This window comes from Methanorbis rubei, assembly GCF_032714495.1.
Classification (GTDB): Archaea; Halobacteriota; Methanomicrobia; order Methanomicrobiales; family Methanocorpusculaceae; genus Methanocorpusculum; species Methanocorpusculum rubei.
The window spans coordinates 1-114,553 of sequence record NZ_JAWDKB010000001.1 but is presented as its reverse complement, the minus strand read 5'-3'; the positions used below and the strand labels follow the sequence as shown (position 1 = coordinate 114,553).

The window sequence follows — 114,553 nt, the reverse complement described above, 5'->3', positions numbered from 1 at the left end:
AAGATCAGCATGTTCTTTTCCGACTCTGCGAGATTACCCAGATACTCAATGACCGGACCGCCGTTTAACATACCGCTTGTTGAGATGATAACGCACGGATCGTCTGAGAAAATAATCTGCTGACGCTTCTCCTGCGAATCAACCTGTTCAAAGCACTCGGCAAGGAACGGGTTGTAGTTGTCACGGAAAATCTGATTTCTGAGATCATTGTTCAGATACTCGGGGTATGCCGTGTGCAGAGCAGTTGCTTCCTTAATCATGCCGTCAAGGTAGATCTTGCACTTCGGCAGCAGGCCGTTTCTGAAACCCTCCTCAAGGGCAAGCATCAGCTCCTGCGAACGTCCGACCGCGAACGCCGGAATCAGAACTTTGCCGCCGCGGGTCACGGTCGTGTTGATGACCTCATACAGCCGCTCCTCAGCTTCCTTTCTGGATGGGGAGAAGTCCTCGGATCCGCCGTAGGTACTTTCCATCATCAGAGCCTCAAGACGCGGGAACTGGGAGACCGCAGGGTTGAACAGCCGGCTCTTACTGTAGAAGAAGTCGCCGGTGAACGCAATGTTGTAAAGACCGTTGCCGACATTGAAGTGAGCGATCGCAGAGCCGAGAATGTGGCCTGCGTTGTGCAGGGTCAGCTTCAGATCAGGTGCGATGTCGGTCACATCACCATAGCCGAGAGCGATCGTGTGCTTGACAAACTCACGGATCTCGTTGGATGAGTACGGCGGAACTTTGTCCTCCTTGTTGTTCACATCAAGGTAGTCCAGCTGCAGCATGGCCGCAGTGTCGCGGGTTGCAGGTGTGGTGTAAACCGGGCCGTCATAGCCGTAGCGGTAGAGCAGCGGAACGTACGCCGAGTGGTCGAGGTGTGCGTGGGTCAGGACAACTGCGTCTAAAGTGGTGAACGGATAGATCTCCGGTACATTCAGGAACGGGGATGAAGCACTGCCGGTTGCGCCCGGCGACTCTCCACAGTCGATCAAAACTTTGCTTTCAGGGGTTGAGAGGAGGAACGCTGCACGGCCTACCTGACGGCAGCATCCAAGGGTCGTAAGGCGTAGCCACTGTTCCTTGTCGCGGCCCGTGTAAATTGAGTCGCGGTGGATGCGGCGGCCGCATCTGCGGAGAAACTCTTTTCGTTCGTCGCGGGTCTCGCGAAGGAACTGACGTACCTGTTTGATGGTGGTGGACGGGATCGGCGGTGTTCGGACGACTTTTGGGGTCCAGCCGGTCTTCATCGTGATGTCGCGGAGTGTTCCGCCGTTCTTGCCGATCACAACGCCTGGCTTTTCTGCTTCGATCAGCACCTCACCGGTGTCGGTGTCGAAGAAAATATCGGTGATGCCTGCGGTGTCAGGGACGACGCTCTTGATCATGTCGTACGCCTGCTCGGTGTCGCCGAGAATGTTGGGTCTGACCACAATACGCTTGCGCAAATCGCGGGCGAGGGTCCGGATTAAGTCCTGTTCCTCGGCAAAACGCTTTGGATCGTCGGTGTAGATCACCATCTCCGGGCCTTCGTACTCGACGTCAGTTACGGTAACGCCGCGTGGTACTTTCCGGTTAATAGTATCTTTCAGTTCTTTGAGTCTATCTTCAACCTGCATAGAAATCGTTTCCAAAAAAAGTGTAAAAATCAGAGTGTGACAGAGGATGCCGGGAGCATCCCTGCTATTTTCGCCTCTGGGACATGTTCAAATTTATCCCGGGTTATAACCACCACATTATATCCTTCACCGGATGCTGCGTCACGCCGCATGGCTGCACGAAGTGCCCGCACCGCGAGGTCAACTGCTTCAGTCTCGGTCATGTTTGGTTTGAAGCGGTCTTCAAGGACACCGTACGCGGTGAGAGAGCCTGAGCCTGTGGAGACAAAGTCTTCCTCAAGGGTTGCGCCGCCTGCTGCGTCCACTGAGTAGACCGAGGGTCCGCCGATGTCAACGCCGCCGACGAGGAGCTGGACATAGTACGGGGAGAACCGGTTCTGGTTCAGATAGTTGGAGAGAATGGTTGCGGCAGCGCCGACACTGATCTCTTTTCCGCGGCGGATCTGGTAGAGGTTGCACTCTACGTTGATGATGCGGACAAGCTGCTGGGCATCGCCGACGCCACCGGCAATGGTCATGCCGATCCGGTCAGTGATGCTGTGTACTTTTTTTGCCTTTTTGCTGGCGATGAGGGAGCCCATGGTGGCACGCCGTTCGGTCGCAAGGACAACACCGCCCTGGAAAACAATACCGACTGTGGTAGTTCCTGTTTTAACGTCCTGATATTCCTGTGACATGGAGACCTCGTGTAGGACACCGGCAGGGAAAACTCCGTGCCAGTAACGCTGAAAGTTCATGAGTAATACCGTCTGCGGTATGCATACGGATAAAAGCGCTATTACTTTAATGAGCGTGGGATGAGATAAAGTTTCTCAAATATGCAGAAATAGAGACAGTCATGGAACGAAAATATTTTTCGGGAGATACTATCATGAAAAAAAAATGAAAAATATTTCCAATAGGAGTTACGCGGTGACGAAAATTTCGAAACGCGAATCGCATGCCTGCAGCCTGCTTACCGCTTCGCACGCCGTTCCGTCGTGTTCACTGCTTCGCAGCTTCGCGAAATAGCTCAAATAAAAAAATTCTATACACCTCTATATGGATAGATATATCCAATAAAAATAATTTTGGAAATTTCTTAAAAATCGCCATTGGCGATTTTTTATTCGCGTTATTCGCGTTTCAAAAAAATTAGTTACTCGCCACTGATATCCTCTTCGTCACCGGAGATCTGCGGAAGAATCAGCTTCAGCTTCAGGATCTGTCGCCCCCTCATCTTTGTCACCACGATTGTAATCTGCTGATCGGCAAACGTCACCGACTCACCGAGTCTGGGGATATGACCGAGCAGGGAAAACACAAGTCCGCCGACCGTCTCATAGCTTCCGGGATCTTCAGGAAGATCGATTGAGAAGTGTTCATTCAGGAGGGTAACACGGGCCTGGGCGTCCACCATGTAGAGACCTCCGTCGATCTCAATAATGTCAGCGACCTCATCGCCGTCCGACTCATCCATAATGTCGCCGACGAGTTCTTCTAAAATATCCTCAAACGTCACCACGCCGGAAAATCCGCCGAACTCATCAAGAATAATTGCCATATGCACTCTTCTGACCTGCAGCTCACGCAGAAGATCATCGATCTTCTTTGATTCAGGCACGCAGTAGACATCAAACATCAGCGTCTTCACCGGCACGCGGTGGTTTCCTGCCGTATAGGCATTGAAGATATCCTTGATGTTCAACGTCCCGACGATGTTGTCGGTATGGCCGTGGTACACCGGAACACGGGAAAAACCGGTGTCGCGGAAGTGGGCGACCGCCTCCTCAAGCGTTGCAGTATCCTCAATCACCGCAACATCCGGCCGGGGTGTCATGATCTCCTTTGCAGTCGTATCATTGAACCTGAGGACTGAGTAGATCATCTCTTTTTCATCCTCCTCGATTGCCCCTTCCATCTCTCCGACATCGATCCACTCGCGGATCTCCTCCTCCGTAACCGCCTGCACATTGGTGCCCCCGTTCTTGCCGAGTCTGCGGGCACGGTCGTACACCCAGAAGAATGGTGATAGGATAAGCGTCAGATAATAAATCGGCGTCGCAACAAAAAGTGCCACGCGCTCCATTCTGCGGGTCGCAAATGTCTTCGGACCGATCTCGCCAAAGATCAGTAAAAGCAGTGTCACAACACCGGTCGCAATCGCAACTCCTGCGTCCCCGAATGCCGTAAACGCAACAGCGGTCGCAATTGCTGACGCTCCGACGTTGGCGGTATTGTTTCCGATGAGAATGGTGATCAGGAAGTGATCAGGATTGTTCTTCAGTTTTTCAAGACGCTTTCCTGCCTTGCCCTCGTCAGACAACGCACGAACTTTTGCACGGCTAATCCCGACAAGCGCAACCTCTGAGGCAGAGAAAAACGCGGAAATTATCAGCAGGATTATAAAAATAACGATATTCGGATATTCTATCATATTGTCCACGCCGCAACTGCGGCAGATCTATTCCTATGGCCTGAACCAGTAGTCATCATTTGCGAATCTCTTTATACGGTATGTCAATCGTTTAGCTTAAAGTAATCGGAGATCAGAAAACCATTCCATCTCCTTCGTAAGAATAGCAATCTTATCCTCATACCCAAGACCCCGCCCGAAGTTCATATCCTCCAGCTCAAAAGTCACCAGACCCGAGTACCCGAACTTCTTCAGTTCAGTGATAAGGGAAACTCCTTCCTCAGTTCCGGCGAGAGTCGTGTGCATGGAAGAAGCCTTACCCGAACTCGCGTGAATGTTCACCATTCGATCCCCACACTCAAAAAGAAATGCAAAGGGATCAGCAGGAGCCGCAGCAGTGGCATGCGCATAGTCCCAGGTAAACGAAAGCCATGAGTACTCATCAAGAATTTTCCTGACAGCAGCAGGAGTCACCATCTGTGCATTCACCGCAGGCGGCATGTTCTCAATCGCAACCGTGACCGAGCTGCCGAACGCAGCGTTCCCGACAGCGTCAAGATAGGCAGTAAGGCGCGCACGATCCAGCGGACCTATTGGACGCTTCGCAGTACGCTTTCCCGGATGAATCGTGACCACGCCGCCGCCAAGAGAGTTCATCATCGCAATGGACCGACAGGTGTACTCAATGGACAATGCCGCGACCCCGGGATTGAACGAACAGGGATTCAAGTCAAAAATCGGAGCATGCATTGCAAGAAGTTTGGGAAAAGAGAACTGCTGCTTCAGATTCGACAACTCGACAGGGTCAGCGCCGCGCATCCAGAACTCAGGAGTTTCCATCCAGAACTCCACATAATCCAGACCTGCTTTCTCTAAACCAGAAAAAATCTCTGCAGGCTGATACTCATGAAAAAACATACTGGACGCGCCAAGACGGATCATTGTAATCGCTACATTTCTTTCGTTCAAATACCAACCTATCTATCATGGCAGGAAAGGGACAGCAGACGCAGCTGACATTTGATACAGCGGAGACCGACTGCCCGACCTCAAACATCATTGCACCGGTGAAGGAAAACTCCACGCTTGATGCAAATGTGCAGGAAGTAAAAGAGCCGAAAGAGCCGGCAGTCCTCAGCGTGTCTGAGCTTGCCGAGCGAATACGCGATGTCATCGACACCCCGCTACTGACAAATGTCTGCGTTCAGGGCGAGATCACCGGATACCGCCCCCATTCCTCAGGCCATCTCTACTTCTCACTCTCCGAACACGGGGATGAATCAGCAACGATGCCCTGCGTGATGTGGAAGTATGCCGCAAAAACTGTAGCATTTCCGGTGAAGGACGGAGCACTGGTTCAGGCAACCGGTTATGTCGACTTTTATCCGCCGTACGGCAAGATGCAGTTTGTCATAAAAAAACTTGAGCCTGCTATCTCCGGAAAGACCGGCCTGTACCTGTTAAAGGAGCAGTGGAAAAAGCAGCTGACCGATGAGGGCACCATCCCCCGGAGTGAAGCCGCACGCAGATGCCCGCCCCTGTTTCCGACAACGATCGGTGTTGTAACCTCACGTACCGGAGCAGTACTGCAGGACATTCGCAATGTAATCGGCAGACGCTATCCTCTGAAGATCCTGCTTGCGCACACAGCAGTTCAGGGCGATGGAGCACATCTCCAGATTGCAGCGGCAATTGCCTCCTTACAGGGAAAGGCGGATGTGATCATTGTAGCACGCGGCGGCGGAAGCTTTGAGGACCTGTTTGAGTTCAACCACCCTGATGTGGTGCGGGCAATCGCAGGGTCAGCAGTCCCGGTCATCAGCGCGATCGGTCACGAGACCGACACAACACTTGCAGACTTTGCTGCAGACCGCCGCGTGCCGACACCGTCGGCGGCGGCGGAAACAGTTGTTCCGGACCGGACGGTACTTCTGCAGCAGCTTGAGGAGATGCGAAGAGCCATCCGCGACAACCTCACGGAACGATTTTCAAACGAGAAGACCACACTCTCAGAACTTCGCGGACGGGTGGACCCGATCCGGCTTGCGCGAAAACTGGATCAGATGCTGCAGCAGACCGCAGACTTTGCCGAGCGGATCACAACTGCCCTGTCCCGAAGAATTTCTTCAGAGCGCGAGACCTGCAAAACCCTCAAAGAAACTATCGCGCGACTGACGCGGACAAAAATTTCCACCGCACGACTGGAACTTCTGGCGCAAAAAGAAGTCATCCAGGGAAGAAATCCCTACAAACCGCTCGAACTCGGGTATGCGCTTGTCTGGAAAGAGGGAAAACTCATTCGGACTGCTGCAAACATTAACGACTGCGATCAGCTCAGCCTCCAGCTTGTGGATGGAGAGGTGACCGCGGTTGTGGAGAAGATCAGATATGACAGAAACACCACAGAACCAAACCTATGAATCCATGATCACCGAGTTAAAGGCGATCGCAAAACAGCTTGATGATCCGGAGACCTCGATCGAGGATGCAGTCCGCCTGCACCAGCGCGGGTTATCACTCATTCAGAACTGCGAGGAGTTTTTACAGAAGGCAGAGCTTTCTATCACGGAAGTTCAGCCCGAAGAGTAACAGTCATCTCCTCTTCATTCTGCAGCTTTTCAACCAGCTCGCGCGGCAGCTGGTACGCAGTATGATCGCTGTAGACTGAGATGGTCCTCGAACAGACAAAGGTGCTGCGCCGCCAGACAAGATCGGTCTCATGCGTGAGAGTGATCCCGGAAAATCCTTCAGAGCGTATGACAGCAGTCACGCCGCCGCAGGACAGGGTTGTCGTAAGAATTGTGCCGGAGTTCCCAAGTGCCCGACGCAGTTCGGGCGAGAGATCAGCTGCGCCTTTATCAGCACCGACCGCAATGATGCAGTCACCGTTTGGCGAGAGATCGGTCTCTTTGGTAATCTCAAACGTACTTTTGTGCAGTGCACGGACATTTTTATGGCCGCGGCAGTGAATGGTCTCAATGATCTCCATTGCTTTTGCTAGAATGTGGTCTGTGTGGACAAATAGATTGCTGATTTTCACCACACCATTTTCTGTATCAGTAGCTTAACTATCTGGGAAAGCAACATAATCAGCACAATGGATAACAATAATGATCTGATAATTCTTGACTGCCCGGTCTGCGGCGAGGAGATGGATTTTGAAATCCTCAAAGAGCCGCCGGAAGCAGTCGTCCGATGCACAGAGTGCGGACACACCATGCGCATCACCTTAAAAGAGCCGAAGATCTATACCATCAAAACAATCATCAGTTACGGCACCGAGTCGCATACCGGAACCATCGAGTTGATGGAAGGAGATATCTGTGCAGTTGGCGACCTGCTGGTTGCAGAGGTGGGTGACGAGTCCTACGGCGTTGAGGTCATGTCAATTGAGCAGAACGATGCACGCAGGGCAAAACTTCCGGCAGAAAAGATCGATGTCCTCTGGACACGTCTGGTGGACAAGGTCATCATCCGTGCATCACTCAACAAAGGCGCCCTCACCATTCCTCTCTATGAACAGGTGCCTGGGGACACAGTCTACACCGTAGACCACATCACCAGCATCGGCGGAAAACAGTTCCGCGTCACCAGAATCAAACTGCGGAAAGGAAACGTGATCGAGCGAAAGGATAAATTCGCTCAGGCACGTGAGATCAAACGCATCTACGGCGAACGATCATAATCCTTTTTTTAAAGTTCACAACCGCATTGCGCAGTAATGCAAACATCAAAGAACATTCAGAGAATCTAAAAAAAAGTATTTTCAGGCAGTTGTTGTGTATGCCTGAATGACCTTCATCTCAATGGTGTCATAACCATACTGAAGAACCATCTCTTCATCGGTCTTGCTGGTCACAAGAGCCGGGCGGATTGCCATGGTCAAGTTGCCGGTTGCGTCTTCCGTCGGGAAGTTCATAATGCCCATGGTACCAACGGTCCAGTTCGCATAATCAATACCCATCTCTTTTGCGGTTTCCTTATCATAGGTCGTCTTGAAGAAGTCGCCGGTCGACTGAACAGTGCGGGACTGACCTGCACCAAGGCCTACAACGCCTGAGGCAATCTGATTGTACTCCTGATTCAGCATCCGGAAGGGATACTCGTACGAAGAGTTGATGAGAATTGCCGTGCCGTTCACGACATCCACCTGCTGGCCTGCAATGACTCCCAGATTCTGGGTTACAGCCGGGAGTTTGTCTACAGAGGATGCGTTGAAGACATCAATGGAGGAGGTCACCATAGGAGTATTATTGATGTACATGGTATATTCGACCTCAACAAGATTGCCTGCTTCAACGACGCCGCCGGTCGGCGTTACGTTGCCGTTTTGATTAAAAATCGTGCTCAGACCTGAGAACGAAACAATACACATTACAACAATCAGGACACAAAAGCAGACAACGCCTACCTGGGTCCAGTTGATGTCTTTTTTCTGAGGCTTATCGCCTGAGTTACTCTTCGTCTGTACTGCCATTTCTCTATAGTATGGGAAGGGATGCCTCATAAAGTAGTTGCTGTGCCCGGCGACTACCAACAAGAGAATATTTATATAAAATTATGACTTACTATTAGTAAATCACAATGAACCACACCCAGTTCGAGTGACCATTGCGAGGTAAATATCATGCAACTCAAACCATACCAGTTCAGTTTCAGCTCCCTTGGAGGAGAAATCGACTCACTCTTTGCCGAGATGGAAGCACGCGCAACAGCCATCATGAACCAGTCGGGAGCAGCAGGCCTTCCTGCCGCAGTAAAAAGCGGAAACCTTTGTGTGTTCGGCAACGACTTCCATGTAGATCTCTGCGAAAATGAGAACGAGGTAATCGTTGTCACCGACCTTCCGGGAATTGAGAAGGAAGATATCACCGTCCGGCTTTTGAACCCGGAAACATTGCTCATCAAAACCGAGCAGCGTGCAGAAATCGAAGAGACCGATGACGCCGGAACCTATCACCTGCGTGAAAGAAAGATGGGCAGCATGCAGAGAACCATCCGCCTGCCGGCAGAAGTGCTCACCGAATGTGCCAAGGCAAGCTTCAAAAACGGCGTAATGGAAATAACCTTACAGAAAAAACCTGCCGAGGAAGGAGTCTCAATCTGCATTGAATAAGGCAAAACCCCCTCACATTCTGCAGGCAGCAATATTTCGATCCCAATAGTATACGAAAATATTCCCCTCTTTTTTTAGTTCGATGCATTGATGATGTTCAGCCGCGAATAACTACTTCAAGCCATGGAAAAGAAGCAGGTCCGGGACTACATGACGCATGACGTCATCAGCGTTGAAGCGGGCGAGACCATCGGTGATGTGATCCGACTGATCCGCACAACGCGTCACGACGGGTTTCCGGTCGTGCGGCGAAACAAAGTGGTCGGCTATATTTCCGCACGCGACATCATCGGCGAACACCCGCTGACAACCGTGGATCAGAAGATGTCGCGCCACCCAATCAAAGCCACATCAGATCTGACGATCACCGAAGTTGCCCGCAGAATTTTCCGGTCAGGCATTCAGAAGCTGCCGGTTGTTGATGAAAGCAATGCCCTGATCGGTATCGTTTCCAATGTGGACGTGATCCGTTCCCAGATCGAGCGGGTAACGCCGGAAAAAGTTTTCAATTTTATGAGCACGCTTCATACGCTCTACGGCGTCAATACCCATCTGAAGCGCGGAACAGTGCCAATAAAAGATATTCAGCCGACCCAATCCTGCGTATATCAGGACGAGCTTGAAGGCAGGATGTATGAGCTGAAGATGCATCTTGCAGAACCGGTGATCGCGGTGAGTTTCCGTGATCGGCTGATTCTGGTGGACGGCCATCATCGCGCGGTCGCGGCGCAGCGCCTGAGCCTTCCTGAACTTGATGCATATGTTGTCAGTATTGATGCAGACATCGAGCTTGGCCTTGAAAAGACTGCCCACTCGATGGGCATTTACTCTCTTGCGGATGTGAAGGTCGACGACAGTCCTGAGCACTCCTTGGTAGGTCCGACGCACCCCGGCCTGATACCGTCTGAGAAGAAACTGGTCTCCGAATACATGACGATCAATGTGTTCAGCGTGCCGGTCTCAGGAACGGTGAAGGATGTGATCCGGTTGATACGGGAGACCACCCATGACGGTTTTCCGGTTGTGGACGAGGCGTCAAAGGTCGTCGGTTTTATTGCAGCCCGTGACATCGTCGGTGCAGCAGCAATAGATTCTGTCGCGTCAAAAATGGAAAAGGTGCTGTTGAAGATCTATCCTGACAGCGGAATGACGGATGTTGCGCGGAAAATGTTCCGGTTCTGCATCCAGAAGCTGCCGGTGATCAATCATCATGACCAGCTTATCGGCATCATCACGAATGCGGATGTAATCCGCTCCCAGATTGAGAAAGTGACGCCCGAAAAGGTCTTTGACTACATCCAGACACTGAAGACGCTCTACGGTGTACAACCGGTGCTTTCATCGGGCATGGTGCCGGTCAGCCGGCTGATGCCGACACAGTCAAAAGTGTATATGGATGAGCTGGACGGACGAAGTTACGAGATTACGAAGGGTCTTGCAGAGCCGCTGATTGTTGTGCGGAGACAGGGAAAGCTGATCCTTATCGACGGACATCACCGTGCGGTTGCGGCGAACAGAATGCGTCTGAAGGAGCTTGATGCGTACATCATCGACATCAAACTCGAAGAGGAGCTCGGCATCGAAAAAACGGCACGGAACATGCATCTGCGGACGTTGTCTGATGTGCAGGTGCTTGATGAGTCGCGCTGCGCATTTCTCGCGTAATTTTTTTTGAAACGCGAATAACGCAAATAGCGCGAATAAAAAAATCGCCAATGGCGATTTTTATGGAGTTATCATAGTAATATATTTTTAGACGATTTCCTCTGTTCAGAAAAAAAAACGTAAATTTTTTTTATTTTGAAAAATCGCCATTGGCGATTTTTTATTCGCGCTATTCGCGTTTCAAAATTAATTTCAAAATTCAAATGATCCGTACTTGCCGCCGCCGCCGGGAATCAGTGTGACGCGCCCCTCACGCATCTTCACAACAGCCTCGGCAACCTCGGGCGACACCGAACAGAGATCAGCGAACGGGACCTCCAGCAGTACAGCGATTTCATTATCAAACGCCTCGATGAATCTGCAGTACATCGCCGCACACTTTTTCGTGTTCGGGGAAGACACATCAAGCACGCGGGCAATCACCTCGCCAAGCGGAATCATCTTCACATACCGCGGCCGAACTGTCGGCTCCGCCAGCGTCGAAAGCTTCTCTGCACGCTCGCGCACGCCAAGTTTAATCCTCCCCTTGTCGTGCGGACACTTCCAGTGAAGGGCCTCGGCTTCAGCAAGGGAAAACTGCGCATAGCAGCGGGTGCATGCTGTGTGGTTGTACTTCCCCTCCTCAGGGAAAAATCCTGCATTCAGCACAACCGCATTATCGCGGATTGCTGTAAGGACCGCCTTGGGCGTGTCGCCCGCGACCTCCATCCGCGTAAACTCGCGGCCGAGTTTCACCGGCGTCGGGCTGTGGGCATCCGAGTTCGTCAGAAAAGGAACATCAGCAAACTCTGCGATTCCTGCACCATATGTTGAGTCTGCCGAAAGACCAAGTTCGCAGAACTCAAAACTTTCCTCGCCGTAACACTCGGACGGCGCAGAGTACGCGGCAAAGAGAGACGTCCACGGCGTGAACGCATGTGCCGGGCCGATGATGCCTCCGACCTCATGCACGGCTGAGGCAACAGCTTCGCCGTTCATATGCAGATGCGGTCTGCCGGATGTTGTAAGATGCGTGCAGGCAGGAGTAAAAAGCTCCTGCAGCTCGGCAAACTGATCAAACGTCTCCGCCAGAATAACATGATGCACGCGGGATGAGTCCTCAACCTCGGTCTGCGGCACCACCGTAATGCCGTAGGCATTCTCCACAAACGGCTTCCACATCCTCCGCCACTCAGGGTGCAGCGCGTCCCCGCTGCCAATCACATGAATTCCTTTGGTCCTGCAGCCTGAAAGAATATTTTCCGGCAGCATATCAGGTGACGTTGCCATCGAAAAACAGGAGTGAAGATGAAGATCAGTATTTTTCTGCATGAAATCACCCAATGTAACTGAGATCGTCCGGCGGGCGGGAGCCGGCGGCAGACGCTGTTGCTGCCGCAACATCAGTCATCATCTGTTCCGCAAGATCCGTCAGCTCCGTGCGGTCAGCATGGAGGTGAACCAGCTTCTCCAGCACATCAAGCACCGCAGTCGAACTGACCGGATCCACCAGATATCCTGAAGTCTCGCCGAGAAGCGCGACTCCATCCATTCCGTGCAGCCGTCCGAGCGTGATTAACAATCCTGCCGCACCGATGATTCCACCGACCGGTTCCTCAGAATTGATCACAGCGCCTGCTGCGATAACTTCCTCCTTGAGTTTTGATGAGCTCAGAGCAGAAAGAACACGCGGATGCTCCACCATTCTCCCAACACCGTAGCCGCCGAGAGTGTAAACTTTCCTGACGTTCAGGAGATCAAACACCCGCAGGTATGCCTCTGCAAGCGTGTAATGGCCATCGGGTGTCGTGCTCTGACAATCGCCTGCAAGAAAGAGCAGAGCCTGATGATCTTCTGTCTCAGGCACAAAAAATATCTCATTCCTCGGCAGCCTCAGAACCGAGTCCTCGGACAGATACATCTGCGGAGGAAACAGCGTTGACGTTATTTCAGCAACTTTTACTGCGGAGAGTGCACGGATGAGATGATCCACCACCAGCTTTCCAACATGCCCCACGCCCGGAAGCCCTGCGACTGCGACGGTACTTGAGTGAACGGACACGTCCTCCACATACCAGCGGACGTTTACCTGCTCCATTCGCGCACCAGTCTCCGGTACTTTCCATACCGGTCCTGCACAGAGTAGCGGGCAGGATGCACACTTACCGTCTCAGTCCCGCATTTGGGACAGACGTTCAAAAGAGTATAGGTGTGATCATTCGGGCATTGCCGGATATGACCAGTCATAATAACTCCGAAATTACTTCTGCTTACGCACCAGTTTCCCGGTACCGTCAGCCCGCTCCAGAACACCGATTGCGGCATCTGCAGCTTTTTCCAGAACTTTTTCTGCGGTCTTGTAATCAGGTGCAACTACCTTTACCCGGTATTTTGGTGCACCCAGGTACAGAATTTCGATCTCGGCTCCGTCAACCTTCGGCTCGGCTGAACGAAGAGCGCGGCGGATCACATTCACACCGTCGGGTTTGCTGGACGTAAGTTCAAGGACAGCAGAAACCGTAACTTTTGGAACTTTTACGTTTTCTGATGCAACCTTCATCAGCGCGGACTTCGCAGAGTCAGGAAGTACGAACTTTTCCATGGTTGCATCGCCGTAGACGACGATGTCCTCAAATGCTGCATACAGGGAGGAGAACTCCTTGTACATCGCATCCTCGATCTCCTTTTCTGCAACTTTACTGTCTGCAGAAGCGAAACCTATCCACTTGTGAGCTTTCTGCTCGTTCTTCCAGTCCTGAATCTTTTCACGGCGCTGGTGTTCATTCACATCTTTGAGGGAAAGATCGATATGGCCGCGGTTTGCGTCCACGTGAAGAACTTTACAGACAACTTTCTGTCCTTCACGAATATAGTCCCGGATGTACTTAATCCATCCACGGGCAATCTCCGCAATCGGGATTAAACCCTGACGTCCTTCATACTCATCCAGGGCAACGAATGCCGCAAAGTCCTTGACCTCTGTAACGCTGCAGACGACAAGTTCTCCTTCTATTGGCCAGTCTCTTTCACTCATTGATTAGATTTCCAAAATTTATTCGTAGGAGGCTACGACATCGGCTTTGATGCTTGCCTTGCCGCCGGTAGGCTCTGCAAGGACACGTCCGCAGACGATGCACTCTACTTTGGAGGATGCTTTGTCGAACACGAGCTGTTCATGCTCGCAGTCCGGACACTTTACCTTCAGAAACTTGCTCCGGGTTTCGCGGATTGCTTTTACCATTTTGTTCTCACTCCGTAAGTTCGAATTTGCCAGCGCGGTATCCTGCTCTCAGGTGTGCCTTGCCGCACTCTTTGCACCGGTAGCGCACGTTGATCTTCTTGGTCGGCTTGTCTCCTCCCGGAACCTTGCCGAACTTACCGCGGTTTCCAACGGAGCTGCGGCGTGCCTTCTGCCGGTCAATCCAGTGGAGGCCGGTTGTCTTACCCTTCTTTACCTTTTCTACCTCGTGCTCAGTATGCTTCCGGCAAAACGGGCAGTAGGTGTTGAATTTTACTGGTCTTTTCATAATTATTGTCCCCTCTAAATCAAGGATACCGAATACCATACTTATTTGCGAAGCCTGATATTTAATGCTATGTTGCGGTTGCAAAGAATTTCTGCCATGGGTTGTGGCAGCGAAACGATATCTCCTGGCGAAAGAGCATAGCACCGTCCGCTGTAATCTTGAAATTCCTCGACTTTTTGTTGTACCATGATAACGCGGTACGATTCGGGAGCAGTTTCTGCATCGGCGTTTCCATTCTGGAACACTTCATCTGCATGCGCGTCCACAAATGAGACCTCGTCCACTAAAAGCGGCTCGTTTGCTGCCGAGACGGCAGGCGCCGGAGTAAAGTGGAATGCGGTTGTGGTATCTAATATCTGTTTGCCGTCAAGAAGAGCCTTTCTGCATGAAGTGGCTGAGTCTGCAACAACTTCATACAGAGATCGCTCACCGGAAACCATGCAGCGGAGCTCTTCGCGGTTGATCTCCTCACCGGTTGCTTTGGCAAGGGCAAGGGAGAAAATTTTCCTGGTCCGCTCCGCATACAGGTCGCGGATGTACTCGCGCAGACTTTCACGTTCCTTTAAGAGAATCTGTACTCCTTCGCCAAAGGGGTCTCCCATGCTGCGGGCTTCGGTGGTGAGGGCAGTGAGCGCTGTATGAACGTCCTCGTAGAGCGAAGCAGGAATATCAGTTAACGAACCGCTGTTGCGCTCGTCGATTAAGTAGCCGTGCAGCTCAGAGATGCTGATCCGATCAGGCATTTACGCACCTCCGATCTCTGCAATGCCGCGGGAGCAGAGAAATACCGCAAGAGCTTCGGGAACGGTGTTGGACCCTGCCTTCAGGTCGTAGCGGGTGCCGAGAATCGGCATGGAAAGAGCAAAGGAGCACTCGACCGAAACCTGCCGCTCACCGAACACGACCGCATCGATCAGAGGATCAAAGGAGTCGAGACGGGAGATCTCAAGCGGAGTTACCCGCATACCGGACCCTCCGTGCAGAGAGCCCGGGTGGCGGATGAGTCGTTTGATGTCGGTTGTGACCGGCTCATCAGCCTGCGCAGCATAGCTGAGAATTCTCTCCTGAAACGGTTTGTTCTCAGCGTCAGCTATTGCGCGGATGACCTTGTTTTCCAGAAGTTTTTCCGGGTCGGTCGCTGTTGTTGTGCGGGTTGCATCAAGATTTTTCACAAATCCTGCGGCGAACTTGTCGGAAATTCCCCGAAGGCCGGTGAGATACTCGGTCTGTTCCAGCTCATCCAGAGATGCAATGCGGTCGAGTTCTGCGGTGAGTGCAGACCGGTAGCGTTTCTGCCAGCCGCGACCATGAATCGCGGGACCGGTGAGCATGCTTTCAGCAGACAGGCCGGTTCCTGAGACATAGTTCACCAGCTCGCGGCGTTCGGCGCTGTCCCAGCTGCGGACGGCAAGGGTTGGGATATGGATATGGTAGCCGCGACCGCCGGAGAAGTTGATTTTCAGGTCACGCTCAAGAAATCCGAGTTCAGAAGTAAGCATGTCGATGAGCTTGAAGAGCTCTTCTTTGACCCGTGCAAGCATGACATCATACGGCCCCCGAACGATGTGATCAGCGTCCAGATCAAAGATGAGATCAGCCCCGAGCCATCCTTTGTCGCTCATCTGGGCGGCGCCCGGATGAGCATAGTAGGCGGTCGAGTAGTAGACATGCGCAGGCGTCATGGTCTTGAGGTAGGTGTGCACCTCATCAGGCGAGCTGAAGGACAGGTGTCTGCGCATGCCGGCAGGTTTTGCGGCGTTTGAGAAGAAAATGAAACCCCATTCGCGCTCGCCGAGCGCTTCAGGAACATACACCGCTCCGGCTCCCTGGACTTCTCCGTTATAGTAGGCAGAGAAACGCTGCCTGAGAAACTCATAGGTCGCCGGTTTCATAGAGTCTTGATCATATATGGACCTGAACGCAGATATCCCTGTTTACGATAGTAGGGCCGAACCCCGACACCGCTCATGACAGCGATACGGGAGTAGCCTGCGTCTTTTGCGGTCTGTTCGGCGCGGGAAAGAAGGTTCTGGCCGTATGACCGGTGCTGACGGTCGTCGCCCTCGCCGTGTTCGCCGAGCGGCACAATGCTTCCGTAGACATGGAGCTCGCGAACGAGTGCCGCGCCGTCAAGTTCAGAGCGGAACACCTGTCCCGGATAGCGGAGCCTGACAAACCCGATCAGGGCATCGCCCGCGGTTGTTGAGAGGAAGTGTTCGGTTCCGCCGCAGCATTCATAGACTTGAGTCTTGTCCTCTTCGACTGCGCGGCTCGGACGTCGTCCGATCTCGCGGCACCGGATACAGTGACACTGTTTTTTGTTCTCCGCGAGACGCTTCTGTGCCATCTGGCGGATGTGGCCGTGGATGGAGCCGGACACGATCAGCTTTGCCGGGATGTCACGCTGGATTCTTTGAAGGCGCACGTACTCAGGCAGCCGCTCTTTTGCATAAGCGAGGAGGTCAACAAGCTCGTCCTCGTCATAGGTCTGGTATACCCCTGCTTTCCAGAGCTCTTCAAGCTCTGCTCCCGGGGTCACGAGTGTCGGATAGATTTTGAGGAAGTCAGGGCAGAACCTTGGGTCGGTGAAGAGGGTGTCAAACATCTGCCGGTCGCGCTCGATCGTACTCATGTAGAGGTTCGGCATGACGTGGAACCCGACCTTGATGCCTGCGTCGCGCAGCAGACGGTTCGCTTCAACACTGTCAGCGACCGTGTGCCCGCGCTTGTTTGCGAGAAGCAGTTCATCATCGGTGTGCTGAAAGCCGAGCTCGACCTTGGTAACGCCGAGGTCAAGCATCCGGTTGATGTGATCCTCGCGGCACCAGTCAGGCCTGGTCTCAAAGGTGGTTGCGATGCAGCGGACGTCTGAACTCTCGTTTTCGACCATCAGCTCTGCAAAATCTGATGCATGGGACGTTTGCCCCGAAAACTCGTTCATGCCTCTCAGGCATTCGGAGACGAACCATTCCTGGTAAGACGGCTCGCGGGCGGTCATGGTTCCGCCCATGACGATGAGCTCGACCTTGTCGGTATGGTGGCCGAGCAGTTTGAACTGTCCGAGGCGGGCGATCACCTGACGGTAGGGATCGTACTCGTTCTGACGGGCGCGAAGTGCGGCAGGCTCTTCGCCGGTGTAGCTCTGCGGAGACTGGAAGATATGGTCAGGTCCGCCCGGGCAGGGAAGGCATTTGCCGTGCGGGCATGCGCACGGCGAGGTCATAACAGCAACCGGCGCAACACCGGAAAGTGTCCGCGTCGGCTTTACCAGAAGAACAGTTCTGACCCGTTCGTACTCATCAGGCTCTGCTGCCGCAAGGACTGCTGAATTCTTCGGCATTACGTCAAGTGAGTACTTGCGGCATACGGCAAGCTTGATGCTCTGAATGTCGGGATTGGGCGAGGAAAAAATGAGGGAAATTATTTCCCGGAAAATATCGTGCTCGTCCATTGCTATATTGGGGACGAGTTTAGTGTTCCGCAACGACACTGGTGCCGGAGTCCTGAGGAAACGAGGTCTGAGGTTTTTTGTGTGCATCCATCTCGGTAACAATCTCGTCGCCGAGCGCAAGAAGGGCTACACGGTGGAGGTTTTTGTTTTTGTGGATGTGGATAGGTGATATCTGCAGAGCGTCGTATTCCGCTGTAGATACGGTATTTCCGGAAACTGATTCGTAATATTTCTTAATCTGAACCATGAGCATATGTAAATGGAGCAACTCTTCTTTCTGCATATTTCAAAACACCTCGTATCAAAAGATTACTTACATTTGTCTGCTCATTTACAGATATAGGTTATTGGTGACGTTTATATCTGAGAAGTTGCGGGACCGGAAAACACACTGTAGCACGGTGAGTTCAACTGCATATAACGGCTTATTTCGACAAATAAACCGTGCGAATGAGAGAGCGCCGTCAGGAACACCTGCGCCCATATGAGGCTTTGGATGAGATTTATATCTGAGAATGATCGGATCTATGGCGGAATGTTTGGTGCGGCAGCAGGAGACGCGGTCGGTCTTACGTTTGAGGGGATGATGCCCGCACCCCGCCGCAACCTGAGTGTTACGGGCGGCGGACAGTTTCATCTGGTGAAAGGTGCGGCGACTGATGATACGCTGATGATGCTTGCGCTCGCGGAGTCCTGGAAAACCGGAAGGTTCGACCGCGACCTGTTTCTTCAAGCGATGATTCTGACGGTTGCTGAGGAGCCGCAGACATTTGGGAGGACGACAAAGATGCTGTGCTCTCTTCTGGAGCAGGGATGCTTTGCAGATGCCACAACGAAAGCGGTGGATATGATCTTCGGGAGCAGGACGGACGGCAGTGTGATGCGGACCCTGCCGGTCGGTCTGCTCTGTCCCCAAGAGAATGCGGCGGCAGAGGCACGGAGGGTGTCTGCATTCACGCACTTTGATCCGGCGGCGGGTGACTGCTGCGCTCTGGTTTCAGTGATGACGTCCGTGCTTCTCGCGGGAGGAAGCAAGGAAGAGGCATATGATGCCGGAGTTCGTGCTGCAGGGCGCGATGTTATGTCCGGGGAGCTCATACCCTCTATCGATGCGGTGGAGGCGACGCGATGTGCGGTGTTCTGTTTTATGGAAGGGAGCTCAATGCGGGATGTAGTCGAGCAGGCGGCTTCTCTTGGCGGCGATGCGGACACTATTGCCGCGATCGCCGGAGGACTTGCGGGCGTTTATTATGGAGTGGAGGATGTTCCAAAAGAGTGGAGGGAGATGATTCTGATCAGCGAGCGGGTGAGTGCGGCGGCGGAGATAATATGTGTTGCACGTTTTGGCTTCTCTTGAGGTAACCACAGAATGCACGGAAATATCACGGAGTTTCACTGAAAAAATAAAATTGCATTGCAAAAATGCACGGAGAACGCCTGCGGCGCCGGAATGCACGGAAAAATTACCGAGACAATTTATTCTCTTTTACTCTCTCAAAATATGAAAATATATTCCGTGCATTCCGGCGCCGCAGGCGTTCTCCGTGCATTTCATTTTTTCCGTGAAGCTCTGTGTACTCTGTGCATTCCGTGGTTACTCCGAGTGAGGTCAATGACAGAAAAATCCCAAACAATGAAACTCATCACCGCGTAACTCTCATCCCAAAAAAAAATTACGTTGGTACGTGCCGCAGCTCAACAAGTTTGAGATTCTTTTTTCCTTTCGGGCACATCTCATTGTAGGAGCCGAGAACCTCCAGCACCACATATCTGCCTTTGTCGGTCATGCCGTCAGGGTGGCAGAATCCATATCCTTTACAGAACCGGTCGTCGCAGACCGGCGTGTAGGTGATGCGGGTGCGCCGTGTTGCCTGACTGGTCGGGATGACCGCGGTTATCTCACACTCGGACACTTCAACAGCGACAGAGCCGCCAAGGTGAACCAGACATTCATGCTTTGTTGGTCTGACCGCAACAACGCGGTACCTGCGGCCTTCCTTGAGCTTTGCATTGTGGCAGACTTTAGCAACTTTACAGCTGCCGCATTCCGCGGCTTTGCCAGCGTAGACAAACTCTGCGCCTTCGTGGGCAAGGATGGACCCAACGATTGTTACAATCTTTTCAGTTTCGTCCATGATTTATTTACACCTCGTAGAGAGCTTTGACTGCCGCTTCCGCAGCCTCGCGGGTGACGCCGGTGTCAAAGATGGTGAACCGCTCAGGCCGAATCTCGCGCGCCCGAAGGACCGCCTGCAGACAGACTTCGTCGCTAATGCCGAGATCACTCGGAGTGGTTGGTGCGCCGATCAGTCGGAGTGAGTGGCGGATCGATTTCCAGTCGCCGCCGTGCAGGTACATGCCGAGGATCGTTCCAATACCACAGGCCTCGCCGTGAAGTGCTGCGCCCGGGGCAAGCCGTTCAAGCATATGCGCGAACTTGTGTTCGCCGCCTGAGGCAGGTCTTGAGCTTCCGGCAATGCTCATCGCAATTCCTGAGGAGAAGAGGGCCTTGACCACGATCCAGACAGCGGTCTCATCATAATGGGCGATGAGGCTCGCATTTTTCACGAGAATTTCTGCGGTGATCTTTGAGAGCGTCAGGGCATACTCGCTGATCGGCTCCCCAGTAAGGCGGTGGGACAGTTCCCAGTCAAGAATTGCGGTGTAGTTTGCGATGATGTCTGCGCATCCTGCGGCAAGGAGCCGGTGCGGTGCGGTTGCAATAACGCCGGTGTCGGCAACGATTGCAAGCGGGGGCTGGGCTGCAACACTGACGTTGCCTGCTTCTGTTACAACCGAGGCGCGGGAGGACGCGATGCCGTCATGGGACGCGGCGGTTGGGACGCTGATAAACTGGATGTCAAGATTGTAGGAGACCACTTTGGCGGTGTCAATCACACGGCCGCCGCCGACGGCAACGATCAGGACAGCGTGTGCTTTTTGCACAACGGTTTCGATGCGCTTGATCTCATCATACGTGATGCGGCCTACAATGCCTGTAACAAGGTCAAAGCCTTGTTCCTGCAGCAGATTCTGCACTTTTGTTCCGACGGTTTTCATGGTGGTGTCTCCTGACAGCAGCATGATCGGACCGTTAATCCCAAGGTCTGCAATAATGCCCGGAATCTGGAGAAGAGCGTCGTGACCAACGATCACGTTGCGCGGCATCTGAATCCATCGGGATTTGTCAAAGGTTTTATCCTTTAGTATCCTATTATTTTCTACGTTCACGGTCAGGGCCCCACATGTTTATTGGAATAAATGCGTTCATACAAAAATATTATATCGATGCAGTCCTGGAGGATCAGCCGTATAATATTTACTTGACGATCACGTGTGCAATCTTGTTGCTCGTCACCCTTTATCTTCTTTACCGCTGGACGCGGGCAAATAACATCAAGGTTGATACGCAGCTGATTGTTGCGACGATGCCGTTTGTGGTTTTCGGCGGCGTGCTTCGTGTTGTTGAGGATACCGGCTGCATCCCTGAGCCATGGTGGGTGCTGTTTGTTACGCCGCCGATATTTTTCGTTGTGCTGCTGTACACGATTTTCGTGCTGATTATCTCCCGGTCTCTTGAGACGCACGGGGTTGTTGAGTCGTATGCAAAGCCGTACTTCTGGATTGGTGTTGCGTCAAATCTTGTGACGTTGGCGTTTCTGTGCTGGTGGGGACTGACGCAGACTGAGCTTGCCCTCTGGGTTGCGGGATGTATTCTTGCGATGGCGGCGGCCGTGTCCCTGATTTTCTGGGCCTTGGTGCGCTACGGGTTGAACTGGGAGTATGTGACGCATCCGCTTTACAAGATTCTGATATTCGGTCAGCTGCTGGACGCGTCTGCGACAAGTTTTGCGCTGGAGCTGCATCCGATGCATTATATTGAGCAGCATGTTCTCGGCGACGGGCTGATTCAGCTGACGGGAACTGCGTTTGTGATGTTTCCGCTGAAGGTTGTTGTGCTGCTTCCTGCGATCTGGATTCTGGAGAAGTTCCGGAACGAGGAAGGGATGGATGAGATCTGGCATCTGGTGCTGCTTGCGATGATTACGGTCGGGTTTGCGCCGGGCGTGCGGGATATTTTAAGGATGGTGCTCTTCATCTGATGATGTCTGATCGGCGCATGTATCTGATCGCACTCGCGGTAGTAGCGGCCCTGTTCTTTGGGACCTGCTGCTACGGATACGTGTCGTCCATCAGTGAGCCGGACGCGGCTGACGATATTGTAGGAACATTTCAGAGCTCAACTACGGAGCTGGATACGGAGGCTCCGGCCCTGTTGTCCTGGCAGATTTTTTTTAATAATGTGAAGGTCTGCCTGATTCTTTTCATCGGAGGGGTGACATTTGGTGCGGTGACGCTGTTTGTGCTGGTCTCAAACGGGTATGTTATCGGCAATATTTCAGGCGTTATGCTTCGCGGATATGATCTGTCGGTGTTTGCGGCGACGATTGTTCCCCATGGTATTTTTGAGATTGCCGCGATGCTGATGGCGTCGGCCCTCGGATTGCAGATGGGCAGGTCACTGTATCTTGATGCGCAGGGCAGGGATAATGCAGGGACTACATGCCTTTGGTACGGCACGCGGTTTTTACTGGTTGTTCTGCCGCTTTTGGTAGTCGCGGCTCTTGTGGAGACGTTTGCAACGCCGGTGATTTCGGGGATGGTGCTTGATTGGTTGTGATGTGTGCTGGACGATCAGGAATTTGTTTGGGATTTTGTGTCCTTGGTTTCTCTAGAAGCAGCCACGGAGTGCACAAAACACTGTGATACCACAAAATGATTTAGTCGATTTTTTTTCTGGAAAAAGTAAGAGGGTAAGTGGTGAGCGTGGATTTGCGGTTTCCTTTTCTCATCATGCCCACTCGCCGCTTACCCACTTACTTTTTTCCAGAAAAAAATCGACTAAATCTTTTTGTGAGAGTACATTTTCAGTGAAGCTCCGTCTAATTCCGTGCATCACGTGATTATTCAAAACAAGACCACACGTCAAAGACCCATATCTCTCATAGAGTACGAAGGGTTTTCAGATATTTGGTGCAAAACCATTCAACAACCCGCAATCTTAAAACCGGAAAGAACAAACCTGTATGAAGATTTTGATGGACCAGACACTTCCCAAATCCGAGTCGAAGAACAGGATATCCAATCTTATTTCGGCGCTTGACTCCTCCGGCATGGGCTGGGACACGGCACTTGTTTTCAGCAGAGTAAGTCAGTATTATCTGACCGGCACCATTCAGGACGGAGTTCTCGTTCTGCGGCGGGATGGGGATGGGCAGTTTTTTGTGCGGCGCAGTTTTGAGCGGGCGAGGTCTGAGTCGCCGGTTGAGGAAATTTATCCGATGAAGAGCTACCGCGAGATGCGGGAGCATCTGCCGCAGGACCTTGGAAAAACATTTGTTGAGACCGAGCAGGTGCCGCTTGCAATGATGGAACGGCTGCGGAAGTACTTTTCCTTTGAAAATATTTTACCTCTGGACGCAGTTCTTCTGAACCTGCGGGCAGTGAAAAGTCAGTATGAACTCACGTTCCTGCGGGAAGCCGGCCGCGAGCATGACAAACTCTTCATGGAAGTTGTTCCTGAGATTGTGTACGAAGGAATGAACGAGGCACAGATGTTTGGCGAGCTCTACCGTGCGATGATGGATATGAACTATCAGGGAATTGTGCGGTTCTCCGGGTTTGGGACTGAGATGCAGATCGGCCAGATTGCTTTTGGCACGCAGACACTTGAGCCGACCAACTTCGACGGACCAGGCGGCATGGGCGGCATGTCTGCTGCGATTCCTTCGGTTGGAAGCCGCAGACGGGTTCTTGGAAAAGGGGATATGGTGTTTGTTGACATTGGCTACGGTATCGGCGGTTACCACACCGACAAGACGCAGGTCTACTCCTTTGGCGGACGGCTGCCTGAACATGCCCTCGAACTGCATGAGGAGTGCATCAGGGTTCAGAGGGACGCTGCCGCACTTCTTGCACCCGGAAACATTCCTTCAGAGATCTATGCAGAAATTGTCGCGAGTCTAAGCCCTGCACTTGCAGAGAACTTCATGGGATACAAAGAGCGCAGTGTTTCCTTCCTCGGCCACGGCATCGGCCTCGTGGTGAACGAGTGGCCGGTGATCGCACGAGGATTTGATGCGCCGCTTGCAGAGAACATGGTCATCGCTCTTGAGCCGAAGGCAGGTGTTGCGGGAGTCGGGACGGTTGGCGTTGAGGACACCTATGTGGTCAGGCCTGGCGGCGGGGAGTGCATCACCGGCGGCGGACGAAGTGTTATTGAGCTGTGAGCGGGTTTCTCACTACTAAAAAAATCATTTCTTTTTTTCTGTAGGTGGTCTCGCTTGGAGTAACCACGGAACACACTGAACACACGGAATTCCGTGTATTCAGTGTGTTCCGTGGTTGCCCCATATAAAACCAAGGACAGAGAATCCCTTTTTCTTATGCGATTTCATACCAACTTGCGCTTTTCAGAAAAAAAAGCCAACTAAATCTTTTTCTGAAAGTACATTGTTTAGTTGAATTCCATGTATTTAGTGTTTTTTCCGCGAAGTTGCGAGCATGCGTTCCGTTTTTTTGTGGGCGACTCGTGTTTCCTGACGAGGTGGCATCCGTGTTCTACTGCATACTGAAAAATGCAAAAACGGTTGGTTATCTTAATACTCTTTCGGCGCATAGATCTACTGCTTCAGGTGTATATACAACATGGCAGATGAAACGGAAGGATTACCGCCGCGGAATGATTTCAGCGCGTGGTATAATGAGGTTATCCGGCGTGCGGAGATCATGGATGTCCGCTATCCGGTCAAAGGACTATATGTGTGGTATCCGTTCGGATTTGCACTCCGCAACCATACCTACACGCTTCTGCGCACCCTCTTAAACCGGGATCATGAAGAAACATTGTTTCCGCTTCTGATCCCCGAGACTGAGTTCATGAAAGAGGCTGAGCACATCAAGGGCTTTGAGGACGAGGTGTACTGGGTTACGCACGGCGGTCTCTCACCGCTTGATGTCAAGCTCGCACTGCGCCCGACTTCAGAGACGGCAATTTACCCGATGTATGCGCTCTGGATCAGATCTCATGCTGACCTCCCGCTGAAACTGTATCAGGTTGTGAACACGTTCCGGTACGAGACAAAACACACCAGACCGTTGATCCGGCTTCGCGAGATCACCTCGTTTATGGAGTCCCACACCGTTCACGCAACCTGGGATGAAGCAAACGAGCAGGTCGAGTATGAACTTGGCCTGTCGCAGGAGTTCTACCGCGACCTCGGTGTCCCGATCATCATCTCAAAGCGGCCAGACTGGGACAAGTTCCCGGGCGCGGACTTTACGATGGCGGTTGATGCGGTGATGCCGGACGGCAGGACGCTTCAGATTGGGACGGTCCATCATCTCGGCGATCACTTCTCGAGAACGTTCGGCATCACGTATGAGGATGTGAACGGCGAGCAGCAGTTCGGTTCACAGACCTGTTATGGTATCTCTGAGCGGTGCATTGCTGCGGTGATCGGTGTTCACGGCGATGACAAGGGTCTGATCCTTCCGGCAACGGTTGCACCAACCCAGGTTGTGATCATTCCGGTGATTGTCGGAAAACGCGGCGATGAGATTCTTGCGGCAGTAAAAGATCTTGAGAAGGAGTTGAAGGCAGCAGGTATTCGCGTGAAGACGGATGCCCGCGACATGCGGCCCGGTGCGAAGTACTATCACTGGGAGCTGCACGGCGTCCCGCTCCGCGTGGAGCTTGGTCCCCGCGATCTCGACAACAAGCAGCTGGTCTGCGTGAACCGCCTCGGCGTGAAGACGGTTGTCCCGCGCGATGGGGCGGCAGAGTCGGTGAAGAAGCTTCTTGATGAGGCGCATGATCAGATTCTTGAGCGTGCGGAGAGTCATCTTGAGAGCCATCTGATGACGGCTGTAACTCCGGAGGAGTGTAATGAGAAGCTGGACGGCAATGTGGTGGTTGTGCACTGGTGCGGCTGCCGCGAGTGTGCGGACAAGCTTGAGGAGCTGACGAACTCGAGCCTTCTTGGAACAGAGGTTCGAAGCCAGTATGTAAAGAATGATGAGGGCACCTGCATTATCTGCGGTAAGCCCGGAACGGCTGCTCTTGTGGGCAGATCCTATTAATCATTTCCGAATACTGCGGGATTTTTCCCGCATTCAATTATTTCAATAGAGAAATTTCTGATATTTATGGATTCTATCGACAAATATGCAATGGAGCGGACTATCGGGTTCAAGGAACGCCGGTATATTGAGGAGCTCAGAATTTTAACGAGGGCGACGGCGTTCGACTGTCTGATCGATGACCGGTTTGAACGGATTATTTATGTGATTAAGCCGGGAGATATGGGTCTTGCGATTGGGAAGAACGGCGATAATATCAAGAAGATGTCGCGTGTTCTCGGGAAACGAATTGAGATGGTGGAGTTTGCGGAGAACCGCGAGCAGTTTGTTGCGAATATGTTCAAGCCTGCGGAGGTTTCTGCGGTGCAGTTTGGTGCGGATGATGAGCCGGTAACGGTGATTGTTCCTGAGAAGGGCGATGTTGGTATTGCAATCGGGAAGAACGGTTCTACGATTGAGAAGGCACGCCAGCTTGTCCAGAGGTTCTATGGGAAAGAGGTTGACGATATTGCGATTCCTGAGGAGGAGGATTTGTGATGGCTGATGCTTTGGTGTTTGATGAGCTTTGGGAGATTATCTGCGAGCGTGCGGATGTTGATCCAGGGAAGAAGTCGTATGTGCGGCATCTGCTGTTTCATGAGAAGGGGATTGATAAGCCGCTTGAGAAAGTAGGTGAGGAGGCCTTTGAGTTTGTGCTTGCGGTGAAGAACGGCCGTGAGGAGGAGATCGTCGGAGAGGCAGCTGATCTGCTGTTTCATGTGATGGTTGCGCTGAAGGCGGCTGATGTGGATTTTAGAAAAGTGGAAGAGGAGCTTGAGGTCCGGCGGGCCGGCATGCATCTCCACGACTGATTTTTTTTGCGTAATGATGTGCGTCGATGGTAGTATGTGAATACAGAGGAAAGCGAGAGCCACACATCTCCATGACTGATTTTTTTTGCGTAATGATGTGCGTCGATGGTAGTATGTGAATACAGAGGAAAGCGAGAGCCACACATCACCCAATCAAAAAAAGATCATCAAAAAAGCCGGACGCAGCGTCCCGCTGCCTCCGGCTTTCCCTCACGTTCACGAACCTTCGTAACGCGTATCGAACTTATCATTCAGCATGTGTTCTGTCACAACCGACCGCTCGGGAACAATAACCTCAGGCCACAGTCGTGTGCCTGAATGAATCGTCACCCCATTCCGCAGAACCGACCGCGGACCCACAACCGTATTATGCTCAATTGAGCAGTTATCACCGATCGTCGTATCAATATCAATAATACTCCCAGAAATCGTCGTATTCGCCCCAACAACCACACCATTGTAAATCGACGAAGAAAAGATCTTCGCATTACTCTTAATCATCACATTCTCACCGATACTCGTGTACGGACCGATAATCACATTCTCCCCGATCATAGCCCCTGACCCGATAAACACCGGACCAACCACACGCGACCCTGCACCAAGCGTAATACCATCACCAAACCGCACCGGGCCCGTAATATGCGCATCCTTCACATTCAGCGTACCGGACACACTCGTCAACGCATTCTCCTGCAGCTTCCACTTCTCTGCCGCACGCAGCATCACAGGATTACCCACATCAGTCCAGTTCCCGCGGGCAAGCCACCCGTTCAGCTGATACCCCCTCTCCATCAGAAGCGGGAACAGATCCTTCGCAAAATCAAACTTCACACCGGACGGAATAAACTCAAAAATCCGCGGATCGCACACATAAATGCCCGTGCTCGCAAGATTGGAAAAAATTTCTCCCGGAGAAGGCTTCTCGCGGAACCTGCGGATACGAAGCGACGCATCAATCTCCGCAATACCAAACTCGCGCGGATCCTCGATACTGATCAGCCCGATCGACGTAATCGCCGACGAATTCATGTGCTCGCGGTAAAACTCAAGAACATTCAGATCCGTCATATGATCCCCGCCCACAACAAGGAACGGCGCATCATTCAGATACTCCTCCGCATTCTTCACCGACCCTGCCGTTCCCAGCTTCACCTTCTCCGGCACATACGTAATCGTCGCACCGTACAGCGACCCATCGCCCAGAGCCTTCTGAATCTCATCACCAAGATAACCGATCGTAATAACAATATCCGTAAAACCAAGATTTGCAAGATGCGTCACTAAGTGAACAATAGACGGACTGTTCGCAATCGGAATACACGGCTTCGGCCGCTCAAAAGTCAACGGGCGAAGACGCGTACCCTCGCCGCCGCACATAATGCAGGCTTTCATATTATCTCTACTATTATGCACTCGTATCTATTGGTTGTATCCCCCACTCATGCGCGGCAGCACCACAAAGCCCATAAAATACAAACGTTAGCATGACACAAGTTAGCACGAGACATTTGTTTTTATATCACCTCAAGATCAACATCAGTAATAGCACAACACACCACAAAAGGTTTTGAAAAGGGAGGTCCCTTAAACCTGTGGTGTCCGTCACCGCAGGGGAAGATTGGGGCTCTTTTTCAGATGTTTTTTGCATTGTTGTGCCAACAAAACGGTGAATTACTATGGATATTGATACTGGTGCGACAGCCTGGGTACTGATTTCAGCCGCATTAGTACTGCTGATGGTGCCCGCAGTAGGCCTGTTCTACGGTGGAATGGTAAGAAAAAAGAACGTCATCGCAACCATGATGCTGTCTCTTACAGCCCTCGCCCTCGGCGTAATCCAATGGATCATCATCGGATACACCCTTGCGTTCGGCAGTGATATTGGCGGCCTCATAGGAAACCTTGAGTTCCTCGGACTCAACAACGTCTCAATCGACGGAGTAACCGGGGAAATTCCGGAGATGCTCTTCATCTGCTTCCAGATGATGTTCGCATGTCTGGCACTTGCAATCCTCTCCTCCGGAGTCGTTGGCAGAATTAAAATGTCGGCATACCTCATCTTCGGTGCAATCTGGCTCACAATCGTCTACGCCCCGCTCGCCCACTGGGCCTGGGGCGGAGGATGGGCAGGCCAGCTTGGAGCCCTTGACTTTGCTGGCGGAACAGTCGTTCACATCAGTTCCGGATTTGCAGCACTCGCACTCGCCGTCGTAATCGGCAGACGCCTCGGCTACGGAAATCAGGTCATGAACCCGCACAACATCCCGCTCACCCTCATCGGCGGAGTATTCCTCATCCTTGGATGGTTCGGATTTAACGCAGGAAGTGCGCTCGCCGCAAACAACATTGCCGCAAGTGCATTCCTCGTAACCGCAGTCGCCTGTGCTGCAGGGGCCCTCACCTGGATGGCGATATCATGGAAGAGCGGAAAGCCAAGTTCCCTTGGATTCATCACCGGAGCTATCGCAGGACTTGTCGGAATCACTCCCGCAGCAGGATTTGTCAACGTCGGCGGCGCTCTTGCAATCGGTATCATCACCGCAATAGTCTGCTATGCAGCCCTTACCTGGAGAATCAAGAAAGGACTTGACGACTCCCTTGACGCATGGGCAGTACATGGAATGGGAGGATTTGCCGGAGCAATCCTCACCGGAGTCTTCGCAATCACCGCAATCGGCGGAGTCGGCGGACTCATCGAAGGAAACATCACGCAGTTCGGCATCCAGATACTCGATGCATGTGTTGCAGTCATCTACGCATTCGGCGTTACCTTCCTCATCGCATGGGTGATCGACAAGATCATCGGCCTGCGGGTCACCGATGACGAAGAGTATGTCGGCTTGGATATCGCCCAGCACGGCGAGGTAGTAAACTAAATCAGAGGAGAACATTTACCATGAAAATGATCGTTGCAATCATCCGCCCGGAGAAGGTGGATGACGTAGTAGATGCCCTTGAAGCACAGAACATACCGGGAGTCACCATCACCGACGTCCGCGGACGCGGTGAACAGAGAGGAATCTGTCTGCAGTACCGTGCAGGAAAGATGCAGATCCACACGCTCCCAAAGACGAAACTCGAGATCGTTATCCCTGACAAAGATGTCGAGACAACCATCAAAACCATCCGCGAATATGCACGCACCGGCAAAAAAGGAGACGGACGAATCTTTGTCCTGCCGGTCGAGGCAGCGGCATGGGTCCGCACTGATGAGCTCATCATCGACTGACCCATTCATATTTTTTAATAGGATTTGCATGGTGTGGTTTTTCGGTATGCGATTTCACTTGGAATAACCACGGAATGCACGGAGTACACAGAGCTTCACGGAAAATATCAAAATGCACGGAGAACGCCTGCGGCGCCGGAATGCACGGAAAAAGATAAGGAAGTCGCCCATCACCTTGGTTCTTCCGTGCATTCCGGCGCCGCAGGCGTTCTCCGTGCATTTTTTACGAAGTTGTTTTCCGTGAAACTCCGTGGGTTCAGTGTGTTCCCGCGAAGCGGTGAGCAGGCCAAAGGCATGCGATACGTGGTTACTTTGAGCAAGACCAATGGCAGGAAAATCCCAAAAAATGAAACTCATCGTCGTATAAGTCATATTTAAAACACAAACTTCCAGCCGTCTGTTTTTAAAATCCTCTCAGCTTCCTGATAGTTCGGCATCAGCCGCTCCACCTCATCCCAGAAACTCTTCTGATGATGCCGGTACCGCTGATGCGCAAGCTCGTGAACAACAATATACTCGGCAACAATCTTTGGGCCGAGAAGCACGCGGGCATTTACAATAATACCATTCTTCGGCGTGCAGCATCCCCACTTCCGTTCCTGAAGCCGTATTCGAAGCTGCGGCGGCTCAACCCCTGCGAGCGGAGCATACTTGCCAATAATCTCCTCAAGCGGCGAAAACCCGATCCGCCGAAACAGCAGCACAATCATATCTTTCGCAACGTCCCGGGACGCATCAGGAGAAAATCCTTCGGGCACCGTCACCACAAAACAGTCGTCCAGAAACTCAGCCTTTGCAACTGCTCCAGCCTTTCGCACAACCGGATACTCAACACCAAAAAACGGCAGCATCTCCCCATCGATATAATTGCGGACGATGCCGACCCGGGACCCGTACTTCTTCACCTGAGTAAATATCCACTCAGCCTTCTCCTCCACAAGCATTCGCACCTTCTCGGGCGGCACCTGCTGGGGCATCCGCACAATAACACAGCCGTCAGGCTTCACCTCAACAGCCCACGACCTCCTCCGGCTGCTGTAGACAACCGTGTAGCTGATCGACTCCCCTTCCCAAACCACCGAACCAAAGCCCGTAACCTCCTCTGAGCGCATATGTGAATAATTATCTCTCCGTCACGCTAACATAAATAGAATATGTTAGTGCGCGCAATTGACCGTGAGGTTCTGGATCTTCTGCTTGAGATGGGCAGATCCAGCGCCCCCAATGAGTTCATCGTTATGACCGGCGCAGAAAAAGGCGTTATCACCACGGTGTATCCGATTGCGGGAACAACGGTCACGAGTGCAAGCGCCACAATCTTCATGGACATGATACCGCTCGGCATGCAGATAGCAGGGACCGCACACAGCCATCCGAACGGCGCACTCTGGCCTTCGGATGCCGACCTGCAGACCTTTGCCGAGACCGGTCAGTGCCACATCATCGTCGGCGACCCCTATGAACCGGACAGCTGGCGCTGTTTCGACCGCGAAGGACGCGAGCGGACACTGGAGGTAATCGGGTGAAGAGGATCGTTGCAACCGGCACATTTGATATTCTGCATCCCGGCCACCTCTTCTATCTCGAAGAGTCAAAAAAGCTCGGCGACGAACTTTGGGTGATCGTTGCAAGAGAACAGAACATTAAGCACAAACCTCTCCCGATTGTTCCGGAAGAGCAGCGCCTGAAGATGATTCAGGGTCTGCGCTGCGTTGACCACGCAGTCCTCGGCGACACGGTCGATATGTACCGCCCAATTGCAGAGATTGATCCTGACATTATCACACTCGGATTCAATCAGAAGTTTTCCGAGGAGAAGCTGATTACAGAGATGCGAAAGCGAAACATTCGCGCTGAGATCATGCGTATCGGAGACTTTTCCGGATGCAAATTCAACTCTTCAACAACGATTATCGACGAGGCTGTGAAACGGAGATGTGAGAAATGACAAAGTATTCTACAGACGAGGAAGTTCAGCGGCTGACCGAGTTCGTGAAAAAGAACGGCGGGGATGCGGTACGCATTCCAGCAGAGAAAGTGATCACCGGCGAGTGGGTCAGGATGAAATGCCTGTTTGGCTGCAACGGGTTCGGCAGACGTTTCTCCTGCCCCCCTTACACGCCGACGCCGTCGGAGACGCGGGCCGCGCTTGACTGCTACACCGATGCCCTGCTTGTCCGCTTCGAGGGGGATGTGGGGGAAACGACTCCTGAGCGGCTGGTCTCCCGTGAGATGACGCGGTATGTGCAAACCCTGATGCATGAGCTTGAAGAGATGGCATTTCATGACGGCTTTTACAAGGCCTTCAGCTACACCGGCCATCAATGCGGCTGGTGCGCAAAGTGCTGTGCAAAGGAGGAGAACGCAGTTATCACGGACTGCAAGAACCGCAGGAAGATGCGGCCCAGTATGGAGGCGGCAGGCATCGATGTGTATGCAACCTGCAAAAATGCCGGATGGGAACTTGAGGTTCTGGAGTGCACGCAGGTGGAAGGCGGGACGGTTCTGAATAAGCCGATGACGACCGTCATGCTGCTGCTTGTGGAGTAATATTTGGAAGAGGGATGTCTCTCTGGCACCTCCCAATATTTTTTTATTATAGATACGTCATTAATTCCCGATCAGAAACTCGATTAAAAATAGATTAAATCATCGGAGAGGGCGAACGTTTCATCCACGGTTTAATGAAATAGCAGTAATATGAGACAAGAGATAATATCACAAATAAAACTGGTATTACCACCACAATTGTGATGACTACGATCGGAACAATCGATGGATATGCATCAATAAAGGCCTGTGGAGTGACTTCCGCAATTTTGGAGAGAATAAACGGCCAAATACAGATGTATGCACAGGTACACCAAAAAAGAAGGCACGTAATAATACCATCACGAATAATTCCCTTTCTACCGGACAAATAATATGATTTGGCAGATGAGCTAAAACCAAAGAGTAAAAGAAATGTAAAAAAGATACACATAGAAAGTATCAACGCTGAAACTATCGCGAAACATACAATATCTCCATCATTAAATCCGGATGGTTTAAAGCCAATAATCTTGCTGGCACCGACAATAGTCATTGCAAAACATAACAAAAATACAACATCAAGACAACCAGTAACCACTGAATAAAATTTCCGTGTATTCAGGATATCTGGAATCATATTTTTCAAATATTCGGATAAATTCTGGAAATCAAACACATCAATATCACCATTATGGTCAAGCTTATCATCATTGATTTGTTTATTTTGTGGAGTTGGATCAAAGATGGGAGAAATTAAATGAAGATGACAGAATATAAGAAAGTACGCCAAACCCACCAGTACATAAATAAGAATGAGAATGTATAGGAAAGTCAACATGAAATTATCGCCAGATGCAGTCAGACTTTCAGAATCAATGATCTTTGATGAATTTTCATAATATGATGTGAACAACAGAGTGAATATTACTCCAAGAAAACCTAATATAATCGCTGTTTTTGTCCTCAGAGTATTAATTTCATTATAAATAGAGTGATACTTCTCAAGATAGACAGTATAGCTGAGCTCAGCATGTTTTTCCTCTGATGACTCCTGAAAAAATTTTCGAGTCCAATATCGTGAATGTGGAAGTCTCAATAGATATATCCTCTAAGTAAATCCTATACTTTTGAAATATTATATCTGTCGCTTACTCATTCAATTGATATTCCTCCGCACGGGCGAAACAAAAATGATCAATCACACATAAAAAAACATCACAAACAACAAAAAAATAAACCCAAAAAGGATGCCTTCACCCGGACTTGAACCGGGGACAACCAGATCTTCAGTCTGGTGCTCTCCCAACTGAGCTATAAAGGCCTGTGTGCCAATAATGTTGTCCTGAAAATTATATAAGAGTTATGATTTCACCATCCCTTTCATCTTATCTCGTCAAACAGCCAACATACTATCCAATGCCCTTCTCTTTCCGCAAAAAGTCTACCAAGGTAAAACCGGCTCTTCAGGAAAAAATTGTCGCGCGAACCACATCAATCGTGCACCTCACCCACAACGATCTCGATGCCGCAGGCTCAGATGCTGTCTGCCGGATGGTTCACGGAAACGATATTCTCACTCTCTTCTCCTCGGTCAACCGGTTCGGCTGGTTCGTCTCACAGGTTGGAGGATGCAACGGAAAAGAAGACACCCTCATAATCTCAGACCTCGGCTACCAGAACGGCATTGAGGATACTATCAGAAAAGCCCATGCAGCAGGCTGGAAAATTCAGTGGTACGACCACCACAAATGGACCGAAGAGGAAATGAACCGTGTCCGGCCCTTCGTCGTATCCCTTGAGGTCGACACGAGCCGCTGTGCAACAGGCGTTGTAGCAGAAGCACTCGCAAAAAATAACTCCACCGCAGCGGAAGTTGCCAGAGTTGTCTGCGACTACGATCTCTGGAAGCATGAATATCCCAGCTCGGCAGTTCTCGGAATGGTGACATCCAAACGCGAAAACCTCGAACTCATCCGCGACAAGTTCGTCGAAGGCGTAATCATCGATGAAGAGGTCGAAAAGATCTTCGAAGGAATCGAACGCGACAAGAATGCCTGCATCAAAAAAAGCATCAGACATGCAAAAATATTCCGCGGAAAACATGTCATTGCCGTGATGCCTGCCTACGGCTACCCCAGTGAAACGGCAGCCGCCGCACGAAAAGAGCTCGGCTGCACCATGGAAGTTCTGGTCTTTGACAATGGAAAGTTCTCTCTCAGAAGCGTTGAGCCATTAAGTCACCTCATCGCAAAAAAGTTCAACGGCGGCGGCCATCCAAACGCATCCGGCGGAAGCTTCACCTACGGCTGGAAGGAGAAATGGATGCTCAAACTTTTCGGACGGGTTTCCTGTGCGAAAGAGTTTGTAGAGACTGCTGAGAGCATTTGAAAAATTTTGAAATTGTGAACAGGAATTTTTCAAAAAAAAAATAATTTTCGTTTTTAGGAATTTTTGTATGTGATTTTGTTTTTGGAGTAAACGCGAAAAACGGGATAGTAGTATAAGGAGGTGGGGGGTTCCTGTGACGTTTCGCTTGGAGTAACCACGGAACACACGGAATTCCACGGAATTCCACGAAAAAAACACCGAATACCGCTTCGCTTACGGAAAACACGGAAAGACTAAGAGTACGGGGTATACGTGTGATACCACGAAAAGATTTAGTCGATTTTTTTCTGGAAAAAAGTAATCGGATAAGTGGTGAGCGTGGTTTCGCTTGAAAAAAAACCGCAAATCCACGCAAATCTCGCTCGCTGATGCTCGCTCAGCAAATCGCATTTGTGGAGCCCGAAGGGCGAGATTTGCGCGGATTTGCGGTTTTCTTTTCTCATCATGCCCACTCGCCACTTACCCACTTACTTTTTCCAGAAAAAAATCGACTAAATCTTTTTGTGAGAGTACATTTTTCCGTGGAATTCCGTGTGTTCAGTGTGTTCCGTGGTTACCCCAAACAAGGCCAAAAACAGAAAAATCCCATCTCCTTATACAATCCGCCATTATCAACCCCCAAAAAACATCACCATACACAAAGCTCTTTTTACCACCAAATCCCTAACTAACAATCAATGAAATCAGCTCTCTCCTCACCTCTCACAATCATCTGCGACACGGACGCCTGCACCTCCTGCGGCCTCTGCGCAACCATATGCACCACAAGAAAAATCACCGGTGAAAAAGGAAAAAATCCTGACATCAACAATGCAGGCCCCTGCATCTCCTGCGGCCACTGCATCGCAGTATGTCCCGCAAACGCACTCTCAACCAGCACCAAGACCTTCACCTCACCGGAAAACATCGAAGCATACCACTCCGGGCTTGACGCAGACATCCTCGCACAGTACCTCAAAAGCCGCCGCTCGATCAGAACATGGAAAGATAAGCCGGTAGCAAAAGAGGATCTCGACCGCCTCCTTGACATCGCCGCATACGCCCCATCTGCTGCGAACATCCATCCGGTCAAATGGGCGGTCACAGCAGATCCGAAAAAAGTACAGGAATTCGCCAAAGCCTCGGTCGCATACCTCAAAACCCTTCCCGCAGATCATCCCGCAGCAGGAATTGCACAAATGCTCATCGCCGGAGCTGATGCCGGAGGCGACCCGATCTGCCGAAATGCTCCCGCACTCTTGATCGCAGCATCTGAATCAGGTCAGGACTTCGGACTCATCGACAGCATCATCGCCCTCTCCTACATCGACATCTTTGCTCCTTCACTAAAAATCGGCACCTGCTGGGTAGGCTACGTCATGCTGATGCTCAACCTCAAGCCAGACCTTGGAAAAATTCTCGGCATACCGGATAACTGGACACCGCAGTACGCCATGCTTGTTGGATATCAGGGTGTTGCATTCTCACAGATTCCGCCAAGAGAAACTCCTGAGATCATCTGGAACTAAAACCAATTTTGCCTATAAATTCGTTTATTGGCAAACACTGCTCGGCATTGTTCATTGCTCCGCCCACGGAAAACACGGACCACACGGATATTTCACAGAAAAATATCACGGAGCAGACGAGAACATCACGGAAATGAATTGTTTTCGGATTCAGTGGTGTTCACGTCTGCTCCGTGATGTTTTTATTTCTGTGTTTTCCGTTTTTCCGTGGGAGGGAGAGGTTAATGGACAACACCACTAAAACCACAAAAAAAATTTTTTTCAAAAAAATCAGAGGAGAAGATTACTCTTCGCCTTCATCAGAGAACTGATTCTGCTGAACCTCATCGACCGGAGCACCAGAGTCAGGAGACTCAACAGTTTCCTCAGCCTCATCATCAGCAGGAACAACCGCAACACTCGTCACTTTGTCCCCGACATCCACACGAATTACACGCACTCCCTGAGTGCTGCGTTTCTGAATAGAAATGTCGCCGGCCTGCGTGCGCATCACAACACCGCCCGCAGTCGTGATAACAATCTCCTCATCATCTCCGATGGCGATCGAAGAGACAACGCCGCCGCGTTCAAGGTTCGTCACAATATTTCTGACACCCTGCGTACCGCGACCCTTGCCGCGGAACTCCTCGAACGGAGTCCTCTTACCAAAGCCGCCTTCGGTGATCGTCAGAAGATGATCCTTCTCCACAAGCGTCAGCGCACGAACCGCGTCAGTGCCGCGAAGCGTAATACCCTTCACACCCTGAGCACCGCGTCCCGTGTTTCGCACCGCATCCTCGCCGAACCGCAGACTCTGACCGAGCCAGGTCGTCAGAACAACATCGCAGGACCCGTCAGTAACCATCACATCCACCAGTTCATCGCCTTCAAGAATCGTGATCGCAATCAGACCACCGGTACGCGGACGCGAGAACAGCTCCTGCGACATCTTGCCGACCTTGCCCATCTTCGTTGCAAAGAAGAGATACTTGTCTGAGTCAAAGCTTCTCAGAGGGATAACTGCTGCGACTTCTTCATCGGTCAGGTTCAGCAGATTCACAATCGCTTTTCCTTTGCTCTGGCGCGACCCTTCGGGAATCTCATGCACCCGCAGCCAGTACGCACGGCCCTTGTTCGTGAAACAGAGCAGATAATCATGCGTGCTTGCAAGGAACACCTTATCGACCGAGTCCTCGTCCTTCGTCGTCATACCGGTCACACCGCGGCCTCCGCGGCGCTGCTGACGGCATGACTCAAGCGGCATCCGCTTGATGTAATCCTGCGAAGTCAGCATCACTAAAACCTGTTTATCCTCGATGAAATCAAGAATATCCATGTCAGTGTTTGCCGAGTAATCGATCTTGCTTCTGCGGTCATCCGCATACTTCTCGCGAATCTCTGCGGTCTCCTCCTTCACGACAGACAGGATGTTTGCATCAGATGCTAAGATCCAGTTCAGCTTATCGATGATAATCTGAAGCTCATTCTTCTCATCAATGATCTTCTGCTGTTCCAGAGCTGCGAGGCGACGGAGCTGCATCTTCAGAATCGCATCAGCCTGCATCTCCGAAAATCCGAATTTGCTGACAAGGGCAACCTGAGCTGCCGCAACTTCGGGCGAGCCGCGAATCGTTGCGATGACCTCATCGATCATATCCAGAGCCTTTAAGAGACCGTCCAGAATATGCTTGCGCTCCTCGGCCTTTCGCAGATCAAACTGCGAACGTCTGCGAACAACCGACATGCGGTGAGAGATGAAGTGCTTGAGCATCTCAGACAGAGAGAGAATCATCGGCTTCTTCTCAACGATCGCGAGGTTTGTGATACCAAACGAGCTCTCAAGCTGAGTGTGTTTGTAGAGCTGGTTCAAAACCACATTGCCCTGCACACCCTGCTTCAGCTCAATGATGACGCGGATACCATCCTTGTCAGACTCATCACGCAGATCGCTGATACCCTCGATCTGCTTGTTCTTCACAAGTTCAGCGATCCTCTCGATCATTACCGCCTTGTTCACCTGATAGGGAATCTCGGTGATCACAATCTGTTCAAAGTTCTTCTTCCGCTCCTCAATTTCTGCAACACCGCGGACAACAACCTTGCCCTGACCGGTGAGGTAAGCGTTTTTCACACCGTCAGTACCCATGATGATACCGCCGGTCGGGAAATCGGGCGCCGGAAGGATCTTCATCATATCCTCAACCGTCATCTCCGGCTGGTCGATGAAAGCCGCAACCAGATCACAGACCTCGCCGAGGTTGTGCGGCATCATGCTTGTCGCCATACCGACCGCAATACCGGTCGTTCCGTTCACCAGAAGATTCGGGATTCTGCTCGGCAGAACATCCGGCTCTTCGGAAGACTCATCAAAGTTCGGGACGAAGTCAACCGTCTCTTTTTCGATGTCTTCGAGAAGCGACTCTGCCGCCTTCGTCAGACGTGCCTCGGTGTAACGGTATGCTGCTGCCGAGTCGCCGTCAATCGAACCGAAGTTACCCTGACCATCAATCAGCGGATATCGGTACGAGAACGGTTGGGCCATCTTGACAAGCGTGTCGTAAATTGCCGAGTCTCCGTGCGGGTGGTAGTTACCCATGGTTGCTGCCACAGCTTTTGCCGACTTCTTGTAGGCCTTGTCGCTCGTGTTGCCCTCGTCATGGAGCATCGCGTACAAAATTCTGCGGTGAACCGGTTTTAAACCGTCACGTGCATCAGGAATCGCACGACCGATGATGACCGACATCGCATAATCGATGAAACAGTTCTTCATCTCGTCTTCGATGTTGATCGGTGCAACGCGGTGGGTTATCTTTTCGACAGACTGCTGCTGGTCTTCAGATGTCAAGGTTCTTCACCTCCCCTGCATGGCGTTTAATGAAATCTTTTCTCGGCATCACATCATCGCCCATGAGTTTCTCAAAAATCTCGTTTGCATAGCTTGCATCCTCAATTCTGATCTGTTTTAAGATACGGTTCTCAGGATTCATTGTCGTATCCCAGAGCTGACCGGCATTCATTTCTCCAAGACCTTTGTAACGCTGGACAGAAATTCCCTTGTCGCCGAACTCGGCGACTGCTGCACGCATGTCCTCTTCAGTATACACGTATCTCTCCTGCTTGCCTTTTGCCACGCGGAACAGCGGGGGTTGGGCAACGTAGACGTAACCGAGTTCAACGAGCGGTTTCATGAACCGGTAGAAGAAGGTCAGCAGCAGAATTCTGATGTGTGCCCCATCCACATCCGCATCAGTCATGATGACGATGTGGTGGTAACGGGCGCGTTCAGGATCAAACATCTCTCCGTATCCTGCACCGATCGCAGAGATGAGCGTCTGAATTTCGGCATTCTTCAATGCCTTGTTCTCGATTGCTTTCTCAACGTTCAGAATTTTACCACGAAGCGGGAGAATTGCCTGGAACTTTCGGTCACGTCCCTGCTTTGCAGAACCGCCGGCAGAATCTCCTTCCACAATATAGATCTCACTCTTTGCTGGGTCGCGTTCGGAACAGTCCGCAAGTTTGCCGGGGAGACCCGACATCTCAAGCGAACTTTTTCTTCGTGCAAGCTCTTTGGCGCGGCGTGCTGCCTCGCGGGCGTTTGCTGCTTCCTGCGCTTTTCGTGCGATTGCTGCAATGACTTTCGGGTTCTCTTCAAAGAACTCGGTCAGTGCCTGATAGACCATTGAGTCTACGAGGCCGCGGACATTGCTGTTGCCGAGCCGCATCTTGGTCTGGCCTTCAAACTGCGGGTTCGCAATCTTCACGCTGATGACTGCGGTCAGACCCTCGCGAACGTCTTCGCCTTTGACGGAGACGTCATCTTTGAGATGTTTGTTCGCATGGGCACTGTTGTTGATCGCACGAGTGAGAGCTGAGCGGAATCCTTCCAGATGGGTTCCGCCTTCGCGGGTGTTGACGCTGTTGACGAACGTGAACAACGTTTCGCTGTAGGTCTGGTTGTACTGCAGGGCAATCTCGACCTCGATCTTGTTCTCGTTGTCGGACTTGTCCACATAGATGACCTCGTTGTGCAGCAGCTCTTTGCCCTCGTTTAAGTGGGCAACGAACTCGCTGAGACCGCCTTCGTAGCGGAAGAGATCAGAGTCTCCGGTGCGGTTGTCCACAACTTTGATCTCAAGACCTTTGTTGAGGTAGGCAAGCTCGCGGAATCGGTGGGCAAGGATGTCGTAGTCGAACAGGACGGTGTCAAATATTTTCACGTCGGGCTGGAAGGTGATGCGGGTTCCGGTAACTTCGTCCTGATCTGCTGAGACCGGATTGCCGAGACGGATGCACCGCTCGCGGAACTCACCTGCGGTTTCGGGACGGCTCTCCAGTTTCTGGACAAGGCCGCCGCGGGAAAATATCATCGAGTAGACATTTCCGCTTCGGTAGACTTCAACGGTCAGCTTTGTTGAGAGAGCGTTGACGACAGAGACACCAACACCGTGCAGACCGCCAGATACCTGATAGGTATTTTTGTCGAACTTTCCGCCGGCATGCAGAACGGTCATGACCACTTCAAGAGCGCTCTTGTTCTGCTTTGGCATGATGTCAACCGGAATACCGCGGCCGTCATCCTCAATCGTGCAGGATCCGTCAGCATTCAGCGTGATTGCGATATGTTTACAGGATCCGGCCAGTGCCTCGTCAATGGAGTTGTCGACAACTTCGTAGACAAGATGGTGCAGACCACGGGTATCGGTGCTGCCGATATACATGGCTGGGCGCTCACGAACCGGGGCCAGGCCCTCAAGAACGGTGATGTGAGACGCGTCATAATTATTGGTCATGGAATAGAGATCTCCTTAGACATCGCGGATGGTGCGATGTAACAATGAAACTTGTGAGGATTTTTCCCAATCTGCGTTTGATTTTTAGACTGACTGGAAAAAATGATAATTCCTTATTATATTAGTGTCGATCCCATATTAAGCCAGTGACCGTGTCGTTGGAGTAATAAAATGAATTTCGTTTACCGGATTTTTGTCGGGGGCGGGCATAAAGAAATCGTGATGAAATATTTTCATTATTTTATTTGGAAAAAGGATGTTGCTGAATGATGAGCGTGGTCTCGTTTGAGGTAACCACGGAACACACTGAACACACGGAATTCCACGGAAAAAACACAGAATACCGCTTCGCTTACGGAAAACACGGAACGCATGCCTTCGGCCTGCTTACCGCTTCGCGGGAAAGCCTAAGGAGGTTGGAATCTCAAAGCGGTGACCCATACATATACCTGTACTCTTAGTCTTTCCGTGTTTTCCGTAAGCGAAGCGGTATTCTGTGTTTTTTCCGTGGAATTCCGTGTGTTCAGTGTGTTCCGTGGTTACCCCAAGCGAGACCATATCCACCACTACCCCGATTACTTTTTTCAGAAAAAAACACGAAAACATTTCATCATAATTTTTCTAAAAACTTTTTCAAAAAAAATCGACGAAAAATTTTGTGACATAATATTTTTTTCACGCTACCCGTACTGCCTCGCAAGTTTGTGTACAAAAAAATATTCCACACAGCATCACAACCATGCGAATGAAAACATTCACACAAAAATATTTTCAAAAAAAAAATTCAAAAAAAAATTATTTTTTCGATCGACGTTTTTTCTTCGACATCGACGGAAGATCCAGCATATACTTGCCCTCATCAACCCCGATGATAATATCCTGCGACTCGGCCAGCCGTTCAAGGTTCAGCTCGTACTTTCCTTTGCTAACGATGCGGACACTTTCCACTCTCTCTAAAATATCAGTGGGCCGGGACGCAGGTCCCTGACTTTTTACCTCAAGGACCTCCTGCTTGGTCTCCTGCGCAATGTCGGTGATACTCTTCTCTTCCAGCACATCCGCATTGCGCACGCGGTCACTCACGTAGAGGAACTTCTTTCCGCCGCAACTGGGACATCCGCGGAGAATCTCCACCGAACCATCGCGGAACTCGCGACCGCACTGGGTACATTTATGTGGCATGGCTGTTTACGAACCGTTTTGTAGTGGTGTTTACTGTGCAGCAGATGCCCAGGCGATAAGGCGGTCCTTCTCGCGGGTAAGCATCTTCAACTGATCAACCGGACCGATAACCATCAGCCTGCCGGCAGGTGCCTTTCCTCCGCCGAACAGCTTGGAGAACAGGCCGCCTTCCGAGCCGGAAGTGGACGGATACGTCTCGATCTCAATACCGGAAAAACCTCCGGGAGAGATCTCCATCATCGTTGACTCAAGGAGCTTGCCCTGCTCTTCCGGGGTGAGGCCCTTCTCCAGAACAACAATGTAGCCCTGGCGGACATCATCCAGAATAAGCCGGATCTTCTCCATCGAAGTCATCCTGCTGAGACGGTCGCTTGACAGCATATCAATCTGAACGCCCTGAATCATTTTCTTCACCTCACCTGAATACCTCGGAGATCTTTCCATACAGATCATCCATATTGTTTCCTTCAAGACCTGAGATCATCACCACAGGATGCTGCGGGAATGCACTCTTGATCCGCTGCGGAGCTGCGTCTGGCAGATCGATCTTGTTTGCAACGATAATAACCGGCAGTTTGCGGGACTCGATAATACCGATCATCATAATGTTGACATGCATGAACGGATCCTGTGTACTGTCAAGCACATAGATGACGCCGTCGATGTCCTCGCGAAGCCAGTGCATTGCTTCCGCAACACCTTCCGTCGCCTCGCGTGCACGGGCAACAGCCTCATCCTGATCCATACCGTACTCAAGGAACTCATGATAATCGATCTTGGTTGTAACTCCCGGAGTATCGACAATATCAATCAGAAGTTTGCTTCCGCCGCTGTTGATCTCAACGCCCTCTTTTCTTCGGGCGCGGCGGGTCTCATGCGGAACCTCACTCACTGGACCGATTGCCTCGCCTGTAACATCACGGACGATACGGTTTGCAAGGGTGGTCTTTCCGGCGTTTGGTGGACCATAAATACCAACACGCGAGCGTTTTTTGCCGAACAGCTTTGAGAAAAAGCCTTTTATACGCATCATAACTGCCATGAAAACACCTAAATTGGAATATGTTATATTTCAGTTGTAAAGGAATATAAACATTCATGTTACGAAACGAAAAACAAAAGAGCGTCTGACGAACCCGAATCTCAATACTTTCTACTTATACCGGTCACATCTATAAAATACATTCCCCCGTGAGTATATAAACATCCTGAGAAATTTCAAAAATCGCCAGAATCAAAACGAAATTGTCACAATAAATAGAGATATATTCGCGCGTCATTTCTAAAAATAGCTCAAAAGATAATGAATTTATACTCTGACAGAGTATTACTCACTAATCACCAGAAATGACTCAGGAGGTGAAAAAAGTCTGATGAGAACAAATACTGAAATTCCGGAAAACCGGAGAGGAATACGACTTATTGATATCATGCAGCCGAACCCGACAACAATATCTGTGGGTTCAACAACCGACAAAGCAGCAGCACTCATGTGCTGCGACGACGTCGGCAGCTGCATTGTAACCCAAAGCGGAATACCCAAGGGAATCGTAACCGAGCAGGACTTCAACTGTAAAGTCATGGCCAAAAACCTGCTGCCCGGTTCCGTTCGCGTGGAAGACGTCATGAGTTCTCCCCTGATAACCGTCAGCGAGGAGATGACGGTGTCTGAAGCCGCGAAAAAAATGATTGCACATAAAGTGAGAAGACTGCCGGTCACGAACGCCAAAGGAACTGTCACCGGCATGGTAACCGTCCGCGACCTTCTTGGCGTCACGAACGAGATCAACGAGATCATGTCTGAACTTCTCGTAATCAACCGTCCGGACGACAGATTCGGGACTTGTGCCGTATGCGGTGCAATGGCCGCAGACCTCGTGCCAATCGACGGCAACTTAGTCTGCCAAAACTGCCGTGAGCAGGAACGTATCTAACTCATCGATCACTTTACATGCACGATACCTATGTCAAATATCACAAAATCATCAAAGGGACAGCGACAAATACCCGGAACAGAAGGAAAGTCAAAGATCTCGGAAAAGAAGAGTAACCTTCTCGCTATCGCAACAACGAACGTAATATCCGTACCTCCCACCATGAGCATCATCGAAGGCGTCGAGATGATGAGCAAACACAGCTTCCGCAGACTGCCGATCACTGATCCGGGAAACAAAAAACTTCTCGGCATCGTCACCATCACCGACGTCATCAACATGATGGGAGGCGGTAGCAGGTACAACCTTGTCACCAAACGTCACAAAGGTTCCCTGCTCTCAGCACTCAACGATGAAATCCGTGCGATCGCATCCGAAAAAGTGGACTGCTTAACGCCGGCAACCTCGATACAGGATGCTATTTGTCTGCTGGTTGAGAGCGGACACGGAAGTTTCCCGATCACCAACCCTGACAACACGATTGCAGGAATTGTCACCGAGTACGATATCATGAGAATGCTTGCGAACACGGTCTCTGACCTGACGGTTGATGAGATCATGACCAAGCGGCCGAAGGTTGTCGCACCGAACGTTCCCATCAGCCATGTCACCAAGCAGATGGTTGATCATGACTACCGCCGTCTTCCGGTGGTAAAGGATGATCTCCTCATCGGTATGATCACGGCAACCGATATCATGGGATACATCGGCGGAGGCAAAGTCTTCTCCAACATGAACACGGGTTCAGTCGACGAAGTTCTGAACCTGCCGGTGCGGGAACTTATGGCAGCGACAAACATCCGCACGATGACCCCGGGCAAAAGAATCGACGAGGTCGCCCGCGAGATGCTTGAGTTCGGTATTGGCGCATTCCCGGTGATCGACAACGGCAAACTCACCGGTATTGTGACCGAGTTCGATCTGGTAAAAGCTCTCGCAGAAGATATGTGAACCCACCATGCACCGGACGGCTCCTAAAAAAACGGATGATCCGACCGGTGCCAATACGAAACAAACGCATTCAGGACTTCCTCATACAGGAATCACAGGGCTGTATGAACCTGTAGAAAAATCGTAGAATACCACAAAAAACAAAAAAAAGGAGGCAGCAAAATGAAACCGAAGTTAACCGTAAAGGATGTAATGTCTAAACCAGTGTCAATTGCAAAGTCAGCGTTAATCCCTGAAGCACTTGACAAAATGCTTGCTGAAGGAATCGATCCGATTGTAGTCACCAACGACCGTGTGGTTGTTGGAACCGCGTCTCGCCGTACCATCGCAGAGAAGATGGGAAGCAAAAAAACCGGAAACATTCCTGCATCACAGATCCGTGTTGCAAGCGTAACCCGCGAAGACTTCACCTCGGTTTACCAGGATCAGGATGTGGATCTGTTGATCCCGCTGCTCCAGAGATACAAAATTGTTGTAGTCTGGGATGAGGAACACCGGTTGATCGGACAGGTAACCACCGGTGATCTTCTGAAAATAGTAAAGCCCGAGGGAACAATTGAGACCATGATAGAGCTTGCACCACGCATTGCATTGGACGACCGCGTGGTCCAGCTTCACCGCCGCATGGTTGGGGACGGTGCAACGAGATTTGTGGTGATGGACGGACACAAACCGGTCGGTATTGTGACCGAGACCGACATTGCAAAAATTCTTGTGAAACTCAAGAGCGAGATTGACAAACATTTCGAAAACGCGCTTCGAAACGTCACCGCATCAGACATCATGTCAAGCCCCATTATCACGATGCCGGCAAAAACGCCGGTAACGAAAGTGGTTGAGACGATGTTGTCCAAAAACATCAGTACAATTCCGATTGCAGACGGCGAGAAGATAGTTGGATTTGCAACACGCAAGTCACTGATTGACGCAATCTGAATATATTCTCAATCTATTTTTTTCTGAAAAAAAGTAAGTGGATAAGTGGCGAATGTGGTTTTACTTGGAAAAATCCACCACTCTTTCGTTCAACATTTTTCAGAAGAAAACAGCTAAATCTTTTTGTGAGATTCATGAACAAAATACAAAGTCGTCAGATTCGTCATTGGTATAAACCCTGCCGACATAAAATTATAGAACTATGCTGAATAATCCCACGAACCCCATGCATCCGGCAGCATCGGTGGACGAACTGTTGGATCGAATGAGCCGCACAGGTTTTCAGGGAGGAAAACTTGGCGAAAGTTACCAGATATGGAAGGAGATGGTTGAAACCCCTGATGTCACCATCATCCTTGGACTCTCCGGCGCCATGATTCCTGCCGGAATGCAGGAATGCCTCATCCAGCTGGTGGAACACCGGTTTGTGGACGCAATCGTTTCAACAGGTGCAAACATCTTTCATGACGTCTGCGAACACCTCGGTGTCAGGCACTACAAGGGATCGCATCTGGTAAATGATGCCGAGCTGTATCAACAAGGAATTGACAGGATATACGATGTCTTTGCAGTGGAAAAAGAATTTCAGAATGTGGAGCAGTACATAGGAAATTTTGCAAAGACCCTTGGGGATGCAAGATTGAGCAGCAGAGCGTTTCTCAATCTCCTCGGAGAAAAAATCATCTCTGACCGTCCGGAGGGAAGAAGCTTACTTGCAGCCTGCACAAAAAATCATGTGCCGGTACATGTCCCTGCCCTTGCAGACTCGGCAATTGGCATCGGACTCGTGAACGCGCACCGCAGTGGGGCAGAGCTCATCATCGACCAGATAGCAGACGCAAGTGAACTCGCCGCATTTGTTGAGGATGCAAAGCAGACGGGTGTCATCTACCTTGGCGGCGGAACACCGAAGAACTTTATTCAGCAGACAGAAGTTATCCCTCCAAGAAACAGCAAGAACTACATCGGCGGGCACACGTATGCGATTCAGTACACCACCGATGCACCGCACTGGGGAGGACTCTCAGGCTGTACCTTTGAAGAGGCGGTGAGCTGGGGAAAAGAGAAACCTGAGTCAAAGAAGCTCCAGTGCTTCTGCGACATCACCATTGCCCTTCCGATCATCGTGTCTGCACTGCTGGCATCAGGGGCAGTGAGAAAATGAACCGCGAGAGTAGCAAGGCAGTGAGTATAGGAATTTATCACTCATTGCCCCAGAGATCAGTCTTCGGACTGTAAAGGATGGGAGAGATGGGAGCCTGCTGATGTCGAGCTGTCTTGCAAAAATAAGGAAGTAAACAGGCGACGATGCTGAAAATTCGGTACATTTCGCAATCGAAACCACCGTGGAGTATGTGACATAGTCGAATGATAGTATTGCAAAAGAAATACTTTCTCGGCACAAATATATATGGTGAGAACATATAATTGAGATGCTAGACTGGGAAAATTTACGAAATAACAGCTGCACGATACTTTTGCGATGAACAGTGCTAAATGACTGTTTTAAGTAAAAACCCAGATCATTGATGATGAGAGTGTGATCAAAATGAGTGGTGGGAAAAATAATCCAGACACATGCATCCTTTGCGGTGCACCAATCAAAGTTGTTCATCCGGCACAAACAATGCATTGTGCTATTTGCGGAAGAAAATACACTGACGTTGTGCTCTGCAAAGAAGGACATTACATCTGCGAGCACTGTAGAAAAGACCCAGGCAAAGAGATGATCCGATCCATCTGCGTACGGAGTACATCAAAAAATCCTATTGAAATTGCCACTGAGATCATGAGCAGCCCGGTAATTGCGTTCCGGCAGCAGGAGCATCACAGTATTGTTGCCGCCTCACTCCTCACTGCATACAAAAACAACGGAGGAAACGTTGACGACTTCAAGGCATCCCTCATGGAAATCATAAAGCGAGGGACACACATCCCCTATAAGATCCAGTTGGAGACCGGAACCAGCGGTGGAGCGATGAGTGCAGGAATTTTCCATTCGGTCCTCACCGGCATGAACATCCATAACAAGGAAGGATGGGCCGAAGGAGCAATGATAGTAGCGGAATGTATGACAAAGATCAGTGAGATCGAAGGACCATGTTGCTGCAAACGCTGTACGTTTACTGCTATCAGTGTTACCGCACAGAACTCTGAAAAATACTACAATGTCCCTATGGACATACCCGAGAAGATCCGTTGCAAATATACAAAAAGAAACCGTGATTGTGTCAAGGCAAACTGCCCGTACTTCCCGGCATAATTTTACCAGTTTTTTCCGTCAATCCTTTTTCTGCTTGCAGACGGTGTGAGCTTTCGTTTCATGACTTCGCCCGGATGCACCATTGCGTAGGATGAATCGCCATTCAAAACAACCGCATGAGAATCCTGTCCTTCAAGACAGCGAAGACCGCCCTCGGCGGGAGGAGACGCAAGTACCATGAGAAACTCTACGGGATCTCCGTAGAGTTCGGACAGCAACTGTTTTTTTGCAGCGATTTCGCTGCGGAACCCGCGAACACTCGACGGATTTACGATCACCTCGCCAAACACCCGGACACCATCAGCAGTCTTGATCAAAAGATCCATCTCTGCTGCAACGCGGCCATCAACCTTAAACCGGATTCCTCCGTCGCGGGAGTACCACAGTCCGTCAGGCGCATACTTGTCGTACGGGACAAAGCAGGCATCCGAAAACTTCGAGACAACCGAAACAACCGCGTCAGAGTTTTCCACAGCGCTAAGCAGCAGTTCATACACCAGAGCCTCGAAGTATTTTCCGACAACCGAACGATGAAGAGGACTTGTCTCGTCATAGAGCACCGCACGTTCGGGTTTGGTGAGATGATGCACTGCATAACGCACGTGAACGGGAAGAATCTCTGCGGATGAAAGCAGTGTGGAAACCTCGGCAGCAGACATAAAAAAAAGTTAACGGTGGGTGAAGTAGGCGGTGACTTTGCCGTTCTTCACCGAGTCAATCTTTGCGAAACCCACACGCTCGAACTGAACGATTTTCCCTTCGTACGAAAGAAGAGCAGCTTCACAGAATCCTTCACTGGTTCCTTCCGGCGTCAGGAAGGAACATGGAACGCCCGTTCCGGCAGGCAGCCACTGAACGATCGGTGCCTTCGCCGCTCTTGCTTCAGTTAGCGAGTCGCCTGCATACTCTGCGGTTGTCTCGCCGGTCATTCTGATGTTGAAGAGGTCCTTCAGTCGAAGCATGCGGCCTGCTTCAATCTCTGACTTTGGCAGGAGAACTTTTCCAGTGAAGGAGAGGAGACGTTCCCCGCGTTCCGGCATGTTTGGATAGATCGGTGCATGGGCATCCATTGCCGGAGCGTTTGCGACAGTTACTTCGACTGCGTCAGGGACAAAGAAGTACCGGTCGGCTGGCGCATCGATGACAGCTTTGTTCTGGGCGAACAAATTTTCCCATGAGAAGGAGATGTCCGTATCACCAATACCGATGTCAACGACTGCGGCACGGACGGCTTCCGGCTGAATGCCGCGGCGGGCAAGTGCACGAAGCGTTCCGAGATGAATGTCGTCCCATCCGGTGTAGAGGCCTTCGTTGATTCCTTTGCGCATCCCTGATGTTGAGAGCTCAAGTCCTGCGATGGACATTCTGCCGTAATGGTAGAAGTAGGGCATCTTCCAACCAAAATACTGGTAGATGTACTCCTGGCGGCGGGTGTTGGCGATGTGATCTTTTCCGCGGATGACATGCGTCATGCCAAGCAGGTGATCATCGATTGCGACCGAGAAGTTCATCAGCGGGTAGACAAAGATCTCAGGACGGCGGGGATGTGGAGTTGAGGTGAGAACACGCATTGCGGCAAAGTCGCGGACCGCCGGGTCAGGGTGGGCGATGTCGGTCTTGACCCGCATGGTTATTTCGCCTTCCTGATACTTGCCTGCAAGCATGTCGTCAAAGCGTGCGAGGTTTTCCTCGACGGTCATGCTGCGGCAGGGACACGGCTGTTTTTTGAGCTTGAGTTCGCGGAACTCATCGTTGTTGCAGTTGCACATGTAGGCACCGCCGAGTTTGATGAGCTCTCTTGCATAGTCATAGTAGGTCTGGAACCGGTCGGACTGGTAGACGATGTCGGTGATTCCAATGCCGAGCCATTTGAGATCCTCGGTGACCATGTCGTAGGCTGCCGGGTCCACGCGTTTGGGGTCGGTGTCTTCGACGCGGTAGTAGTATTTTCCGCCGTATTTTCTGACATAATAGTCGTTCAAGACAGATGCACGGGCGTGACCGAGGTGCAGGGGGCCGGACGGGTTTGGCGCAAACCGCATGACAACGCCGCCTTCGGCCTCGGGCAGCTCGGGAAGTTCATGAACCCGTTCCTTTTTCTCATGCATCTTCTCAATCATCTCAGGCGATAAGGCGGTGAGTTTTGCCTCACGTTCCTCAACAGACATTGCCTCAACTTCTGCAAGGATTGCAGGAACCATGGCATTGATCTCTTTGGCCTGACTGCGGAGTTCAGGGTGGGCACCCATAACAGAGCCGAGAATTGCACCGGCTTTTGGAACCGATTTGTGTTTTACTGCGTTCTGCAGAGCGAAAAGAAAGATATCATCACGAATATTTGTATCGGACATTTGCGGGAATTATATTGGCGGGCGGGGTGTTTATACTTGTTTCCCATTTAACCATCAGGGCTCGAGAAAATATCATTATCTCAGGCAGACTATTACTGTGTAACCATCAGAAAGATGACACAATCCTACGTGAGTATCAAAAAAGACGTACTGGCACTGCTTGAGCGTGAGCTGGCGTACATGCAGGAACATTTCGGCGTACGAACGATCGGTCTGTTCGGATCAGTAAGCAGAGGAGAGGATACGCCGGAAAGTGATGTGGATATTGTCGTCGGATTCCGCGAGGGAGAGTATACGCTCGCGAACTTAGTGCATCTTGCTGATTATCTTGAAGATAAAATAAAACGATCCGTTGACGTGGTTTTGGACGATGCAATCAGCAGATACCTCAGACCGTTTATTGAGGAAGAGGTGATTATGATTGCGCCGGCATGACAGTGTCTACATTCGCCATATTCATGATGAGATAGAATTTCTTGAAGAGAATTTTCAAAATCTTACCTATGCGGAACTGACAAGCGACAAACGCGCTCAGCATATGATAACAAAAGCGCTGGAGATCATCGGTGAAGCTTCCAAGAATCTCTCGGATGCAACAAAAAACGAGCACAATACAATCGAATGGCGGCTGATTGCAGGAATGCGGGACCGGCTTACCCACAGTTACGATGATGTGAGTTGGAAGACGGTCTGGGATGTTTTGCAGAATGATATTCCTGCTCTGAAAATTGGTATTGATCAAATCTTAGCAGAGAAGGGATGGTAAGAGTTACTCTCCTTCCCACTCACGATAAAACTCAGCGAGAAACTCTTCCATATACTTATGTCGCTGCTCTGCGATTGCACGGCCCTCAGGAGTGTTCATCCGGTCCCGCAGGAGCAGAAGTTTTTCGTAAAAATGATTGATGGTGTGACGGCTGCCGCTCCGGTACTCAGCAGCAGTTCCAACTGCTACAACTTCTTCATCAGAGTTGTAGATTTCACGGTCCTTTGCCCCTCCGTACGCAAATGCCCGCGCAATGCCGATAGCCCCAATAGCATCCAGCCGGTCGGCATCCTGCACAATCTGTCCTTCCAATGACAGAGGGGTTTGATCAAAACCGCCTTTGAAACCAAGATGCAGAATATCAAAGATGATGCCGTCCCAGATCTCATTCGAAAGCGCCGCACGAACACCAAGCTGATCGATGAGAGCGTTAAGAGCATCAGCGACGTTACCCTCATAGAACTTTTCATCAAAAACATCATGCAGCAGAGCGGTCAGCTCCACTTTGATCGGATCTCCTCCGGCTGATTGATTGATCTTTGCCGCAAGGGAGGCGACACGAACCACATGCCACCAGTCATGACCGGTCGACTCGCCAAGCGAGCACGAGCGGACATGATCGCGAACAACGGTGAGAATCTCAGCCTGATCCATAACTCTACAAAATATTGCCGTCAGTCAATATGAACCAGAGGGATTAAAAAAAATCCAACAATCAAACAACACAACAAAAACAGAACAACAATTACTTGTCCCCAGTCAACCACTACAACCGAGCGAAGCGAGTGGACCGCGCCGGTAAAACCGTGTGAGTGTCCGAACGCCTATGGCGTTCGGACACTCACATTACGGTTTTAGCGGGTCGGTTAGTACCCTCTCGTAATAAAGAAGTCCACCATCTCAAAGATCAGATCCCGCTCTTCAGATGCCGGAACAACTGCTGCAAGACCGGTCTTGGAGTCAGCGATCATCTTCTCAGAAATACCGCGAACCTTGCCAAGCACACCCGACTTCTCAAGAAGGGCAATTGCCTCGGCAATCTCTTCCTTTGTAAGATGATCCTTGTGGTACTTTGACAAATCAACACCCATCTCGCGTGCAGTAATTGCCAGAAGCGTCTGCTTGTTCTCGCGAAGATCTGATGCCTGATCCTTACCAGAAACCTCAGGCGGCGTCATCAGATCAATGATATCGTCCTGAATCTGGAACGCAATTCCCGTGTTCTGACCAAGCGTATAGAATGCTGCAATCTGCTTGGCGTCTCCTCCAGCAAGAGCCGCGCCGATACCGGCAGCTGCCGCATACAAAACACCCGTCTTCTTTCGGACCATCTCAAGATACTCGGATGCCTTGACATCACTCCGGGTCTCAAAGGAAACATCCTCCTCCTGACCCTCGCAGATCTCATAGCATGCATGAGACAGCATCTGAACAGCCTTCACCTTCGACTCAGCGCTTGCATTCTTCACCGAACACAGATACTCAAACGCCCTTGCATACAAAACATCGCCTGCAAGAATTGCCGTTGCCTCGTTCCACACCACATGAACCGTCGGCCGTCCGCGGCGCAGCGAATCGCCGTCCATAATATCATCATGAACCAGCGTGAACGTGTGAGTCCACTCAAGAGCAAGAGCAGCAGAGAAAATATCTGCCGACGCACCCTTGCGGACAGCGTCTGCTGCAAGAAGAACCATCGCAGGTCTCAGACGCTTGCCGCCGCCGAGCAGCAGATGGGCTGACGCCTTCTGCAGTGTCGTGTCGGTCGCTTTGCTGTACTCGTCCGCCTCCTGATCAACTTTCTCGGCAACAGACTTCAGATACTCAGATAAATCCATAATACACACTCTCAAATTTTTTGGTTATTTCGGAAGAACCAGACGGTCCCCGTTCTGCATAATGTGAACATCACGGTTCAGCGTGTAACCGAACTCGCGGCTGAGCGTCACATACCCGCCCTTCATCTCAAACGGACCATGGGACGGAACAATGTGCTCAGGGTTCAGCATAGAAAGCAGATCATAATGCTCCTGATAGTACGCGTGTCCCGTAACATGCAGACCATCAAAGATGCGGGCACCCTGCCGCAGCAGCAGACGATCAACCTCGGCACGCTGTGCATAGTTCACCGGATTTGGAATAATGTTTGCGGAAAACATTACCTTGTCACCCTTCTCGACCTTGAATGGTGTCTCGCCCATCGCCATGCGGGAAAGCATCGAGCCCGGCTCACCCTGGTGACCGGTCACCACAAGAAGGAACTTCTCCTTTCCTTCCTTTGCAACGCGGCGCAGCATACGGTCGGTGGTCTTGCGGTTGCCGTAGATGCTCGTTCCTTGCGGGAACGCAACCATCTTCATGACCTCTGCAGTACCGTTGTACCTCTCCATCGATCTTCCGAGGAGGATCGGGGTCCGGTCAATCTCGCGTGCACACTCGGTGATGGATTTGATTCTCGCAATCTGTGATGCAAACGTCGAGACAATGATCGCGTTCTTGTCATCCTCGCAGCGGGTGATGGCATCGCGAACGCGAAGCCGTGCCACCTGTTCACTTGGAGAGTAGCCGCGGTCGTCAAGATTCAACGACTCAACGATCAAGAGCTTCACGCCTTCCTTACCGATCGCACGCAGACGTGCAAGATCCGGAGCCTCGCCGATCACCGGCGTCATATCCAGTTTGAAATCGTTGGCATACACCACACAACCCGCCGGCGTGTGAAGCACCGCAATTGCCGAGTCGATGATACTGTGCTGAATGCGAACGAACTCAAGCGTCAGATGCTGCGAGATGGTGTACTTGCCTCCGGCTTTCAGCGCAAAGGTCTTGTTCGTCACCGAGAACTTGCGTTCTCCCTCGATCTGCTGCTTGATAAGCTCTGTCGTGTACGGCGTTGCGATGATCGGGCAGTTGTAGCGGTGGGCAAGCTTCTGAACCGCACCGATGTGGTCAAGGTGGCCGTGCGTACAAACGATCGCCTTCACCGTTCCCTCGACAGAGTTCATCACGGTATCGTCAGGGATTGCACCAATCTGGATCAGATCCAGCGAGTGCATGTTCTCCATTTCTACATTGTTGTTTCCTGATATCGGGTCAAGATACAGACCCATATCAAAGATAACGATCTCTTTGCCGACGCGGACAGCGGTCATATTCCTTCCGACCTCGTTGTATCCGCCAACAGCAATGACTTCTATGTCAACCATTCATATTCTCCAAATTAAATTGTGGACCATTGCGACATCGGCATTATTCCAGGGTCATCTCCCGCAGCGTTCCGGTAATATAGGTCCGTGCGGACTGAAGCGCGGAAACATCTGCAGAGCCGGTCAGAAACATTGCCGCACGAAGCTGGTAATGAATCGAGTCAATGCTCGCATACGTCTCCTCTTCGCCGGACAGTGCCGGAGAGAGCAGGGGAAGAGCCATGCCCCCGAGGGTTGCCCCGAGAGCTATTCCTTTTGCGATGTCAAGACCTGAGCGCAGCCCGCCGGTTGCGATCACAGGTCCTTTTCTGGTCCCGGCTACCTCAAAAACACTCAATGCTGTTGGAATTCCCCACGTAAGGAGGGAATCCCCAAGTTCCCGGAGTGCTTTATCACCGGCAGCCCCGCGCTCATCAGCGCGGATTCCTTCTATCTTCGCCCACGAGGTTCCGCCGACACCTCCGGTGTCAATGGCGGCAACGCCTGCATCCCAGAGCTGGGACGCGACCTCGCGGGAGATTCCGTTTCCGGTCTCTTTGACGATGATTGGAAACTTCACATCTTTGCAGCACTGCCGGATTGCCTCAAGGCATCCGACTGCGGAACGGTCGCCTTCCGGCTGGATTACCTCCTGCAAAAAGTTCAGATGAATGCAGAGAGCGTCAGCCTCAATCATCTCAACAGCGCGCTCCGCCCACTCGGCACCATGCTCTGCGAGCTGGACGGCACCGAGATTTCCGCAGACAAAGGCATGCGGAGCGGTCTCGCGGACAATCGCAAACGAGTCGGCAAGCTCAGGTTTTTCAAGAGCCGCACGCTGGGAGCCGACACCAATACCGAGCCGGTACTTTTCTGCGGCAGCTGCAAGAACACGGTTTACCTCAGCAGTATCAGGATGACCGCCGGTCATCGCCGCAATAAACAGCGGAGAGCCGAGACGTTTTCCGAGAAACTCAACCGAGAGATCGATTGCATCCATATCGCATTCGGGCAGGGCACAGTGTACCAGATGCACGTCGTCAAAGAGCGTGGTTCCTGTTTCGATGTTCTCCTGACTGCAGATACGCAGATGATCCATCTTGCGTGATGAGGTAAGTTTCGCCTTTGTCATGATTTCGTTACCGAACAGTTGTTCCGCCGTGCTCGTGGTCTTCAAGGAAGTCCATCACACGGGATATGTGAAAGAGGTGCGATGAGATGCCGGCATCTGCCAGAAGCAGAAGCTCTTCGACTTTTCCTCGCATTCCTCCGGTCACATCAGTATTCGAGGAGTCGCCGAGATCAATGGATCCGACATTTTCGCGGGTAATGACAGGAACTACCGAGCCTTCAGAGAGAACTCCAGGGACATCGGTTGCAACGCCGACGCGGGTTGCGCCAAGAGCCTTGGCCATGGCAGGCACAATCTGATCACCTGAGACGATCACCGCTCCGCGAATAGTATCCATCACCACATCACCGTGCAGTACCGGAACGACACCGAGACGAAGCATTGCTTTGATCTGTTCCTCGCCTGAGTAGAGCAGACGGCCGTTCTGCGCAAGGCTGCTGCAGAACGGATGCATGCATACCGCGTCAACTCCTTCCTCACGAAGGACTGCGACAAACTCCTCGTTGAGTCTGCGGACCGCAAAGTGCGTGACCGCAATGCCTTCGGCATTTTCGTTGGTGACGCCGTCCTGAATGTGGTAGGCTTTGGCTTCCGGATGACCGCAGGAGCCAGCGCCGTGAACGATCACAAGCGGCACCGACTTTGCGACCGGAGCAATCTGTGCAGCAAGCTCGCGGATCCGTACGGTGTCAATGACGCCTGTCTCGGATTTTTTGGTGACTACGCTGCCGCCGAGTTTGAGTACGGTAATTTCACTCATCTTTTTCCTTCCGTGCACCGTCGGTGTCAATGGTGGTGGTGATGGCGCGGGCATCGCATCCTTCGATTGCGCCCGCGACACGGTTGCGGGAGCTCTTCGAACAGATTGCATACATGGACCCGCCGCCTCCGGCACCGGTTGTCTTCGCGCCGTACGCTCCTGCGGAACGTGCAGCGAGAACAAGTTTTGAAAGCATCGGATGGCCGACGCCAAGAGCGTCGAGCAGCGCATGGTTCATGTTCATCAGGTTGCCGAACTCTTTTTGGTTGTCGAGGTTGTGCATCGCATGCATGGTGATGGCAGCAATCGAGTCAAGAATCGGCTCTGCAATGTCAGGTGAGTTCTTGCGAAGCTCGGCAACTTTTCCCACCATCTCAGATGTGCTGTGGGAGACAAGGGTGTTGCCGATCACCAGCGAGAAGTTCTGCGGAGGCAGAAGACGCCGTTTTTCACTGCCGCGGACAAGAACCATGCCGCCGAAGGTGGAGACATAGGTGTCGGTCGCGCTGGCGCGTCCGTTTTGTGCTGACATCTCCACCTGATGAGCGAGATCGGCGATCTCGGTCTTGGTCTTTTTGAGCTCGAACTCGTCGTTGATGGCACACAGAGTTGCAACCGTTACGGCTGCTGATGAACCGAGTCCGGACGAACTCGGCAGCTGGGATCTGACATAGACACTTCCTTTGACATCCATCAACCGGAAGCATTCGGCGATGTAGGGGGAGTTTGGTTTCTGATGGTATCTTGACTCGCGAACCGTAACGATTACGCGAGGTTTGATTGCCATCGCAATGCCCGGCTTTCCGTAGACAACGGCATGTTCACCGAAGAGGAAAACTTTCCCCGGAGCACTCCATGTTGCCATTTCAGACGACCTCCATAGCTGCATACCCGACGACCTCGCGGTCGTCGCCGGTCGCGTCACCCGAGGTCTGATACATGATCAGTTTTGCTTCGTGTGCGCCGAGATGTTTTCCAACCAGCAGCATCACAGCGATGCATCCGTATCCGCACATCGAGGGCCTCACCGTCATGAGAGTTTCGTAGAACAAATCCACGTCAAGTTTTGCTGCTGCGGCAAGAACCGTGAGGTCATCATGTTCGGCAACTTTGGCAGGAACATAATGCGAGCCGTCACCGGAAGCAATGATGACGACACTGCCGCTCGCGGCATGACTCGCATCAATCGCTTTGGTGATTGCGGCAGCAACAGTGCGGGCCGAGGCCAAGGACTGATCACCAAGCAGGATCGGCGCAACTTTTGCCTGCGGGAACCGGTAGCGGATAAAGGGCATCTGCGTCTCAAGAGAGTTCTCCTGAACACGCATCAGATCGTTTTTAGTTGGAATGCCTGCATCAGCAAAAGCAGCAACAAGTTCTATATCGGCCGCAACCGGACCGAGCGGCGTCTCCCAGGAACAGTCGCCGGAAACGGTCATACATCCTGCATGGCTCGGGCCGACAATCACAAATGTTCCGGAAAACGTCTCGGGAATTTTCGCATAAGCGCATGCAGCAGTTTTTCCCGAGTAAATGTAGCCTGCATGCGGAACCAACACACCGTACGGAGAGGTTACAGACGTAACCGTAGAAGAAAAAAACGCATCAAGCAGAGATGTCAGCTCCTCTGCGTCAGCAGGGTAAAACATACCCGCAAGTGTTACAGGCCGCGCGGTCGCCGTACCGGCTGAGGAGCAGCATGCAGAAGTTCCCTCTATTTTCATAGATATCAAACGGATTTTACGCCGTAACCAAATTTTTCGTCCGCAGGTCCCGCGAAAGATACTATTGAGATATTGCGGGCTGGCGTGTGAAGGTGATTATGTGTTGGTTTGGCGGGGCTTTAATGATTGCGTCAGGGTGTGTTTATGAGCCGCCCACGAGACGCATGCCTGCGGCCTGCGTCTCGTGAGCTGCCAAGAATTAAAGACAGAAAATCCAACAAACAAAAGTTCACAAAAAAGAAAAAAAAATTGTATCCGAGAAGTTTAGAACTCAGACTCAAAGTCTTCAAAGGTCAGGGAGGACACAATGCCCTTCTGCTTCAAGACCTCGCGGGTAAGCAGGAAGTAGACCATGGAAAGTGCCTTGCGACCCTTGTTGTTCGTCGGAATGACGAGGTCAACATTGTTGGTCTGGTTGTTGATATCACAAAGTGCAATGACTGGGATACCGGACTGGACAGCTTCAGTGATAGCCTGTGCATCTCCGATCGGGTCGGTAACAATAACGACTTCCGGCTCAACGTACTTCGGAAGGACCGGGTTGGTGAGCGTACCCGGGATGAACCGTCCGACATGGGAAATTGCACCAATCGTGCTGGAGAACTTCTGTGCCGGGTGCTGACCGTACTGACGGGACGTTACCACGAAGATCTTCGGGGACTCGTAACGTGCAAGGAACTTTGCCACCTGCTTGATACGTTCATCGGTCTTTCTGATATCAATGATATACAGACCGTCAGAGCGGACGCGGTAGATGAACTCCTTCATGTCATCGTCTTTCTGCTGGGTACCGATGTGGACACCGGCTGCCAGATACTCTTCTACGGATACTAACGGTTCGTTTAATTCAATTCCAAGTTCATTGTCGGTCATTTTAGAAATGCTCCTCAATTCTTATAAGTTCATTTAATTTAGCAATACGCTCGCCGCCAACAATACCGCACTTCAGGAAGCAGCAGCCAAAAGCCGTGCCAAGATGTGCGATGGTAGTGTCGGTTGTTTCACCTGAACGGTGGCTCATCACCGTCTCATACCCGTAATCACAGGCAAGACGGATCGTCTCAAAGGTATCAGTCAGGGTTCCGATCTGGTTTGGTTTGATTAAGACGCAGTTACCTGCCTCAAGAGCAATGCCCTCTTCCAGACGCTCAACATTGGTGACGAAAAGATCGTCGCCGCAGATTAACGTGTCACGGCCTGTAACCTCTTCGGTCAACATGGCAAAGCCTGCAAAGTCCTCTTCCTGAATCGGATCCTCAACATATACCAGATTATACTGGTCCACCAGTTCGGCGATGTATGCGATCTGCTCCTCAGTAGTGCGTTTTGCATTCTTATACACATACCGCTCAAGATCAGCGTTCCACATCTCGGAAGCCGCGACGTCAAGACCCATGCGGACCTCGATTCCCGTCTCATCCTGAACCTTGTTTACTGCTTCGGCAACAATTTCGAATGCTTCGGCATCACTGATGTGAGGAGCCCATGCACCTTCATCACCTTTGCCGCAGCCTTTTCCGCGCGCGACAAGAATGCTCTTCACCGTCTTGTGCACAAGTGCATTGGTGAAGACTGCTTCGCTTGCGTTTCCGGCACCGGTCGGCACAATCAGGAACTCCTGAATGTCGGTCGCACCCACAGCGTGAGCGCCGCCGCCGATAACATTACCGAGCGGAAGCGGCGTCTGGTCCACGAAGGCTCCTCCAAGGAACTGGAAGAGCTCCATGTTCATTGCAGATGCCGCAGCTTTGGCGTTTGCAAGAGAAAGTGCAACCGCGATGTTTGCACCGATACCGGAAAGGTCATCGGTTGCATCCACGATGTGCAGTATCTCATCAAAACCGCGCTGATCCTGAGAATCAAGATCGATCAGCTCAGGAATCAGGCGTGTCTGCGCGTCAGCGATCGCTTCGCGGCAGGGCCGCACCTTCGCCTCATAGATACCGGTTGATGCACCGCTTGGAGCGCATGCACGACCGTATCCGCCGCTTGCAGTCAGAATCTCCGCTTCAATGGTTTCATTGCCGCGGCTGTCAAGAATTCTCCGAAGAGTAACTCCATCAATTGTGGTCATATTACAGAACCTCTACCTTCTCACCAATGCGGCGCTTTACTGTGATAGGGACCATATTACTGTCGTACTCAACCAGAGCGATCTCAAGCGGATCGATCTTTGTGGTTCTGACGAGGATAGGGGCACCCATCGAGATCTGTAAAGCACGAGCACCGATGATTCTGGCCCGTTCATAACGAGTGTATATCATTGGCAATCACATCCATAAAACATAAAATGGAAAAATGGGGTCGCTGAGATTCGAACTCAGGTCACTACGTCCCGAACGTAATAGGATGGTCCAGGCTACCCTACGACCCCGCATCATTCATGCATCACGTGTAGGGATACAGCTCATCAACCGTCTCTTTATGCGAGAGAAGCATGCGTCTGCAGCAGTACCGCTCAAGTCCGAGAGAGTCGAGAATCTCTTTCGGGTCCTCACCGGCAGCTTTGCGCTGTTGATATTCTTCCCATACCGTGGAAATTACTTTACCACAGGTGAAACATCGAACTGGTATCATTAGTTATCCTTCTAAGGTTATTAATTTGTTGTTTTGCAAAGGAAGGGGAGATCCCTCCCTTTTGCAGAACAAATGTTCTGAGAGCGAATTTAACGGTACGACTTCTGGAACCGTGCACGTGCACCGCGTCCATGCGGCTTCTTGGCTTCCTTCTGACGGGAATCGTTGACAAGAAGCGTACGGTCGTAGCTGAGGTAAACCTCTTTAATGCGCGGGTCGTTGGTCCAGTTCAGGATGCCGCGGCCGAGTGCAGTACGAACTGCCTCTGCCTGGCCCATGACACCGCCGCCGGAGACTTCAATCTCAACATCGGCGCCGTCAATTGCACCCGGTGCAAGAGCGATTGCCTCGGCAATCTTCATGCGGATGATCTGACTGCCGTAAACCTCGAGCGGAACCGAGTTGATACGGACTCTGCCCTTGCCCTCTCTGAGAGTTGCGCGGGCAATTGCCGTCTTTCTTTTACCACTGGTGTTAATGATCTTCATCTTTTTCCACCTCTTAGTACTTTGCTCCAAGGTTGGTGCTGATTGCACCAACGGTAACGTAGCGTGCGCTGCTTAACCGGTTGCGGTGTGCTGCATCAAGAACCTCTGCCTCAGCATCCTTCAGCTCGTAAGGAACACCGACATAGGCCTTGACACGGCGGAACGCTGCTGCTCCGGGCCGGGTTTTGTATGGAATCATACCGCGGACCGTGCGTTTAACGATCTGGTCCGGGCGTCTCGGGTAGAACGGACCGCCTTCAACAGAACCGCGGACGCGTTTTACATAGTACTCTTCCATAACCATCGCGCGGGAACCGGATACGATTACTTTCTCGGCGTTAATGATAGCAATCTCCTCACCGGCAAGAATGCGCTGAGCGATAAGGCTGCACATTCTTCCGAGAAGAAGATTCTCTCCATCGATAACAGTTACCATTTTTCAGTTCACCTCAGGATGCGGACCCGGCTGCCTTTCGGGTTTGCTGCGACAAGCTCTTCGATTGTCATGCAGCTGCCTTTGGCTTCCATGATTTTTTCACGCGCAGCGTCGGAGAAGTTGAGTGCTGCAACCTTGACGGGTGCGGCGATCGTACCTGCTGCCAGGACTTTGCCCGGAACAATGATGATCTCATTCTCGCTTGCGTAGCGGCTAATCTTTCCGATGTTAACCTCAGCGTAGTTCTTGCTGGACGTGTTAAGGCGTCCGGCAATCTCGCGCCAGATATTGGCCTCGTTTTCCCGGGATGCCCGCTTGAGCATACCAATTAAGGATTCGAGGCGGGGGTTTGTCTTATTCATTTACAGTCCCTCCGTGGATATGTCCTGTAATGCATCAGTCAGGTCTGTGGATCGTGACTTGATATGCAGCAGTGCTCTTTCGATGATCTCTTTGACCGGCAGAGAACCGTCGCTCTCGACAACGAAGACGAACTTCGTGCTGTCGGCACCAATGGTGATTGCAGGGTTTTCGCCGATTCCGCTGTTCATGCACGCAGTCTGACACAGACGGCACATGGAACAGTCTTTTTCTTTGCTTTCGCCGTTTACTACGCGGACACGCACTTTGTTCTCGGATATTTCAAGAACATCGCGGGGACATTCGTCGACGCATTTTTTGCATCCGTCACAGGTGTCGTGGATGGTGATCATCGGGAACTCTTTGTAACCGCATGCAAGCGTTGGCTGCCATTTGGCATGCTCGCTGCCTGTGTTGAGTTCTGCGACCGCTTCCAAGACAACCTTCTGGTTTTCCCAGAGCTTTACGATTGGCACGTTATTGTGTACCGGAACGGTACGCGGGTCCATCGAGATCAGATCACCGGAGGTGAGCATTCCCGGACCTTCTTTGCTCATAGTAAAGGTGATGGTGCATTGTGGACAGCCAACACCTTCGCAGGAACATTCGCTGCGGCGGACAAACTGGGACAGGTCCGTTTTAATCGGAACCATACCGAGTCTGTGGGCAAGGATCTCATCAAAGAGAACACTGGTGTTGTCATAGATACGAACGTCTTCGATGGCAAGGGTTGGTACCTCACCAATCATTGAGCGTCTGAGAGCGTTTGCAAATGCCGGAGTCGCTCCGCTGATAGTAAACCGTGCGACAGAGTCATCAAGCCTGCTGAATACAAGATCCATTCAGACTCTCCTGCCTCTTCTCCCACCCGCTGCGCGGATGCTGTCGTGCGGTACCGGGGTCACGTCTTCGATTCTGCCAATGCGCATACCTGCACGGGAAAGTGCACGGATTGCTGCCTGGGCTCCTGGTCCCGGAGAGCGCTGCTTTCCGTTTCCTGGTGCACGAACACGAATGTGAAGTCCGGTGATTCCTTTTTCTTTTGCTGCCTGGGCAATGTTGATCGCCATCTGCATTGCTGCATAGGGAGAAGACTCATTGCGGGCCTGCTTGACAACCATGCCACCGCTGCTCTTGCAGATGGTCTCTGCGCCGGACAGGTCGGTGACGGTGATGATCGTGTTGTTAAAGGAGGCAAAGATATGTGCAATGCCCCACTTTTCGGTTGCTTCTGCCATAGTTACGCCCTCACATTCATAATACGCTGGCGTTCACCGTTTGCGGAATCTGCAAGGCCTGAGGTTGCATAGTATGCAACACCTGCCTCTTCGGAAACGGAAACCATGTAGCCGGGTACGGAGACACGCTGGCCGTTGATGGCGATGTGTCCGTGGGTAATCAGCTGGCGTGCCTGTTTCGGGCTGCGTGCAAGACCCTTGCGGTAGACGATGGTCTGCAGGCGGCGCTCAAGGATGTTCTCAACTTTTAAGGTAAGAATGTCATCCATTGCGGCGTTTGCACCGACCATGCCGTAGCGCTGAAGGGTGTTGATCAGCTCGTCGCGGCGTGCAACGGTTTTCGGGGTCTCGCCGGCGGCGGACATCATAGCGAGCACTTCACGAGCTCCTCCGCGGTGTTTGCGAAGGACTTCGGTTGCTCTCCAGATCTCACGCTTGTTACGAAGACCGTAGGTGATAGCAAGTACTCGCTCGCTCTCGATACGCGACTTTTCGAAGCGGCGTTTCGGGGAGGAGTACTGTTTGGTGTTCTTTCCTGGGTATCCCATTTTATCTCACCTGAGTTTAGTTCCGCCTCTTGGAAACACCGACAATCTTTCCGAACCTTCCGGTGGACTTGGTGCCCTGACCACGTACCTTCAGGCCGTTCTCATGACGAATGCCGCGATAGCAGCGCATCTTCTTCATGAGGTTGATGTCGTCTTCTTTTGCGAGCGCAAGGTCGCTGCCGTAGAGGTGCTTCGGTTCTCCGGAGTACACATCTACCGGGCGGTTGACCATCCATGCCGGAACTGAGGTCGGATACGCAAGTACCTGTTCCTCAATGCGCTTGACATCTTCGTCTGCAAGAAGACCCATTGTTGCATGGGTGTCGACTCCTGCACGGCGGGAGATGACGAGTGCGGCGTGGAGGCCGATGCCCTTAATTCCGGTCAGCGCAAGCTGGACCGGCTGGGTACCGTCCAGATCATTGTTAATGATCCGCACAAAATATTTCAGTTCTGACTCTTCAACCATGATAGTCGCCTCTCAGTGGAGAGATAAGTCTCATACGTTATGAGCGCTTCGTACTCCTGAACGTCGGGGAATGTTTCACCCCGCAATAAGCGCAGACGGAGGGATTTGAACCCTCGAGTCCCAGGGGGACACAGGTTTAGCAAACCTGCGCCATACCAGGCTTGGCTACGTCTACAGAGAACTCCGCATCTTACACCTGCAGAGACTGCAGGCAGCACAAAAAACCGCGAACGGTTCATTGTACTTTCGACACTCGCGATGCTGTACTACACAGATTTCTGTGCAACACTTCCGGGACATGCCCGATACACCGCTCCACTAAATTGAGTGCTCTAATACATAGGGAGTGGGATGATATAATACTTGTGTCAGGGGCTTTGCACCTTTGTGCATGAGCCGCCCACGAGAAAACGGAACACACCGAACTTCACGGAAAAACATCACGGAGCAGACGTGAACATCACGGAATTCTAATACAATTCATTTGGTATGAATGCGAAGTATCAAAAAATATTTCCGTGCTGTTTTTTTCTGTGTGTTCCGTTTTTCCCGCGAAGCGGTAAGCAGGCCGAAGGCATGCGTTCCGCGAGTGGCTCTGAGATACATAATGCCCCAAAACAAAAAAATTAGGAGGCAGGAACTGCTGTCACCGTATTCTGATAAAATCCGGTCATCACATCAGCCATCTCGTACGGCTCTTCCGAAAAGATTCCATGGGTGCATCCCTTGAACTGGATGAGAGATGCTCCCGGAATTTTCTCCGCAACAACAAAACATCCTTCAACAGGCGTGACATCATCTTCAGTTCCGACAATTATCAGAACATCTAACGTAACATTTCCCAGCTGATCGGTTACCGGCACAGACTCTTTGATCGCAACAGATTCATAATAGATTCCCTGCTCAGTTGCAGGGTCGGCAATTGAACTCTCCACCACACTCATTAAGGATTTGCAGTACGGCTCATGGGGAGACGGCGTAACGGATGCGAGGACAAGCCGAATGATTGCATCAGGGTGCATGACCGCGAACTCAAGACCGATCGTGCTGCCCATCGAGTGGCCGAACACATACATTCTCTCATACCCAAAGGTTTTGACCAGAGCAGCGGCATCATCAGTAAGCTGATTCATTGTGTACGGAGTTGACGGATCATTGGATGAGTAGCCCATTGCGCGGTGGTCATAGACATAGACATGATAGTTCTGAGCAAGCTCAGAGATAAAACAAGGGTCCCACTCATCCATCGTCATCCGGTATCCCACTATCATTAATAGAGGATCAGTATTTTCTGTACCAAATTCCCGGTATCCTATGGTGACATTGTTTACCTCGACATACTGAACCGGAGCACTGAGATACCATTCCGTGAGGTTGACCGTGGAGACCTCAGTCACTGTGGTCTCTGAAACGACACAGCCTGCGCCAAAAACACACAAAACGAGAAGAGACAGCAAAAAAGCAACAGACAATATTTTTCGCATGATACAAATACTATCATCCAGTTGCCAGATAAAGATATGGTTTTTCAGGCGCTGTATCATCAATTATGAGCAGCCCACGGAAAAACGGAACATACAGAACCCGAAAACAATGCATTTCCATGATGTTCACGTCTGCTCTGTGATGTTTTTATTTCTGTGTTTTCCGTTTTTCCGTGGGCGGAGCTACGATCAATGCCGAAGATTGGTTTCTAATAAACGAATTTATGGGCAAAGCCGTTTTTCCGTGGGCGCCCCATTAATAAAGATACAAGAGGGACCGGGACATCACCTATATAGTCTCGTCCGCCAAATAGATATTCCACATGAAGCTGAAGATCATCGAGCTCGAGAAGAACAAGGTACGACTGAGTCTCGAAGGAGAAGGACACACATTTATGAATACACTGACCGAAGAGATTCTCGCAGATCCCGAAGTCGATGTAGCAAAATATGTGATCGAGTACCAGTTCTCTGACCCGGAACTGTTCGTCACCTTAAAAGCAGGATCCAAAAAAGATCCGGTAGCAGTTATCCGCGATGCATGCGTCCGCATCTCATCAAGATGCGATGACCTGCTTGGATACCTGAAGAACTGAAGATCATCTTTCTGCCCCAAACCACAGGTTTATGGGCAAAAACCATACTAATACTTTTTTATCTATGCTTGATGAGATACGGTATGCCCCGTCCAAAGACACGAAAGTCGCGTATCGTATTGTGGGGTCCGGATCTCCGCTGGTGATCGTAAGCGGGCTCGGCGATTCGATGGATGCCTGGAAGGAGTCGATCGTGCAGACGCTCGCAAAAGAGTACTGTGTGATCCTGCCGGACAACCGAGGCATGGGCCTCACGAAGATCGGGTCGATTGCTCCGCAGAAGATGACGATATCCCAGTATGCAGAGGATGTGTTTGCAGTGATTCAAAAGGAGGGGCTTACCGGCATCTGTCTTCTCGGCCACTCGATGGGAGGAATGATCGCGCAGGAGTTTGCGCTATCTTATCCTGACACGGTAAAAAAACTGATGCTGTTTGCAACCGATTACGGGCCGGAGTCTTCCTACCGTGCCCGCCTGATGAACCGGTGTGTTCTGCCCCTACAGGCACTTTCAGTGATTGCGCCCTGGCATACGAAAGGGTTCCGGGCAGGCGCGTGCGCTATTGCGTCATGGAAGGGAACGGCGGAACGGCTGAGTACAATACAGTGCAAAACTCTGCTGTTGTTTGGGGACACTGACTTTCTGATGCATATCGAGGTGGGGCATGAGATGCATACGATGATCAGCACGTCAGCGCTGAAAGTCGTTGCCGGAGGAACGCATAGGATGCATGATCTCTACCCGAGAGAGTTTGCAAAGACGGTTCAGGCATTCTTTGGCGAAGCTGCTGAGCAGAAAAAAGAGTAAATTTTTAGAGAATTTTCTGGGTGAATGCAACAGAGCCGGAGATTCTGGTGATTCTGACCTTGACGTTTTGGCCGGCTTTGGTTCCGGAGACGTACAGAATATATTTTCCGATGTGTGCAACGCCGTCGCCTTTTTTGCTGATGGATTCGATGTGAACCTCAAGCTCTTTGCCTTCTTCGATTGCCGGGCCCTGGACTTCGGTCTTGACTTTGCGTTTTCTGATCGGACGTTTAGAGCCGCATGCCTCGCAGAGAAGCATCTGGACACGGTCGTCTTTGACGAGTTTGGTGTCCGGACGGCCGCATTCGGAACAGATGACATAGTCGTTGACATAGGTTTCAACGATTGCAACGAACTGAGATTCTTCGAATTTGCCGTTGAAGACCGCACGGCTGCCGTCGATCTTGCCGGCAGTTCCGAGTTCACCAAGGATGAACTTCATGAAGTGTTCTTTCTCTCTGTTCAGCGAGTCGGCAATATCAGCAAAATTATCCAGAACGGTGGTCTTGCCCTCAATATAGATCTTGGTTTTGGGCATGACGAAACGCTCGCCCGTGTCTGTCGGCTCAGACATTCCCGAGTACGCCGATTTTAACATATCCTCGTATGACTCGACCATGCAGTATACGTTGGTGCTGAATGCATAAAGTTCTGGTGTCATGAAAAATGATTTTCATTTATGAAGGGGTTGCGTGTGGCTTCGTTTGTGGTAACCACGGAATGCACGGAACAACACAGAGCTTCACGGAAAAAAATGCACGGAGAACACCTGCGGCGCCGGAATGCACAGAAGAACTAAGGAGGCGGGAGGATTTCTCGTGGTTACTCCAAATAAAAACGAGGGCAAAAGAATATCTCTTTCTTATGTTTTCCCGCGAAGAAATGAACAGACCATAAGCATGTGTTCCGTGCATTCCGGCGCCGCAGGCATTCTCCGTGCATTTTTTTCCGTGAAGCTCCGTGCAACTCTGTGCATTTCGTGGTTATTCCAAGTAAGACCGCAGGCGAAGAATCCCAAACACAACCAAGCATCCTGATACAGGTATTTTTCCCCATCCAAAACAAATACTCTGATCATTATGCTGGCAGCAAAAGATGAGGCCTATATCCACTCAGTTCTCGGACGAGAACTCACCCCGCTGGAGTCGGTGGCATTTGAAAACCTCTGGAGCGAGCACTGCAGCTACCGCTCCACGAAAAAATTCCTGCGAACCCTTCCAACCACAGGCGATGCAGTCATTGTCGGGCCCGGTGACGACGCGGCTATCGTGCAGTTCAGCGACGACACCTTCCTCGCACTTGCCATGGAATCCCACAACCATCCAAGCTACATCAACCCCTACTCAGGAGCCGCGACCGGCGTCGGCGGAATTGTGCGTGACGTATTCTCCATGGGAGCACAGCCGATCGCAATCCTCGCACCCTGGTACTTCGGCAGAATCGAAGAAGAAAAAACAAAATGGCTGATGAGGAACGCAACCGCAGGGGCTGCCGACTACGCAAACACCATCAACGTGCCTGCACTTTCCGGCTACCAGATGTTTGACGAGAGCTTCATGGGCAATCCCCTCATCAACGTGGTGTGCCTCGGAAAAATGAAAGCAGGCAAGTTCATGTTCGGCAAAGCATTCAAGATCGGATCAAAACTTCTGCTCTTTGGTGCGGCAACCGGACGCGACGGACTTGGAGGCGCAGCATTCGCATCAGGCGACATCGCAAAGGATGCCGGAGACGAAGGAGTGAAAAACACCTGCGTTGACGGAAACCCCGCAGTCGAAGCAGACCTGATCAAGACAACGCTCGAACTTTTCGAACGCGGACTGATCCTTGCCTGCCGCGATCTCGGAGCCGCAGGACTTGGCGGCGCATCATCAGAGATGTGCGTAAATGTCGGCGCAAGAATTTTCGCCGACGCGGTCCCTCTTCGCGACACCAACATGAACGAAGTGGAAATCATGCTTGCCGAGTCACAGGAGAGGATGATTGCAGAAGTCAAGCCGGAGAAAGTTGCGGACGCCGAAGCGGTCTGCAAAAAATACGGCCTCGCCTATGCAATTGTGGGTGAGACGACCGGTAACGACCAGTACGTGGTTGAGTTCAACGGAAAAGTTGTCTGCGAACTGCCGATCAAACTGCTGACCGAAGGCGTCGTGGAAAATGATTTTTCCGAAAAACCCTACGAGGCAGAAAAGCCGTTCGCAAAACCTGCGGGAACGATTTCAGAGCTCGTCAGAAAAGTACTTTCCCACCCCGACCTCGCGGACAACAGCATGCATGCTGCCCAGTTTAACTCGCAGGCCCAAGGGAGGACCTACTGTGTCACTCCGTTTTACTCGGTGCTCGAGCTTGACGGCATGGGACTCTCGGCGGCATGCGGATGCAATGCCCGCCACACCTATCTCAATCCGCATGCAGGAGCGGCAAATGCAGTGCTTGAACTTGCCTCGCACATTGTGTCGGTTGGCGGAACACCGCTCTGCGCTCTGGACAATCTGAACTTCGGCTCTCCGGAAAAGCCGGAAGTGATGTGGCAGATCTCAGAGTCAACGAAGGGTCTCGGCGACATGTGCCGCGCTCTGGCAATTCCTATTGTTGGAGGAAATGTGTCGCTCTACAATGAGTCGGATGCGTACGGTACCAGCATCAAGCCGGCTCCGGCAGTTGCGATGTTCGGCAAAGGAGATCTGATCGGCTGGGAGTGGCCGGACAATGGCGACATGATTGCAGTTGTCGGTGCAACAAAGGAGGAACTTGGCGGATCGGTGCTGGACGCAGTGACCGGTTGCGGCGGTGCGGCACCGGCAGTAGGCGATGTGAAGGCGCTGCCGGCCATTCGTGAACTGGTGGAGAAGGCGCAAGTGAGCGGATGTATGGCGATTACCCGCGGCGGGTTGTTGTATGCGCTGGCAAATCTTGCGGCGCAGGCCGAGGTGCAGCTGAAAGGCGATGCCGTGACGAAGCTGTTCTCGGAGACCTACGGACGGTTCTTAGTGACGTTTTCGGATGAGCATTTCCTGAAAGAGAGTGGTGTTTCGTATGAGATCATCGGAAAAATTACCGAGAGCGGAAAACTGACGATTCGGACCGACACAGAAGTTGTCGTGCTGACCCAGCAGGATCTTTTCACTGCAGGAAGCACGATCACGAAGGCCTGCCGTGCACGGTGAAGAGAAAAAATATTTTTTTAAGGGAGGTTTGTTACCGCATGATGCGGTTACAAAATTATTCCAGTAAAATCATCGGATGTTGAAATTATTCGCAGGTCTCCGTAATCTATATTTTTTGTTACCGCTGTTACCGCTAAAACAGTACTGTTACTATGAGTAGTATTTTACTTACAAACACAATGTCAATACATCGATAACAAAAAATGAAAGTCTGTTTTATTCGCAGAGAATAGAGAATAACTCCTGAATACGAGTCAGTTTTGTTACCGCATAGTGCGGTAACAGATCATGGTTCCGCCAAAATAAAAAAAGAAGTTTTACTCAACTTCCAGTCTCAGACCACCGAAGATGCCGGCAGCGAGATTGTAGATGAAGGCGATGATTGCGCCGACAATGAATCCGACAATCATGCCAATGATGGCAACGATTACAACCGTGAGGACGGTGATGAGAATTCCTTCACCAAATGATGTGAGCATTGATAATCCCGGAATTGCAGTCATGTTGAAGATGGCAATGAGTGCCGAGATGATGCCGACAATAATGGAGATGACCAGATAGATTGCCGCACTCAGTTTGGCGGCAGACCAGACATCGATGTGCTTTACCTCTTTTGTTTCCATAATACAGAAAAATGATTTCTGCTACTACATATATCTACGGTTTGGCTGGGTGATGATCCGAAACGCGCATCGCATGCCCTGAGTTCATTCATCTCTTTGCGAGAATGCATGAAAGAAATAAGATGATGGAAGTTATCTGTCCTTGGTCTCGCTTGGGGTAACCCCCTATAAAAATCTCAAAAATGAAAATTATTCTTTTGCGTGAAAATCAGAGATTATGACCAAAGTATATGACTTGCCGGATGAGTCTATAAAAAAATAGAAAAAATCAAAATTACTGTGGGAAGTTCATCCCGCCGCCATTCTGATTCCTGCCTTCACCAAATCCTTCGCCAAACCCTCCGGCTCCTCCGCCGCCGCCCATCGATCCCATATCATTCATATTGAGACCGGACGCATCGATCAGTGCAGAAGGATTTTCGGTCTGCCCGGCATCAGTGGAGGGAATGCTCTCGTCCAGCTGACCTGCGATACTTTCAGCGCGGAGCTCGCCAAACAGCTTCAGGGCCTCAATTGCTTTCTGATACTCTGCGTAACTGTAGAACGCAGTAGGGTCTGCTTCTACAGAAGGGCTGATGAGATCATTGAGCGAATCAATTTTTGCCGCAAAGTAGCCGCTCGCAAAGTAACCGTCCAGAATCTCTTGGAGATACTGGTGATACCGCTCCTTGTACTCAGGCACTTCGAGAAGCTTTCCAATCAGCGGCCGGTCCTCTAGAGACACGCCGGTAACCGGCGTGTCGATCGGGAAATTCACTGAACTCGTCGCACTTCCTGACTGGAATGCACCGAATGCCAGATTGAAGTCCCACGGCAGAATCGAGATCTGTCCTTTGCCATCCTCGTAGAGATAGTAGTTGTGCTTCAGGTTGCTCACATAACTGTCGAGATTTACCAGGGCAGTGTTTGCCGCAAAGTAGCGGAGAACCTCATCCACATCAACATAGGTTTCCAGATCAGTTCCCTCATTCAGATGTTTCAGGGCGGTTACCACCCGCTGCTTGTCGGCAGTCTTGGTCTTTTTGAGAACCGTATTGTTGAAGATATGCGCATAGCTCTCAATACTGTCGTCGGTATAGATCAGATCCGCACCTCCGCCGTTGCCGCCGAACCCTCCCATATTTCCCGGAACCATATTTCTGTTTCGTTCCGAGAACTCGAAGGTGGTGGTGCCATTCTGCTGCCTTGAAGAAGGAGTCATTGCAGCAGGATCAACGTTTCCCATCTCCATACCTGCCGGAGCGTCTCCCATTCCGCCGAAACTCTCCATGCCCTCAGGACGTTCGCCGCCCCCACCAAATCCTCCACCTCCGACATTATCCATGCTCTCGGGTTTGTAGAGATTGCCATAGTTTACGCCAAAGACGCGGGAGGCGAAGTCGTCTTCGACTGACTCGATCATCACATACAGACCAAACGGCTCGCCGTTAATCGAAATGTTCGCATAGGTCACCAAGGGAGTCGGCACACCCATATACGCCATCAGATCATAGGAGAGATACTCCTTCATGTAGGTCGCATCCTGAATCACATTGTTTATCACGAACTCAGAAAGTCCGGCAAAACTCTGATCATTCACATACTCGTCAGCCTTCAGCTTGAAGCTGTACCGGTCCGAGTCGCTGGACGCAACCTGCGAAAGACTGGTCAACCCTTTGGTTCGTATGCCGACGGATGGATACGTGACTCCATTGATCACAATATCGCAGCGGTGATACTCCTCAGCGAGAGGGTTTGTTAGGATGTCATTCCACTGGTCATCGCTGATCACAATATTGATCTCAGTGATGGTATCCTCGTCAAACATGGATGCATAGGTGACGGTTCGTTCCTTCTCGGTGATGCCGAGAAGGTCAGGAGCAAACATCAGTACCCCAACAAGTACCGCAGCTGCGACCACGCAGAGTATGGTGATGAGGTTGATGTACTTTGCATCGATCATGATTTTACGTGAGATACTCTCCGTTATAGGTGACAAGAACGGCGCTTGATACTCCGGGAAGCGTTGCGATGCGGTTGATGAACTCGCTGGTCTCACCCGCGAGTCTGACCTCGACGGTCAGCTCGACCGAGCCGGTCCGGACCGTTTTGGACCTGAGGACGAGTTTTTTCACGCTGAGCGAGAGGATGTCCATGATCTTCTTCTCGGTTGCATCTCCGTCGCAGTCGACGACCAGAATAAACGGCTGGTCGCGGGATTTTTTGCGGGAGAAGACGAGCAAAAAGACACCAATAGCAATTGAGCCGAAGAAGGCAAGCGGGATGAGTCCTGCGCCGAGAACAATTCCGGCAGAGATTGCCCAGAACAGATAGGTGATGTCCATGGGATCTTTGACTGCGGATCTGAACCGCACGATGGAAAGTGCACCAACCATTCCGAGGGAAAGGATGATGTTGGAGCCGATCGCGATGATGATCATGGTGGTGATGAGGGCCATGGCAATCAGGGATATGCCAAAGCCTGATGAGTACATCACGCCGCTGTAGGTCTGTTTGTAGACGAAGAAGATGAAGAGACCGAGAACGAAGGCAAGGCCCATGGCTATGATCATGTCCGTGAGCGAGAATGAGGTCACGGTGGTCAAGAGGTTTGAGGAGAGGATGTCGTTAAAGGTCAGCTGTTCTGTCATTTTTCATCGCCTCCGGTTGGTATGTATGGTTTCATGATAGTATCCTAGTTTATCCAAACATTCTAGCAACAGCGTATTTGGAGAAGGCTGTTGCCTTTCTGTTTTCGACCTGAATCATGTTTCTGATGATGTCAGGGAGGTAGTTGTCGTACTTTACTTCGAGAATGATGACTGAGACGCCGTAGGTTGAGACGGTCGGCATTTTCGGATCAAAGAGATCGGTTGTTCTGATGCCTGTGGTGATGTTTGAGTCAAGGGTGACTCTGACATTGCCGGGCCCGTAGGTGAACGGTTCGCGGGTGTAGTCGACGAGAGTTTTCGGACGAAGCTGTTCGTACCGCATTTTTGCATAAAGTTCGGTGAGAAGAGCGTGACCGGCATTTTTCATCCAGTCGGTGTCGCCGACAAGCAGTTTTTCGCACTGGTCGCGGGTGACGGGAGCTGATATTTTGCAGGTGAGTGCGTTTACTTTGGTCTTTTTTTCGAGGCGGACGAATGAGTCGTCATCGTTGTAGAGCCTGATGCGAAATTTTTCGCGGTTGTTGATGCCGTAGAGTTTTTCGTAGAGGGCTTTGTCGCCAGGGGTGTCAAAGTAGAGGCTGCGAATTTTGTAGCTTCCGTTTTCGTCTGCATGTTCGTCAGTGTCTGCGATGGTTGACATACGCTGACGAATGGTCAGGTAGTCTGCGTGGTTGATATAATATTTAAGTTCATGTCGGAATTTTTGTTCTTTCACGTTGTTTATCACTCCTGAGATACGACCCCCAAACACAAGCGGGAGATTCGTTATGATAGAGGTGTGTTGTAAAGATATATTAACATAATGGAGATTGTTGCAAACATTATGACTTATTACCTCGACAATATATATAGTGATGCGGTGATGTGGATTTGCTTTTGGATTTTCTATAAGGGCTCTCGCGCAGAGTAACTACATGCCGCGAAATTTCTGCAAATGGAGGTCATTTTTTCTTCGGAAAATTTCTGTTCACGATGTCAAATATTTTTCGAATTTTCTGATCAAGGCATACCATGGAAATACCTTCATTAAGAAGGACACACTATATGTTTATCGAGAGAATATGATGCGTAGCAGGAGGGAGGGCGGAGTTTCACCCGTGATCGGTACAATTCTCCTTGTCGCAATCACGGTTGTGTTGGTCGCGATTGCCGGGGCGATGGTTTTGGGATTTGGTGATGCGGTCAGCGGAGGAAAGATTATTGGAGTGGTGCCGCATACTACCGGAGATGATGCGAAGCCGCTACAGCTGACATTCTGGGGAGAAGATCTTGTGAAGATGAAGGGGGTGCAGGTGGCTGTTGCGACTGCTGAGGGGGTACGGATTGGTAGTCCTGTGGATAACAAGACAGTATTTTCTGACGGAGTGCCGGTACTGATTGAGTTTGATGAGAGTTTTGCGGAAGGCGAGTATCCCATGGCGATCACGGCGACGTTCGATGATAAGACGGAGCAGGTAATCTATACCGGAAAGATACGGATTGGGGCGATTGGGAAATACCTACCTGAAGCAAAGAATAGGGCAACTCCGGTAATTGTGATTGATAATTACAAGACTATTAAAGATACTAAAATAGCCGAACTCAGGGCGATTGTTTTGGAAACAGAAAAAAACGAACCATATAAGATCATAGAATATCGTTGGGATTTCGGCGATGGAAACTCAAGTAGAAACTCAGTTAACAATACCATCCACCAGTATGCAAAAAAAGCGGGTAACTATACAGTTACATTGGAAATCGTCTACGATGATATGACCAAAAACACAGCAAATACAACGATAATTTTCGAAGACGGCGATTCAATAGAGACGTATCTGAGTGATTTCAAATTTACCCATCCGACAGGATATCACTCGACCAAATTATTCCATTCAAGTATTGTTGAAATGGACCACAGACTCATACAAAATGACACCGTGACATTGTCAATATATTTAAAAACGGATCAGCAAATGATAGATAGTAAGAATGGGGATAAGATAGGGAATGTCCTCAGTTGGGATATTATAATAGAAAAATCTGACTCAGCTGGTGGTAACAATAGATATACGAATACGACCGTTAAACCAAAGGGTGAAAACAACTACCAATATAAGTGGAGCGAGATATTTAATGTAGGAAGTAACACGTGGGACCCTAAAAAAGTAGAACCAGGAAATTCGTATACGATCACGCTGACATTGAATTTAAAAGATGAACCACAACTCACCCGCGAAGTTAAGGTAATTGTGTACTAGTCTCTGAGATATCCACTGCATTTTACAATGCAGGCAACATATTTCTAAAAATTACAAAAAAATATTTTTCAGCATTTCCCGCCGAACAGTTCCCATGACTTTTCCAGTGCATCAAGTGCCGGCAGTTTTTTGCCGGTCAGAAACTCGATGCATGCCCCTCCGCCGGTAGACAGATGCGAGTACTGCGGTTCAAGGCCGAGCTGCTCAATAACCGCCGCCGTATGGCCGCCGCCGCAGACCGAGAAGTCTGACTGTGCCGCTGCGTGGAGAAGCTCATACGTACCGGTAGCAAAATCCCGCTCCTCAAACATTCCCGCAGGACCATTAAACACAATCGTTCCTGAGTTGCGGAGAAGCTCGGAAAAAATACCGATAGACTCACTGCCCATATCAAGAATCGGGCAGTCAGCCGGAGTTGCCGCAACCGGATACTCACGGCGTCCGCCGTTTTCTTTCACCGCAACAAACTCAGGCAGAACTATCTTGTCGCTATACGTGTCAAGAATCTTTTTTGCCTTCGCGACCTCATCCTCATATCCGAGAATCTTGATCAGATTAGCTGACGGCACACCGATATCGATACCCTTTGCAAGATAAAACACATTCGCGACAACCCCGATAATTGCAACCTTGTCGGCAGTACCGTTTGCAAGCACGTAACCTGCAACAGCAATCGAGTCATCCACTTTTGTTCCGCCGAGAACAAATGTTACCGGTTTCGGAGCCGAGGTAAAAACGCGGGACAGATTTTTGACTTCCTTCTCCATCAGAAGACCTGCAACCGTCTTCATCGCAAACGGCAGGCCGGTAATCGTAGGCTGCGAGCGATGTGCAGTACCGAACGCATCGTTCACAAAAATATCCGCCATCGAAGAAAGTTTTCTGACGATGTGCGTGTACCGCGAGTCCTCAGGCTTCATCGTCAGATTTTCCTCTGCGCTGAATCTCACATTCTCCAGAAGAATCACATCGCCAGGATGTGATTTGCGGACCGTCTCCTTCGCGCATCTGCCGAAAATATCATCAACATATGTCACAGGCATGTCGAGAAGTCGCTCAAGCCGCTCGGCATGTGCTTCAAGCGTCGTGAAGTCCTTCTTGCCGGGTCTGCTCTGATGCGCAAGCACCACAACTTTGGACTCTTCCAGAGCCTGAATGGTTGGGACATGCTCACGGAACCGTTTGTCATCAAGAATCGTATTCGATGAAGGATCGATCGGCGAGTTCAGATCCACGCGAACCATAACGGTTTTTCCGCGGGTTTCCACATCAGCAAGCGTACCAAATTTCATGAAAAAATCACTCCTCCCTCTCCTGAGATAATCATAGAACCGTAATCACTCGTAGTTACAACGTTTCGCTATGAGCGTATTAAATCCATCGAAGACTCTCTCATAGATTTATTTACCGTACAGTAGTTTGGAGAAAATACTGAAGAGGTAAAAATTATGGGTGGGAAATATGTTTTACGGGATGTATCATTCAGCCCGTTTCAGCAGGATAACCCATTCTGATGATAATAGTAACGCTATCTATTTGACCGGTATTCTTGTTTTTCCCACTAATCGTCATATAACACCAATCACCTGGCATAACGCCCGCGGGAATTGACATAACTTGAGTTTTTCGTGCATTTCCAAATGAATAATTATTGCCTCCCCCTATCTGTTCACCGGTTTGATTGAAAAATGCCACGTGTATATTTCTATCACCATCATAGTTCGCACCATACGAATTTGTCTCGAGATTTATAGTGAATGAACCCCCAGATATCGATCCGGTATATTGATAGTAGTCAGGATACTGTTTGAACATATCATTCTTACCATCAATTATATTCGTATTTCCAATCGTGAGGAGGAGAAGCATTTCATTCAGCGCAGTTAGACCTTTGGGATCCTCCGGTTTCTCTGGTGGTTCGACCGGCACGATTATTTCTATCCACTCGTCCGGCACCATATCCCCGATCGGCAGCACCGCCGCGTTCACTCCCATGTACAATAATGCCGGATGGTTTCTGCTGTCAGGCCCCACAATCGACAAGACATCCAGCTTTCCACCTATGATCCGGATTTTATCTCCTGTTTCCCACACATTCAGCTCAAATTGATTGTCAGGTACTGCACTATCGCTCCCGCTTTTTATCAGCTGGACAACCATACTCTGTCTTGCCGATGTATCATAAAATATCAGATTCTTCAGAGGCAGCGAATCCCCTCCCGCATGGTACAGGCTCACTCCGTCTGCGGATACCTGAAACCGCACGTCCGGCAGTGTTCCCGACGCATTCTCCATCGACGCAAACATTGTCAGGCCAATAATCGCTCCAGCTATTATTACAAGACCAATCAAAACTACGATCGCAATAACCGGAGAAATACCCTCGTCAGTTTTCATAAAGAACTCTCATCCCTGAATCAGAAGAGAAGCAAAACAAAAATCATCACATCCCTCTGTATGAGGATATATCAATCAGTACTATTAATACATTCCCCATAGTATTTTCCAAAGATTCTAATAAAGGGGGGTCAAGTCCTTGCCAACGATTTCACTTATCAGCGTGAATTGAAGAGATAATGTTATTTTATTGAGAACTTTTTTCGGTAGAAAAAAATGATTTATTTTTTCTTATAGTAAAATCTGCGCGGTGTGAATCTGTGAAGTGACAGATATTCTATCAAGAATAATTTTTCAACTGGGCGTTAGATTACGAGTTTTTTTTGAAAAAAAAGACACAATAAAAAGTTATCTCACAACATGGGCACCCATCCGCCATGAACTATATAGAGGCGATTTCTACGAAATGTCTGCCGAAATTTGGGGAAGGAATCCTCTGAGGGCAATGTTGTTTATGTAAATGATATGAGGCTTTACTATAGATGAATGATGCCATGTGCTGGAATGGGTAAGAGATTTCGTCGTTGAAAAAATAGTGAGAGATTAACATTATATCTGCCAACCATTTTCGGCAATTATTAATGATTTTTGTGATACCAACGATGAAAGAGATTGAATATTCGTCAGATAAATGTAATTACCACTGTCTGACGCGCGACAAGATTCTCCATATTCTTGTCTTTCCAAATTTCAATAGTAATATGACAAACATATCCTGTTTTCAGGATATCATGAGGAATACGAATCGTCGTCATCACATCATTTTTCTCTACTAATTGATATGTTGTTGGATATACTACAGCCCCTGTTTCGTTGTTGTACACTGTCACAGTAACCTTAGTCCATTCATATTTTGACCATTGCGGCTTTAATTCTACAGGAGTATTATCGCCTGGCAAGGGATAGGTAATATTTAATTCCTGTAGTCTAATTTTCTCTTGTAAATTTACCTTAGGGTTACTGCCAAAGTCGAAGTAAGAGTTTTGGCTTGGTTGAAAGATATCATCTATGAGGTTTTTGTCGCCGAAATTCGGCGGTGTTGGTGGTATTACCGGCGGTGTTGGTGGTGTTGGCGGCGTCTCTATCCACTCATCCGGCACCATATCCCCGATCGGCAACACTGCCGCGTTCGCCCCCATGTACAGCAGTGCCGGATGATTTCTGCTGTCAGGCCCCACAATCGACAAAGCGACCAGATTTCCACCAATGATCCGGATTTTATCTCCTGTTTCCCAGACACTCAACTCAAATAGATCGTGATCGCGAACGCTATCTATTTCGCTATTAGCCCCGCCCTTTATCAACTGGACAGTCATATTCTGTTTTGACAAAGTATCGTAAAACACCAGATTTCTCAGAGGCAGCGAATCCCCTCCCGCATGGTACAGGCTCACCCCGTCTGCGGATACCTGAAACCGCACGTCCGGCAGCGTTCCCGACATATCCTCCATCGTCCCAAACATTGTCAGACTAATAATCGCTCCGGCTATTATTACAAAACCAATCAAAACTACGATCGCAATAACCGGAGAAATACCCTCATCAGTTTTCATAAAAAACTCTCAATCCTGAATCAGAAGAGAGGCAAAACAAAAATCATCACATTCTTCTACATAAGTATATATCAATCGCAACTATTAATATATTTCCCATCATTTTTTCCAAAAATTAAAACATCGGAAAATAAATTTCCCGCCAACATCCTCACTTGTTAAAGTGTATTGAAAGGAGGATGTAATTTTTTTGAAAACATTTTTCGGAAGAAAATTATTTTTTTTGTTTATAGGAGTTATGCGGCGTGATTTTTTGAAACACGAAATAGATATCTCACAAAATAAAAACTTCGACGCAAGCGTGCTGCACCAAATACGTGCTGCAAATCATTAAGATATCTCGATGTAAATGAAAATCATCTGAGTAAAAATGAACTGCAAATCCATAACAATCATAAATGTCCTGATACTTCTCCTGATACTCACCGCAGGATGTATCACCGTTCCGTCTCAGGCCACCCCAGTAGAGAATGAAACATCAGAGTTCTCGAACTTGTTCACCCCTGGTATCTACGACAAGGGCTCGTACCGTACGCCTCCGGGAGTTGAGGGTCAGATTATTTTTCCGGTGGAATGGAGATTTGATCTTGAGAACAGTACAGGATTTGCCAAAGTAGAGCGGCGAAATGCAACAGAGAGCCGAGTCCCTGTATTCGTAGCAAACCTGAGCGAGACCGGCCTCATCTCGCTGAAAATTACAGCGCCGGCAGGGAAGGACATCCAGGTTCATCTTGATCCTGACACTGATGTCCCAAACGGAATGTCAGTTCAACTCCAGCAGGATACCGTGAACGTATCCGCGGGAGACACAGTGTTTGTGTATCTTGAGATGAACGTGGATGCCAATGCAACCAACACTGACGCGGTGTCTCTTATCCTGCTCTCAACTGAAGACGGATGGAAACTGGGGAGCTGGTGTCAGATGCTCACGAGTACTGATTCCCATATCCCTCAGCTGTAACTCTGGGGAAGGACATCACAAATCAATCGCTCAATTCATCTCTGATCAAAACACGTAACCAAAAATATTTTCAAAAAAATTTTTCAAAAAGAAAATCGAAAAAATAAAAATTATTTTTCCGACTTGCTCTTGACTCTCTTCATACGGAACAGCTCTTCGCGTTCCATCTCATCGAGACGCATCTTGATAAAGTTCCGTGCCTCGATCAGCTCTGGAATCACCTTGAACTCCAGTGCATTCACACGGCGTTTCGTACCCTCAATCTCATCAAGAAGACGCTTCATCGTCGTCTCAAGTTCTGCGGAGAGAATAATCGTCTCCACTAAATCCTCGAATGCTTCAGCCGCCTCATCGATCGCGGACGAAGTTCCCAGAACTCCGTACCCGCGCTCGGTCAGCGTCTTCTTCACACTCCTTGACTCGATCTTCGGCACAACAACACCCATGATGTTCTTGCTCTTGAGATCAATCTGCGGGCTCTCGGATGCCGAGAATGCCGCAGCCGTCACTCCAATACTTCCCTCCACAGTCTCTGCAATTGCAATCATTTCCTGTGCACGGGCGTACTTCACAGCAAGATCATTGCGGAGATCCTTTGCCTCCGCAAGCACCTTGAAGAACTCAAGGATAAGTCCATCGCGCTTCATCTTCAGAAGCTTATATCCGCGTTCCGATAACTTGATCCGTCTTTTCAGATTGATCAGTTCGGACCTGGTCGGCTTCACATTCAGCGCCATGGCAAATCACTTCCGGTAATTCGGGTGGTAGGTCTTAATCAGATCACGGTCGATACGCTTCTCAAGCTCGCTCTCCGGCAGCTGAACAAACATGTTCCAGCCGACATCAAGCGTCTGAGCAATCGTACGGTCCTCATCGGAACCCTGACGGACGAACTTGTTCTCGAATGCATCAGCAAACTCAAGGAACTTCTGGTCACGCTCGGAAAGTGCATCCTTACCAACGATGGCCACAAGGCCGCGGAGGTCGACGCCTTCTGCGTAACCCGAGTACATCATATCAGAGACCTTCTTGTGATCGTCACGGGTAAGACCCTTGCCGATACCAAGGTTCATCAGACGGGACAGGGACGGCAGCACGTTGATTGGCGGGTAGATACCCTTACGGTGCAGCTCCGGAGAGATAACGATCTGACCTTCCGTAATGTATCCGGTAAGATCCGGAATCGGGTGGGTAATATCGTCACCAGGCATCGTCAGAATCGGAATCTGCGTAACAGATCCTTTCAGACCCTTAATGATACCTGCACGCTCGTAGATGGATGCCAGGTCCGTGTACATGTAACCCGGATAGCCGCGACGGCCCGGTACTTCTTCACGGGCAGCACCGATCTGACGGAGTGCCTCACAGTAGTTGGTCATATCGGTCAGGATAACCAGCACATGGTATCCAAGCTCGTATGCCAGATACTCTGCAGTGGTCAGTGCAAGACGCGGGGTAACCGTACGTTCGACTGCCGGATCATCAGCAAGGTTCAGGAACACGACTGCACGTTCAAGTGCACCGGTTCTCTCGAAGTCTGCCATGAAGTAGTTTGCCTCTTCACGGGTGATACCCATTGCAGCAAACACGACTGCGAACTCTTCGGTTGATCCCGGAACTTTTGCCTGACGGGCGATCTGCAGTGCAATCTCGTTGTGCGGGAGACCAGCAGAAGAGAAGATCGGAAGCTTCTGACCACGGACGAGAGTGTTGGTTCCGTCAATGGTAGAGATACCGGTCTGGATGAAATCTCTGGGTGAACCGCGTGCATACGGGTTGATTGCAGCACCGTTGATGTCAAGGCGCTTGTCGGGGACGATGTCAGGTCCGCCGTCGATTGGTTTTCCTCCGCCGGAGAGAATACGTCCGAGCATGGTCTTGGAGACCGGCATCTTGAACGTCTCACCGAGGAAGCGAACGCCGGTGTCGCGGCCGAGACCGGTAGTGGTCTCGAAACACTGGACAACAACGAGATCTTCGGAGGTGTCAAGAACCTGTCCGCGCTTCATTGTTCCATCGGGCAGAACAAGACTGACCTGCTCTTCATAACTTACCGGCTCGGTCTTCTGAACGAAGAGCAGAGGTCCGGCAACTTTGGAGACTGTCTTATATTCCTTCATTTTATGCCCTCAGTACTTTGAATTCAGCGTCCATCTCAGAGTAGATCTTCGCAAGAATTGGCTTGTAGTCCTTGGCGAACTTGATCTGCGGCATCTCGTTCTTTGCTTTGATGGTAAGGATCTGGCTCGGCGGAACTCCTGCTGCCTGTGCGGCATAGGCAAGGTCTGCGAAACCTTTGATCATCTTGAACATGTCAAGCTGTTTCTCGAGACTGCAGTAGGTGTCGACCGGGTCGAAACCGTTCTGCTGCAGGAACAGTTCACGGATCATACGTGCAACTTCGATCGTGATCTGCTCGGCTTCCGGCAGTGCGTCAGAACCGACCAGCTGAACGATCTCCTGAAGTTCAGCTTCCTTCTGCAGGACTTCCATGAACCAGCTGCGAAGCTTGTTCCACTCTGGCGAGACCTTCTCGTCATAGTAATCATTCAGCTGAGCCATGTAGAGTGAGTAGGACTGCAGCCAGTTGATTGCCGGGAAGTGGCGTCTGCGGGAAAGGTTTGCATCCAGTGCCCAGAAGACTTTCACGATACGGAGCGTGTTCTGCGTAACCGGTTCGGAGAAGTCACCACCGGCAGGGGAAACTGCACCGATAACGGAGACAGAGCCGCTGCCGCCTGCGAGAGGCTGGACAAGTCCTGCACGCTCGTAGAACTCAGAGAGTCTGGAGGACAGGTATGCGGGATAACCTTCTTCACCGGGCATCTCTTCAAGACGGGAACAGATTTCACGCATTGCTTCTGCCCACCGGGAGGTGGAGTCTGCCATGAGTGCAACGTCGTAGCCCATGTCACGGAAGTACTCTGCAAGAGTAATACCGGTGTACACAGATGCTTCACGGGCAGCGACCGGCATGTTGGAAGTGTTTGCGATGAGAATTGTTCTCTCCATCAGAGAGTTTCCGGTCTTCGGGTCAGTAAGTTCCGGGAACTCGGTAAGAACTTCAGTCATTTCATTGCCGCGTTCTCCGCAGCCGATGTAGACCACGATCTCTGCATCAGACCACTTTGCCAGCTGCTGCTGGGTAACGGTCTTTCCGGATCCGAAGGGACCTGGAATTGCTGCAGTTCCGCCTTTTGCGATCGGGAAGAGACCATCAAGGATTCTCTGACCGGTCAGCAGTGGAATGTTCGGGGTGTGCTTCTCCACGTACGGACGCGGAAGCCGAACCGGCCAGCGCTGCATCATAGGGAATGCTTCGCCTGAGTCAAGTTCGATGATGATGTCGTCAACCGTGAAGTGACCTGACTTGATGGTCTTGACAACGCCGCCTTTTGCATTCGGCGGGATCATGACCTTGTGTAAGATACTGCGGGTTTCCTGCACTTCACCGATAACCTGTCCGGGTTTTACGGTTGCGCCTGCACTTACGACCGGCTTGAAATCCCACTTTTTCTCGTGGTCAAGTCCTGGTGCGGTAACTCCGCGTGCAATGAAGTTGCCCATCTTTTCGATGAGGACTTCAAGCGGACGCTGGATACCATCGTAAATACTGGTAAGCAGTCCCGGACCCAGCTCGACTGCGAGCGAAAGTCCGGTGTTTATGACGGGTTCTCCCGGGCGGATGCCCGTGGTGGATTCATAGACCTGGATGACGATGTCATCGCCATCGATCTTAATGACCTCACCCATCAGCTCCTCTTTGCCGACTTTGACCACATCGTACATGTGGGCGTCAAGGTCGACTGCAGTGACCACAGGTCCTGCAATGCGTTTGAGTATACCTGGCTTATTATTTACTTCCACAAATCAACACCCACCGAACGCTTAATACGCTCTCTCAGGGAGAGACCTGCCTCCTGCCCGCCAATGGTTACAATGGTGGGTTTGACGGAGTTTTCAATGACTACCTGCAGACGACGCGGGATCTGCTCAAGGTCTGCGCTCTGAAGAACGAGAATGCCAACTTCGGGATCGTTCAAGACACGGGTGATGGTCTCGGTCAGTTTGTCCGGAGTTTCTGCAGAGTAGGTTTTACGTACTCCTGCAAGTTGGAATCCGATAACGAACTCCTTGTTTCCAATAACTGCGATATCCATTACATCACCAGATACTTTTCCAGAACCTCGGATGCTAAGCCTGCTTCTTTGCCGCGGGCGAGTGCACGGAGGTTGGCAACTTCATACTTCTTTCGTTCAAGGTACACGAGAAGCGGAGAGATCGAGAACGGGTTGCGCTTTGAGACATTGTCCATCTGATTCAGCTGGGCTGTGATCAGCATGCCTTCAATTGCATAGATCGGTTTCTTTTCTCTCAGTGATTCGAGTGCCTCGATGAGAACGGGCGACTTGACTTTCTTTTTGAGTGTGTCGACAACTTCGTCCAGACCGGCAACCGAGCAGAGACGCTCAAGTTCGTCGGCATTGTACGATCCTCCCTCAACCCAGATATCCGAGGTACTTACATCAGGTTTACCCTGAGCCCGGATACGGAAGAGATTGGTGATGTTTTTGATGTCGATCTCAAACACGACGTACTTGAAGAACGGTAATCCGCCTTTCATGCCGCCGCGTGCTGCTTTGATCAGCGTCGCATAGTAGTACTTGTAGAGTTCGTTCTCGAGTTTTCCAAACGAATGGGTCTCGAGTGCATCGGAAAGTCCTGCGGAAAGAATTGCTGCCATCTGCTTCTGCGGCAGAGTTTCAATAATTCTCTCAACTGACGATTCCGTAAGCAGGCGATCGAGCACGGTAGCGTCAAGCTCGCCGGCCGGTACAAGTACTGCCCGGATCTTTCCTTCGGAAAGACCCTGGACTTTTCCACGAAGGATAGTCAAAATGTTTTGAATATCCCATTTGTGCAGGTAATCACGGGTAAATCCTTTCATCTCGCCCGGAGCAAGAGCGATGATACGCTGATACTCTTTTGCGAGGTTCCAGGACAGGGCGTTTTCAATGAGATCCACACCACCAAATGATGCGGAAAGTTCATCGACTTCGCGTTTGTACTCCATCTCCTCGATTGTTCTGGTGAACTCGGGGAGGCCCATGTTCAACATGCGGAGATACTCTTCTCGCTGGATGAGCTTCGCTTTGCGCACCCGCATACGGGTTGAAACATAGATATATGGAGCCGGACCGCTCATTACCTCAGTCATTATTTACCTCATCCAAACAAGATCTCCGATGCGTCCTTGAGACTTGACTCCCATACCTCGCCCATAAAGGTCTGATACGAGAGGTCAAGCGTTAACTGGCCATCGGCACTCTGTACTACGACACCGCCGTCGATGTCGGTGATTCCTCCAAACGTAAATCCGGAAAGGGTTTTCAGTTCTGACAGGGCTGCTTTTACTGCAGCTTCGTCACGCTCGTTTGCGAGTACGACACCTTCTTTGATCTGCTTTACAGCATCTTTGAGAAGGGAGCGTACGGCTTTTGCGTGAACATCTGCCGGAAGGTTTGCGATTTCGCCGGATGCTTCACTGTAGACTTTGTCGAGCAGCTCCTTTTGTGCATTCAGCTGGTCGCGTTTTACGACCAGATTTGCCGCAGCGACCTCACGGATCATAATGCGGTCAGATTGAAGGACAGCGTCTGCTTCTGCAGCGAGACGGATTTCCTCTGCACGTTTGGTTGCGTCTGCAACAATAGTCTTTGCTTCAGCTTCAGCTTCGGATTTAATCCGGGCTGCCTCGCGGGTACCCTTTGCCTTGATTTCGTCAACTACAACCTCAAGTCCCATGATTTGCAAGTCTCCGCTTAGAAGAGCAGTAACAGTGCAATCACAAGGCCGAAGATGACGATGGTTTCCGGAAGCACAGTGAAGAGAAGTGCGAGACCGAACATGTCGCGGTCTTCTGCGGTTGCTCCGACTGCTGCTGCTCCGATACCCATTTCACCCATACCGGTTCCGACGCCGGCGAGACCTACTGCGAGACCTGCACCGATTGCTTTGTATCCGACTGCCATTGCCTGTGCTGCTTCAACTGTCATAGTTTCAATTGCCATAGTTTTTACTCCTCTGAGAATTTGCGTTTAAGTCCAAACGGATTGTACTTGATACCTCCACCAACATAGAATTTGGTGAAGAATTCAACGTAGTGAAGACGAATCGAGTGGAGACCTCCACCAAGGAGACCGAGACCTACGTTGAGGGCGTGACCGCATATGAATATGAGGACACCAACAATTATCATTATTACACCGACTGCATCGAGGTTTGCAAGAGCCGGGTCAATGAACATACCAAAGGAAAGGTAGTTGACGACCATTGCGATTGCAACCGACGACAGACCGACTGCGGCGATACGGCAGAAGGAAAGTACGTGCGAGATGATTGTCGGGATTTCCATTAAGTCGAGCACATTTTCCTGTGCAAGGAAGATGCATCCGAGTACAAGCAGGATAAGTCCAGCAAGAGCGCTGACGGAAAGACCGGGTGCGATCAGTGGGGAGTTCGTAAGGTCAGGCATCATGCCCGAGATTCCAAACATCTGTTCGACCGAAAAGAACGACCAAACGAGAATTAAAAGACCCCAGAGGATGGCGATCCATCCGAACTGTCCGATGATTGCTTTTGTTCTGTGCTTGCCTGCGTGGTCCATTCTATAGTGGTTAATCATTCCGAAGATACGGCCGACGGTAATGTAGATGATACCAAACCATACGGACATAATCAGCAGAGGGATTGCGTCAGGGCCTGTTGCGTGTGCGGCGTCAGCTCCGATTGCCAAGTGGCGCTGGAACATGACGGCATGCCACGGAAGGGCATATCCTAAGCATTCACTATAAAGTATTCCGAAGAATATTGTTGAGATACTTGCTCCGACGAGAATTTTGACAAGGTTTTTACCGCCTTCTCCTCTGAACATTGCCATCTTTCGGACAAACAGTGCAAGGATTAAGAAGATAATACCGTATCCTACGTCACCAACGATGAGACCGAAGAAGATCGGGAACATGATGGCGAGAATTAAGGTCGGGTCAATTTCATTGTATCTCGGACGTGCATAGACGTCCATGAAAAGTTCAGATGGCTTTGCGAACGATGGGTTGTTATACTCCACCGGTATTGCGGTTGCATCGACGTCGCCGTCGTCAACCGTTACGTATACGCTGCCGCCGGTTGCCTGGCTTAAGCCTGCAGTGATCGGTTCGATGTGATCAGCGGGGACCCATCCGTCGATGACGAATGCTTCCTCGGTGGTTGCAAACCGTAACGGGGCTTCAGCGCGTTCCACATCGCCGGACAGTACTTCGTCGCATGCGGCGAGTAAGTCGGCGTACTTTGCTTTGAGCTCGGATATTTTTGCGTTTGCTTCAGCGAACGCGGCCTTTGCCTGTGTCTGGTCGGCAGTGTACTTGTCGACTGCGGCCTGAACACTTCCGGTTTCGTTCGGTATGGTAACCGACTGGAAATCGGCATCGGAAAGTGTGCGTTCTACCTCTGTTGCATGCTGCTTTTCGACGAAGACAACGATGAAGTTTCCATCTTTGCGTGCCGCATAATATTTTTCATGCGGGACCGCGATGGTAACATCACTTCCGATGTAGCCGGCAATTGCAGTGATGCTGTCGTAGCCGCGGTAGAGATCCATCTCAAGCGGTACGAGTGCAAAAGGTCTGAGTTCAGCGATGTGCTGTTCGCTGTCCCGGATACGTGACTCTGCGTTCGATCGTTTTACCGTGAGATCGTTTACTTCTGCTTCAATTGCAGGAAGTTCACGCTCAATTGCTTGTCGGATCGACTCTACAGGACGTTTGGGGACGTCGAAAAGCGTTTCAGGGCTTGTCTGAAATACGTTCTCAAGAGAACGGATCTTCAGCAGATTGGTGGAAAGGTCGCCGGCACCCTCAAGAGGGGTGCCTATGCGTACGCCTTCGTAACCTTCCTTTCCCTGATCTACAAAATCGGTTATGTGGAAGACTCGGTGACGGTATAGTTCAGTCACAACTGACGTCATCTGCTCTTTTGACGCTGCAATGAGCAGATGCGTCATCGGTTTAGGCTGAAACATGCAGTTTCTCCTTAAACCGTTCTACAAACAACGAGGATGCCTGCGGGAGCTTTTTGCTTCCGGTTGCAATCGTGGCGTCGGCGTCTGCTTTGCCCTGTTTCACGATTGCGGCATGCTTTGCTGCTGCAACATTTCGTGCATCTGAAAGACGCTGCTTTTTGTAATCCTCGGCAACATTGGTTGCCTTGGCAATCAGGTTGTCAGCTTCAAGTCGTGCGTTTGCAAGAATTTGCTCACGTTCGGCCTGGGCTGCAGTGATCATGGATTTACATTGGGCTTCGGTTTCTTTGATGCTTTTTAAAACCTCAGTTTTCATCCAACCCTCCTCTCACGGCAACATAATATTAGGTGAGTATTAGTGTTTATACTTACGTTCTTTGGTTCCGGCAACATGGGGGAGAGGATATGAAGGAAGGGGTTCTCTGTCTCATGAAGGGAGTTCGAAGGGAAGGAGCGCAACCGGTTTTACTAGGACATCCCATCAGAGAAAAAAAAGTATTAGTATTTTGCCAGAGAAATTTACCACTCATAATACCTGTCATCGCAAACCTATATGTTTTCAAAAACAGGTACTACTATGGTAGTATGATCCGACCAGTGTCAGATGAGGGAGTTACAGAGATCATCGGGTTCGTGTTAATTATGGGACTCGTGGTCATGGCTCTGTTTATTATGGCTCTCATTGTTCCGCCGATGAATGGAGCGGAGCTGGAGAATGAACTGGCACTTGGCGCGGTTCAGGATGTTTCGAATCTGAAGTATGATATGGACATTTTGTGGGAGGAGAAGAATCTGACGAATGTGACACGGAGTGCTTTGATCCAACTTTCGACACCAAAACAGGGAATGATTTCGATGCTTCCGGCGTTTAAACCGACGCTTGGGTCGGCAACGCTGACTGCGGGGCTGTCGGATCTGAGAATAACGGTTGGTGGGGAAACATACGATAACCTTCTGCGGCTGACGTATTCGACGGCAAATCATTATACTGAAAATTCTGTGGTGATGTATGATGCGGGCGCGGTATTTGCGGGAACACGGGAGTATCAGTCGATGCTGCTTGTGCCGAGTGTGGGAAAGGGAGGTGACGGTACGCTGTTTATTGTTCTGCCGAGGCAGAGTTCGGGTACGACGAGTGTGACGGGAAACAGTTTTGGTGTGGTGAACTATACGGCGAATGTTCAGGGTGCAAAAGAGTACTCGGGAGATCAGGGAAGTCCGGTGACGATAGAGATCTCTTCGCCGAATGAACAGGTGAAGAGAGTCTGGGAGAATCTACTGAAAGCTTCCGGTGTTGTTGAACAAAACGGAAATCTGCAGTACTATGGAAAAGTCAAGGTTCTGTCAGTGAATTATGCAATGAAGGTTCAGGGGGCAGTGCCATGGCAGTAAGAAAGTACGATGAGGGAGTGTCGGAGGTGATCAGTTTTGTGATGATTCTGGTGATGCTGATTTTAGCGTTCACTATCTGGACACTGTATGCGGTACCGGCAGGAGGAGAGCGGATGGAGGAGATTCATACGGCAAATATCCAGATGGAGTTTTCGGAGTTTAAGTCGGGTGTGGAAAATGTGTGGATTGCAAACTCGACTGGTGTTGTGCGGGAGAGTGTGTTCATGCTTGGACCGGATGTGTCGGAGAGCGGGCTTGAGATTTTGTCGTTTCCTTTGACAAGGGCGTCGGGGAAGCTGAGCATTACGGCGAATATGAGTGCGGATTCAAAAGTTATAGCAGAGGTTGTCTGTCGACCGGTCTTGGTGCGTTACTCCGGAGTCAATGCATACACAAGTGATCTGACGCTGGTATATTCGGGGTCTGATAATTCAGTACGGGCATACGGACCTTCGGGAAATCTTTTGTATGTTCTTCCTGGATCGGATCAGTACAAGGTTTTTGTGTCTGAGGGTACGAAGTCTGAGAATTCCGGCAACGTCCGCGCGGTGATTGAGTATCGGCTGATTGATAGTAAGGATTCTAACTATTTGTTCCATATGGGGGTGCGGTAATGCGACAGAGTTCTGACTCCGGGTCGTCGGTAGTGATCGGGTTTGTGATTCTCTTGATGGTGATTGCTCTTGGAATCGGCATTTGGGCACTAATCAGTCTTCCTGCTGAGATGAAGGAGGCTGAGAGTACGCATACGATTGGATTGTCAAACGCATTTCTGGATCTGAAGTTATCGGCGGATAAGGTGCGGGTGAATAATTTTGAGGGGGCACGATTTTCGATGCTGATGCCGGGGAGTTCAGGGATGAGCGGGACGACGATACAATTCACGGAGGATACCGGAGGAGAGTTGTTTCTCTATAGGGAAGAGGCTCCAACCGTGAATCTGATTCCGTCTACGATGAATGCAGAGGTTGGAAGACTTTCGGCACAGATTGGAGGGACGAGAGGGACGACGGTTATCGGTTATGAGGGGGGAGGAGTGTTCAGGAGCGACAGTGGAAATGCGGTGTGGTTAACGCCCGGGTTGCTTCAGATATACCCTGATGCAACGCAAAGCAATGCGACGATCAGAATTGATCTGGTTCTGATCAATATGTCAGGAAGTACTGAGACAAGCAGTAACTGGGGGGTCCCGATAGATTGTGTATATCTGGGAAGTACGTATGATATTACTCAGTCAATGAATGATACGACACTGACTCTTTCATTCCAGTCATCTGACCCCAAGCAGCAGAATCTGTGGAGTGAGATGTTTGCTGAGGCGGTAGCCCGTTATCCTGCTGAGGTTGCTGCATTCGAAATGGCGAATCCGGGAAAGGCTGTCCCTGAGGTAACGTTGACGAGTGAGGAAGCAAAACTGAAAATTTCCGTCGGGGGTAACAACTGGGTAAAGGTCTATATGCGCGATGCAGCATATGATGTGTCATTAGTGAACCGTTATGGGGGCTGATAATGGTGTTTCTTTGGTTGATGTAATTGGTCTTGTGATGCCGCGGTGAGAGAGAGGGGGCCTTATGTTTCGTGAATCATATTGGAGAAAAGTAGTGCTGAACACGGGATCAGTAACGGAGCAGGGTAGAAAATCTGCACACAAACACAAATGATTCTTCCAAGATATCAGCATAATGCCGTATTAACATAAATATCGAAGTCCCCCATATAACACCCTCTTTTCCAGACGATGAATCATCCTACCTCCACCCCTGCAGACCCTCAGTTGCCCATGATTAGGACGGGTAAAATTGAATGTATCTCGTAACCTCCCGGAATAGACAATCAGTCAGAATCGAAGAGAACTCCTGTCAGATGGAGTTAGTAAGGCAGTGACGTGATGTGCACAAGAGGGATCTATTCTTTTCAGGGCGGAAATCCTGCATTTCGAAAAGGGCTGTTTTGGAAAAATACGTCGAAAAATAGGAGGGGGGAGTCATCACGGTAGCGGAGCGAAGGAAGGATCAGTCGATGAGTTCATATTCACGTGAATCATAGCGGATTTTTTTCGCGAGTGTCAACATCAGCGAGCATACCAAATATCATGACAAAATCACTCACCCTATCTGAGATAATCATAGAACCGCAATCAATCATAGTTACGACGTTTCACTATAAGCGGATTAAATTCATCAAGGACTGTCTCATACATTCATTTGCAGTACAGCAACTAAAAAAAAATATGGAAGACACAAAAATAACGAGGGTGGAAATTTGTTTTACAGGCTGTATCATTCAGCCTGTTTAAGCAGAAGAGCTCATTCTGATAATTGCAGTAACGCTATCCGTTTGCTTGGTATTTGTGTTATACCCACTAATCGTTATATAACACCAGTCTCCAGAGTTAAAGCCTTCGGGAATTTTTATATCATTGGACAGAAGACTATTCGGAGAGCCAAGTTTAAGGTTTCGGTATCCATCACCTATTGTACCACCTGTTTGATGACTGACAAATATCACAGATACATATCTATCCCCCCCATATGGTTGCCCGTTGTTCGAATTTGTATAGATATTTATGTGAGAACCTTCAGTAATTGATCCCACGTAATCAAAGTATTCTGGATATAATTTGTTCAATTTGGAGTTCTCAATCATTATCAGTTCATTAACACCTTTTTCGAGGCTGAGACCTATAATTAATCCATTCTCCAGACCATTTGGTTTACCCAGATTCCACGGAGGTACTACCCCACTTCCCCGCACTGTCACCATCCTCTGATAGAGCATCTGCACTGTCCCGTCCTCGAACGTCCCGACCAGCGTAAACAAAGCACCGCCATCCGCACTGGATTTGAAAACCTTCAACAAATACGGGATGCCCACCTTCGGATTGCCGATGAATCCGTTATTATCAAACATGACACCGTTGATGTATCCGTTCAGAGATACCAGTGTATCCGCATCATACCCGCCCATCACAGTGACGAGAAACGCATTCTCTCCTGACGGCACCATATAGATCTCTACAAACTTTGTGTCCTCTTGTTCGCCGCTGTCCATCACAACCGCGCCTGCAATCAGAACGAGCACTATTGTGATGACAACCAACAAAATTGCTGCAATAGTCGGAGAAACCGCATCCTCACCCTGAGTTACCGATCTCATGATCATCTATCTATACGTACTTGATACCTCATAAAGGGTATTGTCATGGTAGTGCTTGGGGAATACAATTTGCGATGGAGAGAAAAACATTTGTTGGAATTTTTTTCAGAATAAGGCTTATGCGGTGGTGGGTTCCATTGTTTGAGATTATTCTGTTCTTGGTATTGTTTGAGGTAATGACAGAACGCATGTCTTCGGTCTGCTTACCGACCCACACGCCATTCCATCGTGTTCAATGCTCCGCTGCGCCAGCGGAAAAACAGTGAAAACACAGAGTTTCATCGAAAAAACACGAAACAAAAAATCTCGACCAAACCAAAATACAGTTTTCATTTGGTCGATAGAGGAAAAAATTCATATCCAGATCACCGAACTACACCCGTCCGAAAAAAGTTGGTGATGACAAAAACAAAAATGGGACGGACAGTCATCGTGTGCCCGAAGGTTTTGCCGGACCGATGACGAGGTAAATGGAATTGACGCTGCCCGTGTTGTTGGTCAGATAAGAGAAGTTTTTTTGAAAGTGTGTCGGTGATGAAATTTTGAGAGAGTTGAGTACTCAGTGATGGAGAACATGTCATCAGAGTATTTCATTCAGAATTGCGTTGAGAAGATGCTGATAATTACAGTGTTGGAAGATGCCTGTGATGAAGAAAAGAATGTAAACAGTTTGCCTAAAAAAGAAAAAAATCTGTGGAAGGATTGTTAATCCTTATGTCGTCGTCGTCGCCGGAATGGAAAACTGGTTCTGATAGATTACGTACTTAGAGCCATCATTGAAGGTTCCGGTGAGCGTAAGAGTACCGCTCTTGGGTGCCCCAGCAGTAGCTTGTACAAACGTAGGTACACCAACACTCATGTTTTTAACAACCCCACTCTCAGCAAAAGTTACGCCTTCCATATAAGCAGTGACGTTGGACAGAGAACCTGCATCTGGACCGCCTGTAACGGTTAAGATGAAACCGGTATGACTGGTGTTTACAGATGATGGCGTAACAGTGACACCAACAGTCTTGGACTGACCGACGCCGCCGACCATACCCATTACGACAGCGGCAACGATTGCGACAAGGACAACCGTGATTGCCACCAGCAGAATCGTACCGATAACCGGCGAAACTGCATCATTCTTCTTAGCTACAGATTTCATAATAAATAATAATATGACGTAATCAGGATATAAGGATATGGAATAGTAAATCATAGTGAAAAAACCAGGTAAACTCACTATAACAATCCAATTTTGAAAAAGCACGACAATAATGAATATTTGCCCGAAATCAGACATTCATGATGCCTTCGGAGATTACTCTTGAAATACCCATAGCGCGCAAACATCTCACATCTGATGATCGAAAAACCAGTGATCAGGCAACCAGAACTCATCCACCGCAACATTTTATCCCTTTCCTTCTCCAATCATATAGCAAGCATGATAGAAACTATACTGATGATCATTGTCGCCATTGCAATCGCGGCAATCCTCTTCTTCTTCCTCAGAAACGGACTGAAGCTCCTCATCAACGCAGTCTGCGGAGTCGTCATCCTCTTCATCGTCTCGTACTTCAACCTCGCACCAATCGGCGATCTCTCCGTAGCACAGGTGATTGTCTGTGCTGTTGGAGGAATTCTTGGAGCCGCACTCCTTATCATCCTCTCATTCTTCGGAATCGTTATCTAAAATTCTTTTTTTTTCTTGTTGGATGTGCGTGGAGTAAACACGAATCGTATGCCCTCAACCCCGCGCTTCGTCTCATCGCGTCGTCTCATCGTGTTCATTGCTTCGTAACTTCACAGAAATGCACGGATAACAAAAAATCATCATTGGCAATTTCTCTTCACGCCGTTCACGGTTCAAATCCTCATCCAACCCGTCAACCTCTCAACAGTCCACATTTTTTTGGAAAAAAATGTGATGAAGTACTTTCCAACATCACAAAGTACATCCACAAGAAAAAAATAAAAAAAATTACGACATGAAGAAAAATTTCAGCGCAACAAACACAATCATCGCAATAGCCATCATAATGCATGAATGCTTCACACCCGCAAGTGCTGAGCCCTCACCCATCATACCAGCCACGAGTCCTGAACAGAAGCCGTGAATTACCACCGAGTGATAGATCAGACGATCATACACATCAAGCGAAATACCGCCGCTACCTCCTCCGGTCATACCGCCGATCATTGACATCCCGTCTCCACCCTGCATCATCATCGGCAGAAACATCACCACAAGAATACCCTGCACGAACACGAACACAAAGAATGCCAGATACACCACCATCACATACAGCAGCATATCACCGCGGCGCTCATTCTTCATAGTCACCATATTCTTCGCATCCTCGGCAATGATCTGCAGAACCTCAGACAAACGGTTCGTAAAGTGCTCTGCCTGAGAAATCAGAATAGTCATTCGATCAATCGAACCCAGACGCACCGTATCACTGAACCTCTGGATAGCATCCGTAATCAGAGCACCCCAGTACACATCCCGGCGAATCAGATTGATCTCAGCCAAAATATTACTCTTACCTTCTGTCGCGATCAGCCCGACAGCCTGTCCTAGCGTCATATTGTGCCGCACTGCAGAAGCCATCTGATCTGCAAAGTCAGGAATAGACTCCTCAACCCGTCTGGCATTTCGTGACTTCACTGCATAAAACATCGCAAACGGAATCAGCACAACCAGAGCACCAGCCATCACAATATCCTCGGTCGCCGTAACCCATTCAATAAATGTCCAGGGTGTCAGAGGAACAGACACAAACAAAGAGTACAAAATTCCAATTACCAACAACGCACACGGAACACTGAACAGCAGTACCATCTCAGGATGGAGCTTCATATGAGCTACAGGAGAACTCGTAAACGAACGATATTTTTCCTTCTTATCATTCTTCGCAAGCTGTGCAAATGCCAGCGACTCGGATTCAGTTGGCATCACCACAGAAACCGAAGGAAAATGCTCAGGTTCCTGGATCGAAGCCATCGCATGAAGTTTCTCAGACTTATCCTCATGAATTTCTGAAATAATATCCAGCATCAGCAGAAAAATTGCGGTTCCAAACGGCAGCATCACGTAAATGATCACAGCGAGGATCAAAGGATTCGCACTTGAGATCATGCCCATCACCATCACCACGATGATAATAAACAGAGGACCCGCAACGAAGATTGTAATATACATCTCCGCAATAATTCCGAGCGTATTCAGATACACCTTCTGGGAAATACGCTGTTCATTGCGAAGTTCCTCGACCTTCATCCGCAGATAGTCAGTCGCAGTTCCAATCGTCTTGTATGAAGAGGAGAGACCGGTCAAGAAAAACCGGAACTTATCCGATGGCGTCGTCTCCGAAAGTCTCAGAAGAGAAACATACAGATCAGACGAGGTCATTTCACAATCGAAAACAACCTGCCGAAGTTCATGTGCCGCCTCACCGTAATAATCCGCATACTTCGCAAGAGAATTAATAACTGCGTACAGATTCGGTTCACTGTGATGCAGTGCATACAAATACGTCGCCACATTGAAGAGCGACAGATCGATGCGCATTTTTCGGCTGTTGCACTCCACAACAGGAAGATATAAAATCGCGACATGGGCAGCATACATCGAAGCAACTGCGATCAACAGCCAGACGGAAACGATGATCGCACCATAGACAGGAAATACCGCGAAGAAAGAGAGCGGCACAACCAGCTGTGACAGATAAGCGAGCAGGATAAACGTCGCTATGCCTGCAAGAACTCCTGAGATGAGAGAGAGGAAAAACAGTCTCTCTGCTTTGATATGCATCCTGGCAGAAAAAAGTTGCCCCTCCAAAACGTCCAGACGCGCCTGGCGGTACCTCGCAAAAAAACCTTTGCCAATCTTTGGCAGCTCTTCAGAGGGGGAAATAGGATGCCGGGCGGCAGCGCCACTCCTTTCTGGAAGTGGTGCCTCACCCCCAAACCATGTTTCCCCGTCCGACATAGAGGGTAGAATATCTCCCAAAGATGGAACTTTCCAAGATTGGGTATCATCACTCTCTGAAGCATTCTTTCGTCTGAATATAGAAAGAAAAGACTGACTCTTTGATTGGGAAAATTCATCCTCCTCTGAAGACACTTTCTCAATAGCATCCGATACTTCACAGTTCTCAGACATAGACATACCTGCATCATCAGGTGAAACTGGCTTTGACGTGAAAAAACTGCGACGGGCGCTCATCGACTCAGATCATCCAAAGAGGCTTTCTTATTTCGGTAAAGTTTGGGTGAAGTGATACCGTCCGTGAGAAGCTCACTCAGATCATCAAGCGAACTGGCGACCAACTCGGGCATAGCGTCATACATCCAGAGAATCTCGGAGACATCGCGATAATCCCGAATTTTCTGTTCAACCATAGCACGAATAAACTGAGATCGTTTTCTCCGTTCCTGCATCAGCCAATTCTGGTCCCGACCTGCGACTTCCATAATGCGGGAATAAATCTGCGACTGGCTCGAGTACACCACATCATCATTAGCAGGATCGTACTTGAACACCGTATTGACCACTACATTTTTCGTCTCGGAAAGTCCTATAATCTCCACAATTTCATTACATCGACGAATCTGTTTTCCATCACGATAGAGACGTACCTGTGAGGACACAATGTTCAATGACTCAATAGTTGCCTTTGGTACATTCAGCGGTTCATTTTCCAGACGATGAATTGCCGAATCCACACTGCCCGCGTGCAGAGTGGAAAAAGTCGTGTGGCCGGTGTTCATTGCCTGGAACAGTGTCTGTGCCTCAACACCGCGAACCTCACCCACCAGGATGTATTCAGGCCGCTGACGCATAGCAGCCTTCAACAGATCAAACATCGTAATCTCAGCACGTTCTTCAGAAGCACTCGTGACATCAGGAACGACACTTGCAATCCAATTTTCATGACTCAGTGTAATTTCACGGGTATCTTCGATAGTAATAACTTTTGACAATCTGGGAATGAACTGGGCAACTGCATTGAGAGATGTGGTCTTTCCGGAAGCCGTCCCTCCGATAAAAAGAACAGACTGGTTGTACTCGACAGCCATCCAGAAGTAGACCATCTCATCAATCGTAAACGTCTTGTTGAGAATCAGATCGATTGGTGAGTACGGAACTTCATTGAATTTTCTGATTGTGAACGAAGAACCGTGAGCGCTGACGGTCGTACCATATGTCAGCTGAATACGCGAGCCGTCAGAAAGTGTGGTGTCCACAATCGGTGTTGCAAGCGAGATGTGTTTATCGGTTTTCTGGGCAAACAACACAACCATGGTATCAAGGTCTTTGGTATTTTTGAAAACAATGGTGGTGCGGATATTTCGGTACTTTCGGTGAAACAGAAAGACAGGTACATTAACTCCGTCGCAGGATATATCCTCAATCGCTGAGTCGTGCTGCAGAGGGTCCAAAATACCCCATCCAAGATAGTTCCTGCTCAGATAATAGCGGATTTTGTAGATGGAAACAAGTGGTAGTTCAATGTCAAAACGCTCCAGGTACTTATCCATTGCATCATACAAAGCACTGGCCTTCTCACTCTCATTATAAATATCCTCCAGAATCAGGATATTGCGAACGCCAGAGTAAAGTCTCTCAAGAACTTCCTTTTCAAACGGTGTTAGTGACGGCTCATAAAGAAGATAAAGATTTTCATTTTCAGGAGTATTGACAATCACCACAAGGGACAGACCGGGGACAGCCCAGTATGACTCAACCGGAGTATGGATTGTGTCCAAAACTGGAGAGACAAGGGGACCGTCCCGTTCAAAACAATAATCCGGAGTTGGCGATTTTTCCGTTTTTTTATCGAACAATATGCATCACATCCGTTTCTATCAGGAAATTTCTACGATTTTAACATACAGTTACCAATAAAAATTATATAAGTATTAGGAGAATTGAATTCGAATCTGTTTCAGAATCTCATCTTTACCGTCCGAAAATGTTCCCTTAACCATTACGAATCTGGTACCGGTAACACCATGGGCAATATTTTCGTACACAAGCGGCACACCTATCGAAGCTGTTTTTGTCCTCTCAGCATCCGAAAAGGAGTTCGAACCATCCACATAGATCGTAACAGATCGTAACAGAGCAGCATCGTCGCCGGGGAGTGCGGTTACAACAATGTCATCTCCGGAAAGTACGAGATTTATCTGAACATCACGGGTAGTCTGGACCTCAGTCATGATATTTTCCATCACAAAAAGACCAGAACCTACCAGTAATCCAATAACTACTATTACCAGTACAACCCCCATCGCCGGGGTGAACGAGGTATTTTTACTAGCCATGATATTCACTTGAGAAAATCCTAAAGGGCTTACAGAGTCCATCACTTTCCACACCTAGGGACCTCTGTAAGTAATATGAAACTACTCAGCTATAAAGTATGTTAGTCACAATTAATTATACTTGCTCTTTGCAGAGACAAAATATAAGATGATCAAAGGAAGAGGTATAAGTTAACTATGCCGGAAGTAAGCGAACAACGACGAATCCATCCTACAAATATTCCGACTCTGGACAAAGTTCTCGGAGGAGGAGTCCCTTCAGGCACGACGGTACTTGTCCTCTCAGAACCTGGAGCTGGCGGTACTGAGCTTCTGCAGACATCTGCGATGCAGTATTGTACCTCCCAGATTTACGGAGAAACGGCACCAAAAGGTACCTGGTATCCGTCAGAATATCACTACATGTCCCTCACAACAGGAAAAGACGAGTTCAAAAATAAAATCACTGAATTATTCAACGCGAATAAGTACCATATGTTCAATGAAATGATCGATAAAATTCATTATACTGATTTTGCGGATATTTATTTCAGCAGAACTCACGTACCCTACAACTGGTACGGATCCAAAGATCCTCTCAATGGAATGCTGGAGATGCCGGTATCAGATGATTTTGGCGGACTGACCGTTATCATGGACAAGATCACCCACCTGCCCGAGGAAAGCATTGTTATTATTGATTCTCTGACTGCACTGCTGCCGTACTGTACTAAAACACCCGATACGTGGCTTGAGTTGGTAACTTTTATGCGGGGACTGACACGCGCATCCGAGATGTGGAAGATCACCATTGTATTCCTGCTGACCGCCGGAGTGTTAAATAATGGGCAGGAAACTGAACTGATCGACACCTGTGACGGTGTGATTCACCTGTTCTGGCAGAAAAAAACTGAAACAAAACGTCAGCGGCAGATGTATCTCCAGAAATTTGACGGAGTGCTCCCCCTAATCGATCAACGTGACATGGTAATCTTCAACGTGAACGTAACCACAAAAACAGGTTTTGAGATCACAAACATGAGAACAGTGGCATAAATATGTTCATAGAACAGGTTGTGCAGGGAGACCGAAAACTCCCTACCGGACTTGCCGGGCTCGATGAAATGATAGACGGAGGTTATGTGGAAAATACCGTAACCGCACTAATTGGAGATAGTGGAACCGGTAGAACCACGATAGCTCTTCAGTTTCTCGCTGGCGGCATAAATGAAGGAGAAAATGTCCTCTTTATCAGCCTGACCCATGATGTCAACAGAATCAAGAAAAAATTGCTGAACATGTATCCTTTGATGGAGGATAAACTGGATAAACAAATCCATTTTTTGAAACTGGATCCAAAAAATTTTGACTCCCTATCCTATTATCTGGGGAATGGTCTACCAGAGCTTCTGAGAAATCTCAACATCTCGCGTCTGGTAATCGATCCGCTGACCATTTACGAAGAGTCGTTGCGTGTAAGCGGTAATGTTCCGATTATGTCCATCTACCATATCTACTGGACACTCAAATCCATTCCCTGCACCTCCTTCATTGTACTTTCTACAAGTTCGACGAAACCCTTACACAGCATGGGTGAATACTCGGAAAAGTTCGCCGACAATGTGATACTGCTCTTTCGAGAGTTCCCAAAGGACACCTATCTCAATCCGTACCAGAAAGTCCTATTAATTCTCAAAACTCGATACAGCAGGCATGAACGTGCGGGAAGAGTGCTGGAGTTCGATGATCGCGGAGTGGCGTACTTGGAAAAACCGAAGAATGTTTGATTGGAGCAGCATGCGAGGATACCAAAAATCCGCGCATACTCCAATAAAACATCGAATATTATTTATTACATAATGTATCCCAAACCACTCAATAAAATCTACTCTAAAGAAAATCTGGCACGATTACCTGCATTCTGGCAGAAATCAGACCCCTCTCAAAACGAGACCACTAAATACTTCCATACGCATGATTATATTTTTGAACGGAAAAATAGTAGTATATCTGAGAGTGGAGTGATTAACATACTCAACATTAAACAAATCATGTCGTACCTGAACATCGCCGTTGTGCTGGTACTGTTCGGTGCGGTCCCGTGCGCTGCAGCAGACAGCGCAGGATCACTTTCTGTGGATCCACAGCATGCCATGGTCTTCGTCTCTTCCGACGCAATAGCACTCATTGTCATACTGCTTGTTCTGCTGATTGTCCTATTACTTCTTGCAATCATCTATATGATCAGCACTCTTATCCCGAAACTTTCGCTAGCAAAAAACGCAAAGATCTACCTCCATATCTCGGAGACGACAAGACAACAGATCAGCCGTCTCATGAAAAAAGAAGGAGCAACAAACCGGGATGAGTTTGTTCAGAAACTGATTGTAGAGGAACTTTCCTGCAACCAAAGTACCCATGCCGAACAGGAGTCCATACAGGAAGTGGTCACTGTCTATGTCGAGTCCCCTGAAGCTCAGGAGAGATTCCGCAGATTTGTGGCAAAAAGTCTGCTTGATGACGACGACCAGACAATTGAAGAAGAGGGCGTACGATGACTTCCGACCTGATCTTAAGTTTTCCACCGGAAACACAAAAACTGATCGAAGAGAAAATGAAAGAGGAGGGAGTAACGGATCGTAAGCTATTCCTTACCGAGCTGCTTGCCCGCGCCCTCACCAGACATGAATCGACCGGCAACTGGATGGATGTCATTGAACGAGTAGTCTCTGACAGCATGGACGAAGATGACGGAACAATTCTCATCTACACCTCTGAGACTGAAGAAGAGTAAGAAATTACCAAATCTTTTTTTCCAAATGGAAGTGACATAACGTGATTCTGCGAAGTGCAAGACTAAATCAGTAGCAACTATCGCGTTAACGTTCCGATTTTTTGGATTTTGCAATATTTTGTGAAGAAAACATTTCGTGTTTTTTTGTTGTTTCATGTTGTAAAAAACCACAACACGGCATCATGTTAAAAAAAGATTCATCATCGCGTGCCCCCACTCAAAAAAAAACTCTCACCATTATGGTGAAAGCATCTGAATATTTGCAACAATCTGATTTCCTGTAACTTTTATGAAATAATGACCGGAGCTGAAAAGCTTCAGCTCTTTTTCAACCTCACTACTGTAGCCGCGGGCGTAACCATCCTGCTTCACAATAATTCCGTTATCACCATAGAGGAGTTTCTTCTCAGCAAGTTTTTCCTTCCCGCCGCCAAGCTGAACCGCATCAGCATACTGCTTCGGATCATCATACACGCGGATCACATCAATCCTGAACCATGCATTCGGATCGATCACATCCGTCGATTTTACCGAATATCTCGACTCGGTCTGGGACTTCGACTCATACTTACCGGTAAGCGGATTCCAGAAATTATAGCTCACCGAGTTGGACGAGGTTGCATCCTTTGTGACATAAGTCTTCTTCACTTTTCCCGGGTTGAAGGAAAAGTAGAGGACAAACGGCACCTCAACAACATCCAAATCAAACGTCCGCACGGTGGAAGTGTTGTACTGCATGGTGTCATCCATGTGGACAAAATAGGCAGGAGCAATATCACTCATCGTTGGCACAGTAGCAGTCATTGTAACCGTAGGAGTAAAGGTCACGATTTCATTCACCTGCCCAGAAATCGGGATTGTATCCCAGGTCGGAGCCGCCTCGGGCGTAAGAGTGGACGTTGGAGTCGCGAAAACCGGCGTCGGAGAAGGGGTCGGAGTGGTGGATGAAAACATATTTCCAGAGTCACCATGGCTATTGCCAATTACGCCGGTCAGGTATCCGACAGAAACAACCACCAGCACAATGACAAGAAGTACCGAAAGAAGACGGGTTACCATCATACAATGGAATGTTGAACACGACAGAATATCAGTCTTTGCCTGAAAAAATCATCTCAAAAATGAAAAATTATTTGCGAGACTGCAAAACTTTAATTTGTGCCTCGAGATCAGCCAGATGTTGTTCCATAGACTGATTTTTCACATTGAGTTCATGAATGTCAATTTTCAAAAGCGACATATCGTCTTTGACCTGTTTGATATCTCTGTGCTGGAAAAAGAAACGAAGAGCAGCAGTAATGACATCCGACGTATTGTTGTACTCACCGCTTTCCACTGCATTATGCAGAAGTACCTCAATATCAACAGGTAATTTATATGAGGTAGGTTTTTTGCACAGACGTTTTGCTGCAGCCATTACTATCATATAGGATGTACTCAAATATGAGAATTCCCATCATCAAGGCTTTGCATCAATATTCATTTATCGAAAAATAATGTTCATCGGCGATCATATTTCATCCCACAAAAAATGTAAAACAAGAAAAAAAACATCACGAAACAAATGCAAACATCACAAAATCTTAAAATAATACATTTTTGGGGACGGATCATGAATAAAGATGCAATGTTCATCACCCAACAGACATCATCTGCAAAAGACTGGCGGTGAGGTAAAAAAAGTGGATGGTTGATCAGCCGATGACCTGCATGCCGGAGACACGCATCTTTGGCACGACCGCGCCGTCAAAAGTTTTTGTCTCGGCACTGATGCCGCCGATATTTTTCAGAATATCAAAGACGTTTCCTGCGATCATTGCTTTTTTCACCGGCTGAAGGAACTCCCCTTCCTCCATCAGAAATGCGTTCGCGACCTCAACAGAGAACTCGCCGGTCAACGGGTTTGCGGTGTGCGCACCGATCACTTCTCTGACAAACATGCACGGCTCTTTGGTGACATCAGAGATTTTTCCCGACACCCGCAGACAATGCGGAGCGATGTAGGTTGCGCCGCCCGCGCCGCGAAGCGCGTTGCCGGTCGAAGAGACTCCTGCCTGACCTGCGGTCTTGCAGTCGTAGAGGTAGGACGACAGCACGCCGCCGGCAATAATCTCGCGGCGGGACGCAAGGGTTCCTTCGGTGTCAAATCTTCTCATGCTGTTTCCAAGCGGGTCCATGGGAACATCAGCGATCGAAAGAGATGAGTCGGCAACGACCTCGCCGAGTTTTCCGGCAAAGATCGACTTGCCAGTCAGAACATTTCTTCCGTTGATGGCTTCAGTGAACAAGTCCAGAATAAGCGAGTCCACCACATGTTCGGAGAAGACGACGCCGCGTTTTTCGGTCGCAACGTCCACACCATTTCGTGAGGCGGTTGCCCAGAAGGTTGTCTGTTCACCCATCTTCTCAGGGTTGATGCGATTCAGGAACGGGGATGAGTCATACTCGTAGCCGGTCGAAGTACCGGCAATGGCGTCAAGGCCAAGGGAGATGCCGGTCATCTTTCGCTCGTACCGGATGCCGTGGCTGTTGGCGAGAACCGACAGACCTTTCGAGAGGGAAACTCCCGCACTCACCACGCGGGCGTCGGCATGCGCAGCAGCTCCTTCGTTCATTCGTTTCAGAAATGCTGCCGCGGTGTCAGGATCGATGGAGAGGTTCGGGTCGAACGGGTCATCACCGGCAGGAAGAGCTGCCGGAGCCGGAAGTCCTTTCCATCCTTCCACCGGCTCGGCAAGTTTTGCCGAGGAGACCGAGGCTGCGAGGCATTCCTTCCAGCGGCCGGGATCCGAGGTTGACGAGACTCCGATTTTTTTGTTGGTAACAGTGCGGATGTAGATCGTTGAGCCCGCGTGTTCGGAGACTGCGGAGACCGCCATCTCCCGCTGTTCAAGCGAGAGGTCTTCAAAGGAGAGGACGAGGACCTCGATCTCATCTGCCAGTTTTTCTCCTGCGCGAAGAATCACATCAGTGTCGATCAGATTTTCATGCATTTCCGGATCCTCCTACCATTGCTTCAGTCAGATACACATGCGGGGCTCCGTCCGAGACAGGGACAGACTGGCCTTTGCCGCACATTCCCGAGGACATTTTCCGATCGTTTCCGCAGAGGGCGATGTTGTGGAGAACCGAGAGGATGTCTCCTGAGAGTGATACGTCGCGAATCATGCCAGCGGTTTCGCCGTTCACGATTTTGTAGCCGTACTTTGCATTGAACTGGAATGCGCCGCGGCCGGGGTCCACCTGACCGCCGCGGGAACCGATCAAGAGAATGCCGTTTTTGCACTCGGCAATGATCTCATCGTAACTGGAGTCGCCTTCTTTGATGTAGGTGTTGCTCATCCGAACAAGCGGCTGCATGCCGGGTTCTGCACGGGCATGGCCTGCGTCTCCGGTCTCAAGGCCGACTGCGGCAAGGGTTTCGCGGGAGTGCATGTACGCGTTCATGATTCCTTCTCTGATGAGTTCGGTCGGACCGCAGGCGATGCCTTCCGCATCGAAGGGTTCGTAGCCGTAACCATGCATAGAAGGGTCGTCGATGATGGTGACGAGTGGTGAGCCGACACTCGTCCCGAGTTTTCCGGCAAGGACAGAGACGCCATCACGGACTGCGTCGCCTTCGCTCGCATGACCGACTGCTTCGTGAGCGAACACGCCGCCAATCGCAGGGTCAAGGACCGCGGGCATTCTTCCGCCCGAGACTGCGGAGGCGTCGAGGAGTTCAACCGCACGTTTCGCACATTTTTCTCCGCAGTCGAGGTACTCTTTCAGATTCAATGGTCCGACAACTGCTTCCTGTTCATAGTTCATCTGCATGTTTCCGCTGCGGGCGGCGACTGCTGAGATGGTGAAGAGTGTTCTGCACGTGGAGGATTTTGCCGAGTATCCGTTGCAGTCCTCAAACCAGACATCATGATACTGCTCTGCGTATCTGGCGGATGTGCTGACCACTTCGGAAATTTTTGCGCGGCCTTCCATCTGAAGAAGGAGAGCGGCTTTTTCTTCAAGCGGGATTGCTGCCTGTTCAGCTGCCGAGCATGACCAGCTGCGGGGGGAGCCATAGGGAACGTCTGCTATCTCCGCAGAGACATTGGCAAGTTTTGCGGCGCGGGCAGCGCGACTGATGTACTCCTGCTTTGCTTTACTGTTGTCAGGATCAAAGGGGGAGGCGGTGTAATAGCCCCAGCCGTGTTCACCGAGAACGCGGATGAGGGCTTTGCCGAAAAAGTTTGAGCCGGCAGACTCCACGTCGCCGTTCTCCACCGTGATTGTGGTGGAGTTGCCGCGGACGTACCGGATATCATAGTAGCGTATCGTATCCATTGCTGGGTATTATGTGTGCATGGGATGGATAACTGATTTTGGAAATGGAGAGGTGTGGTTGTACTTGGAGTAAACACGATTCGCATGCCTGCGGCCTGCTCACCGTTTCGCGGAAATGCACGGATATCTCCAAAGATCAACAATACAAAATAGATTTTTTCAAAAAAAAATTTCCGTGCATTCCGGCGCCGCAGGCGTTCTCCGTGCATTCAGTGAAGCTCCGTATGCTCAGTGCATTCCGTGGTTACTCCAAGTACAACTACATTGATTAAAAAATCAAAAAAAAATTAGGCCTCTGTTGCTTCCGCAACAGCAGGCATCTTCGGGATCTCCATGTGCTTGCCGATCATCGAGAGCTTTTTCTCAAAAGCCTCGGTATCCTCAGGTACCAGAGCATACCGCAGAACCTCCTCGATTCTCGTCACCGGAAGGATCGTAACCATCTGCTTGTACCGCTCCTCAATCAGCACGTCATCAAGATTCGACTGCGGAATGATGACCGTGTGGATACCGGCCTTTGCCGCAGCCTCAATCTTATAGGTCACGCCGCCAATCGGAAGAACATCACCGCGAACCGAGAGGGATCCCGTCATCGCAACAGCCTGACGAACAGGAATATTCTCAAGAGCACTGATAACCGCAGTTGCCACCGTGATAGATGCCGAGTCGCCCTCAACACCATTGTAGGTTCCAATAAACTGCACGTGGATATCCACCTTGCGGATGTCGGTTCCTGAGAACTTCTTGATCAAAGCGCTCACGTTCTTGATCGACTCCTGCGCAATCTCCTTCAGAAGACCGGTTGCAATCACCGCTCCCGCACCCTGCGACGGCGTAACCTCAGCAGTGATCGGCAGAACCGATCCCGCATCATTGCCGACAACCGCAAGGCCGTTCACGCGGCCGACAAGGTTCCCTTCCACAATCGTCAGATCATAATCGCGGGTTCTTCTGATGTACTCATCAGAGATCTGATCTTCGACCGATCTTGCAATCTGCTTCGCATCAACCACATGCTTCATCGTGGTTGCAGAGTCTCCTGCCTGACGGGCAAGATCTCCTGCAACACGCACAAGACCACCGAGGTCACGAAGCTTCAGGGTAAGATGACCCTTGCGGCCGGACCTGCGGCGTGCCTCGCGGAGGATCTCAGAAACTGCTGACGGATCAAAGTGGGGAATCTTTGCATCGTTCTGGACTTCCTGCGCAATGAAGCGGACGAGGCGGGCACGGTTCTGCATCGTGTCATCCATCGTCTCGCCCATGTAGACCTCGTAACCGTATCCGCGGATACGGCTGCGCAGTGCCGGGTGCATGCCCTGCATCGCATCCAGATTTCCTGCCGCGATCATAATGAACCGGCAGGGAACATTCTCGGTTCTGACCATTGCACCTGACGATCTCTCGCTCTGACCGGTAATCGGGAACTCTCCCTCCTGCAGAGCGGTGAGAAGACTCTGCTGCGAGGGAAGCTCAAGCGTATTGATCTCATCAATGAACAGCACTCCCTTGTGAGCGCGGTGGATAGCTCCTGCCTCCACACGGTCGTGAGACGGCGTCTCAAGACCTCCGGACTGGAACGGGTCGTGACGGACATCGCCAAGCAGTGCACCTGCATGGGTTCCGGTACCGTCAACGAACGGCGCTTTGGAGTCAGGTTTGTTGGAGACGATCAGCTTTGGCACCATCGCCTCGTCCCGCGGCATCATGCTCTTGAAAACAAAGAACAGCATGAGAACCACTAAAAGTCCCATAATCAGCTGACCGCTGAAGATGGCGAACACGATCACACCTAAAATGATCACCATCAGCATCGTGTTCCGGGACGAAACACGCTTGCGTGCCTCGGTACGGTGAGCGGCAACAATTTCCTTGCCGCGGCCTGCCGGAACCACACGGATGATCGGATTATTATTGTCTTCTGCGTTTGGGTAGGTGAGAATGTCCTGCATCTCCTCTTTTGGCAGAAGTTCAGCCATTGCTTTGGCAAGCATCGACTTTCCGGTACCAGGACTGCCGATCATCATCACATGGCGGCGCTGTGTTGCCGCTTTTTTGATGACCTCAACCGCATGTTCCTGACCAATCACCTGATCGATCAATGACGGCGGGATGATGATATCAGCAGTTGTGTCAAACCGCATGCCGCCAAAAAGTTCTAAGTCAAACTCGTCGGATGCAAATATTTTCGGCACGTTTGGATCTTCCCGCGCAGGAGCAGACAACTCCTCAACTCCCTGGCTGATGACCGGCGCATTCCCCATATGTGCGCCATCAGCGGAGTCGGTCGCAGTATCAAAATCATTCATAGTTTATTCTTACCTCACCTTATTAGAGAGTGTTAATATTGTGCTTGATGATGGTTTAAGTAGTTTCAGTAAAAGATAGAAGATGGAAGAGTACTGCCATGAAAGTTATCTATACCGAAAAAAGTCAGCTCCTCGCCGCACGGGTAGCCGAAAATCTTGGCTGTAAGATTGCCGAGGTCAAATACAACACGTTCCCTGACGGAGAACAGTATGTGCGGGTGATGGACCTGGATGACGAGATGGTTATCGTTGCAAGCACGGTTGATGCAGGATCCGTTCTGCAGGCAGTCCTCATGCTGGACGCGTGCGAGGGAAGAAACACGACGCTTGTTCTTCCGTACATGGGCTACGCACGTCAGGACAAAAGGTTCAATGAAGGCGAGCCGATCAGCGCCCGTGCGCTGGCACGCATTCTTTCGGAGGGGGCGTCACGCATTTTCACGGTAAATATTCATGATCCGTCAGTTCTTTCCCACTTCAAGTGCCCAGCACAGAATCTGACGATCGCGCCAAAAGTTGGCGAGTACATCAAGACGATGAACCTCGCAGACCCGCTGGTGCTCGCGCCCGATGACGGGGCATGGGAGTTTGCAAAAGGTGTGGCATCTTTCGGAGGCTGGGACTGCGATCATCTTGACAAGACCAGACTTTCGGGATCAGAGGTGAAGATGGCGCCGAAGCATCTTGAGGCAAACGGCCGTGACTGTATCATTGTGGATGATATTATTGCAACCGGCGGGTCGATGGCAACAGCTGCCGGGATGCTCAAGGAACAGGGAGCAACGTCAGTCCGTGCCGCAGGAGTGCACGGCGTGTTTGCAAGCGGCGGGTATGTGAAGCTGATGCAGGCAGGACTTGCTGATGTTGCGTCATCTGATACGATTGAGCGTGCAAGCAGCAAAATTACTGCTTCAACCGTGATTGCAGACGCAGTTCGCAGATAACGTTCATGCGCTATATTTTGGATACTTCATTTTTTTTCGGGGAGTACCCGTTTGACGGAGAGTTTGCAACAACGTCCGGCGTTGTTGATGAGCTGAGGGACGCTGCATCAAAGATGCGGTATGAGGTGATGCAAAGCAGAGGCCTCACCATCTCTGAGCCGGAGCCGGAGGCAGAGCTCCGAGTCCGCGAGGCTGCGGGTAAGTCAGGCGACGTGCGGGTACTCTCGGAGACCGACATCTCGGTCATTGCTCTGGGGCTTACGCTCGAAGGAACGGTGGTCTCGGATGACTTTGCGGTACAGAATGTCTGTCGCCATCTGAAGATTCCGGTACAGAATCTTATGCAGAAGAAAGCAAAGCGAAGAGTCTGGAAAAATATCTGCAGCGGCTGCGGCGCAGAAATTCCCGACGGTGAAGCTGACTGTCCGGTCTGCGGGTCACTGCCGTTGAAACGCGGGACCGAGAAGAGGGGTTTGGAGAGAAAGAGATAGGCGTTTGTACGCACTACGGCTCCGCCCACGGAAAAACGGAACACACGGAAATGAATTATTTTTGTGTTCCGTGCTGTTCACGTCTGCTCCGTGATGTTTTTTTTCTGTGAAATTTCTGTGTGTTCAGCGTTTTCCGTGGGCGGAGCTGCGACAGGTACAACGTTTGGAGAAAACCCAAGATTAATAATTCCCCAAACTCGATATTCTATCATATGTCTTCCCTCGAAGAGCTTATGGCAAAAGCAAAAGATCTCCGTGCGGACGGTCACTCATCCGGTCAGATTGCTGACGAAATGAGTCTGTCTGTAGACACGGTCACCTGGCTTCTCACCCAGAGCAAAACAAACACCGCAGTTCCCAAAGACGTGCACATCGACTGGACGACCGTCAGCTCCAACGCAACCCTTCTTGGCGGCATCGCATCCATGATGTCCGCATGCTTTGACGCGGAAACTGGCGGCACGGTCGATGAAGAAATAGACTCAGTTGTCGGCATCTCCATCTCCGGAGTTCCGCTTGCAACCCTGATTGCAGCTGAAGACGGACTCGACCTCTCCATCTACCACCCGTCCAAGCACAATGCCGAGGACGGACCCGGAGGCATCTCAGGAAATTTCGGAAAAATCAGCGGCAAACGCTGCATTCTCGTCGACGACGTCATCACGTCCGGAAACACCCTCAAGGAACTCGTCGCTTATCTTCGCAGACACAATGCGACTCCGGTTGCCATTCTCGTCATCTTTGACAAGCGCGGCATGACCGAAGTTGACGGTGTTCCGGTCTACTCGCTGTTCTCTATACGGCTTGTTGACTAAGGGAAAATACCCAATACACATAATATATATAGAAGTTCAATTCCATTTTTATCACACGAGTACAGGAGATAATAGAATTTATGTCAAGCAGATCAGGACAGCCTGTCGTTATTTTACGGGAAAACGTTGAGCACGTGCCCGGACAAGAAGCGCTTCGCTCAAATATCATGGCCGCAAAAGTTCTCGGCAACACCGTTCGGACCACCCTTGGCCCACGCGGCATGGACAAAATGCTGGTTGCACAAGGAAGCGACGACATTGTCATCACCAACGATGGTGCGACAATTCTCCACCAGATTCAGGTCCAGCACCCGGGAGCAAAGCTCGTTGTTGAGGTCGCAGAGACCCAGGACGACGAGTGCGGCGACGGAACCACAACCGCAGTTGTACTGGTCGGATCCTTTATGGAGCAGGCCGAGAAGCTGATCGATACCGGTGTTCACCCGTCGGTTATCGCAAAAGGCTACAACCTCGGCATGGCAAAGGCAATGGAGATCCTCGACAGTCTCGCAATCGACGTGACCCCGAAGGATACTGCAATGCTGAAACAGATTGCAAAGACCGCAATGACCGGCAAGTCCATTGAGATGATGATGGACAAAGCCTGCGACATTATTGTTGAAGCAGTCAGCACAGTTGCAACCACGGTCGGCAAGAAGACCATCGTCAACGAGGACGACATTCTTGTCAAGACCAAACGCAGTGAGTCCATGGACGCAGAACTCATCAAGGGAGTTTTAATCGACAAGACCAGACTTGATGCACTGATGCCGAAGAAGATCAAAGGCGTGAAGGCAGCATTCATTGCAAACCCGCTTGAGATCACCAAGACCCAGACCAAATCCAAGATTAAGATCACGTCCCACGAGCAGCTTGAAGCATTCTCTGTTGCAGAACGCGAGACCCTGAAAGCAATGGCACAGCAGTTTGTTGAGAACGGTGTGAACGTTGTCCTCTGTCAGAAAGGAATTGCAGATCCGGTTCAGTACTATCTCGGCGAGAGCGGCATCTATGCACTTGAGTTTGTTCCGGAAAAGGATCTCAAGTACGCAGCAAGAGCACTCGGCGGCCAGATTGTCAACAAACCCGAGGACCTTTCCCCTGAAGTTATCGGTACCGCAGGCAACCTTGACATGCTTGAAGACCTTGAGATGACGAAACTCTCAGGCTGCAAGAACCCGCAGGCAGTGACGATTCTTCTGCGCGGATCCTCTCAGCACCTTGTTGATGAGCTTGAGCGTGCAGTCGAAGATGCAAAACGTGTCGTGCAGGATGTCATTGAGGATGGTTCCTACACGATCGGCGGCGGTTCAGTTGAGACCGAGCTGTCCCTGAGAATCCGTGAGTACGCAGCAACCGAGGGCGGACGTGTCCAGCTCGCAATCGAGGGCTATGCAAAGGCATTCGAGATCATTCCGAAGACTCTTGCCGAGAACTCAGGATTTGATACCGTCGACAAAGTTATCGACCTCCGTCAGGCACATGCAACCGGTCAGAAGTACGCAGGTCTTGATGTCTTCACCGGAAAAGTTGTTGACATGAAGGCAGCAGGCGTTGTTGAACCGAAACGTGTCAAGCGTCAGGCAATTCAGAGTGCATCCGAGACTGCCATGCTCCTGATCCGTGTCGATGACATGATGGTCAGCAAAGGCGCAGGCCAGATGTAAAGATCAATATCCAAAAACACTATCTTTTTTAGAGTTCAAGTCTATGTATGTAGGCAGGTAATGCAGCACGGCTGAGTCGTTTTTGATCACATCAGCGAAATTGCGTCGCGCATACCAAAAGCCAACAGAATCGGACGTGCCGAGGTAGTCTAGTCCGGAAGGGCGGTGGCCTCGAAAGCCTCTGGTAGCAATACCTCGGGAGTTCAAATCTCCCCCTCGGCGTCTTTGTTTTTCAAGATATTGCTTCAAAGAGTTTTTTTATGATTCATATCCGAATTTCCGACAGTTATGTCGATGATGAATTCGGCGAAATATTTTCCAAAACGATGTTGAAGATAAGCAATTATGCGCAAAATATCACCATCGTGTTTTTATAGTATGACGATAAAGTCTCAATTACTAAACAGCATAGCTGCTTAATCATACTATACAGAACGGAGAATACGAACATGGACTCATATACGATCCGAAAAATCAACGCGCGGAGTTTTACGGTAACCGTGACGAGCCCAAGCAAACAGTCATGGAAAACTCTGCAGTCCCGGGGACTCAAAGTAACCGACAACATGTCCTCACCAGATGCTGCGGGACAGTACTCCTGGACAATTCAGGCGGAAAAACCCGGCGTCTATGAGCTGAGGATGGTCCAGCAGAGCGATGACGGAGCCTACAGAAAAGTAGTGATTCCAATCATCGCAGAAGCCGCCTGAGAGAAGGCAGAGCTTCAACATTTTTTTTCATACGAGTTGCATTTTTCGATCCGGCATGTTAACAGTTTTGAGATACGTCATGCAGGATATATGCGGCTTTGCAGATCACAATTTTCACCAGAATTGTCCTTCGTTTTCAGATTCAAATCAGAAACAATAAATAGAGATCATAAAACACCAGTTTGTGCCACTTGTCTGATATTGAAGACAGTATGTGTGTTAATCATGTTTAGTTAATCCATCGCAAAAGCACCAAAATAATCCTCAAAAACCCCTAAAAATGCGCGCCACATGATCATACCTGTTTAACCAGTAAATTAAATCAATTCCAAAAAATGAATTTAGATTCGCCGAACTTTGGGTACAAACCCACTATTAATATACAAAAAACATGAGAAAATGGAAAAGTTATTATGTTGAATTTCGAGAGTTACTATTAGCCGAGTTTTTGTCCATGGAAAATCAGGGTGCACGTGATTACATGGATGCAGCTCGGGGTTTATTATCCGAGGTTTATCCATGGAAATTAAGTATGTAACCACTACCTGTCCTTACTGCGGTGCAGGCTGTACCTTCAACCTTGTCGTCAAAGACGGCAAGATTTGTGATGTCCAGCCGTGCCAGCGCGGC

The 114,553-nt window shown here is 50.1% G+C and carries 120 protein-coding genes and 4 tRNA genes (1 of these 124 cut by a window edge); 46 read left to right on the top strand and 78 right to left on the bottom strand.

Annotated features, from left to right (window positions below; translation table 11 throughout):
- The 4 genes from McpCs1_RS00620 to McpCs1_RS00605 form a co-directional block, all read right to left on the bottom strand.
- Positions 1-1,607, bottom strand: the 5' portion of a protein-coding gene (locus McpCs1_RS00620; RefSeq protein WP_338095326.1) for a beta-CASP ribonuclease aCPSF1. 304 nt of this gene lie to the left of the window's left edge; 1,607 of the gene's 1,911 nt are visible here — the first part of the coding sequence; the start codon lies at positions 1,605-1,607; its stop codon lies off the left edge, out of view.
- A gap of 29 nt (positions 1,608-1,636) precedes the next feature.
- Positions 1,637-2,284: an archaeal proteasome endopeptidase complex subunit beta gene (psmB, locus tag McpCs1_RS00615; protein ID WP_338095571.1), complete on the bottom strand. Its 648-nt coding sequence runs from the start codon at positions 2,282-2,284 to the stop codon at positions 1,637-1,639.
- Between the two features lie 461 nt (positions 2,285-2,745).
- The gene (locus tag McpCs1_RS00610) at positions 2,746-4,023 is read right to left on the bottom strand and encodes a hemolysin family protein (RefSeq protein ID WP_338095325.1); all 1,278 of its coding nucleotides are present in this window, start codon (positions 4,021-4,023) and stop codon (positions 2,746-2,748) included.
- 96 nt (positions 4,024-4,119) lie between these two features.
- On the bottom strand, positions 4,120-4,944 hold the full coding sequence (locus tag McpCs1_RS00605; RefSeq protein ID WP_338095324.1) for a sugar phosphate isomerase/epimerase family protein: 825 nt from the start codon (positions 4,942-4,944) through the stop codon (positions 4,120-4,122).
- A gap of 44 nt (positions 4,945-4,988) precedes the next feature.
- Between McpCs1_RS00605 and xseA the strand changes: the two genes are divergently transcribed.
- Both xseA and xseB read left to right on the top strand, forming a co-directional pair.
- Entirely contained in the window at positions 4,989-6,422 is a 1,434-nt protein-coding gene (gene xseA / locus McpCs1_RS00600) for an exodeoxyribonuclease VII large subunit (RefSeq protein ID WP_338095323.1), read from the top strand.
- Positions 6,391-6,591: an exodeoxyribonuclease VII small subunit gene (gene xseB, locus McpCs1_RS00595; protein WP_338095322.1), complete on the top strand. Its 201-nt coding sequence runs from the start codon at positions 6,391-6,393 to the stop codon at positions 6,589-6,591. The genes xseA and xseB overlap by 32 nt, the downstream gene beginning before the upstream one ends.
- Here xseB and McpCs1_RS00590 read toward each other — a convergent pair.
- Positions 6,566-6,991, bottom strand: coding sequence for a DUF371 domain-containing protein (locus tag McpCs1_RS00590; RefSeq protein ID WP_338095321.1), 426 nt, complete (start codon positions 6,989-6,991; stop codon positions 6,566-6,568). The genes xseB and McpCs1_RS00590 overlap by 26 nt on opposite strands.
- Before the next feature lie 108 nt (positions 6,992-7,099).
- Between McpCs1_RS00590 and McpCs1_RS00585 the strand changes: the two genes are divergently transcribed.
- Positions 7,100-7,687: an HVO_0476 family zinc finger protein gene (locus McpCs1_RS00585; protein WP_338095320.1), complete on the top strand. Its 588-nt coding sequence runs from the start codon at positions 7,100-7,102 to the stop codon at positions 7,685-7,687.
- Positions 7,688-7,768: 81 nt separating this feature from the next.
- On the opposite strand, the gene McpCs1_RS00580 is transcribed toward McpCs1_RS00585, so the two are convergent.
- The gene (locus McpCs1_RS00580; RefSeq protein ID WP_338095319.1) at positions 7,769-8,479 is read right to left on the bottom strand and encodes a hypothetical protein; all 711 of its coding nucleotides are present in this window, start codon (positions 8,477-8,479) and stop codon (positions 7,769-7,771) included.
- A 150-nt stretch (positions 8,480-8,629) separates the two neighbouring features.
- Between McpCs1_RS00580 and McpCs1_RS00575 the strand changes: the two genes are divergently transcribed.
- Together McpCs1_RS00575 and McpCs1_RS00570 are read left to right on the top strand one after the other, a co-directional pair.
- Positions 8,630-9,118: an Hsp20/alpha crystallin family protein gene (locus McpCs1_RS00575; RefSeq protein WP_338095318.1), complete on the top strand. Its 489-nt coding sequence runs from the start codon at positions 8,630-8,632 to the stop codon at positions 9,116-9,118.
- 123 nt (positions 9,119-9,241) lie between these two features.
- A complete protein-coding gene (locus McpCs1_RS00570; protein WP_338095317.1) occupies positions 9,242-10,783 on the top strand; it encodes a CBS domain-containing protein in 1,542 nt (513 codons plus the stop codon).
- A 192-nt stretch (positions 10,784-10,975) separates the two neighbouring features.
- Here McpCs1_RS00570 and McpCs1_RS00565 read toward each other — a convergent pair whose 3' ends face one another.
- From McpCs1_RS00565 to McpCs1_RS00520, 10 genes are read right to left on the bottom strand one after another with little or no spacing between them, the layout of a single operon-like run.
- The gene (locus tag McpCs1_RS00565) at positions 10,976-12,094 is read right to left on the bottom strand and encodes an endonuclease Q family protein (RefSeq protein ID WP_338095316.1); all 1,119 of its coding nucleotides are present in this window, start codon (positions 12,092-12,094) and stop codon (positions 10,976-10,978) included.
- Between the two features lie 4 nt (positions 12,095-12,098).
- Positions 12,099-12,860, bottom strand: coding sequence for a proteasome assembly chaperone family protein (locus McpCs1_RS00560; protein WP_338095315.1), 762 nt, complete (start codon positions 12,858-12,860; stop codon positions 12,099-12,101).
- On the bottom strand, positions 12,848-13,009 hold the full coding sequence (locus McpCs1_RS00555) for an RNA-protein complex protein Nop10 (protein ID WP_338095314.1): 162 nt from the start codon (positions 13,007-13,009) through the stop codon (positions 12,848-12,850). The genes McpCs1_RS00560 and McpCs1_RS00555 overlap by 13 nt, the downstream gene beginning before the upstream one ends.
- 13 nt (positions 13,010-13,022) lie before the next feature.
- Entirely contained in the window at positions 13,023-13,796 is a 774-nt protein-coding gene (locus tag McpCs1_RS00550) for a translation initiation factor IF-2 subunit alpha (RefSeq protein ID WP_338095313.1), read from the bottom strand.
- Positions 13,797-13,814: 18 nt separating this feature from the next.
- Positions 13,815-14,003, bottom strand: a complete 189-nt coding sequence (locus McpCs1_RS00545; RefSeq protein ID WP_338095312.1) for a 30S ribosomal protein S27e — start codon at positions 14,001-14,003, stop codon at positions 13,815-13,817.
- A gap of 7 nt (positions 14,004-14,010) precedes the next feature.
- Positions 14,011-14,289: a 50S ribosomal protein L44e gene (locus tag McpCs1_RS00540; protein ID WP_338094622.1), complete on the bottom strand. Its 279-nt coding sequence runs from the start codon at positions 14,287-14,289 to the stop codon at positions 14,011-14,013.
- A gap of 41 nt (positions 14,290-14,330) precedes the next feature.
- Positions 14,331-15,032 carry a hypothetical protein gene (locus McpCs1_RS00535; protein ID WP_338095311.1) on the bottom strand — a complete coding sequence of 234 codons (702 nt, stop codon included), beginning with the start codon at positions 15,030-15,032 and terminating at the stop codon, positions 14,331-14,333.
- Positions 15,033-16,181 carry a DNA primase catalytic subunit PriS gene (priS, locus tag McpCs1_RS00530; protein ID WP_338095310.1) on the bottom strand — a complete coding sequence of 383 codons (1,149 nt, stop codon included), beginning with the start codon at positions 16,179-16,181 and terminating at the stop codon, positions 15,033-15,035. It lies immediately after the preceding gene.
- Positions 16,178-17,740 carry a tRNA uridine(34) 5-carboxymethylaminomethyl modification radical SAM/GNAT enzyme Elp3 gene (locus McpCs1_RS00525; RefSeq protein ID WP_338095309.1) on the bottom strand — a complete coding sequence of 521 codons (1,563 nt, stop codon included), beginning with the start codon at positions 17,738-17,740 and terminating at the stop codon, positions 16,178-16,180. Before McpCs1_RS00525 ends, priS begins: the two co-directional genes overlap by 4 nt.
- 19 nt (positions 17,741-17,759) lie before the next feature.
- Positions 17,760-18,023, bottom strand: coding sequence for a UPF0058 family protein (locus McpCs1_RS00520; RefSeq protein WP_338095308.1), 264 nt, complete (start codon positions 18,021-18,023; stop codon positions 17,760-17,762).
- Between the two features lie 213 nt (positions 18,024-18,236).
- Here McpCs1_RS00520 and McpCs1_RS00515 point away from each other — a divergent pair, with 213 nt between their 5' ends.
- Positions 18,237-19,097, top strand: coding sequence for an ADP-ribosylglycohydrolase family protein (locus McpCs1_RS00515; protein WP_338095307.1), 861 nt, complete (start codon positions 18,237-18,239; stop codon positions 19,095-19,097).
- Between the two features lie 316 nt (positions 19,098-19,413).
- On the opposite strand, the gene McpCs1_RS00510 is transcribed toward McpCs1_RS00515, so the two are convergent.
- Positions 19,414-19,875, bottom strand: coding sequence for a UPF0179 family protein (locus McpCs1_RS00510; protein WP_338095306.1), 462 nt, complete (start codon positions 19,873-19,875; stop codon positions 19,414-19,416).
- A 7-nt stretch (positions 19,876-19,882) separates the two neighbouring features.
- Positions 19,883-20,971 (bottom strand): NAD(P)-dependent glycerol-1-phosphate dehydrogenase, encoded by a 1,089-nt coding sequence (locus McpCs1_RS00505; RefSeq protein WP_338095305.1) that lies wholly within the window; start codon positions 20,969-20,971, stop codon positions 19,883-19,885.
- A 14-nt stretch (positions 20,972-20,985) separates the two neighbouring features.
- On the opposite strand from McpCs1_RS00505, the gene McpCs1_RS00500 reads away from it, so the two are divergent.
- From McpCs1_RS00500 to hisE, 6 genes are all read left to right on the top strand, one after another.
- Complete coding sequence (locus McpCs1_RS00500; RefSeq protein ID WP_338095304.1) at positions 20,986-21,843, top strand: DUF63 family protein; 858 nt, start codon at positions 20,986-20,988, stop codon at positions 21,841-21,843.
- Complete coding sequence (locus tag McpCs1_RS00495; protein WP_338095303.1) at positions 21,843-22,421, top strand: stage II sporulation protein M; 579 nt, start codon at positions 21,843-21,845, stop codon at positions 22,419-22,421. The genes McpCs1_RS00500 and McpCs1_RS00495 overlap by 1 nt, the downstream gene beginning before the upstream one ends.
- Before the next feature lie 406 nt (positions 22,422-22,827).
- Complete coding sequence (locus tag McpCs1_RS00490) at positions 22,828-24,030, top strand: M24 family metallopeptidase (RefSeq protein WP_338095302.1); 1,203 nt, start codon at positions 22,828-22,830, stop codon at positions 24,028-24,030.
- Between the two features lie 418 nt (positions 24,031-24,448).
- The gene (gene proS / locus McpCs1_RS00485; RefSeq protein WP_338095301.1) at positions 24,449-25,882 is read left to right on the top strand and encodes a proline--tRNA ligase; all 1,434 of its coding nucleotides are present in this window, start codon (positions 24,449-24,451) and stop codon (positions 25,880-25,882) included.
- A 90-nt stretch (positions 25,883-25,972) separates the two neighbouring features.
- A complete protein-coding gene (locus tag McpCs1_RS00480) occupies positions 25,973-26,419 on the top strand; it encodes a NusA-like transcription termination signal-binding factor (protein WP_338095570.1) in 447 nt (148 codons plus the stop codon).
- Positions 26,419-26,733, top strand: coding sequence for a phosphoribosyl-ATP diphosphatase (gene hisE / locus McpCs1_RS00475; RefSeq protein ID WP_338095300.1), 315 nt, complete (start codon positions 26,419-26,421; stop codon positions 26,731-26,733). The genes McpCs1_RS00480 and hisE overlap by 1 nt, the downstream gene beginning before the upstream one ends.
- 216 nt (positions 26,734-26,949) lie before the next feature.
- Here the strand turns inward: hisE and McpCs1_RS00470 are convergent, their stop codons facing one another.
- The gene (locus tag McpCs1_RS00470) at positions 26,950-28,128 is read right to left on the bottom strand and encodes a sugar phosphate nucleotidyltransferase (protein ID WP_338095299.1); all 1,179 of its coding nucleotides are present in this window, start codon (positions 28,126-28,128) and stop codon (positions 26,950-26,952) included.
- Positions 28,129-28,412: 284 nt separating this feature from the next.
- Here McpCs1_RS00470 and McpCs1_RS00465 point away from each other — a divergent pair, with 284 nt between their 5' ends.
- Both McpCs1_RS00465 and McpCs1_RS00460 read left to right on the top strand, forming a co-directional pair.
- The gene (locus tag McpCs1_RS00465; protein WP_338095298.1) at positions 28,413-29,612 is read left to right on the top strand and encodes an ammonium transporter; all 1,200 of its coding nucleotides are present in this window, start codon (positions 28,413-28,415) and stop codon (positions 29,610-29,612) included.
- A gap of 20 nt (positions 29,613-29,632) precedes the next feature.
- Positions 29,633-29,965 (top strand): P-II family nitrogen regulator, encoded by a 333-nt coding sequence (locus McpCs1_RS00460; protein ID WP_338095297.1) that lies wholly within the window; start codon positions 29,633-29,635, stop codon positions 29,963-29,965.
- Between the two features lie 54 nt (positions 29,966-30,019).
- Here the strand turns inward: McpCs1_RS00460 and McpCs1_RS00455 are convergent, their stop codons facing one another.
- On the bottom strand, positions 30,020-30,337 hold the full coding sequence (locus tag McpCs1_RS00455) for a hypothetical protein (RefSeq protein ID WP_338095296.1): 318 nt from the start codon (positions 30,335-30,337) through the stop codon (positions 30,020-30,022).
- Positions 30,338-30,339: 2 nt separating this feature from the next.
- On the bottom strand, positions 30,340-31,077 hold the full coding sequence (locus tag McpCs1_RS00450; protein WP_338095295.1) for a M48 family metallopeptidase: 738 nt from the start codon (positions 31,075-31,077) through the stop codon (positions 30,340-30,342).
- A gap of 42 nt (positions 31,078-31,119) precedes the next feature.
- Here McpCs1_RS00450 and McpCs1_RS00445 point away from each other — a divergent pair, with 42 nt between their 5' ends.
- From McpCs1_RS00445 to McpCs1_RS00435, 3 genes are read left to right on the top strand one after another with little or no spacing between them, the layout of a single operon-like run.
- Positions 31,120-31,491 (top strand): Mov34/MPN/PAD-1 family protein, encoded by a 372-nt coding sequence (locus McpCs1_RS00445; protein ID WP_338095294.1) that lies wholly within the window; start codon positions 31,120-31,122, stop codon positions 31,489-31,491.
- A complete protein-coding gene (locus McpCs1_RS00440) occupies positions 31,488-31,913 on the top strand; it encodes an FAD synthase family protein (protein ID WP_338095293.1) in 426 nt (141 codons plus the stop codon). The genes McpCs1_RS00445 and McpCs1_RS00440 overlap by 4 nt, the downstream gene beginning before the upstream one ends.
- Positions 31,910-32,515: a DUF2284 domain-containing protein gene (locus McpCs1_RS00435; protein WP_338095292.1), complete on the top strand. Its 606-nt coding sequence runs from the start codon at positions 31,910-31,912 to the stop codon at positions 32,513-32,515. Before McpCs1_RS00440 ends, McpCs1_RS00435 begins: the two co-directional genes overlap by 4 nt.
- 94 nt (positions 32,516-32,609) lie before the next feature.
- Here the strand turns inward: McpCs1_RS00435 and McpCs1_RS00430 are convergent, their stop codons facing one another.
- Complete coding sequence (locus tag McpCs1_RS00430) at positions 32,610-33,593, bottom strand: hypothetical protein (protein WP_338095291.1); 984 nt, start codon at positions 33,591-33,593, stop codon at positions 32,610-32,612.
- A 152-nt stretch (positions 33,594-33,745) separates the two neighbouring features.
- A tRNA-Phe gene (locus tag McpCs1_RS00425) sits at positions 33,746-33,818 on the bottom strand.
- 95 nt (positions 33,819-33,913) lie between these two features.
- Here McpCs1_RS00425 and McpCs1_RS00420 point away from each other — a divergent pair.
- Positions 33,914-34,885 carry a DHH family phosphoesterase gene (locus McpCs1_RS00420; protein WP_338095290.1) on the top strand — a complete coding sequence of 324 codons (972 nt, stop codon included), beginning with the start codon at positions 33,914-33,916 and terminating at the stop codon, positions 34,883-34,885.
- A 677-nt stretch (positions 34,886-35,562) separates the two neighbouring features.
- Positions 35,563-36,393: a nitroreductase family protein gene (locus tag McpCs1_RS00415; protein ID WP_338095289.1), complete on the top strand. Its 831-nt coding sequence runs from the start codon at positions 35,563-35,565 to the stop codon at positions 36,391-36,393.
- 283 nt (positions 36,394-36,676) lie between these two features.
- Here the strand turns inward: McpCs1_RS00415 and gyrA are convergent, their stop codons facing one another.
- From gyrA to McpCs1_RS00390, 5 genes are all read right to left on the bottom strand, one after another.
- Positions 36,677-39,217, bottom strand: a complete 2,541-nt coding sequence (gene gyrA, locus McpCs1_RS00410) for a DNA gyrase subunit A (RefSeq protein ID WP_338095288.1) — start codon at positions 39,215-39,217, stop codon at positions 36,677-36,679.
- Entirely contained in the window at positions 39,207-41,165 is a 1,959-nt protein-coding gene (gyrB, locus tag McpCs1_RS00405; protein WP_338095287.1) for a DNA topoisomerase (ATP-hydrolyzing) subunit B, read from the bottom strand. Before gyrB ends, gyrA begins: the two co-directional genes overlap by 11 nt.
- Positions 41,166-41,960: 795 nt before the next feature.
- Positions 41,961-42,347, bottom strand: coding sequence for a Zn-ribbon domain-containing protein (locus tag McpCs1_RS00400; protein WP_338095286.1), 387 nt, complete (start codon positions 42,345-42,347; stop codon positions 41,961-41,963).
- 30 nt (positions 42,348-42,377) lie between these two features.
- Positions 42,378-42,752, bottom strand: coding sequence for a DUF2073 domain-containing protein (locus McpCs1_RS00395; protein WP_338095285.1), 375 nt, complete (start codon positions 42,750-42,752; stop codon positions 42,378-42,380).
- 10 nt (positions 42,753-42,762) lie between these two features.
- Positions 42,763-43,389: an Era-like GTP-binding protein gene (locus McpCs1_RS00390; protein ID WP_338095284.1), complete on the bottom strand. Its 627-nt coding sequence runs from the start codon at positions 43,387-43,389 to the stop codon at positions 42,763-42,765.
- Positions 43,390-43,720: 331 nt separating this feature from the next.
- Between McpCs1_RS00390 and McpCs1_RS00385 the strand changes: the two genes are divergently transcribed.
- The 5 genes from McpCs1_RS00385 (at position 43,721) to McpCs1_RS00365 (ending at position 48,431) form a co-directional block, all read left to right on the top strand.
- On the top strand, positions 43,721-44,281 hold the full coding sequence (locus tag McpCs1_RS00385; protein ID WP_338095283.1) for a CBS domain-containing protein: 561 nt from the start codon (positions 43,721-43,723) through the stop codon (positions 44,279-44,281).
- A gap of 30 nt (positions 44,282-44,311) precedes the next feature.
- Positions 44,312-45,232, top strand: a complete 921-nt coding sequence (locus McpCs1_RS00380; protein ID WP_338095282.1) for a CBS domain-containing protein — start codon at positions 44,312-44,314, stop codon at positions 45,230-45,232.
- A gap of 162 nt (positions 45,233-45,394) precedes the next feature.
- The gene (locus tag McpCs1_RS00375) at positions 45,395-46,168 is read left to right on the top strand and encodes a CBS domain-containing protein (RefSeq protein WP_338095281.1); all 774 of its coding nucleotides are present in this window, start codon (positions 45,395-45,397) and stop codon (positions 46,166-46,168) included.
- 202 nt (positions 46,169-46,370) lie between these two features.
- Positions 46,371-47,333, top strand: a complete 963-nt coding sequence (locus McpCs1_RS00370) for a deoxyhypusine synthase (RefSeq protein ID WP_338095280.1) — start codon at positions 46,371-46,373, stop codon at positions 47,331-47,333.
- Between the two features lie 384 nt (positions 47,334-47,717).
- On the top strand, positions 47,718-48,431 hold the full coding sequence (locus McpCs1_RS00365; protein WP_338095279.1) for a DUF5714 domain-containing protein: 714 nt from the start codon (positions 47,718-47,720) through the stop codon (positions 48,429-48,431).
- Positions 48,432-48,433: 2 nt separating this feature from the next.
- Here the strand turns inward: McpCs1_RS00365 and McpCs1_RS00360 are convergent, their stop codons facing one another.
- Positions 48,434-49,090 (bottom strand): hypothetical protein, encoded by a 657-nt coding sequence (locus McpCs1_RS00360; RefSeq protein WP_338095278.1) that lies wholly within the window; start codon positions 49,088-49,090, stop codon positions 48,434-48,436.
- Positions 49,091-49,099: 9 nt separating this feature from the next.
- Entirely contained in the window at positions 49,100-50,782 is a 1,683-nt protein-coding gene (locus McpCs1_RS00355; RefSeq protein WP_338095277.1) for a glutamate--tRNA ligase, read from the bottom strand.
- A 114-nt stretch (positions 50,783-50,896) separates the two neighbouring features.
- Here McpCs1_RS00355 and McpCs1_RS00350 point away from each other — a divergent pair, with 114 nt between their 5' ends.
- Both McpCs1_RS00350 and McpCs1_RS00345 read left to right on the top strand, forming a co-directional pair.
- Positions 50,897-51,217, top strand: coding sequence for a nucleotidyltransferase family protein (locus tag McpCs1_RS00350; protein ID WP_338095276.1), 321 nt, complete (start codon positions 50,897-50,899; stop codon positions 51,215-51,217).
- Positions 51,204-51,548 carry a HepT-like ribonuclease domain-containing protein gene (locus tag McpCs1_RS00345; protein ID WP_338095275.1) on the top strand — a complete coding sequence of 115 codons (345 nt, stop codon included), beginning with the start codon at positions 51,204-51,206 and terminating at the stop codon, positions 51,546-51,548. The genes McpCs1_RS00350 and McpCs1_RS00345 overlap by 14 nt, the downstream gene beginning before the upstream one ends.
- A 3-nt stretch (positions 51,549-51,551) precedes the next feature.
- Here McpCs1_RS00345 and McpCs1_RS00340 read toward each other — a convergent pair whose 3' ends face one another.
- The 21 genes from McpCs1_RS00340 to McpCs1_RS00240 all read right to left on the bottom strand — a co-directional run bounded on the left by McpCs1_RS00340 (position 51,552) and on the right by McpCs1_RS00240 (position 65,862).
- Entirely contained in the window at positions 51,552-52,202 is a 651-nt protein-coding gene (locus tag McpCs1_RS00340; protein ID WP_338095274.1) for an HD domain-containing protein, read from the bottom strand.
- Between the two features lie 212 nt (positions 52,203-52,414).
- Positions 52,415-53,386 carry a polyprenyl synthetase family protein gene (locus McpCs1_RS00335; protein ID WP_338095273.1) on the bottom strand — a complete coding sequence of 324 codons (972 nt, stop codon included), beginning with the start codon at positions 53,384-53,386 and terminating at the stop codon, positions 52,415-52,417.
- Between the two features lie 24 nt (positions 53,387-53,410).
- A complete protein-coding gene (locus McpCs1_RS00330) occupies positions 53,411-54,754 on the bottom strand; it encodes an RNase J family beta-CASP ribonuclease (RefSeq protein WP_338094920.1) in 1,344 nt (447 codons plus the stop codon).
- A 43-nt stretch (positions 54,755-54,797) separates the two neighbouring features.
- Complete coding sequence (gene fni, locus McpCs1_RS00325; RefSeq protein WP_338095272.1) at positions 54,798-55,865, bottom strand: type 2 isopentenyl-diphosphate Delta-isomerase; 1,068 nt, start codon at positions 55,863-55,865, stop codon at positions 54,798-54,800.
- Between the two features lie 7 nt (positions 55,866-55,872).
- The gene (locus McpCs1_RS00320; protein ID WP_338095271.1) at positions 55,873-56,625 is read right to left on the bottom strand and encodes an isopentenyl phosphate kinase; all 753 of its coding nucleotides are present in this window, start codon (positions 56,623-56,625) and stop codon (positions 55,873-55,875) included.
- Entirely contained in the window at positions 56,618-57,490 is an 873-nt protein-coding gene (mvk, locus tag McpCs1_RS00315) for a mevalonate kinase (RefSeq protein WP_338095270.1), read from the bottom strand. Before mvk ends, McpCs1_RS00320 begins: the two co-directional genes overlap by 8 nt.
- 1 nt (position 57,491) lies before the next feature.
- On the bottom strand, positions 57,492-58,349 hold the full coding sequence (gene amrB / locus McpCs1_RS00310; protein WP_338095269.1) for an AmmeMemoRadiSam system protein B: 858 nt from the start codon (positions 58,347-58,349) through the stop codon (positions 57,492-57,494).
- Positions 58,350-58,613: 264 nt separating this feature from the next.
- The gene (rpsB, locus tag McpCs1_RS00305) at positions 58,614-59,222 is read right to left on the bottom strand and encodes a 30S ribosomal protein S2 (protein WP_338095268.1); all 609 of its coding nucleotides are present in this window, start codon (positions 59,220-59,222) and stop codon (positions 58,614-58,616) included.
- 1 nt (position 59,223) lies between these two features.
- Entirely contained in the window at positions 59,224-60,423 is a 1,200-nt protein-coding gene (eno, locus tag McpCs1_RS00300) for a phosphopyruvate hydratase (RefSeq protein ID WP_338095267.1), read from the bottom strand.
- Position 60,424: 1 nt separating this feature from the next.
- The gene (locus tag McpCs1_RS00295; RefSeq protein WP_338094913.1) at positions 60,425-60,613 is read right to left on the bottom strand and encodes a DNA-directed RNA polymerase subunit K; all 189 of its coding nucleotides are present in this window, start codon (positions 60,611-60,613) and stop codon (positions 60,425-60,427) included.
- 35 nt (positions 60,614-60,648) lie between these two features.
- A tRNA-Pro gene (locus McpCs1_RS00290) sits at positions 60,649-60,723 on the bottom strand.
- 14 nt (positions 60,724-60,737) lie between these two features.
- Complete coding sequence (locus tag McpCs1_RS00285; protein WP_338095266.1) at positions 60,738-60,926, bottom strand: DNA-directed RNA polymerase subunit N; 189 nt, start codon at positions 60,924-60,926, stop codon at positions 60,738-60,740.
- Between the two features lie 89 nt (positions 60,927-61,015).
- Positions 61,016-61,414, bottom strand: a complete 399-nt coding sequence (locus McpCs1_RS00280) for a 30S ribosomal protein S9 (protein ID WP_338095265.1) — start codon at positions 61,412-61,414, stop codon at positions 61,016-61,018.
- Positions 61,415-61,427: 13 nt separating this feature from the next.
- Positions 61,428-61,850 (bottom strand): 50S ribosomal protein L13, encoded by a 423-nt coding sequence (locus McpCs1_RS00275; protein WP_338095264.1) that lies wholly within the window; start codon positions 61,848-61,850, stop codon positions 61,428-61,430.
- Positions 61,851-61,858: 8 nt separating this feature from the next.
- Positions 61,859-62,212 (bottom strand): 50S ribosomal protein L18e, encoded by a 354-nt coding sequence (locus McpCs1_RS00270; RefSeq protein ID WP_338094910.1) that lies wholly within the window; start codon positions 62,210-62,212, stop codon positions 61,859-61,861.
- A complete protein-coding gene (locus McpCs1_RS00265; RefSeq protein ID WP_338095263.1) occupies positions 62,213-63,052 on the bottom strand; it encodes a DNA-directed RNA polymerase subunit D in 840 nt (279 codons plus the stop codon).
- Entirely contained in the window at positions 63,053-63,448 is a 396-nt protein-coding gene (locus McpCs1_RS00260; protein WP_338095262.1) for a 30S ribosomal protein S11, read from the bottom strand.
- Between the two features lie 2 nt (positions 63,449-63,450).
- Positions 63,451-63,996, bottom strand: coding sequence for a 30S ribosomal protein S4 (locus tag McpCs1_RS00255; protein ID WP_338095261.1), 546 nt, complete (start codon positions 63,994-63,996; stop codon positions 63,451-63,453).
- Positions 63,997-64,012: 16 nt separating this feature from the next.
- Complete coding sequence (locus tag McpCs1_RS00250; RefSeq protein WP_338095260.1) at positions 64,013-64,465, bottom strand: 30S ribosomal protein S13; 453 nt, start codon at positions 64,463-64,465, stop codon at positions 64,013-64,015.
- A 90-nt stretch (positions 64,466-64,555) separates the two neighbouring features.
- Positions 64,556-64,640, bottom strand: a tRNA-Ser gene (locus McpCs1_RS00245).
- A gap of 451 nt (positions 64,641-65,091) precedes the next feature.
- Positions 65,092-65,862 (bottom strand): alpha/beta fold hydrolase, encoded by a 771-nt coding sequence (locus tag McpCs1_RS00240; protein WP_338095259.1) that lies wholly within the window; start codon positions 65,860-65,862, stop codon positions 65,092-65,094.
- A gap of 410 nt (positions 65,863-66,272) precedes the next feature.
- Here McpCs1_RS00240 and McpCs1_RS00235 point away from each other — a divergent pair, with 410 nt between their 5' ends.
- Together McpCs1_RS00235 and McpCs1_RS00230 are read left to right on the top strand one after the other, a co-directional pair.
- Positions 66,273-66,545 carry a DNA-directed RNA polymerase subunit L gene (locus McpCs1_RS00235; RefSeq protein ID WP_338095258.1) on the top strand — a complete coding sequence of 91 codons (273 nt, stop codon included), beginning with the start codon at positions 66,273-66,275 and terminating at the stop codon, positions 66,543-66,545.
- Between the two features lie 64 nt (positions 66,546-66,609).
- A complete protein-coding gene (locus McpCs1_RS00230; RefSeq protein ID WP_338095257.1) occupies positions 66,610-67,353 on the top strand; it encodes an alpha/beta fold hydrolase in 744 nt (247 codons plus the stop codon).
- 4 nt (positions 67,354-67,357) lie between these two features.
- Here McpCs1_RS00230 and McpCs1_RS00225 read toward each other — a convergent pair whose 3' ends face one another.
- Entirely contained in the window at positions 67,358-67,972 is a 615-nt protein-coding gene (locus tag McpCs1_RS00225; protein WP_338095569.1) for a translation initiation factor IF-2 subunit beta, read from the bottom strand.
- Between the two features lie 460 nt (positions 67,973-68,432).
- Between McpCs1_RS00225 and purL the strand changes: the two genes are divergently transcribed.
- A complete protein-coding gene (gene purL / locus McpCs1_RS00220; protein ID WP_338095256.1) occupies positions 68,433-70,520 on the top strand; it encodes a phosphoribosylformylglycinamidine synthase subunit PurL in 2,088 nt (695 codons plus the stop codon).
- 317 nt (positions 70,521-70,837) lie between these two features.
- Here purL and McpCs1_RS00215 read toward each other — a convergent pair whose 3' ends face one another.
- The 4 genes from McpCs1_RS00215 to McpCs1_RS00200 form a co-directional block, all read right to left on the bottom strand.
- Complete coding sequence (locus McpCs1_RS00215; RefSeq protein WP_338095255.1) at positions 70,838-71,143, bottom strand: DUF3566 domain-containing protein; 306 nt, start codon at positions 71,141-71,143, stop codon at positions 70,838-70,840.
- 274 nt (positions 71,144-71,417) lie between these two features.
- Positions 71,418-73,085, bottom strand: coding sequence for a CotH kinase family protein (locus McpCs1_RS00210; protein ID WP_338095254.1), 1,668 nt, complete (start codon positions 73,083-73,085; stop codon positions 71,418-71,420).
- A 4-nt stretch (positions 73,086-73,089) separates the two neighbouring features.
- A complete protein-coding gene (locus McpCs1_RS00205) occupies positions 73,090-73,773 on the bottom strand; it encodes a DUF4956 domain-containing protein (protein WP_338095253.1) in 684 nt (227 codons plus the stop codon).
- Between the two features lie 49 nt (positions 73,774-73,822).
- Entirely contained in the window at positions 73,823-74,509 is a 687-nt protein-coding gene (locus McpCs1_RS00200) for a polyphosphate polymerase domain-containing protein (RefSeq protein ID WP_338095252.1), read from the bottom strand.
- A gap of 382 nt (positions 74,510-74,891) precedes the next feature.
- On the opposite strand from McpCs1_RS00200, the gene McpCs1_RS00195 reads away from it, so the two are divergent.
- Positions 74,892-76,031 carry a PKD domain-containing protein gene (locus McpCs1_RS00195; protein WP_338095251.1) on the top strand — a complete coding sequence of 380 codons (1,140 nt, stop codon included), beginning with the start codon at positions 74,892-74,894 and terminating at the stop codon, positions 76,029-76,031.
- A 68-nt stretch (positions 76,032-76,099) separates the two neighbouring features.
- Here the strand turns inward: McpCs1_RS00195 and McpCs1_RS00190 are convergent, their stop codons facing one another.
- From McpCs1_RS00190 to McpCs1_RS00180, 3 genes are all read right to left on the bottom strand, one after another.
- The gene (locus tag McpCs1_RS00190) at positions 76,100-77,323 is read right to left on the bottom strand and encodes a phosphoglycerate kinase (protein ID WP_338095250.1); all 1,224 of its coding nucleotides are present in this window, start codon (positions 77,321-77,323) and stop codon (positions 76,100-76,102) included.
- 190 nt (positions 77,324-77,513) lie between these two features.
- Positions 77,514-78,428 carry a type IV pilin N-terminal domain-containing protein gene (locus McpCs1_RS00185; protein WP_338095249.1) on the bottom strand — a complete coding sequence of 305 codons (915 nt, stop codon included), beginning with the start codon at positions 78,426-78,428 and terminating at the stop codon, positions 77,514-77,516.
- A gap of 623 nt (positions 78,429-79,051) precedes the next feature.
- Positions 79,052-79,981 (bottom strand): type IV pilin N-terminal domain-containing protein, encoded by a 930-nt coding sequence (locus tag McpCs1_RS00180; RefSeq protein ID WP_338095248.1) that lies wholly within the window; start codon positions 79,979-79,981, stop codon positions 79,052-79,054.
- Between the two features lie 370 nt (positions 79,982-80,351).
- Here McpCs1_RS00180 and McpCs1_RS00175 point away from each other — a divergent pair, with 370 nt between their 5' ends.
- Positions 80,352-80,942 carry a hypothetical protein gene (locus McpCs1_RS00175; protein ID WP_338095247.1) on the top strand — a complete coding sequence of 197 codons (591 nt, stop codon included), beginning with the start codon at positions 80,352-80,354 and terminating at the stop codon, positions 80,940-80,942.
- Positions 80,943-81,052: 110 nt separating this feature from the next.
- On the opposite strand, the gene McpCs1_RS00170 is transcribed toward McpCs1_RS00175, so the two are convergent.
- From McpCs1_RS00170 to McpCs1_RS00130, 9 genes are read right to left on the bottom strand one after another with little or no spacing between them, the layout of a single operon-like run.
- Positions 81,053-81,679 (bottom strand): V-type ATP synthase subunit D, encoded by a 627-nt coding sequence (locus tag McpCs1_RS00170; RefSeq protein WP_338095246.1) that lies wholly within the window; start codon positions 81,677-81,679, stop codon positions 81,053-81,055.
- Positions 81,680-81,685: 6 nt separating this feature from the next.
- Positions 81,686-83,062, bottom strand: coding sequence for a V-type ATP synthase subunit B (locus McpCs1_RS00165; RefSeq protein ID WP_338094889.1), 1,377 nt, complete (start codon positions 83,060-83,062; stop codon positions 81,686-81,688).
- 1 nt (position 83,063) lies between these two features.
- On the bottom strand, positions 83,064-84,809 hold the full coding sequence (locus McpCs1_RS00160) for a V-type ATP synthase subunit A (protein WP_338095245.1): 1,746 nt from the start codon (positions 84,807-84,809) through the stop codon (positions 83,064-83,066).
- Positions 84,800-85,102: a V-type ATP synthase subunit F gene (locus tag McpCs1_RS00155; protein WP_338095244.1), complete on the bottom strand. Its 303-nt coding sequence runs from the start codon at positions 85,100-85,102 to the stop codon at positions 84,800-84,802. Before McpCs1_RS00155 ends, McpCs1_RS00160 begins: the two co-directional genes overlap by 10 nt.
- Positions 85,102-86,160, bottom strand: a complete 1,059-nt coding sequence (locus McpCs1_RS00150; RefSeq protein ID WP_338095243.1) for a V-type ATP synthase subunit C — start codon at positions 86,158-86,160, stop codon at positions 85,102-85,104. The genes McpCs1_RS00155 and McpCs1_RS00150 overlap by 1 nt, the downstream gene beginning before the upstream one ends.
- An 8-nt stretch (positions 86,161-86,168) precedes the next feature.
- The gene (locus McpCs1_RS00145; RefSeq protein WP_338095242.1) at positions 86,169-86,747 is read right to left on the bottom strand and encodes a V-type ATP synthase subunit E family protein; all 579 of its coding nucleotides are present in this window, start codon (positions 86,745-86,747) and stop codon (positions 86,169-86,171) included.
- Between the two features lie 17 nt (positions 86,748-86,764).
- A complete protein-coding gene (locus tag McpCs1_RS00140) occupies positions 86,765-87,013 on the bottom strand; it encodes an ATPase (RefSeq protein ID WP_338095241.1) in 249 nt (82 codons plus the stop codon).
- Between the two features lie 5 nt (positions 87,014-87,018).
- Positions 87,019-89,022 (bottom strand): V-type ATP synthase subunit I, encoded by a 2,004-nt coding sequence (locus tag McpCs1_RS00135; protein ID WP_338095240.1) that lies wholly within the window; start codon positions 89,020-89,022, stop codon positions 87,019-87,021.
- On the bottom strand, positions 89,009-89,338 hold the full coding sequence (locus McpCs1_RS00130; RefSeq protein WP_338095239.1) for an ATPase: 330 nt from the start codon (positions 89,336-89,338) through the stop codon (positions 89,009-89,011). The genes McpCs1_RS00135 and McpCs1_RS00130 overlap by 14 nt, the downstream gene beginning before the upstream one ends.
- Before the next feature lie 269 nt (positions 89,339-89,607).
- Between McpCs1_RS00130 and McpCs1_RS00125 the strand changes: the two genes are divergently transcribed.
- The 3 genes from McpCs1_RS00125 to McpCs1_RS00115 are packed head-to-tail and all read left to right on the top strand — an operon-like array spanning position 89,608 to position 91,921.
- Positions 89,608-90,414 carry a DUF7289 family protein gene (locus tag McpCs1_RS00125; RefSeq protein WP_338095238.1) on the top strand — a complete coding sequence of 269 codons (807 nt, stop codon included), beginning with the start codon at positions 89,608-89,610 and terminating at the stop codon, positions 90,412-90,414.
- Entirely contained in the window at positions 90,405-91,028 is a 624-nt protein-coding gene (locus McpCs1_RS00120) for a hypothetical protein (protein WP_338095237.1), read from the top strand. The genes McpCs1_RS00125 and McpCs1_RS00120 overlap by 10 nt, the downstream gene beginning before the upstream one ends.
- A complete protein-coding gene (locus McpCs1_RS00115; protein WP_338095236.1) occupies positions 91,028-91,921 on the top strand; it encodes a hypothetical protein in 894 nt (297 codons plus the stop codon). The genes McpCs1_RS00120 and McpCs1_RS00115 overlap by 1 nt, the downstream gene beginning before the upstream one ends.
- A gap of 785 nt (positions 91,922-92,706) precedes the next feature.
- On the opposite strand, the gene McpCs1_RS00110 is transcribed toward McpCs1_RS00115, so the two are convergent.
- A complete protein-coding gene (locus McpCs1_RS00110; protein WP_338095235.1) occupies positions 92,707-93,570 on the bottom strand; it encodes a hypothetical protein in 864 nt (287 codons plus the stop codon).
- Between the two features lie 712 nt (positions 93,571-94,282).
- Positions 94,283-94,720, bottom strand: a complete 438-nt coding sequence (locus McpCs1_RS00105) for a type IV pilin domain-containing protein (protein WP_338095234.1) — start codon at positions 94,718-94,720, stop codon at positions 94,283-94,285.
- Between the two features lie 282 nt (positions 94,721-95,002).
- Between McpCs1_RS00105 and McpCs1_RS00100 the strand changes: the two genes are divergently transcribed.
- On the top strand, positions 95,003-95,251 hold the full coding sequence (locus McpCs1_RS00100; RefSeq protein ID WP_338094873.1) for a pro-sigmaK processing inhibitor BofA family protein: 249 nt from the start codon (positions 95,003-95,005) through the stop codon (positions 95,249-95,251).
- Positions 95,252-95,539: 288 nt separating this feature from the next.
- Here McpCs1_RS00100 and McpCs1_RS00095 read toward each other — a convergent pair whose 3' ends face one another.
- From McpCs1_RS00095 to McpCs1_RS00085, 3 genes are all read right to left on the bottom strand, one after another.
- On the bottom strand, positions 95,540-97,375 hold the full coding sequence (locus McpCs1_RS00095) for a type II secretion system F family protein (RefSeq protein WP_338095233.1): 1,836 nt from the start codon (positions 97,373-97,375) through the stop codon (positions 95,540-95,542).
- Positions 97,376-97,785: 410 nt separating this feature from the next.
- Positions 97,786-99,333 (bottom strand): type II/IV secretion system ATPase subunit, encoded by a 1,548-nt coding sequence (locus tag McpCs1_RS00090; protein ID WP_338095232.1) that lies wholly within the window; start codon positions 99,331-99,333, stop codon positions 97,786-97,788.
- A 153-nt stretch (positions 99,334-99,486) separates the two neighbouring features.
- Complete coding sequence (locus tag McpCs1_RS00085; RefSeq protein WP_338095231.1) at positions 99,487-99,891, bottom strand: hypothetical protein; 405 nt, start codon at positions 99,889-99,891, stop codon at positions 99,487-99,489.
- Between the two features lie 177 nt (positions 99,892-100,068).
- Here McpCs1_RS00085 and McpCs1_RS00080 point away from each other — a divergent pair, with 177 nt between their 5' ends.
- The 4 genes from McpCs1_RS00080 (at position 100,069) to McpCs1_RS00065 (ending at position 102,664) form a co-directional block, all read left to right on the top strand.
- The gene (locus tag McpCs1_RS00080; RefSeq protein ID WP_338095230.1) at positions 100,069-100,926 is read left to right on the top strand and encodes an RAD55 family ATPase; all 858 of its coding nucleotides are present in this window, start codon (positions 100,069-100,071) and stop codon (positions 100,924-100,926) included.
- A 2-nt stretch (positions 100,927-100,928) separates the two neighbouring features.
- A complete protein-coding gene (locus McpCs1_RS00075; protein ID WP_338095229.1) occupies positions 100,929-101,657 on the top strand; it encodes an ATPase domain-containing protein in 729 nt (242 codons plus the stop codon).
- A 264-nt stretch (positions 101,658-101,921) separates the two neighbouring features.
- Entirely contained in the window at positions 101,922-102,428 is a 507-nt protein-coding gene (locus tag McpCs1_RS00070) for a hypothetical protein (RefSeq protein WP_338095228.1), read from the top strand.
- Positions 102,425-102,664: a hypothetical protein gene (locus McpCs1_RS00065; protein WP_338095227.1), complete on the top strand. Its 240-nt coding sequence runs from the start codon at positions 102,425-102,427 to the stop codon at positions 102,662-102,664. Before McpCs1_RS00070 ends, McpCs1_RS00065 begins: the two co-directional genes overlap by 4 nt.
- 237 nt (positions 102,665-102,901) lie before the next feature.
- Here McpCs1_RS00065 and McpCs1_RS00060 read toward each other — a convergent pair whose 3' ends face one another.
- The 5 genes from McpCs1_RS00060 to lonB form a co-directional block, all read right to left on the bottom strand.
- Positions 102,902-103,726: a hypothetical protein gene (locus McpCs1_RS00060; protein ID WP_338095226.1), complete on the bottom strand. Its 825-nt coding sequence runs from the start codon at positions 103,724-103,726 to the stop codon at positions 102,902-102,904.
- A gap of 67 nt (positions 103,727-103,793) precedes the next feature.
- Positions 103,794-104,081, bottom strand: coding sequence for a ribbon-helix-helix domain-containing protein (locus McpCs1_RS00055; RefSeq protein WP_338095225.1), 288 nt, complete (start codon positions 104,079-104,081; stop codon positions 103,794-103,796).
- A 277-nt stretch (positions 104,082-104,358) separates the two neighbouring features.
- A complete protein-coding gene (locus McpCs1_RS00050) occupies positions 104,359-105,657 on the bottom strand; it encodes a TldD/PmbA family protein (RefSeq protein WP_338095224.1) in 1,299 nt (432 codons plus the stop codon).
- Complete coding sequence (locus McpCs1_RS00045) at positions 105,650-106,987, bottom strand: TldD/PmbA family protein (protein WP_338095223.1); 1,338 nt, start codon at positions 106,985-106,987, stop codon at positions 105,650-105,652. The genes McpCs1_RS00050 and McpCs1_RS00045 overlap by 8 nt, the downstream gene beginning before the upstream one ends.
- Before the next feature lie 287 nt (positions 106,988-107,274).
- Entirely contained in the window at positions 107,275-109,131 is a 1,857-nt protein-coding gene (gene lonB / locus McpCs1_RS00040) for an ATP-dependent protease LonB (protein ID WP_338095568.1), read from the bottom strand.
- A 263-nt stretch (positions 109,132-109,394) separates the two neighbouring features.
- On the opposite strand from lonB, the gene McpCs1_RS00035 reads away from it, so the two are divergent.
- From McpCs1_RS00035 to McpCs1_RS00005, 7 genes are all read left to right on the top strand, one after another.
- Positions 109,395-110,240 carry a ribose-phosphate diphosphokinase gene (locus McpCs1_RS00035; protein WP_338095222.1) on the top strand — a complete coding sequence of 282 codons (846 nt, stop codon included), beginning with the start codon at positions 109,395-109,397 and terminating at the stop codon, positions 110,238-110,240.
- A 5-nt stretch (positions 110,241-110,245) separates the two neighbouring features.
- On the top strand, positions 110,246-110,731 hold the full coding sequence (locus tag McpCs1_RS00030) for an NOB1 family endonuclease (RefSeq protein WP_338095221.1): 486 nt from the start codon (positions 110,246-110,248) through the stop codon (positions 110,729-110,731).
- A gap of 212 nt (positions 110,732-110,943) precedes the next feature.
- On the top strand, positions 110,944-111,546 hold the full coding sequence (locus McpCs1_RS00025) for an orotate phosphoribosyltransferase-like protein (protein WP_338095220.1): 603 nt from the start codon (positions 110,944-110,946) through the stop codon (positions 111,544-111,546).
- Positions 111,547-111,626: 80 nt separating this feature from the next.
- Entirely contained in the window at positions 111,627-113,213 is a 1,587-nt protein-coding gene (gene thsA / locus McpCs1_RS00020; protein ID WP_338095219.1) for a thermosome subunit alpha, read from the top strand.
- A gap of 138 nt (positions 113,214-113,351) precedes the next feature.
- Positions 113,352-113,435: transfer RNA gene (locus tag McpCs1_RS00015), tRNA-Ser, on the top strand.
- A 227-nt stretch (positions 113,436-113,662) separates the two neighbouring features.
- Positions 113,663-113,923 (top strand): hypothetical protein, encoded by a 261-nt coding sequence (locus McpCs1_RS00010; RefSeq protein ID WP_338095218.1) that lies wholly within the window; start codon positions 113,663-113,665, stop codon positions 113,921-113,923.
- Positions 113,924-114,442: 519 nt separating this feature from the next.
- Positions 114,443-114,553 (top strand): hypothetical protein (locus tag McpCs1_RS00005; protein WP_338094946.1); only part of this gene is annotated, 111 nt, incomplete at its 3' end.

Coding starts and splice junctions, on each gene's coding strand:
- psmB (WP_338095571.1), bottom strand. CDS start 2,284: ATGTCACAGGAATATCAGGACGTTAAAACAGGAACTACCACAGTCGGT.
- McpCs1_RS00610 (WP_338095325.1), bottom strand. CDS start 4,023: ATGATAGAATATCCGAATATCGTTATTTTTATAATCCTGCTGATAATT.
- McpCs1_RS00605 (WP_338095324.1), bottom strand. CDS start 4,944: ATGATCCGTCTTGGCGCGTCCAGTATGTTTTTTCATGAGTATCAGCCT.
- xseA (WP_338095323.1), top strand. CDS start 4,989: ATGGCAGGAAAGGGACAGCAGACGCAGCTGACATTTGATACAGCGGAG.
- xseB (WP_338095322.1), top strand. CDS start 6,391: ATGACAGAAACACCACAGAACCAAACCTATGAATCCATGATCACCGAG.
- McpCs1_RS00590 (WP_338095321.1), bottom strand. CDS start 6,991: ATGGAGATCATTGAGACCATTCACTGCCGCGGCCATAAAAATGTCCGT.
- McpCs1_RS00585 (WP_338095320.1), top strand. CDS start 7,100: ATGGATAACAATAATGATCTGATAATTCTTGACTGCCCGGTCTGCGGC.
- McpCs1_RS00580 (WP_338095319.1), bottom strand. CDS start 8,479: ATGGCAGTACAGACGAAGAGTAACTCAGGCGATAAGCCTCAGAAAAAA.
- McpCs1_RS00575 (WP_338095318.1), top strand. CDS start 8,630: ATGCAACTCAAACCATACCAGTTCAGTTTCAGCTCCCTTGGAGGAGAA.
- McpCs1_RS00570 (WP_338095317.1), top strand. CDS start 9,242: ATGGAAAAGAAGCAGGTCCGGGACTACATGACGCATGACGTCATCAGC.
- McpCs1_RS00565 (WP_338095316.1), bottom strand. CDS start 12,094: ATGCAGAAAAATACTGATCTTCATCTTCACTCCTGTTTTTCGATGGCA.
- McpCs1_RS00560 (WP_338095315.1), bottom strand. CDS start 12,860: ATGGAGCAGGTAAACGTCCGCTGGTATGTGGAGGACGTGTCCGTTCAC.
- McpCs1_RS00555 (WP_338095314.1), bottom strand. CDS start 13,009: ATGACTGGTCATATCCGGCAATGCCCGAATGATCACACCTATACTCTT.
- McpCs1_RS00550 (WP_338095313.1), bottom strand. CDS start 13,796: ATGAGTGAAAGAGACTGGCCAATAGAAGGAGAACTTGTCGTCTGCAGC.
- McpCs1_RS00545 (WP_338095312.1), bottom strand. CDS start 14,003: ATGGTAAAAGCAATCCGCGAAACCCGGAGCAAGTTTCTGAAGGTAAAG.
- McpCs1_RS00540 (WP_338094622.1), bottom strand. CDS start 14,289: ATGAAAAGACCAGTAAAATTCAACACCTACTGCCCGTTTTGCCGGAAG.
- McpCs1_RS00535 (WP_338095311.1), bottom strand. CDS start 15,032: ATGCCTGATCGGATCAGCATCTCTGAGCTGCACGGCTACTTAATCGAC.
- priS (WP_338095310.1), bottom strand. CDS start 16,181: ATGAAACCGGCGACCTATGAGTTTCTCAGGCAGCGTTTCTCTGCCTAC.
- McpCs1_RS00525 (WP_338095309.1), bottom strand. CDS start 17,740: ATGGACGAGCACGATATTTTCCGGGAAATAATTTCCCTCATTTTTTCC.
- McpCs1_RS00520 (WP_338095308.1), bottom strand. CDS start 18,023: ATGCAGAAAGAAGAGTTGCTCCATTTACATATGCTCATGGTTCAGATT.
- McpCs1_RS00515 (WP_338095307.1), top strand. CDS start 18,237: ATGAGATTTATATCTGAGAATGATCGGATCTATGGCGGAATGTTTGGT.
- McpCs1_RS00510 (WP_338095306.1), bottom strand. CDS start 19,875: ATGGACGAAACTGAAAAGATTGTAACAATCGTTGGGTCCATCCTTGCC.
- McpCs1_RS00500 (WP_338095304.1), top strand. CDS start 20,986: ATGTTTATTGGAATAAATGCGTTCATACAAAAATATTATATCGATGCA.
- McpCs1_RS00495 (WP_338095303.1), top strand. CDS start 21,843: ATGATGTCTGATCGGCGCATGTATCTGATCGCACTCGCGGTAGTAGCG.
- McpCs1_RS00490 (WP_338095302.1), top strand. CDS start 22,828: ATGAAGATTTTGATGGACCAGACACTTCCCAAATCCGAGTCGAAGAAC.
- proS (WP_338095301.1), top strand. CDS start 24,449: ATGGCAGATGAAACGGAAGGATTACCGCCGCGGAATGATTTCAGCGCG.
- McpCs1_RS00480 (WP_338095570.1), top strand. CDS start 25,973: ATGGAGCGGACTATCGGGTTCAAGGAACGCCGGTATATTGAGGAGCTC.
- hisE (WP_338095300.1), top strand. CDS start 26,419: ATGGCTGATGCTTTGGTGTTTGATGAGCTTTGGGAGATTATCTGCGAG.
- McpCs1_RS00470 (WP_338095299.1), bottom strand. CDS start 28,128: ATGAAAGCCTGCATTATGTGCGGCGGCGAGGGTACGCGTCTTCGCCCG.
- McpCs1_RS00465 (WP_338095298.1), top strand. CDS start 28,413: ATGGATATTGATACTGGTGCGACAGCCTGGGTACTGATTTCAGCCGCA.
- McpCs1_RS00460 (WP_338095297.1), top strand. CDS start 29,633: ATGAAAATGATCGTTGCAATCATCCGCCCGGAGAAGGTGGATGACGTA.
- McpCs1_RS00455 (WP_338095296.1), bottom strand. CDS start 30,337: ATGACTTATACGACGATGAGTTTCATTTTTTGGGATTTTCCTGCCATT.
- McpCs1_RS00450 (WP_338095295.1), bottom strand. CDS start 31,077: ATGCGCTCAGAGGAGGTTACGGGCTTTGGTTCGGTGGTTTGGGAAGGG.
- McpCs1_RS00445 (WP_338095294.1), top strand. CDS start 31,120: ATGTTAGTGCGCGCAATTGACCGTGAGGTTCTGGATCTTCTGCTTGAG.
- McpCs1_RS00435 (WP_338095292.1), top strand. CDS start 31,910: ATGACAAAGTATTCTACAGACGAGGAAGTTCAGCGGCTGACCGAGTTC.
- McpCs1_RS00420 (WP_338095290.1), top strand. CDS start 33,914: ATGCCCTTCTCTTTCCGCAAAAAGTCTACCAAGGTAAAACCGGCTCTT.
- McpCs1_RS00415 (WP_338095289.1), top strand. CDS start 35,563: ATGAAATCAGCTCTCTCCTCACCTCTCACAATCATCTGCGACACGGAC.
- gyrB (WP_338095287.1), bottom strand. CDS start 41,165: ATGACCAATAATTATGACGCGTCTCACATCACCGTTCTTGAGGGCCTG.
- McpCs1_RS00400 (WP_338095286.1), bottom strand. CDS start 42,347: ATGCCACATAAATGTACCCAGTGCGGTCGCGAGTTCCGCGATGGTTCG.
- McpCs1_RS00395 (WP_338095285.1), bottom strand. CDS start 42,752: ATGATTCAGGGCGTTCAGATTGATATGCTGTCAAGCGACCGTCTCAGC.
- McpCs1_RS00390 (WP_338095284.1), bottom strand. CDS start 43,389: ATGGCAGTTATGATGCGTATAAAAGGCTTTTTCTCAAAGCTGTTCGGC.
- McpCs1_RS00385 (WP_338095283.1), top strand. CDS start 43,721: ATGAGAACAAATACTGAAATTCCGGAAAACCGGAGAGGAATACGACTT.
- McpCs1_RS00380 (WP_338095282.1), top strand. CDS start 44,312: ATGTCAAATATCACAAAATCATCAAAGGGACAGCGACAAATACCCGGA.
- McpCs1_RS00375 (WP_338095281.1), top strand. CDS start 45,395: ATGAAACCGAAGTTAACCGTAAAGGATGTAATGTCTAAACCAGTGTCA.
- McpCs1_RS00370 (WP_338095280.1), top strand. CDS start 46,371: ATGCTGAATAATCCCACGAACCCCATGCATCCGGCAGCATCGGTGGAC.
- McpCs1_RS00365 (WP_338095279.1), top strand. CDS start 47,718: ATGAGTGGTGGGAAAAATAATCCAGACACATGCATCCTTTGCGGTGCA.
- McpCs1_RS00360 (WP_338095278.1), bottom strand. CDS start 49,090: ATGTCTGCTGCCGAGGTTTCCACACTGCTTTCATCCGCAGAGATTCTT.
- McpCs1_RS00355 (WP_338095277.1), bottom strand. CDS start 50,782: ATGTCCGATACAAATATTCGTGATGATATCTTTCTTTTCGCTCTGCAG.
- McpCs1_RS00350 (WP_338095276.1), top strand. CDS start 50,897: ATGACACAATCCTACGTGAGTATCAAAAAAGACGTACTGGCACTGCTT.
- McpCs1_RS00340 (WP_338095274.1), bottom strand. CDS start 52,202: ATGGATCAGGCTGAGATTCTCACCGTTGTTCGCGATCATGTCCGCTCG.
- McpCs1_RS00335 (WP_338095273.1), bottom strand. CDS start 53,386: ATGGATTTATCTGAGTATCTGAAGTCTGTTGCCGAGAAAGTTGATCAG.
- McpCs1_RS00330 (WP_338094920.1), bottom strand. CDS start 54,754: ATGGTTGACATAGAAGTCATTGCTGTTGGCGGATACAACGAGGTCGGA.
- fni (WP_338095272.1), bottom strand. CDS start 55,865: ATGACAAAGGCGAAACTTACCTCATCACGCAAGATGGATCATCTGCGT.
- McpCs1_RS00320 (WP_338095271.1), bottom strand. CDS start 56,625: ATGAGTGAAATTACCGTACTCAAACTCGGCGGCAGCGTAGTCACCAAA.
- mvk (WP_338095270.1), bottom strand. CDS start 57,490: ATGGCAACATGGAGTGCTCCGGGGAAAGTTTTCCTCTTCGGTGAACAT.
- amrB (WP_338095269.1), bottom strand. CDS start 58,349: ATGAAAATAGAGGGAACTTCTGCATGCTGCTCCTCAGCCGGTACGGCG.
- rpsB (WP_338095268.1), bottom strand. CDS start 59,222: ATGACCGACAATGAACTTGGAATTGAATTAAACGAACCGTTAGTATCC.
- eno (WP_338095267.1), bottom strand. CDS start 60,423: ATGACCACAATTGATGGAGTTACTCTTCGGAGAATTCTTGACAGCCGC.
- McpCs1_RS00295 (WP_338094913.1), bottom strand. CDS start 60,613: ATGATATACACTCGTTATGAACGGGCCAGAATCATCGGTGCTCGTGCT.
- McpCs1_RS00285 (WP_338095266.1), bottom strand. CDS start 60,926: ATGATACCAGTTCGATGTTTCACCTGTGGTAAAGTAATTTCCACGGTA.
- McpCs1_RS00280 (WP_338095265.1), bottom strand. CDS start 61,414: ATGAAGATCATTAACACCAGTGGTAAAAGAAAGACGGCAATTGCCCGC.
- McpCs1_RS00275 (WP_338095264.1), bottom strand. CDS start 61,850: ATGGTAACTGTTATCGATGGAGAGAATCTTCTTCTCGGAAGAATGTGC.
- McpCs1_RS00270 (WP_338094910.1), bottom strand. CDS start 62,212: ATGAATAAGACAAACCCCCGCCTCGAATCCTTAATTGGTATGCTCAAG.
- McpCs1_RS00265 (WP_338095263.1), bottom strand. CDS start 63,052: ATGGATCTTGTATTCAGCAGGCTTGATGACTCTGTCGCACGGTTTACT.
- McpCs1_RS00260 (WP_338095262.1), bottom strand. CDS start 63,448: ATGGCAGAAGCAACCGAAAAGTGGGGCATTGCACATATCTTTGCCTCC.
- McpCs1_RS00255 (WP_338095261.1), bottom strand. CDS start 63,996: ATGGGATACCCAGGAAAGAACACCAAACAGTACTCCTCCCCGAAACGC.
- McpCs1_RS00250 (WP_338095260.1), bottom strand. CDS start 64,465: ATGGTTGAAGAGTCAGAACTGAAATATTTTGTGCGGATCATTAACAAT.
- McpCs1_RS00235 (WP_338095258.1), top strand. CDS start 66,273: ATGAAGCTGAAGATCATCGAGCTCGAGAAGAACAAGGTACGACTGAGT.
- McpCs1_RS00230 (WP_338095257.1), top strand. CDS start 66,610: ATGCTTGATGAGATACGGTATGCCCCGTCCAAAGACACGAAAGTCGCG.
- McpCs1_RS00225 (WP_338095569.1), bottom strand. CDS start 67,972: ATGGTCGAGTCATACGAGGATATGTTAAAATCGGCGTACTCGGGAATG.
- purL (WP_338095256.1), top strand. CDS start 68,433: ATGCTGGCAGCAAAAGATGAGGCCTATATCCACTCAGTTCTCGGACGA.
- McpCs1_RS00215 (WP_338095255.1), bottom strand. CDS start 71,143: ATGGAAACAAAAGAGGTAAAGCACATCGATGTCTGGTCTGCCGCCAAA.
- McpCs1_RS00210 (WP_338095254.1), bottom strand. CDS start 73,085: ATGATCGATGCAAAGTACATCAACCTCATCACCATACTCTGCGTGGTC.
- McpCs1_RS00205 (WP_338095253.1), bottom strand. CDS start 73,773: ATGACAGAACAGCTGACCTTTAACGACATCCTCTCCTCAAACCTCTTG.
- McpCs1_RS00190 (WP_338095250.1), bottom strand. CDS start 77,323: ATGAAATTTGGTACGCTTGCTGATGTGGAAACCCGCGGAAAAACCGTT.
- McpCs1_RS00185 (WP_338095249.1), bottom strand. CDS start 78,428: ATGAAAACTGACGAGGGTATTTCTCCGGTTATTGCGATCGTAGTTTTG.
- McpCs1_RS00180 (WP_338095248.1), bottom strand. CDS start 79,981: ATGAAAACTGATGAGGGTATTTCTCCGGTTATTGCGATCGTAGTTTTG.
- McpCs1_RS00175 (WP_338095247.1), top strand. CDS start 80,352: ATGAACTGCAAATCCATAACAATCATAAATGTCCTGATACTTCTCCTG.
- McpCs1_RS00170 (WP_338095246.1), bottom strand. CDS start 81,679: ATGGCGCTGAATGTGAAGCCGACCAGGTCCGAACTGATCAATCTGAAA.
- McpCs1_RS00165 (WP_338094889.1), bottom strand. CDS start 83,062: ATGAAGGAATATAAGACAGTCTCCAAAGTTGCCGGACCTCTGCTCTTC.
- McpCs1_RS00155 (WP_338095244.1), bottom strand. CDS start 85,102: ATGGATATCGCAGTTATTGGAAACAAGGAGTTCGTTATCGGATTCCAA.
- McpCs1_RS00150 (WP_338095243.1), bottom strand. CDS start 86,160: ATGACTGAGGTAATGAGCGGTCCGGCTCCATATATCTATGTTTCAACC.
- McpCs1_RS00145 (WP_338095242.1), bottom strand. CDS start 86,747: ATGGGACTTGAGGTTGTAGTTGACGAAATCAAGGCAAAGGGTACCCGC.
- McpCs1_RS00140 (WP_338095241.1), bottom strand. CDS start 87,013: ATGGCAATTGAAACTATGACAGTTGAAGCAGCACAGGCAATGGCAGTC.
- McpCs1_RS00135 (WP_338095240.1), bottom strand. CDS start 89,022: ATGTTTCAGCCTAAACCGATGACGCATCTGCTCATTGCAGCGTCAAAA.
- McpCs1_RS00130 (WP_338095239.1), bottom strand. CDS start 89,338: ATGAAAACTGAGGTTTTAAAAAGCATCAAAGAAACCGAAGCCCAATGT.
- McpCs1_RS00125 (WP_338095238.1), top strand. CDS start 89,608: ATGATCCGACCAGTGTCAGATGAGGGAGTTACAGAGATCATCGGGTTC.
- McpCs1_RS00120 (WP_338095237.1), top strand. CDS start 90,405: ATGGCAGTAAGAAAGTACGATGAGGGAGTGTCGGAGGTGATCAGTTTT.
- McpCs1_RS00115 (WP_338095236.1), top strand. CDS start 91,028: ATGCGACAGAGTTCTGACTCCGGGTCGTCGGTAGTGATCGGGTTTGTG.
- McpCs1_RS00110 (WP_338095235.1), bottom strand. CDS start 93,570: ATGAGATCGGTAACTCAGGGTGAGGATGCGGTTTCTCCGACTATTGCA.
- McpCs1_RS00105 (WP_338095234.1), bottom strand. CDS start 94,720: ATGAAATCTGTAGCTAAGAAGAATGATGCAGTTTCGCCGGTTATCGGT.
- McpCs1_RS00100 (WP_338094873.1), top strand. CDS start 95,003: ATGATAGAAACTATACTGATGATCATTGTCGCCATTGCAATCGCGGCA.
- McpCs1_RS00095 (WP_338095233.1), bottom strand. CDS start 97,375: ATGCATATCAAAGCAGAGAGACTGTTTTTCCTCTCTCTCATCTCAGGA.
- McpCs1_RS00085 (WP_338095231.1), bottom strand. CDS start 99,891: ATGGCTAGTAAAAATACCTCGTTCACCCCGGCGATGGGGGTTGTACTG.
- McpCs1_RS00080 (WP_338095230.1), top strand. CDS start 100,069: ATGCCGGAAGTAAGCGAACAACGACGAATCCATCCTACAAATATTCCG.
- McpCs1_RS00075 (WP_338095229.1), top strand. CDS start 100,929: ATGTTCATAGAACAGGTTGTGCAGGGAGACCGAAAACTCCCTACCGGA.
- McpCs1_RS00070 (WP_338095228.1), top strand. CDS start 101,922: ATGTCGTACCTGAACATCGCCGTTGTGCTGGTACTGTTCGGTGCGGTC.
- McpCs1_RS00065 (WP_338095227.1), top strand. CDS start 102,425: ATGACTTCCGACCTGATCTTAAGTTTTCCACCGGAAACACAAAAACTG.
- McpCs1_RS00060 (WP_338095226.1), bottom strand. CDS start 103,726: ATGATGGTAACCCGTCTTCTTTCGGTACTTCTTGTCATTGTGCTGGTG.
- McpCs1_RS00055 (WP_338095225.1), bottom strand. CDS start 104,081: ATGGCTGCAGCAAAACGTCTGTGCAAAAAACCTACCTCATATAAATTA.
- McpCs1_RS00050 (WP_338095224.1), bottom strand. CDS start 105,657: ATGCATGAAAATCTGATCGACACTGATGTGATTCTTCGCGCAGGAGAA.
- McpCs1_RS00045 (WP_338095223.1), bottom strand. CDS start 106,987: ATGGATACGATACGCTACTATGATATCCGGTACGTCCGCGGCAACTCC.
- lonB (WP_338095568.1), bottom strand. CDS start 109,131: ATGCGGTTTGACACAACTGCTGATATCATCATCCCGCCGTCATTGATC.
- McpCs1_RS00035 (WP_338095222.1), top strand. CDS start 109,395: ATGAAAGTTATCTATACCGAAAAAAGTCAGCTCCTCGCCGCACGGGTA.
- McpCs1_RS00030 (WP_338095221.1), top strand. CDS start 110,246: ATGCGCTATATTTTGGATACTTCATTTTTTTTCGGGGAGTACCCGTTT.
- McpCs1_RS00025 (WP_338095220.1), top strand. CDS start 110,944: ATGTCTTCCCTCGAAGAGCTTATGGCAAAAGCAAAAGATCTCCGTGCG.
- thsA (WP_338095219.1), top strand. CDS start 111,627: ATGTCAAGCAGATCAGGACAGCCTGTCGTTATTTTACGGGAAAACGTT.
- McpCs1_RS00010 (WP_338095218.1), top strand. CDS start 113,663: ATGGACTCATATACGATCCGAAAAATCAACGCGCGGAGTTTTACGGTA.